A 115,343-nucleotide genomic window follows, 5' to 3' on the forward strand; every position below is an offset into this window, starting at 1 on the left:
ATCAGCCCTTTGGTTGGGTGTTTCCAGCGAATAAGAGCTTCGAATCCATTTACTTGGCAATTTTGTGCAGTAATTTTGGGTTGGTAATAAACAACAAGTTCATTATTTTGAATCGCTTTTCTTAAATCGAGTTCTAAATCGGTATGTTTGGCAACAAAATTAGTTCGTTCATTAGAATAATAACGCGTTGTATTCCCACCTAGGCGTTTTGCTTCAGTTAATGCTTGTTCAGCATGTGTATTTAGATTATCAACTTGGCGACCATGTTCTGGGTAAATGGCAACACCAATTGAAATGCTCACGACATATTCTTGATTGGCAATATAAAAGGGTTTGCTAAATGCTTCGACGATATTGCTACATAACTGGTTAATAGGGGGATGCAGCGGGGACATTTCATAAATGATGGCGAAATCATCCGCACTTAAATGTGCAACAAGAAGGGCATCAATATTACTGATACGTAAGCGTTGTGCCACCTGTTTTAATAGTTCATTACCTGCTTGATTGCTAAGTAATTCATTCAAAGCACGAAAGCGATCAATATTTAGACGAATAACAGCTAGATTTTGTATTGAAGCTTCATTAACTAAATATTGATGTAATTGCTGATGATAATAAAAGCGGTTTGGTAAATCCGTTAAAGTGTCGTAATTGGTTAAATAGGATAAACGTTGTTCTTGATGTTTACGTTCAGTTTGATCAGAGACGATCCCAATATAATTAATTACTCGATCTGCTTCATCTTTTACAGCATTAATATGTATCCATAAAAAGCATGATTTTTCAGAAAGGTAAGTTTCTTGGAATTCACCCTCATATTCATGCTCTTCATGCAGGGTGTCAAGAATAGAGAGGTGAAAGTTATGATGGTGCTGTTTATTTTGTTTGGTGATTTCAAAAAGCTGTTTTTCTAAAATAAATTGTTTATCTAAGCCTGTCAGTTGCTCATATTTGGGATTGATTTCGAGATAGTGAAAGCTATCATCCAGAATAAAGATACCTTCAGAAGCCTGTTCAAACACACTAGCAGCTAATTTTAAGCGTTCTTGATCTTTCTTTTCTTGATTAATATCTCGATGGATACCGACCATACGTAATGGTGTTTCATCTTTGGGATCTCTTAAACTTACTTGCCCAACATCATGAATCCAAACCCATTCACCATTTGCACGCTTAATGCGAAATGTTTCTTCATAACGTTTGGTCTGACCGCAAAGATGGCTATATAAAGTATTTTTAACACGTTCAACATCATCGGGATGTACGATTTTATGCAGCAGCGAATAGTGGTTCTCTGAGTCACGAGTGACTTCTTTGCGATGAGAATTGGTAATTTCGACGGTATTGTTTTCTAAATTCCATTCCCAAGGGCGAATACCTGCTGTTTCATGGGCAAAAGCAAGGTTTTGACGATGCTCTTGCAAGCTATCATTCATTTCGGTTAAGTCAAAAGTACGTTCACGAACTTTTTGTTCTAAAAGGTGATTGTTAAACTGGAGTTGAGCTTCTATATCTTTCGATTTATTGACTTCACGTCGTAATTGTTGACACAGTTCTTCTGTCCATTGATTGTGTTGTTCTGCAACATCAATGAGCTGCTTATTTTTTTCTAATACTTGGTATAAGCGTTGATGAATTTTGAAGGTTGCTTGTGCGCATAATAATGTTGCAAAAAAAGATGAATAATATGCCAAGTAAAAAAGAGTATGTTCTTGATCACGATGAAAAAGTTGCGAAAAAACTAAGGGTGTAATACTTGGAATAAAGAATAAAAAGAAGTAGCGAATATGCTGAGTGAGAAAGGTAAGAGCAATAATATGTGATGAGGTCAGCAGTAATGCAGTTAATGTTAGGATGTGAGAACCAGATAATTCAGGTACATCTTTCACTAGAAAATAGTTGATAATGATTGTGCTAATTCCTAGTAATAATCCTGTGAAAAAGCAAATAATTTGAAAGGTGATATTTGTTTTTTGTGCAAATCGAATAGAAGAATAGTGTTTTAATGAAAGATGACAAATACAGTAAAAGCAGAACAGAATACTTAGACTGATACTAATCCAAGTAGAAAAAACATTTGCATTAAAAGAGTAAAAAAAACCAAATAAAACATAATCTAATAGTGAAATACAAAACACACTTAAAATAAATAGACGTACGTGATTCGTATAGTTAATTTGATCCGTATAAACAAATTGTGGCAAATTTTTTTCATGAACCCCGAGCATACAAAGAATAATCCTTTTCATTATTTATCTATGTCTACAACTTTCATTTTTGTAAACATGATACGGTTTTATTTTAAATTACCGCTAAATCAAGAGGAAAGCAATGCAAATACTTTATTTGATTGAAAAGTGATAATTTAAAACGGATAAAGCTACGACTGGAGCGGTTTCTGTCCTTAAAACACGATCTCCAATGCACCAATTTTGAAAATGGTTTTGGTTGGCAGCCTTAATTTCTGCTTCACTCAGACCACCTTCTGGACCAATTAGGAGTGCTAAATCGGGTGTACTGTTTAGCAATACATTTTCTTGGTCTTTGTTTGGTGCTAATACAAAACGTGACGGTGGTAGCTGTTCTGATTTTAGCCATTCGTTTAATGGAATAGGGGCTAAAATCTCAGGAACGCTATTCATTCCACATTGTTCACATGCTGCAATAGCGATGGATTGCCAATGATCTAATTTCTTTTGATCACGATCATATCTTAACCGCATTTCGCAACGTTCACTAGTCAATAATTGAATAGTTTTTACACCAAGCTCTGTGGCTTTTTGAATCGCATAATCCATGCGATCACCTTTGCTCATCACCTGACCTAATAAAGCGTTAAAAGGTGGTGTTCGATCAGTTGGATCAAAGTGATCAACTGAAACAAAGGCATTTTTCTTGTTAATTTCAGTCAGCGTTACAATATATTCACCACCTTTTCCATTGAAAAAGGTGGCTTGTTCTTGTTCTTTTGCTCTTAGCACACGTACCCAATGATGAAATACTGTTTCCGTTAGTTCAATCGTATTGCCTGTATGTAATTCAGTCTCGATATAAAAACGGTTCATTGTTGAGTACTCTAGCAAATTAATTTAAACCTAAATCAACAACAAGTTGTCGAGTTGGTTCGGTTTGGTTCATTGAATAAAAATGGAGTGTTGGCGCACCACCTGCAATTAAACGTTCACAGAGTTTGACAATCACTTCATGACCAAAAGCTTTGATACTTTCACTGTCGTCGCCATAAGCAGCAAGTTGCTTACGAATCCAACGCGGGATTTCTGCCCCTGTACCATCTGCAAAGCGGATTAAATTGCTTGCATTGGTGATCGGCATAATTCCTGGTGCAATTGGAATATTCACACCTGCTTTTTCTATTTGCTCAATGAAATAAAAATATGCATCTGGATTAAAGAAAAATTGGGTAATACCTGCATTCGCGCCAGCATTTACTTTTTCTACAAAACGTTGAATATCTAAATCAAAACTGTCTGCTTGTGGATGCATCTCTGGGTAAGCTGCAACTTCGATATGGAAGTGGTCGCCAGAATGTTCACGAATGAAGCGAACTAAATCCTGAGCATATGGAAGTTCACCTAAACCGACTTGGCCAGAAGGTAAGTCACCACGTAAAGCGACGATACGGTCAATACCTTGAGATTTATATAAATCTAAAAGCTCACCAATACGTGCTTTATCATCACCGATACAAGAGAGGTGAGGTGCAACAGGTGTGCCTTTGCCATTAAAGTCATTAATCGCAGCTAAAGTACGTTCACGAGTAGAACCACCAGCACCATAAGTAATTGAGAAAAACTCTGGATTTAATAGTTGCAGTTCTTGGTGAACGACACGTAATTTTTCCGCACCTGCATCAGTTTTTGGTGGGAAAAACTCAAAAGAAATAGGAACACGTTTCGTCATTTCAAATCCTTTTTTATAAATACTTATTTTGACCTTACTCTAGTCTTCTCCCTCTGAGAGAAGACTAGGGTGAGGGAAATATGAAAAATTAATATTTATAAGCGTCAGATTTGAACGGACCTTCAACAGGAACGCCTAAGTAGTCTGCTTGTACTTGAGTGAGTTGGGTTAATACGCCACCAAAACCAAGTACCATTGCCGCAGCAACTTCTTCATCTAATTTCTTAGGAATCAGTTCTACACGGATTTTCGCAGCTTTTTGATCTTCAGGAAGATCGGCAAATTTCTCAGCAAATAAATGCATTTGACCGAGTACTTGGTTGGCAAAAGAACCATCCATGATACGTGATGGGTGACCTGTTGCATTACCAAGGTTCACTAAACGGCCTTCTGAAAGCAAGATCAAGTAGTTACTTTCATCTTCTGAACGATATACTTGGTGAACTTGAGGCTTAACTTCAACCCATTTGTAGCCACGTAGGTAGTTCGTGTCGATTTCAGTATCAAAGTGACCGATGTTACAAACTACTGAACCCGCTTTTAATGAATCAAGCATTGCTGAATCACAAACATGGTAGTTACCTGTTGTAGTTACAATAAGGTCAGTGTTTTGAAGAAGGTCAAGGTTGATGTCTTCTTTCTTGCCTGTTTGAACGCCATTTTTGTATGGAGATACAACTTCGTAACCGTCCATGCATGCTTGCATTGCACAGATTGGATCTACTTCAGTTACACGTACAATCATGCCTTCTTGACGAAGTGATTGTGCAGAACCTTTACCTACGTCACCGTAACCGATCACAAGTGCACGACGACCAGATAACAACATATCTGTACCACGTTTGATCGCATCATTTAGAGAATGGCGGCAACCATATTTGTTGTCGTTTTTAGATTTCGTTACGGAATCATTTACGTTGATTGCAGGAACTTTTAAAGTACCATCACGTAACATTTCATACAGACGCTGAACACCTGTTGTTGTTTCTTCAGTTACACCGTGGATTTTTGCAATCACTTCAGGGTATTTTTCGTGAACAAGTAGTGTTAAATCACCACCATCATCAAGAATCATGTTGGCATCCCAAGGTGTGCCATTTACATTGATTTGTTGTTCAAGACACCACATGTATTCTTCTTCAGTTTCGCCTTTCCAAGCAAACACAGGAATACCCGCAGCAGCGATAGCAGCAGCAGCGTGATCTTGAGTAGAGAAGATGTTACATGATGTCCAACGAACTTCTGCACCGAGTTCAACTAATGTTTCAATCAGTACAGCCGTTTGGATTGTCATATGGATACAACCCAAGATTTTTGCACCAGCAAGTGGTTTCTCAGCCGAATAACGCTTACGTAAACCAATCAAAGCTGGCATTTCTGCTTCAGCAAGTTTGATTTCTTTACGGCCATAATCAGCAAGTGAAATATCAGCAACTTTATAATCTGTAAATGAAGCAGTAACCGCGTTCATCAGGATCTCCTAGAAAAAATAGTATGGATCATTCTGTTCGCGGATGCCGTTGTCTTGCGAAGCGTTGCTTCTTACATCGAGCCTGGCAAATTGATCTTTAGTACCAATCAATTGTCGCAGCATCCCTCGATTAGGGCATTATGATACTTGGAAATTGACTTGGTTCCAATGATATTTTATGTGAGATGGTTAGAAAATGATGGATTAATGCTGAGATTAAAGTCGTCAATATTTTTAAACATAGCTTAAGGATCTCAAATCCATTTGAAACCCCAAAAATATATAAATGCTCATTAGGCTTTTAAATGATCTTCAAATTCTTCGCCAAGTTGCATAGCTAAAGCATTTCCAGATAAATCACATGTGACAAGACCATATTCTTTTTTAAAGCTGAATGTAAAGCCTCTGTTATCAGCAAGACTTTTCACTGAATATCCTAATTTTTCCAACCAAATACGAAAAGCCAATAAATTTTTTGCTTTCACAACTCTAGTTTTCATGCCAGAACTCCTTTTAACTTGTATTTATTAATAAGGGTGACTCAAAATTTTTTAAAGGGGTATTGCATATATTTATTTTTCTTCGTGTAACTAATGTAAGATTAGTTTAATCAAAACTGAATTTAATCTTAAATTTGATGTCTTGTTTTTTTGCAATTATATGATTTTATTAGTTTTAGTTTGTGTTTTGATATGTACTGTTTTTCTGATTTTTGTGTTTAATTAAATGTAAAAAATGATTTCACTTTCCACTTTATTTAAAAGCATAGAATGAAATCATTAACGTTGTGTCTTGAACTTAAAACTGATCTTTTAGGGCACGTATACGTGCGAAGTCTTCAGCACTGTCTGTACGTAAAAAGGGGTTTGTTTCTAGTTCCAATTCAATTGTGCTTGGTAACGTCATTTGATCTGCATCTCTTAATGTTTTGATATATTTGATGCGCTCTTGCAATGCCACATTATGGGGTTCAATCGTTAAAGCGAACTCTGCATTTGCAAGTGTATATTCATGTGTGCAGTACACTTTGGTTTGGATTGGTAATGCAGCGAGTCGATTTAATGAATGGTACATTTGTTCAGCCGTACCTTCAAATAAACGTCCGCAGCCCATTGCAAATAAGGTATCTCCACAGAACAGCGTATCTATTTCTTCAATAAAATAAACAATATGACCTAAGGTATGTCCAGGCGTAGCAATAATTTCGATTTCCAAATGATTAAAATGAAAATGATCATTATGTTGCAAGGGATGAGAAATAAGCGCAATTTTACTGAGTTCGTCACGAGGTCCAAATACTTGCAGATTTTGATCTGCCAATAAACCTTGTACACCATTGGTATGATCGCGATGCCAATGGGTCAGCCAAATTTGTTTAAGTTCAAGTTGATGCTGTTTGCAAAAATCAGTCACAAGCTCAGCTTCTGTTGGATCAATCACAACAACTTCATGGGTATGCGTATCTTCTAATAACCAAATATAGTTTTTTAAGGTATTTTTTACGTCAATTGCATGAATTTTATAATGCATAGCCGAATCCTAAATCTCTGTTTTATGAGGTTATTGCTGGGCGGAATATTTGAATCATCCGAATGTAATCAGTTTAAGTGTAAATCTATAAGAGTGCAAAAGTTCCTATAGAAGCCATATTGAAGACTGACTTTTTAGGGTAAATTATGACTGCTTGGCACGCTGTCATTTTTTAAGTTGACAAGTCGTGTATTTTAAATAAAGATGATGTAAAAGTTTGATAAATTAATGATTTATATTCATCTTTATTGATATGCAAGATATTTAATTAAAGCTAAATAATTTAAGAATTAGATTTAACAATATTTAACGAAGTAAAAATCTAAAGATGAAATTAAAATAAATCATAAGAATAAAGAGAGAGCATTATGACTGATTTGGTCGATCATGAAATTGTCATCATCTTCAAAAAATACTTACATCCTTTGTCTGTCAAACTCACAGAAATGTTGAATGAGCATTTTAGTCATCAAACGGAACGTCGTGGTTGTGGATATACTCAAGCGACACGTGTGATTGCCGAGTTCGTTTCGCAACCTCGAGATATGATGGGTTTTCAAGATTTTCGTATTTTTGAAGATTATGAAATTAAAGGTTTAAAAAATATTTTGAATCAAAGCTCTTCGCATGGTTTGCTATTGGAAACTTGGCGCAATTTAGATATTGACCCACATGTGCAACAATATCTAAAAGCTTCCCATTCACAAGATTCATTTACCCAAAATTTGCAGCAAGAGGTTGATTTTCAAGCTAAGCTTCGTACCATTCATCAGTATGCAGAACTTGAAGAAAGTGTATTAATCTGTCAATTACTTGCAGATATTCTTCTTCCACAGACAGTACATACAATAGAAATGATCGAGTGTGATTCTTTAGAAGAAAAACCTAAAGTTGGCTCATGTCCGATGGCAGAAAAGTTTTTCTTGCGCATTGCCCATCACCGTTTATTGAGACAGGGTGAAATTAACATTTTTGTCGATGATAAAGGTTTACCCATTATGATGGAGAAACTGAATATGGGAGATAATCATTCCTGTATCAGTCTAGTTCCATTGATGATGAATGGGGTACGCTTACCCGCAGGTAGCCTTTTTTCTGCAAGTTATGACATTGATGTGCTAGAAAAGCAGCCCAATAAACAATATAAAGGATATGTGATCCCAATTGCTCAAATGAATGGTTTTTGGTTTTTACGGCTTACGACATTGGCTGTTTCTCCAAAAAATCGCGCACGTGCGTTTGGTTATCATTTTAAACAGCAGGTTGATAATGGTTTATTTCGACCCGATACGACTGAGTTGGGCCAACTGATCGAGATCGCACGAGATCAATTATATGTAGGACATCCATGCTAAAAGCTTGTTACGCTCCACGCTATTTTGCACGAACGCATACCAATAGTATGGAAAAACTGACCGCCGTTGCGGATGCGCTACGCATGGATCAAATGGTTGAATTGATTGATCCTGGTTTAATTGATATTGAAATTTTAAAAAAACTACATAACCCGCAATATGTGGAAGCTTTCTTATCCGGAGAAACTGCATATGCAACTATTCAGGGTTTTAAGCCTTGGAATGAACAATTACGTGATGCAATCTTATCAGTGCAAGCCGGGCAATTATTGGGGGCTGAAATTGCATTCAAAGAGGGGATTGCCGCAAATATTGCACAAGGTTTTCATCATGCCAGTTATGAATCTGGCGCAGCGTATTGTACTTTTAATGGTTTAGCTTTGGTCGCTAAACAATATCCTGAAAAGCGTATTTTTATTTTAGATTGTGATCAACATGGTGGCGATGGCACAGCGATCTTTAGCAATCGTATGACCAACCTAATTAATTTTAGTATTTTTGGGATTCGTTTTGGTTGCAAGGCTGGTGAACGGAGTTTGACTCGTTATATTCATCCTAAACAGGGAGATTTTGAACAATATCGCGAAGCGATTTTAGAAAGTTTTCAATATGCTTCCCGTTGGGATACTGATTTAATCATTTATCAGGCAGGGATGGATTGTCATCAACATGATAAATACGGTTCGAAATGGTTTACCACAGAATTGTTGTTTGAGCGTGATCGTTTAGTTTTTGAGATGGCAAAAAAAATGAAAATTCCATTACTGTTTGTATTGGCGGGTGGATATCAAGAACTCGATGATTTAGTGCCTTTGCACGTCAATACATTCAAAGCTGCAAATGAAATTTACTTTCCTTAAAAATAGAAAGAAACAAAAAAGCCCTCAAAAATGAGAGCTTCGTCTTATGCTGTGATTAGCGTAATTTTGCTAACCAATCACCAAATGATTGAACCAGTTGAACTAAAATTAGTAGTACAATCACGGTTAAAATAACGACACTGGTATCAAAACGTTGATAACCATAGGAAATAGCTAAATCACCGATACCTCCTGCACCAACTGCGCCAGCCATTGCAGTTGCACCAATTAAGGAAATCGTCCCTGTGGTCAGATTCAAAATTAATGAGCTACGTGCTTCGGGGATAATAAATTTAAAAATGATCTGCCAAGGTGAGGCACCCATAGCTTGAGCTGATTCGATAATACCTTCATTCACTTCAAGTAATGAAGTTTCAATCAAACGCCCTAGATATGGACCTACATAAATTGTGAGAGGGACAATCGCAGCCCACGTCCCAATAGATGTGCCAACGAGCATTTTAGTCAGGGGAATAACGGCAATCAATAAAATGATAAAGGGTAAAGAGCGCAGAGCATTGACAATCGGGTTGAGGAAGTAATAAATCACTCTGTTCTGTAAAATACCACCTGTACGAGTGACAACTAAAGTTACCCCTTGAATCAATCCCCAAATACAGCCAAAAAGTAATGAGAAGAAAACCATTTGGAAGGTTCCTTGTAGGGCTGTGACGAATTGATCAATTGAAAGGGAACTTTGCCAGAATGGTGCAGAAGCTTCCGTCAACCATTGTACAATTAAATCTCTCATTGGCTGACTCCAGACTGTTCAACTTTAACGCCCTGAAGCTCTAAGAATTGGATTGCTTCTTGGATAATGAGGGGATCACCTAAGAGTTGAATAAACATCTGTCCAATCACTGTACCATTGATTTCAGTCATGTTGGCAAATAGGATATTTAAGCTCAAATCAAACTGTTTAATTACAGCTTGAATCACGGTTTCTTGTGCGGATGTACCCAAGAACTGCAAATTATAAATACTATTATGATGTTTATGCTCAAGATTATTGAGGATATTGATCGGTAATTGTTGTTGTAAAACAGTCTGAATGAAGGTCTTGGTCGTTGAATGTTGCGGTTGGCTGAAAATACTGAGGGTAGGTCCTGTCTCAATGACATGACCTGCCTCCATCACTGCAACATAATCACAAACAGATTCAATCACGTCCATTTCATGCGTGACCATCACAATGGTGATATTTTGTTCTTTATTAATCTTTTTTAACAGTGCTAAAACTGATTGAGTTGTTTGTGGGTCAAGTGCAGAGGTCGCTTCATCACAAAGTAAAATTTTAGGATGATTGGCAAGCGCACGTGCGATACCCACGCGTTGCTTTTGTCCGCCTGAAAGTTCATCGGGGTAGGCATCTTTTTTATGTTTGAGATCGATGAACTCTAATAGCTCCGCTAGACGCTTTTCGCGCTCAGCTTTGCTATGTCCCAATAATTTGAGTGGCATTTCAATATTTTCAGATACTGTTTTAGTTTGCAGTAAATTGAAGTGCTGAAAGATCATGCCTATATTTGCACGTTCTTGACGAAGCGTACGTGCATCCATTGCAGTAAAGTCTTTCTGATTGATAATCACTTGTCCCTGAGTCGGGCGTTCAAGCAAATTAATCAAACGGATCAACGTACTTTTACCTGCACCACTATAACCAATAATGCCAAAGATGCTACCTTCTGGAATCTCTAAATTAATTTGATCCAGTGCGTTGATCGTTTGACCTTTTAGTTGGTAGTGTTTCGAAATGTTTTTAAATTGGATCATGTTCGTCAATACTAAGCAAAAAAGAAAAAAACAGGCAAAGTCACTTTGCCTGTTTCATTGAAAATATTATATTACGATTTTGCTTCTGTGAGATAGCTTGTCGGTTTGTTTACATCAACTTTGGTACCAGCAAAGTGTTCTTGCACATATTTTTTTACTGCTTCTGTATGGTAAAGCGCACCAACTTTTTGTAGCACAGCATCATTTTTACGAGATTCAGCAGTTGCTAAAACGTTGACATTTAATTTAGTGCTTTGATCAATTGGTTCGTAATAGATTGCATCTTTAAGAACGTTCAAACCACCTTCCAATGCCAATGTATTACCTAATAAGATCGCATCAACTTCGTCTTTTACACGAACTGCTGTTGCCATCTGAATTGGTTTAATGACAATTGCTTTTGCATTTTCAGTAATGTCAGCAGGTGTGCCTTTTACTGGGTCAAAGCCTGCTTTTAATTTGATTAAACCAGCGCTTTGTAAAAGTAACAAGGCACGTGATTCATTTGCGCCGTCATTTGGGATTGCAATTGTTGCACCTTGAGCAAATTCTTCAACCTTTTTGACTTTGCTTGAGTAAATGCCCATTGGTTCCAAATAAGTCGTTGAAACAGGTGCAATCTTGTCTTTATTTGCGGCATTAAAGGCAACAAGATAAGCGTAAGATTGGAACGCATTAATATCAACTTCTTTATTGGCAACTGCGGTATTCATTGCAACATAGTCAGTAAAGTTTTTTACTTCAAGTTTAATACCTGCAGCTTTGGTTTCAGGCAATGTCGCAATATAACGCCAAATATCAGCATCTGAGCCAGTAGATGCCATAACAACAGTTTGTAATCCACTAGCATTCGCTTTTTGCTCAGTAGATGCGGTATCAGGCTGTTTACTGCACGCTGCAAGTAATAACACAGATACACTTAAAAAAAGGCTAATCAGCTTTTTCATGTATAAATCCTAGTCGGAACAATGCCGAGAAAATCTTCACTTTTCTAGCATTAGGAATCGCAATGGTTTTGTATGTTGTAAATTGGCATCATCATTCAAAATAAATAGAGAACTATTCCGAAATTTGAATCTAAGAAGTTGTTACAACATATGGAAAATAGATGAATGTTCATGTTCTAGTCTGATGCGTACAGGCTTAGAAAAAGAATAGTTCAAATTATCTTCATACTAAATGTGGAATTAGATGAATTTTTTAAGTTCTCTATTAATATTCTAAATATTTGAAAATGATCAAAAAGAATATTAATTAAACATAAGAAGTCATCTATTAATTTACCAATCATAACAATAATTTAGACTTTTTTATAGAGGGTGTACTAGATGCTCTAAGGCATAACAGCATGATTATTTAAGAAAAATTATGTGCTAAGTAAATATAAATGAATGATAGTTTTATGGATTTTTCTGAATATGAATTTGAATGGTTTATTTCATAATCAATATATATTTTTCTGAATTTGTTATTTAAATAATGAATATAGATACCTATCTTATGCACTTTAGTGAATAAAGAAGCCTTCCGAAGAAGGCTTCCTTTTATCGTGATAAGGCTTATTCAGCTTGTTCACGTGCAATCGCACGGTAACCAATATCGCTACGATATTGCATACCTGTAAATGTCACTTGACCACATACTTCTAAAGCATTGATCTGTGCTTCAAGTACAGTATCACCGAGTGCTGTTACACAAAGAACACGACCGCCAGCTGTGATGATATGACCATCTTCAGTGGTTGCTGTACCCGCATGGAAGATCTTAGTATCTTCAGGCGATTGTCCGATGCCAGAAATTACATCGCCTTTGCGTACTGTATCTGGATAGCCTTCAGCAGCGAGAACGATACCAATTGATTTACGCTCATCCCATTCAGCTTCGCTTGGTAAATTACCAGCAATACCCGCTTCAACCAAATCAACTAAAGATGATTTTAAGCGCATCATAATCGGTTGTGTTTCTGGATCACCGAAACGACAGTTGAATTCAATAACACGTGGTTGACCTTGTTCATCAATCATTAAACCAGCATATAAGAAACCTGTGTAGACATGACCATCTGCTGCCATACCATCCACAGTCGGGCGCATGACTTCATTCATGACACGTTCAAATACTTCTGCTGTAACAACTGGAGCAGGAGAGTAAGCACCCATACCACCTGTGTTTGGACCTTGGTCACCTTCAAAAATACGCTTATGGTCTTGTGAGGTCGCCATTGGTAAGATGTTATTGCCGTCGATCATGCAAATGAAGCTTGCTTCCTCACCAGCAAGGAACTGTTCAATCACAACACGTGAACCTGCATCACCGAACTTGTTACCTGCAAGCATATCGTCAATCGCAGCAAAAGCTTCTTCGTTGGTCATTGCAACGATCACACCTTTACCTGCAGCTAAACCATCCGCTTTAATCACGATTGGTGCGCCATGCTGTTGAATATAAGCTTTCGCAGCATCAACTTCAGTAAATACATCATAAAATGCTGTTGGAATGTTATGACGTTTTAAGAAGTGTTTAGCAAATGCTTTTGAACCTTCAAGCTGTGCAGCGTACTGAGTCGGTCCCCAGATTTTTAAACCTGCTTCACGTGCAGCATTAACTACACCATTGACTAATGGTGCTTCAGGGCCAACGATTACCAATGCCACATCATTTGCTTTTGCAAATTCAATGATGGCTGGATTGTCTAAAATATCGAGGTCAATGTTTTGACATTTGTCTTCAGTTGCTGTGCCTGCATTACCTGGTGCAACAAAAACTTGTGTTACTTTTGTATCTTGTGCGATTTTCCATGCAAGTGCATGTTCACGGCCACCGCTACCCAAAACTAAAATATTCATTATTAAGTTATTTCCTTTTTCCGTATTTAAGAATATACCTGTTCAGAATAAAAAAGTCCCCTCTGAATCTCCCTCAAACCCCTCTTTGAGAAGGAGGGGAACATACTTTTTTAGTTTAGATAAAAAGTAAGTCCCCCTTTTATAAAGGGGGATTTAGGGGATTTGTGCTAGAGACTCTAATTATTTAGTGACGGAAGTGACGCATACCTGTGAATACCATTGCAATACCGGCTTCATCAGCAGCTGCAATTGTTTCTTCATCACGCATAGAACCACCCGGTTGGATAATACATTTAATGCCAGCTTTTGCAGCATTATCAATACCATCACGGAATGGGAAGAATGCATCAGATGCCATTACTGCACCTTCAACCACTAAACCAGCATGCTCAGCTTTGATCGCAGCAATACGAGCAGAGTTCACACGGCTCATTTGACCTGCGCCAACACCAATGGTTTGACGATTTTTAGCATAAACAATCGCATTTGATTTCACATATTTTGCGACTTTCCAAGCAAAGATAAGATCATCAATTTCTTGTTCAGTTGGTGCACGTTTAGTTACAACTTTAAGGTCATCTTTAGTGATCATACCCAAGTCTTGGTCTTGAACCAATAAACCGCCATTCACACGTTTATAGTCAAGTTGTGCAGCACGAGCATCAATTGCAGGAAGTTCACCACATACTAACACGCGTACATTCTTCTTCGCGCCTGTGACTTCAAGTACGCCATCAGCAATACTTGGTGCGATAATGACTTCAACAAATTGGCGATCTACAATTGCTTGTGCAGTTGCAACATCTAACTCACGGTTAAATGCAATGATGCCACCAAATGCAGATTCAGGATCAGTTGCATAAGCAAGATCATAAGCTGCTTGAATACCCTCTAATGAAACCGCAACGCCACATGGATTTGCATGTTTAACGATGACGCAAGCAGGTTTTGCAAATGATTTAACACATTCAAGTGCTGCATCTGTGTCGGCAATATTGTTATAAGATAATTCTTTACCTTGTAACTGTTTTGCAGTTGAAACTGAAGCTTCTTTGGCATTTGCTTCAACATAGAATGCTGCATTTTGGTGAGGGTTTTCACCATAACGTAAATCTTGAGCTTTATTGAGTTGGGTGTTGAAAGTACGAGCGAATAAGTCTGCTTCACCTTCAGCTTTTCCAACACGTGCACCTAAGTAAGATGCAATCATGCCATCGTATTGTGCTGTGTGTTCAAATGCTTTCACTGCTAAGTCGAAACGAGTTTCGTAAGAAAGCGCACCATTCTCTTTTAATTCAGCAACGACTAAATCATAGTCAGAAGCATTCACAATAATACCAACTGAAGCATGGTTTTTTGCTGCCGCACGAACCATTGTTGGTCCGCCGATGTCAATGTTCTCGATTGCATCAGCAAGTGAGCAGTTTGGTTTAGCGACTGTTGCAGCAAATGGATAAAGATTGACCACAACTAAATCAATTGCATCGATGTTGTGTTCTTGCATTACAGCTTCGTCTAGACCACGACGTGCCAAGATACCGCCATGAATTTTTGGATGTAGTGTCTTAACACGACCATCCATCATTTCAGGAAAACCTGTATGTTCAGAAACTTCTACTACAGCGATATTGTTGTCTTTAAGCAACTTATATGTACCGCCTGTAGATAAGATTTCTACACCTAGCGCTGCAAGGTTTTGAGCAAATTCAACGATTCCAGTTTTGTCGGAAACAGAGATTAAAGCACGTTTGATAGTCATGATTTTAGTCAACAGTTTGAAGTTTACAGATTAAAACTAAGGCAAAAAAAATGCCCACGAGAACGTGAGCATTTTATCAATTATTCACTCATTAAACCGTGAGCTTTTAACTTTTTACGTAAAGTTCCACGGTTAAGGCCTAAAATCTCAGCAGCGCGTGTTTGATTGCCACGAGTATACTCTAAGACCACAGATAAAAGAGGTTTCTCCATTTCTGCTAAAACCATGTCATAAACTTGAGATGGTTGCTCACCTTGCAATTGTGCAAAATAATGACGAACTGCGCGATCTACATGGATGCGAAGAGCGACATCAGATTGAGCCGTAAAAATAGGAGATTTGCTATTCATGCGTGTTAATCCGAAAAATCAAAATATCACTTGGATAAAGTGATATGTAAATGTGGTCTGAATTACTGAGTCCTGTTTTAGATCCTAAAACAGTGATCTCTAAAACAAAGGAACTATTAGCTTGCCACAAATCCTCGAATTGTGTAAAAAATAAGCGTAACAATCGTTAAATATTTGTTACAGCCTAGTTTCAAAAACAAAAAAACCAACAATGCGCTTATGTGTTAAAAGCACAGTTCGTTTAACGATTTTATTGTCTATAAATAACGAGGAGTATGTGGGTTAAGCATTCGTGGCGCGTATCATACCACTGTCTGCGAAAAAGTGAGCAAATTAACTGCACTTTTTTTAATTTTTTTGTCATTTTTTTATGCTTTTAAGGTTGTACAATTTCTAAACTATAATCATCGAAGCTATTTTTGCTTTTTGGTACTGTAAATTCAAATCGAAAAGGGCTGTTGCTTGGAATACGCTGGATGGTTTTTAAACTATCTACGAGGTAATCTTGCGGTTTTAGGGTGATGTCGGTAATCGTTTCCCCATTTTCTTTTAAAACAACTTTGATAGAGGGGATAACAAGACTAGCTTGATCGTGATTAATTAATACACCAGAGAAGCTTGTTTCGTCTTTGCTAATACGCTTCACTTTAACTTGTTCAAAGCTTAGATACTTATATTTTTCATTTTTTATTTTGCAAGTCACTATACTGCAAGTATAGTTGAAAATACGGTTTAAAGCAGGGCTGTCATGCATGAGTTTGGGATTGAACCATAAGATCTGAAACGCAAATACGAGGATTAATGCAATATTGCCTACCCCCCAAAGCGTGTAGTAAAGCCAACCATGTTGTTTGTGGTTTTGTTCATCGTCAATTAATAGGTTGTCTTCTGATAGATTCAAATTAGGCAATGCCGTAACGGGTTCAGTACTGAAATAATTTAAATTATTTAAATATGTCAGTAAATCAATATTTGAGTTTTCAATTTTTTGGTCAAAAATACTTAAAATTTGCATTTGCTTTTCAGCAAAGGAACTATCGGGTTGAATAGATGAAAATAATGAACGATTGGTTGGCGCTAGAGTCGTATCATCCGTTTCTGACTCTAATAGATTGGTTAATGCATTAAAGTTAATAATACATTTAGGGCAACAAACCATGCCCTGTGCAACGCTAAGTTGTGAAAGGGTTACTTTATACACGGTTGAGCATTTAGGGCAGCGGGTTTGTTTTTCACTCATAAGGAACAATATTCTCAAATTGTTGTTTTGCGTTTTCCTGAGATGCGACACCAGTTTTCTTCACGTTTTTCGATTTCTAATATATCAAAAAACTCAGAATAAACACCAGAAACATCAGCAACTTGCTCTTCAATTACACCAGCAAGTGCAAACTCACCCTCATTTTTCAATAAAGTTGAGAATTCAGGCGCAAGCGCCATTAGTGGAGCTGCTAAAATATTTGCAACAAGTACGTCTGCTTGTTGATTGAATGCTTGATTGAACTCTTCTGGTAATCCTACATAAAGACGATCAAGTACACCATTTAATTCTGCATTTTGTTTGGTCGCCAATACAGCTTGTGGGTCAATATCAGTTGCATAGACTTTTTTAGCACCAAGCAGTAAAGCTGCAACGCCTAAAATGCCTGAGCCACAACCGTAGTCAATGACGATTTTATCTTTAACGTCCGTTTTGCCTAACCATTGTAAGCATAGGAACGTACTTGCATGATTCCCCGTACCAAAAGCAAGACCTGGATCAAGTTTAATATTAGTTGCATCTGCTTCAGGTGGTTCTAACCATTCAGGTACAATCCAGTATTTCTCACCAATTTGGATGGGTTCATAATAATCCATCCAAGCGCGTTCCCATACTTGATTCTCTAAATACTCATGACGCATAGGAACATCAGGAAGTTGTACTTTTAGAAAAGCTTCTAAAGTGTCAACATCAATTGGATCATCTTCTTCTTGTTGGTAGATTCCTGTAACAATAACTTTATTCCAAAGTGGCGTTTCACCCGGTAATGGTTCAAGTAAAGCCTGATCTTCTGCATCATCCAAAGTAACACTCACCGCGCCTAGAGAGAGAAGGAGTGTTTCAGTAAGCTCAACTTGATCTTGATCGACGGTAATATGAATTTGTAGCCAGTTCACAGGAAAACCTAAGTAAATGTATTTGGGGTTATTGTAATAGATTCAGCTTGTCTAAAGGGATTATAAAATAGGCAGATTACAATTTTAAGATATTTTTTTAAATTTAGTGTGTTTGCTGTATCAAATAGGATAAAAGAATGTGCTTATGTCACATTCTCTTATCATTTAAATATTGATGAGTGTATTGTTTGCTTTAAATTTAGGGTGTGCTTGGCGAGCTTACTGGTCGTGGAGCAGACTGGGTTTCTGAAATTTTACTCTGAGTTTCAGGCATTACATTATTTGTTGGCATTGGTGGTTGGAATGTTAATTTTCCGGTTTGATTGGGTTCGCATGTGCCATTAAAAACCACACCTTTATCGGCAAAGGAAACTATATCACCTAGTTTTTTACTTTTACAAATTTGTTGAAATTTTTGAGTCTGTGCATCAAGGTTGGATTTGGCATGGGTTTGTGCTGCTAGAGTGAAACATAGACTACAAAGAAATGATGAAATTAAAAGCTTTTTATTCATGTCATTTTCCTAAAGTATGTTGTGCACTATTTAGAATAAAAAATTGCTTAAATAAAGCAGTGGAGATCAAGTTAATAATTGTGTGGCACTGTGTCGATCGTAGAAGATAAATGCAACAGAAGGTTTCTTTTTGTGTGTTTTTTAGGCAAATCAGCATCTTGGAATTTGCAAGAATATAGCCCATTTTTGTCAACTTAATGCAAAATTCCTGTATAATACTCTGTCATTTTTTGAATATACATTACCACTATGCACTATCCTAAAGTTTACGACGTTATCGTAATTGGTGGCGGTCACGCTGGTACGGAAGCAGCACTTGCTGCGGCACGTATGGGAAGACAAACATTATTGTTGACGCATAATATTGAAACTTTGGGACAGATGAGCTGTAACCCTGCGATTGGTGGTATTGGTAAATCACATCTTGTTCGTGAGATTGATGCCTTAGGCGGTGCAATGGCACTTGCTGCGGATAAAGGTGGTATTCAATTCCGTATTTTAAACTCTCGTAAAGGTGCTGCGGTTCGTGCAACGCGTGCGCAAGCTGACCGTGTACGTTTTAAAGCGGCAATTCGTCATACCTTAGAAAACCAAGCTAACTTGGATATTTTCCAACAAGCGGCAGATGATCTTATTGTAGAAGGCGATACTGTTAAAGGCGTTGTGACCCAAATGGGTATTCGTTTTGACACGAAAACAGTTGTGCTGACCACAGGTACATTCTTGGGCGGTGTGATTCATATTGGTTTACAGAATTCTAGTGGTGGTCGTGCAGGTGATCCGCCATCAATCGCCTTGGCACATCGTTTACGTGAGTTAAATCTTCCTGTTGGACGTTTGAAAACAGGTACGCCGCCACGTATTGATGCACGCACTGTTGATTTCTCTGTGATGACACCACAACCGGGAGATTTTCCGTCTCCAGTGATGTCATTTATGGGGGATGCATCAATGCATCCTGAACAAGTGAATTGCTATATCACGCATACTAGTGAAAAAACTCACGAGATTATTCGTGGTGGTTTAGACCGTTCACCAATGTATACAGGGGTGATCGAAGGTGTGGGGCCACGCTATTGCCCATCAATCGAAGATAAGATTCACCGTTTTGCTGATAAAGATTCACATCAGGTTTTCTTAGAGCCTGAAGGCTTGGATACGCACGAACTTTATCCAAATGGGATTTCAACATCATTACCATTTGACGTACAGTTCAATTTAGTTCGTTCGATCCGTGGTATGGAAAATGCGCATATCTTGCGTCCAGGCTATGCGATTGAATATGACTATTTCAATCCACAAGCATTGAAATTTACACTTGAAACCAAAGCGATTCAGAACTTGTACTTTGCTGGTCAAATTAACGGTACGACAGGTTATGAGGAAGCGGGCGCGCAAGGTTTACTTGCAGGCTTAAATGCTGCACGCCGTGCGTGGGAACAAGAAGAGTGGACACCAAAACGTGATCAAGCGTATATGGGTGTATTGGTTGATGACCTGATCACTTTAGGTACCAAAGAACCGTATCGTATGTTTACTTCACGTGCAGAATATCGTTTGATGTTGCGTGAAGACAATGCCGATCAACGTTTAACATCTATTGGTCGTGAACTCGGTTTGGTTGATGATGAGCGTTGGGCTGCATATAGTGAGAAAATGGAAGCTGTTGAACGTGAAACATCTCGTTTACAGCATTTATGGGCAGCACCGAATAACCCAATGGGTAAAAAATTCGTTGAAATGACGGGTGCAGATCTCAGTAAAGAATGTAGTGCCATTGATTTGTTGAAACGTCCAAATATTAATTTCAGTCAAATTGCTGAATTAACAGGTTCGGAAGTATCTGAGCAAGTGGGTGAGCAAATCGAAATTGCGGTGAAATACGAAGGCTATATTCATCGTCAGCATGAAGATGTTGCACAGTTAAAGCGTCTTGAAGAGACCAAAATTCCCGCTGATTTTGAATATGATGGTATCTCAGGTTTGTCACGTGAAATCACCTTGAAGTTAAAAACAGTTCGTCCTGAAACTTTGGCGCAAGCAAACCGTATTCCGGGTGTAACTCCTGCGGCGGTACAATTACTGATGATTACCATCCGTAAAAATAATATGGCGAAGAAATCAGCGTAATTTTTTGTGATTAATATTCTGCATTAAAAAATACCCTCTTATGATAAGAGGGTATTTTTTTGCCCAGTCTAATTTTAGTGATTAGAGTATCTTTTTATAGGTGGTAACATGAAGAATTGGCTCTTTTTATTTATCGCAATCATTGCGGAAGTGATTGCTACTTCAGCCTTAAAAAGTAGTGAGGGATTTACTAAGCCGATAGCATCTATTGTTGTTGTACTCGGTTATATGATTGCATTTTATTGTTTATCTCTCACATTGAAAACAATTCCAGTTGGTATTGCTTATGCGGTTTGGTCTGGTGTCGGGATTGTCCTCATTACGACTGTAGCTTGGATTGTATTTGATCAAAAGTTGGATGTTTGGGGGATTGTTGGTATTGCCTTGATTATGAGTGGTGTATTGATCTTAAACTTATTGTCGAAAACGAGTTCTCATTAATCAAATAAAAAACCGAGCTGATATTAAAGCTCGGCAGATTAAAATCATGTTCACTTTATCATTTATAAAGCGATTTCAATTCCTTGACGCAAATTGTGCTGATCCAATTGCGTATTCGCATCAATCTTTGCATAAGCTTTAGGTAATAGGCGACGAGTAGCACGATTAACCTTTCTTTCTAGCCACGGTGGCATTTTCATAGCTAAAGGATTTGTTTCGGTGTGTGATACATCAGTTAGAACACGTGTTCCCATAATGTAGTCAAACCAAGGCTTGGTTACACACCAGTTGGCATTTTGGTTGCTGGTCATGTGATGGTCGTAATGCCACGGAATTCGTTTTTTGGCGTATTCAGGGTCTAAGTGTGATTTGGCATGGACTTTCCAATAATTCCAAATACCATAATACAAACCAGCAGTAAAAAAAGGCGCAACGGGCAGAAAAATTGTTGATGCTGCCGCTAGACCAATGAGGGCTGATTTCTCATTATACATTTCAGAATTTTTAAACATTGACTCTGCATAGCCTTCATCATGAAAGCTATTTAGGCGTGCGCGTTTGTGGTGAGCAATATGCGTGAAAAATGGACTGTTTCTATTTTTGCTTGGAAATTCATGCAACCAGACTTTATGAAAATACCATTCCATACCATTTGCAACAAAGATACCTACTGGAAAACCAATCATGTGAGATGACCTCGTAAAACATGCATCAGATTTTAAGAAAATCACGATGAGAAGTTTTGACCGAGCTGACAGTTTTAATCTGCCTATCAAATCAAATTATTTTTGTTTTCTTTGTCGATAAGCCGTCGGTGTTTCTCCAGTCCAACGTTTAAATGCCCTAGAAAATGCAGATGGTTCGGAGAAGCCTGTAAGATAAACAATTTGATCAATGTTTTCTTGGGTGTGGGACAATAAACGACGTGCTAAACGTTCACGATATTGTGCGATGACTTTTTCATAAGTAGTGTTTAATAGCTGTAAATCGGCTCTTAAACTGCGGGTACTACGATTCAAATGTTGTGCGACTATGCTTTGGTCAAATTCGCCTGATTCTAGTAAACCGTTGGCTAGAATTTTTTCGATCTGCTCAATGAGTTGATGCTTGTTAAGGAGTTCAAGTTGAGATTCTGCGTGATGCTCGTGGATTTTTAATAATTCAGGTTCATATGCAGGTGAGGGAATATTTAATAGTTGTTGATCAAAGCAAATATAACCATCTGTTTGTCCGAGTTTGACAGGACAACCCCATGTTTTAAAATATTCTTCTTGTGTTGCACCTTCTGAATAAGGCAAGCCAATTTCAATCGGGGTGAATGTATTTTCACTCATATATTTGAAAAAGTTGAGTAAAATTCCAATCGCACATTCTAAATAATGTCGAATCGGATGACTTAAGCCCGAAATGATCGCTGTTGTTTGGTCGATTACGATTAGTTTAAATGACATTGCATCAGTCAATAGTGCTTGATAGCGAATCGTTCTTTTTAGACCTTCGCCAAAGGTTGGGCTGCTTAGAAAAAGATATTCAATTACTTGCCCACGAAAGGCGGGGACGTTGATGCCAACATGCAAACCAACATTTTGATCTCGACTGATTTCTGCTGCTGCATGCCAAAAACGTGATTGAGTTGAATTATCACGGCGGACAAATTTATCAGGAGCTTGGTCAGGTAAATGTACACTGGCAAAAATGGCTGCTGCATCTAGATTCATCTTTTGCATGGTTTGATAAACCATCCATAAAAAGATGCCTGCATCACTGGTTTTTTTTGAAGTCATAAAACAAGCTAAGAACGAGTTTTAAAACAATATACTATTTTTATGATCAAAATGAATTGTATTTTATAACAAGGTGAAAGAAAGGCACTTACAGCAAGTAAGTGCCTGATCGACTTACTCCGCTACTTCTACAGTAACACTATAAGTATAGGTTTGAGCAACAGGTTGTTTGGTATTGTCAGTGCTTGCTTCAGGATAAGCTGCTGTAATTAAATAAATGCCTGCTTCGCTAAATTTAATCTCGACTTCACCTTTTGCATTGGTTTTCACATGTGGTTGATCGCGTTTTGCATTTGGCTGATAGCTACTTGCACCTTTAAAGACATCAACTTCTAAGTTAGGAACAGCTTTGCCATCCATTAAAACTTGTGCTTTAAGTGATTCACCAGCAAATAATTCATTTGGGTGTGTTAAAAACTTAAATTCAAAACCTTTATTTTCAACTTGTGGAATTGGGCTTGGTTTGCCTTTCGTCACAAAACTTTCAGCAATATAGGTATTTGTTGTTTGTATGGTTTTTGCATTTGCAGGAACTTGGTCTTCAGCAACAAAACGAGGAGGTTGGTTTGCAGGTGCTTGTTGAGGTGCTTTTTGTTCAGCATTTGCTTGGGGTTGTTGCATTGGCGCTGCATTTGCAGGGCGTGGTGGACGCACACGTAACCAACGGCCGTCTACTAATGCGTATTTAGTTGGATTACCTGCGGCATCTTTGGTACGGATACGGTAGGTTCCTTCATTGGCTAAAGTGAATTCAGCAATATTAAACTTTTTCAGTTCTGCTGCTGCATTGAGTGATGTCGTCTTTCCATCAGGGCTTGTAACTTGGTAACTCGTTTTAAAGTTTCTGCTTGGAACAAAGAATTTTTCTACTGTGATACTACTTTGGAAACTGACATTGTCTGACTTACTATCAAATACTTCTGGCAATAAAAAAGGGCTAGCAGTATGGGCAAAACTTAATGTTGGTAATGCAGAAAGTAATGCAATCGTAACCAAATGACGCATGAAGAATTCCTTAAAAGATAAATAAGCAAAAACGCAAAAGATTTGCGATAATCTACTTGATAACGAGTATCAATTGCAATATTATTTCGATAAATTTTTAATCGTCAAGCTGAAACACTTGGATTGGCAATTAAAAAAATATTTCCTCGCTTATGTGAAGCCTAATTTTGATTAATGTCATTGATTTTATTTAATAATATAGTCATTCATTCTGCCAAAGTTTTGCTGAAAACAAGATGAGCATTAAGATAAAGTTAAGAGCATTACCTTGAATTTATTGATCAATAGATTTTAGGTAAATCTTGGAGAATGGAACCCTAGTATGTCATCAACTCAACAACTTTCTCGTCCAGTACAGATACTCTTTCGTTTATCACCGTTGATGGCAGCGTTGGCTGTATTCATGTCACCAATCACGGCGACTCAAGCAAATGAGCCGAGTCTCAGTGAAAATGCAATACAACAGTTATCTGAGTCAGCTCAAGCACCAAGTTATCGTTTTCATCAAGATCATGTGTTAGGTACATCTTTAGATGTTGTGGTCACTACATCTCAGAAACAAGATGCAGAAAAGGCATTACAAGCGATTCAGACAGAAATTGCTCGACTTGATCAGATTCTTTCAGTTTGGCGTGCTGATAGTGAAATCAGCCAATTAAATCGTGAACATCAAATTTCTGCTTCATCTGAGCTTTATGAGGTTGTTGCGGCTTGTGAGCAATGGCGCAGTGCAACATGTGGTGGTTTTGATGCACGTTTGGGGCAGTTGATTCAGTTGTGGGAACAAAGCAATCAAGTCCAACGCTTGGATGACAATACTCAAGAATCATTACTGCGTCAGTTACAAACGCAAAGTATTGAACTGAATCCTGAAATCAAACAAATTAAAACACCTTCAGCAGTTAAAATTGCACCTGATGCTTATGCCAAAGGTTATGTGATTGACCGTGCTTTGTTGGCAGCAAAACAAGCTGTACCACATTTAAAAGGGATTCTGATTGATATTGGCGGTGATATGCGTGTTTGGGGGCAATCACCTCAACAAGCGGGTTGGAAAGTCGGTATACAAGACCCGAATGAGCGTTTTGATAATGTTGCGCCAACTCAAGTACTCAACCTTAAAGATCAAGCTGTGGCTTTTAGTGGTCAAGGCTATCGTGGATTCGCAGATCAATCACATTTATTAAATCCACATACAGGACAACCGATTCAGAACGTTGAACAATGTGTTGTGGTTGGACAGTGTGCTGCTGATTCAGATGCATTAGCAACCGCATTAACTGCAATGCCTGCGCATGAGGGGATGCAACTGATTGAACAACTCGTCGGTTATGAGGCTCAACTTGTTGCAACTGATGGCACACGTTATCAAAGTTCAGGATGGTCGTCTTTAATGGATGCCAATCAACCTACAATGATGCGTCATGTTGCTGCGAATGGCGCAGCAACAGCTTGGCCAAAAGGCTATCAAGCTCAGTTAGAAGTGAATATTCCAAAGATCGCAGTAGACAACTACCGTGCGCCTTATGTTTCAATCTGGGTGACGGATGGTGATAAAAAGATTGTGCGTACCTTAGCTGTTTGGGGTAAAGATGAAAAGTGGATTAACTCTAACTATGTTTGGTGGCGTCGATATGGTCGTCAAATGCCAAACCTAGATGCTGTAGCAAAACCTTCACGTCAACCAGGACAATATAAGTTGGCTTGGGATGGTAAAGACGAAGCAGGTAAAATGGTGAATGCAGGTAAATATATTATCCATATTGAGACCTCGCGTGAGCATGGTGAGCATTCTTATCAAACCATCGAGTTGAATATCACACCAAAATCAGCGACACAAACGCTGCCTGCTCAAGCAGAAATTGGTACAGTTAAATTGAATTTCCAACGTGGTGCTTAAGCTTTAGCATCACTCCATCTATGAGGCTAGTCCCTTGTATCAACGCCGTGATTTTTACCGCCATGCACGTTATGTGCATGGTTGGCTTTCTGCCTTTGCCTTTATCGTTTTGATCTTCTTTGCTGCTACAGGTTTATTCCTTAATAACCCTGATTGGTTTAAATCAAAAAATGAAGAGCAAACCACTACATTCACTTTACCGCCAACATTAGTTGCATCTCTGCAAAAACAAGAGAATCCAAGCCAAAGTATTGTGGAATACGTTCGTTCGAAACAACCTTTGATTGGTCGTTATAAAAGTAGTGAAGTGCTAGACGGTGAGGTCATGATTCGTCTCGAAAGCCCCGCAGGTTCAACCGACTTGTGGGTGTTGCTCGACAATGGTGATGTTGAAATTACACAAAAACCAGCTACTCCTGTTTCACTGTTGAATGATCTACATCGTGGGAAAAATGTTGGAACAGCTTGGCATTGGTTAATTGATATCAGTGCAATCATCATTATTTTATTGTCGTTGGCAGGTTATATTCTGTTCCTGACCATTAAAACCCGTTTAGTGACACATCTGCTTTTAACAGCATGTAGTTTATCGGCAATTATTCTGCTCATTTGGTCTGCTATTTAAGGTGAAAGGATGACTCAAGCTGTACTGACGATTATTGTGATATTGGCAATATTATTGAGTCTACATCTTTTTATAATCGTTTGGTTGTTATGGCAACAACGTCATGCGAAGCAAAAAGCCAATCAAGATCATCCGGCTTATTTAGTGGTGTATGCGAGTCAATCGGGTCATGCTGAATCTTGGGCAAAGCATACGGCTGAACAATTGCGTTTAATTGATCATCACACTGCAATTCGAAATATTCAAGAACTGAGTATTGCTGATTTAACCCAACATCAACGTATTCTATGGGTGGTGAGTACCTATGGGGAAGGGGATGCACCTGATGTTGCCCAGTCATTTGTCCATAAAATTCTATCCCAATCCTTAGATTTATCGCACTTATCATTTGCAGTGCTTGCATTGGGTGATCAGCGCTATGCGAATTTTTGTCAGTTTGGAAAAACAGTAGAACAATGGTTATTGAAGCAGCAAGCTCAGGCTCTATTTCCGACTGTTTGTGTGGATCAGCTTAATAGTTGTGATTTAGAACAATGGTTGCTTGGCTTGGAGCAGTTAACCGCCACTCAATTTTCAGCGCTATCTATTGAAAAAGAGCACGTGGAATTAAGATTTGCACATCGCCAATGCCTGAATAAAGGCAGTATTGGAGACGCAATTTATAAAATCCAATTGATTCCTGAACAAGATTTGGTTTGGTCATCAGGTGATATTTTAGAGATTCAATGTGAAAATAATACGGCTGATATTCACGATTTTTTAACAGCACAACAGCAAAAAGATGCAGTGGATTTCATCCCTCAACTACGCTGCTTAAATTTAAGAAAATTACCGCCTAGAGCTTCGCTTTCATTCGCAGAATGGATTGCACAGTTTGAATCATTAGCTCAGCGTGAGTATTCGATTGCGAGCTTACCTGAAAATGGTTTAATCGAATTGGTGGTGAGGCAGCAACAGACTGAGTCAGGTTTAGGACTAGGTTCAGGTTGGTTGACGGTGGGGTTGGAGCAAGATCAATCGCTGCAAGCCAATATACGCCATAATCCAAGTTTCCATTTAGCTCATGATGAGCGACCACTGATTTTAATTGGCAATGGTACGGGAATCGCAGGTCTGGTCGCACATTTACGCCAACGTGAGCATTGGGGATATAAAAAAAATTGGCTCATTTTTGGTGAAAGACAGCAGCAGTTTGATCATTTATACCAAACAGAAATTCGCTATTGGCAGCAGCATGGTTTTCTGGATCAGGTGGATTATGCTTTTTCACGTGATCAGGCTGAAAAAGTCTATGTGCAAGATTGTCTAAGAACACAATCGGTTCAATTACAGACATGGATTGCACAAGGCGCAGCGATATATGTCTGTGGTAGTTTACAAGGCATGGCGAGCGGAGTGGATCAAGCATTAAAAGAGATTCTAGGGTATGAACACGTAGAACAGCTTAAGCAGGAACAGCGTTATCAACGCGATGTGTATTAAGTCTTTTGATTAATCGAATTGGGCTAAGACTAGTGCTTTAATCTTGTCAGCTTTTTCAAAATGATCAAGCCGATGCTCTATGATCCACCAATGGGCAGCTTCCATTAAGCATTCAGGATCATCATTTTTATTAGCAAAGAAAGCATAAAAAGAAAGTCCGACGTTACTGCCTTTTTTTGCAATTTTTTCATCGCAAACCTGCACGATTTTGGCTTTGAGTTCAGCTCTCATATTATCCTCTAAGTACTGATGAAAGTAGAATGCAGATCATAGCATTCCCAATATTGGGAGTTTTCATAATTCGATTTTTAATTCTATCTTGAAATCTAAAAAGCCAGCTATTTTTATAACTGGCTTTTGTTTATCAAGAATCAATGCAGTCTTGGTGGGAAAGTTAGAACTTTTTCTCAATAGAGAATTGGAAACTAGGCATGCCTTGGTTTGTTCTTGCTTGATATAAACTACCATCAGACTGATTAGTCAATCGTTCTTTATAATCTGTACTTAAAACATTATTCAGATTCAGACTTGCTGCCCAGCCATCAGTAAAGCGTTTAGTTGCACTGAGATCCACACCAAAGCGTTCATTGGTGGTTCGATCATAAGGTTGACCATCTAAACCGCGAGTGAACTCCGGTGTATAGCTCACATTGATACTGGTGGAAAGTTGCCAAGGTTTAAAATTATAAGATAAACCTGCACTTGCGTTGTAAGGTGCAACATCACTCACTAAACGTTCATTGTGTTGCTCATCTTCAATTTTGGCACGGATGGTTGACACTTGCCCATTCAGCATAAATGAATGACCCGCATCTGTTTGTTTCAACGCATAACGTCCAGAAAATTCAACTCCATACGTTGTTGCTTCATTTTGGTTTTGTGGGCGCTCGACATAACGAGAACCTTCAAGTGCAATCACTTTTTCGATGTAGTCTTTAATTTCACGGTGATATGCAGTTAGGTTAACACCACCACTTGCAGAGTCATATGCCAGTGTTGATTCAGCAGCACGGGTTTTTTCTGGTTTTAAGTTTGGATTTCCACCACGATCTGGATTGTTTAATGAACCAGCATCACTATCTGTAGAAACAGTCACATTTGGAATGAGGCGGTCTGTCTTTGGACTGTTAAACGCTTGGCTGAGATTCGTTTGAATTGACCATTGTTCGGTCAGATCAAAACGATAAGCCAGTACTGGGCTCAAATGCTGATCTTGATAATCGACTAAACCTGAGCGATTTAACCATTCTTGGCGTGCCCCTAAAGTAATGGTTTGTCGATCAGTGAAACGCCAGCTTCCCTCGGCATATAGGGCATACCGTTGTTCATCTAAGCTATCACTTACATTACTATCTAGATTATTACTACGTGCATCAGCACCAAATTTAATTTGACGATCTGGATCTAATTTACGCATACCATCATAAGCTAAACCATATTCATTAATGGTTTCATCTGTATAAATAGTATTTTGAAGAGAACGTGTAAGCTGCGTTTCGGTCTGACGTTCTACTGATAAACGAATTTTATCACTCAGATCTTTGTCTTTACGTTCATAGCGCGTGTTCAAACGAATGCTATCATTCTTATCATCTTGAGTTTGATTTGCTGAATAACCATCCATTTTGATGTTGCGATAGAATAATTCAGCAATCAATTTTTGTTGATCATCAAGATCATATTGCAAGCGAGGTGCAAACATTTGCATGGTGCGATTGATAGTACGTGCTTGTTCACGAGTTCCTGTTGCCGTTTCAGTTTTAGTGAGTGATGTATTATCAACCCACATTTGATTTGCAGAAACACTATATGACCATGCGTTGTCACGACCATCTGCTTGAATATTAATTTGTTTATTTTCGGATTCTTGTTGTTGACTACTGCGTAGTCCATAACCTACTTTTACTGAACCACTTATACGATTATCTAGCGGTTCTTTTAAAATAATATTGATCACGGCTGATGATGCAACTGAAGCTTGAGCAACACTTGGTTGTTTAACAATCTCAATACGTTCAATCATTTCAGGGGTAATGGTGTCAATGATAGACATCCCACCACGAGGGCCGCCTTGCACTGGTTCGCCGTTGATTAAGAATGTCGGACCAGCACCGCCACGGAAACGCATTCCAGAAGCACCGCCACCACCACGAGGACCTTGTCCAGGCGTTGGAAGTTGAAAACCTGCCGCACGGCGTAAAGCATCCATGATGGATTGATCGCCATATTGCAGCATTTCATCTCGGGTAATCACTGTCTTAGGAACTGCACTGATGTCATCATCTTTTTGTTTTTGTGGTTCTGCAGATGCTTTAAAAGAAAGTGTAGGTAAAGTTTGAACTACTGGTTCGGCAGATGGAGGTGTTGTGTTGGTATCGGCAGCAAAAATTGAAGAACTTATACTGAGTAATGCAGAACTGAGTGCACTCAGTTTTCCATAGTAGAGAGGATGTTTCATTTTAAATGCCCCAAAAAAGAATCAAATTATTTTGCATGTAGCCTAATGTAAAATTGTGTAGAAAAATGGAATTTCTGCTGAATAACGCTAAGATTTAAAAAAATATTTAGAGCAACTGTAGGAATGCTAATCCGAGCCAAAAAATGGATGTGATCCTAGACATTTACAGGCAGAAAAAACCGTTATTTGAGTCACAGCTAGATCTTGAATTACCGTATACTTTTCTTGGCATGATCTGTCAGAAAGTACACATGCACTTTTTTAAGACGTCATTGGCTTCCCTGAGCTGTTTAACTTCTTTCTCTAATTCCAATACCCGTATCCTTAGAGGGAAGTACTGTCCATTATTTTGGCTAGGATCATTATCAGTAATACTGAAAATGCTGTGTGCTGATAAATTTGTCTATTTTTTTAGATCGCAAGAAGAGTGTACATAGACGATAGATCTTTGTGATTTATACTTATATCTTTTATTACTCAATAGTAGCCAAACTCAGCAGTATACATTTTGATCTTCAAGCCGATTTGGAATCAAGCGATTGCATAAAAGGAAGTCATTTAGGGGGGGATAGTTTATGTTAGACTATTAGGCATTACAGTACTGCAAATAACTGTAGCTAGAGAATGAGTAGGTAAGATGATTGGGCAGCAGAGAAACATATTGGCAACTTTGGGAATTGATGTTTGGATTCCGAGAGATGTTGTATGTCAAAAAAATACTGCACCCAGCCTATGGCGAGATCAGGTTGTTGAGGATACCCAGCAATCATCTACACTCACATTTGATACACCGCCAATTACTCAACAGATCCTGACACAAATCCCAGTATCGATAACAACGTTTGAGGCACCTCAAGAAATTGAAGTAATCGCACAGCCTGCTGTGAAAGAAGCCATCGCTGAAAAAGAACATATCGTCATAACAACTCAAATACAGACGTTTGAATTACAAATGTATGTGGTAGAAAACTGCGCTATTTTAATTGAAGGCAGCCAACTCAGTGCTCCACAACGACAGCTATGGCAAAATATTCAAAAAGCAAAACTTGGTCAGTATGCTGAATTAAAATGGCCATTTCCATTGGCTGCTTTTCAAGAAAGCCGTGGACTTCCGTCATATATTCAAGGTTTTTTAGATGCGACTGCAACCAACAAAAAAATATTATGCTTAGGTCAACTGGAATTTATTCAGCATTCTAATATATTACATTTAGCGAGTTTAGAAGAAATGTTGGCTCAACCTTTATTAAAAAGACGGTTGTGGCAGTTTATGCAGTAAATCGGAAATTCAATAATGAAGAAAGTTGTTGTATTTAGCCAAATCGATCAGGATGTTTTAACGCAGTTACAGCAAAATTATCAAGTGGTGGTACTTAATCCAAAACTAGGTGATATCAACGAACAGATTCGAACAGAAGTTGTTGATGCTGATGCCATGATTGGTGCAGGGCGCTTACTTAATCAAAGCAATTTAGCACCCGCACAAAAACTTAAAATGATTTCCACTGTTTCGGTAGGCTATGATAATTATGATGTTGATTATCTCAATCAGCAAAAAATTTGGCTTGCCAATACGCCGCATGTTTTGACTGAAACTACAGCTGATTTAGCATTCAGTTTATTACTGAGTGCAGCACGTAAAATTCCACAATTAGATGCTTGGACTAAACAAGGGCAATGGAAACGTACCGTTGCAGTAGAACAGTTTGGTGTTGATGTTTTTGGTAAAACGCTGGGAATTATTGGTCTAGGTCATATTGGTGCAGCAATTGCACGTCGTGGATTTCACGGTTTCAATATGGATATTCTTTATCACAACCGTCGCGAGAAAATTGAAGTCGCTCAAGCATTCAATGCGCAGTATCGTGATTTAGATCAGCTTCTTCAGCAATCAGATTTCATCGTGGTTGCAGTAGATCTAAATAGTGAATCAAAAGCATTGATTGGTGCAGAGCAGTTTGACTTGATGCAGAAACATGCTGTATTCATCAATATTGCACGTGGGTCTGTAGTCGATGAAAATGCATTAATTGATGCTCTACAACAAAATAAAATTTTTGCTGCTGGATTGGATGTATATGCAAAAGAACCGCTACAGAGTTCCCCACTATTTGAACTGCCAAATGTAGTCACTGCGCCGCATATCGGTTCAGCAACCGCAGAAACGCGTCAGAAAATGGTCAAGCTTGCTTATCAAAATCTGATCGACGGATTGGAAGGTCGCATACCTCGATATTTAGTAAATCCAAAATTCGAATAATTGCTTACAACTCGATTGTTGGATTTTTAATCTATATGATCTTTTTAAATTGATTAATATTGCTACACTTGCGCCTTTTGTAATTTTGCATTTGGGGTCGCTTGTGTTTGAAAAATTGGCTGAGAAAAGTTTAAATTTAATGGGTTGGGAACTAGATAATCATTGGGATTTGAATGTTGATCAATGCGTCATGATTGCAGCCCCACATACCAGTAATTGGGATGCTCTATATGCTCGTTTGGCATTGAAAGCTCTGGGTGTAAATGTTCGTCTTACTATTAAAGACAGTTATATGAAGTTTCCATTTGGTCCTTTTGTTCGTGCAATGGGTGGTATTGGGATTGACCGTAGCGTGAAGCAAGAAGGGCAAGAGCGACCGAGTATGGTTCAGCTAATGAGTGACTTATTTAAAACACATCCTAAATTGGTGATGTTGGTGACTCCTGAGGGAACACGTGCGAAACAAGAGCAATGGAAAACAGGCTTTTATCATGTTGCGACTACAGCAGGCGTACCGATTGCATTAGCGTATATGGACTATGCTAAGAAAAAAACAGGTGTGGGAAAAATTGTTTATCCTACAGGTGATTATGAAAAAGATATGGCTGAAATTATGTCTTTTTATGCAGAAATTAATGCAAAATTCCCTGAAAATTTTAGTGTAGATCAACGTTATACAAATTTAAAATAATTGTGTTGATTTCAAAAATATAAACTAAGGCAGGATTTTTCCTGCCTTTTATAACACTTCGTTGCAAATATCTCCATTTTCTAATGCTATATTAAATTTCTTTATTAGAATCATAGAGAAACGACTTGAGATCGCTGCTGCTTGCATGTGGCTTAGTTGCCACAACTCAATTGAGTCACACACAGGTATTTTTGCCGGCACCGACTACTGGGCAGATTGAAGTCCCTGAAATTGGAAGTGGTATAGGTTTACTTGATCAACAAAAAGAAAAACTGATCGGTGAAAAAGTTTATCGTGAAGTTCATCGGCAGATGCCAGCAGTGCAAGATACATGGTTAGAAGATCAATTTTTACAGGTTTTTTCAGGTATTCTCAGCCAAACTCAGTTAGGTCAGCCAATTGGTTTGGTGATTGTAAAAGATCCACAAATCAATGCTTTTGCTGTTCCTGGTGGTCTATTTGCACTGAATACAGGATTAATTACTTCTGCAAAAAATCTAGATGAAATTGCAGGGGTTATGGCACATGAAATTGCACATGTTGCCCAAAGACATTACAGCCGTTCGCAAGAAGCATTTAAAGGGCAGGGTTTACTTGCTTTGGCTGGGATTCTTGTTGGTGCAGCAATTGCATCTACAGCAGATGGGGATGTGGGGTCGGCAGTTATGCTGGGTACACAAGCTGCCTTGATGGATAAGCAACTCAGTTATAGCCGTAACCAAGAGCGTGAAGCAGATCGTATCGGCATGCAGTTTATGTACTCTGCGGGATACAATCCACAAAGTATGGCGGACTATTTTGAAACCATGCATCGAGCAACCAGTCGGATCAGTTTTCTACCTGATTTTTGGCTCACTCATCCATTAACGACAGAGCGTATGAGTGAAGCACGATTACGTGCTAACCAACTCCCAAAAGTAAAATCAAAAATTTATGATCTCGATTTCGAAATATTAAAATTGTACACACAAGTGATTTCAAACCAAGCGACAGAAATTCAATTACAGGCTTTGGCGAATCAGAAAAATACAGCGGCGCAACTTGCACTAAGTAAGTTTTATTTAGAGCGTGGTGATTATACTCAGGCACAGGCAAATCTAGATTTGGTAAAAGCAAAACTTAAATATCATGTCTTAGTTTCGCTTATTCAAACGGATATTTACTTAGGGCAAAATAAATTAGATCAAGCTTATAATAGTATTAATTCAGTTCAGAGAACGATGCCTGAAAATAGGGCTTTATCTTATAAATTTGCAGAGGTTTTGATTCGACAAGGGCAAGTTGCTCAAGCACAAACATTAGTACAACGTTTTATTCATAAGAACCAAAGAGATATAGAAGGTTGGCAATTGTTGCAGCAAGCAACCAATTTGGATAAAAGTTCACCATTACAAGCAGTCAATGTACTTTGCTATCGTGCTGAAGTGGAGTATTGGTCAGGCTATGAGGAAAACGCGATCAAATCGATGTTGCATGCACAGCGTTTAGCCAAAGGAAATTTAGCTATGTCCGCAAAAATTGACTCTCGCTTAAAACAAATGCAAGATGATCGACGTATGAAAATTTAATCTTTATCAAGAATTAAGAGAAATAAAAATGATCAAAGGGCAATGTTTGTGTGGTGCTGTGCAGTATCAATATCATGCTGAAATTGAAAACAGCATTTTATGCTATTGTAGCCATTGCCAACAGGCGCAAGGTTCAATAGCTGGTTGGAACAGCCCACTTGACCAAACACAATTTAAAATTCTATCAGGACGCGATCAGCTCAAAGAATACTTCCACACACCGAATAAAGCACGCGTATTTTGTCAAAATTGTGCCAGCCCACTTTATTCATATCGTACAGATTTACCTAATATTATTCGTCTGCGCTTGGGTACAGTCACAGAAGGAAATATTCCTGCGCCAAAAGAAGAATTTTTTATTGAGCATAAACCAAACTTTATTGAATTAAGATAAGATGACCTGCGTAAGGGATTGCTGAGAAGTTAGAATATTTATGAAGAAAATTTTAGTTTTTATTTTTGCAATAAGTAGTGTGGGGATAAGCTCAGCAGCATCAGTTGAGCAATATGTCAATTCGGTTGAGAAAATTCGTAGTGTGTACGCACAGGATATTCGTGGTTTTTTGCGTAGCCTTAATCCACAGATTTCACAGTTTACACCTGAGCAGCAAGCTCAGTATTGTGGTATTAATCAGCGTTATATTCAGGATATGTCAGATGCGATTGAACAAAATCGTTCATCATTACCACAGCAATATGCCAGTATGACCAAGCAAGATTTAATCAAGCAAGTGACAGAATCGAAAGAGATGCAAATGCTGGCAAAATATAATGTTCAGTGTGATTTTAAATAATAGAAATACTTTAAGTATGAAAGTAAATAAGAAATGACGGGCTTTGTTGCAGGGACATTGGTGCATACGGAAAGAGGTTTAGTCCCAATTCAGGAGATTAAAGTTGGGGATAGAGTCTTATCCCAATCAGATGAGCAATATACTTATCAGCCTGTAATTAGCACATTTAAATCAATAGAAAAACAACAACTTTATCTATTACGATATATAGATAATTATATTGCACCACATGAAGATGATCCCTTTGCTCAGACTATGAATCTTGAGGGGATGTTCCCTTCAGAAATACATACGAAAGTCTTTACGAACCAAAAGATATGGATAAATAAAGATGTAAATTATGAAATTCATGAGGGGTGGCAATCTATCTATGAGCTAAATGGTGGTGAGTGTATACAATTCAAAGATAAAAGTATTGGAGCTATTATTTCAGTTGATCCTTTAATGCAAACACATATTGATCAAGTATTTTATTTGCATACAGATGGTGATTATGTACCAATGATAGTTGATATGCGAAATAATGAATTAAAAACGTATTACATTGCTCATCTAGTATTATCGGCTTATAAAAATATTTTTAGCAGAAATGAACATCCACCACTTGCTGATTACATCATTATAGGCGATTTAGAGAAGCACGTTTTTTTAAAAGATATTATTCAGTTTTTACATAATCCACAGTTCAATTTTGCTTTTGAAAGTGTCTTTAATATTCAATTAGATGATTCGAATACGTATTTTATAGGCAAGAATGGACTATGGCTTCATGATTAAAAATGAATCCAGTTTTTTAGTTGAATAGATTGTATAAAGGGGGAGTTAAGCAGATTAGCTTAATTTTGCTTTAATTTTAGCAGATACTTGTGCAGGATCGGCACGCCCGGCTATGATCGGACGTAGAGAATTCATCACCTTACCCATATCTTTCATGCTAGTAGCTTCTTGAGCAGCAATCGTTTGCTCAATGATGGAATCAAGTTCTTCCTCAGTCATAGCGGCTGGTAGAAATTGAGAAATAACCTCAACTTCGGCTTGTTCCTTACTAGCTAAATCATCTCGACCAGCACCCGAAAAGGCCTTGATCGATTCTTTACGTTGTTTAATTTGCTTTTCAATGACCGCAAGAACCTGAGCATCGTCAAGCTCTATGCGCTCATCGACTTCGATTTGCTTAATTGCTGCCTGTACACCACGAATAACCGTTACTGTTGCCATATCTTTGGCACGCATTGAGTTTTTTAATACGTCAGTAATCTGGTTTTTTAAAGTATTCATAGTCTTTTCAGCAGTCAATCACAAATTAATTAGTAAAGGCGAGTAGTACGTACAGATTCGCGAGTCAATTTCTTTTGATAACGCTTAACTGCAGCAGCTTTTTTACGCTTACGTTCTTGAGTTGGTTTCTCATAGAATTCACGCTTACGAACGTCAGCTAAAACACCCGCTTTTTCGCATGAACGCTTGAAACGACGGATAGCTACGTCTACTGGTTCGCCTTCTTTCAACTTAACTTGTGGCATGTAAAATCCTCTAAGATTATGGATAAGATCTAACGCACGATTGCACTAGATCGCAAGTGAAGGTCAGTATTTTACCCATTTACAACTCAGATCACAAGTCTATAATAGCTTCGATATTATTTTTGATCGTTGTAAAGGCAGTTTAATGATTGTTTTGGGCTTAGAAACTTCGTGTGATGAAACTGGGTTAGCACTCTATGATAGCGAGCTCGGCTTACGAGGACAGGTTTTGTATAGCCAAATTAAGCTGCATGCAGAATATGGTGGGGTCGTTCCTGAATTGGCTTCACGTGATCATGTTCGTAAAATGATTCCGTTGATTAATCAATTGCTTGAACAAAGTGGCGTCAAAAAACAAGACATTGATGCCGTTGCCTATACCCGAGGTCCTGGACTCATGGGCGCACTCATGACAGGTGCGTTATTCGGTCGTAGTTTAGCCTTTGCATTTAACAAGCCTGCAATTGGTGTACATCATATGGAAGGTCATATGCTTGCTCCATTGCTTTCAGAAACTCCACCAGAATTTCCGTTTGTGGCTTTATTGGTTTCAGGTGGGCATACTCAATTAATGGCGGCCTACGGCATTGGTCAGTATGAATTGCTTGGTGAATCGATTGACGATGCAGCGGGTGAAGCCTTTGATAAAGTCGCGAAAATGATGAAATTGCCTTATCCAGGCGGCCCCAATATTGCAAAACTGGCTTTACAAGGTGATGCACAAGCATTTGAATTCCCTCGCCCAATATTACATCAAGGTTTAGATTTTTCGTTTAGCGGTCTTAAAACTGCAGTTTCAGTGCAACTGAAAAAGTTAGGTGAGGAAAATCGTGATGCTGATGTGGCAGCCTCTTTCCAAGAAGCAGTTGTCGATACTTTGGTGAAAAAATCAGTGAAAGCATTAAAGCAAACTGGTTTAAAGCGATTAGTGATTGCAGGTGGTGTGAGTGCAAATCTGCGATTACGTGAGCAATTAGAAACATCATTGAAAAAGATAAAAGCACAGGTCTATTATGCTGAACCTGCTTTGTGTACCGATAATGGTGCTATGATTGCTTTTGCAGGTTATCAGCGTTTAAAAGCAGGGCAACATGATGGTTTGGCGGTGACGACGACACCAAGATGGCCGATGACAGAGTTAGAACCCACTTAAAATGGAATTAATCATTTTTATTGGATGTCAGGCTTCAGGTAAATCAACTTTTTTTAAGCGATATTTTTCCGATACTCATATTCGTTTAAATTTGGATATGTTGAAAACACGCCATCGTGAAAGAATACTGTTTCAGGCTTGTTTGGCGGCAAAACAGAAATGTGTTGTTGATAATACTAATCCAAGCCAACTCGATCGAAAGATGTATATTCAAGATGCAAAAGATGCGCACTTTAAAGTGAGTGCATACTACTTTGATAGTTGTTTGGATGATGCGCTGCTACGAAATGAACAGCGAGAAGGAAAAGCCAAAATTCCTCGAATTGGTGTGATTTCAACTTTTAAAAAGTTGGAAATACCTGAGCTTGATGAGGGCTTTGATGAAATCTATCGAGTTTCTCTTTACCAAGAAAATGATTTTAATGTGAGTTTGCTCTACCAAAGAGAACAACAATGAGATTTGATGATTTAGATACAAAATTAAGAAAGTATGAAACGGCTTATGATTTTTGTATCCCGCCTGAAAATTATATTGTTGTTCGACTTGATGGTCGTGGTTTTACTCGCTTAACCAAAGAAATTTGGCAATTTGAAGCACCATTTGATGTACGTTTTCGGGATTTAATGGTGGAAACCACGGCACATTTATTACAATGTGGTTTTAATATTGTTTATGGTTATACACAAAGTGATGAAATCTCTTTGTTGTTTCATTTAAATGATGACAGTTTTAATCGGAAAGAACGTAAAATTCTTTCAATCTTAGCAGGCGAAGCCAGTGCAAAATTTTCTGTGATGCACGGTCAAATTGCTACTTTTGATGCCCGAGTTTGTATTTTGCCAAATCAGCAGTTAGTCGATGATTATTTTCGTTGGAGACAAGAAGTAAATGCACACTGTTATTGGATGCTTAGAAAATCAGGTCATGCAGTAGGTGAAGCAACTGCACAAGTGAAAGGGTTAAATCGTCAAGAGAAACATGATTTACTTTTTTCACAACAGATCAATTTTAATGAACTTCCAGCATGGCAAAAACGTGGTACTGGTATTTATTGGAAAGACGTCGAAAAAACGGGTTTAAATCCTAAAACTGGCGAACCCACCCAAACGACAAGAAGGCAATTATTTACTGATTTTGATTTGCCTTTAAATGAATTCTATAGTGAATTTATCCATCAAAATTTTTTTTGAAAATATATTTTATGAGCAACAGTTCATAATGGAGTTGTAAGTTGAAAATTTCTTATATTTTTACATGTGGCCGATTAGAGTCTTTATTTAAGATTCTCTGCCTCACTCAACAAGGTGAGAAAAAGGTCGAGTCAAAAGAAAAAGTCGTTGAACAATATAGAAAAGATATCGCTTTAGGGCGTCCTTTTGAAGAAACTGAACTTTATCAAATAATTGAGCAAAGTGAAGAAAAAATTGTCATTAACCGCCTAAGTAATATTCTTCGAGAAAAACCTACTCAACAGAAGAGTAGCTATGATGCAGACGAATATAAGACAGGTGCATGGTCTGAGTTTAATGATTATAAGCTGGCAGTTCGATTTTCAAATGCGAAAACCGAGTTAAGTGAAAAGCACTTTGCGAAAACTGGTGAATACATGACGAGTCGTGGTATCGCAAAATTGACTGGTTTTAATCCAAGTAACATTAAGAATATGTTGCATCATAAAAGAAGCGTAGTGAGAAAAATGCTCACAACCTTAGAGAAATTAGCAAAAGAGTATTGATATTTAAGTTCTATTTTCGATGCAGAGAAAATCTATTTCTCTGCATCGCTAGTCAAATTTATACAGAATCGTTTTATTAGAAAAGATCTGTTTTTTTTGTATTAAATAGAATGATTGATACACATTTTAATCGTCTTGAGTGCTAAGTTGGTGCACCCATGACGACTACATTTTTCCGCTGAAAATCCTTCATGGCTAAGAACTGCTAGGAATTGTTTTATTGCTTTAACCTCGCGTTCTGATAAAAGATGATTTTCAGCATTTAATTTTATGCCTAGGATTGGGTAAATATCTTCTGTAGGCGAGCACCACCATTGTTGATATTCTGAACATTGATAGGAAGTTCTAGAGTAGTCAAAAGAAGGAGTGGTCTCATATGTAGGACTTTCTTCTCTGAAGTAGTGTGGAAAATTGTTACTTGCTTTGAAATCAAAACTAAAAAGATTTTACATTTTGACATTCGCACATTTTAGCCCCCTTAGTTTCACAAAATTAATTTGGTTTATCGGTTTTAGACAATACTGCCAGACAAACAAAAATCAGAATCATGCCAACCCAACCAATGAGTGCGAGTTGCTCACCAACCAGCAAAACAGCAAACAAAGCTGCAACTAAAGGTTCAAATAGCGTTAGCGTAGTTGCGGTACTGGCTGAAATAGTTTTTAAAGCATAACCAAATAATAAATAGCCAAGAAACATTGGAATCAGCATCATATAAGCGACAACATACAAATTTACAGACTCATCAAACAGGTTTGAAGCTGTAAAAAATAATGTCGGTAATAAAAGTAAAGCACCGAAGCCAAAAATTAATCCCATCGAAGCTTTTGAGTCGACCCCACGATCAATCATCTTTTTTGCAGCCCAAGAGTACAAAGAATAAGTGAGTGCTGCGACCAGTCCGAGAATAATCCCTATGCTTTTTTGGTCAGTTGCAATGTCTTGGCTAGAGCCTTGAGAGAGTGATTCGCCAATTGATAATAGTAAGACCCCAGCTACGCCGAAGACAAAACTAATAAACCATTTTCCAGAGAGTGTTTTTTGATCAAAAAATTTTTCCAGTAACGCAGTAAATAACGGGGCTGAACTAATTGAGACGACTGTGCCAATGGTGATCCCCGCCATACGCATTGACGAATAGAAAGCCAGTGGATAAATCGCAACTGAAACCATGCCAACCAAAAGCAACGGAAAGTAAGAACGAATTTGAGGTAAATGACAGCGGATATTTTTATAAGCCAATAAGGCTTGCAATAAACCACCGCCACCCATTGCGATTGCGCCAATCGCTAAAGGGCTTAGATTTGGGGCATAAGAGGCGGCTGTGCCTGTGGTACCCCATAAAATAGAGGCAATGAGGACAGCAATAAAACCAGAATGAGAACTGAGGCTAAAAGAAGAGGTGCTCACTTTGAAACCTCTTGTTCCAATAGGTTTTGAACTATTTGTTTTGCTGCAAATACTTTCTCACTGGAGCTTTCTAAACCTGCACGGGCAATAGAGCCTTCTAAAACGAAAGAAATGAGTAGAGCAAGTTGTTGGACTTTTTGTGGCTCTTTGAATAATTGTGATAAATGTCCAGCCACAATATTTTCGATTTCATCTTTATGATTTTTAACCGCTAAACGTTCAGGACTATATGCAGGAAATTCGGCTGCTGCATTCAGTAAACCACAACCACGAAAACCTTTTTCATAGGCAAATTCAGCATGGTCTTGATAGGCATCAAAAATAGCTAAAATGCCATCCATCGGTGTTTTGATCTGAACTTTTCTTTTCTCATATAAGTCTAACCACTCTTGGTGTCGAGCTTCGATATAACAGGTAATTAAGTCAGATTTGGTTGGGAAATTATTATACAAAGACATTTTTGCAACTTTGGCTTTGCCTGTAATGCTATTAATGCCTGTATTGGTAATTCCATCGTTGTAGAACAGAAAGGATGCAGCATCTAGGATTTTTTGTTTTGCGGATTTGGTGCTCATAATAAAACTTTATTAGGTATACCGATCTACCTATTATTGTAGAAAAGTAGAGTAATTGACAAGAGGAATTTATTGAATTGATTGATAGAAAGTTTTGTATAGGTTTAAAGGGATGGAGCGCACTTTGATCTGCTCCATCACTGTCTTATTTATTCGATCTTCTTTTTACTATGAATCAATGCCAAGCCATAAATTGGCCATTTCTTTTCTGATTTGAGGTTATTGACTAGCCAAGCAACGAGTACAAGGGCAATTGCACCGAGAAGTACAGGAAAAAACAAGAAGCTCCAATGGTATTCAATTGTATTCGCAGTAAGTAGAATGACTAAAGGATTTGCTCCAGCAGGTGGGTGAATACAACGTAAAAATTGCATGGCAGCAATCGCACAGCCAACAGAAAGTGCAATACTGAATGCAGAGTTACCAAAAAGTTTAAGAAATAATAAACCAATCAATGCCGAGATAAAGTGCCCAAGAATAACATTACGAGGTTGGGCTAATGGTGATTGAGATACTGCATATAACAGTACGCAAGTTGCACCAAACGGTGCCATGATGAATAAATTATTTGTCAATTTACTGAGGAAAATCAGGATTAAAATACTCAGTGTCCCACCGATTAAGCTTCTAATCAGATCACTGGATTGGGGTGCTGGGGCTAGATGCTCTTTACCTTGGAATATTGATAACATTTCATTCTCATTGAATGGTTGCTTTCTGATGATGATATAACTAAAATTACAAATAGTACAGATCTGTACTACTTGAGTGAGTGAATTTTTATGTCTAAATCGGCCCACAAAATATTGGATACAGCAGAGAAATTATTTTATGAAAATAGTTTTGTCGGTGTGGGTGTCGATTTAATTCGGGATGAGTCAGGTTGTTCAAAAACAACGATGTACACCTATTTTAAAAATAAAAATCAATTGGTGAAGTCTGTCTTAGAAGCGCGAGACCAAAAGTTTAGGAATAGTCTGGTTGCTTATGTTGTAGGTGAAACTGGGCGAGCAGCATTAGATAAATTGATTGATTGGCATCTGTTGTGGTTTCAAGAAGATAATTTTAAAGGATGTCTATTTGTTCGAGCAGTAGCTGAATCGCATTTGGGTGATCAAGATATCATCATGGTTTCGAAAGACCATAAGATTTGGATTCGAAACTTAATCGCGCAATATTTAGCATCTTTTTCCAATGCGGATGTATTAGTTGAAATTATTTATACTCTAATTGAAGGATTAATTAGCCGCTTTTTAGTTGAAGGTTATGACACCAAAGTTGCAGCAGAGATCAAAAATTCAATCAGGCAAATTGTTGATACTTTTACTCTAATTGATCTTAATCAAAAAGAAATTTAATCCGAAATCAATAAGCCTTTGAACACTAATCAAAGGCTTATTTTGCTTAATTCAAGACTTTTAATCTTTAAAGGCATTTTGATTTTCGACATCAATATATTCAAGGTAACCACGACCTTGAACTTTTTGGTTTTGATATTCACCCGTGAAAGTGTATGCGCTCGCATAACCGATCCCATGACCATAGCGGTATGGGCTATCAACTTCTGCAATAATGTCGAGCAGTTTGTTATTGGCATCATCTTTTACAGACCAAGAAAACAATTGCGGTAAACGCATCTTTTTGCCATTCGGTGAAACATAGTCATCTACATGGTGTGAAATGACTTTAAATTCAACATTGTTATAGACTTCAGCAGGTTGATTTGTATGGCGAACATGCAAGCTATATGCGGCTGGTTGACCTAAAATATCGGCTTTAGTTAAAAGTAGTTGAGTGGTTTCTGTCAAATTAATAATTTGATAAGTAAAGAAATCGAGAGGGAGTTTGTAAGCTTCTGGCAGCAACTTTTTAACGATACCATGTGCGCCTGCGGCTCTGGCATATTCATAGGTACATAAGCCTTCTGCGAGGGTTATTTGTCCTTGATATTCGAGTTGACCTTTAAATTTTGACAATAAACTAAAATGATCATAAATCGGGGTTTTAATAAACCAAGAGGCTTGATCTGTAACATCTAAATCAAACTCAAACTTTAAGCCATGATAAGCACCTTTGAGGTGAATATTTGGTAAAGTGCCTTCAATTGAAACTTCTTGCCCCAACTCAATTTGCCAACCATTTTCTTGAATATGAGTCTCTTCAGGCATGATATAGGCTTTTAATAGATGTTCATCTAAAGCGGCGGTGCTTGAAAAGAAAGTTGCTGTTTTGCGTGGATCGCCCAAAGTAATATCATCATGATCAAAAGCTAATGCCCCAGGCGTACCGAGCAAGATCATGATATTCAAATAACGATGTGGCTCAGGTAGCAATGGAAAGAAGATGCCATAGTGTGTCCATGTATAGAATTTTTCTTCAGTTCTAGGACGAATGATTTCTGGTTCAGAAAAAGGAATCGTTGAATATTTAATCGCTTGATCTAAGGTGCTTTGTGCGAGTAATAAACTTTTACCCAAAATTTTGCTTGTAAGGGATGAGGGTGGCAATTGTTTTTTCATCTTGTTTCCTACGTTCTTTCCAGACTGAAAAGCTAGGTTATGAAAAACAATTGCCTTTGCTAAGCGGAAATAAGGACAAAGCCAAAGCTTTTTAGGACAATCTCCCTAAACCTTGTTAGACAATTTTTCAAGGTTTTGCGAACCGATCCAATGCTTAGAGAACTGATAAGCTGCACGCCCTGAACGTTGTCCACGTGCTTGGCACCATTTTAAACTTTCAGCACGAACAATGTCGTTATATTCTAAATTTGCTTGAACAATATAATGCTCAACAATTTCTAAATACAGTTGTTGATCCATTGGATAGAAGGAAAGCCACATGCCAAAACGATCGGACAGTGAAATTTTTTCCTCAATCGCTTCTTGAGGGTGTAACTCGGTATATTGCGGAACATCGACTTTACGCACGGGCGTATTTTCATGCATAAACTCAGGCAGTAAATGGCGGCGATTACTGGTCGCATAAATAATAAAATTGCTTGAACCTGATTGAAGTGAACCATCCAAGACACTTTTTAAACTACGATAATTTTCATCTTCTGCGTTAAAAGCGAGATCATCACAATAAACAATAAATTTTTCAGGACGGTTTTCGATTAATTTTTGAATTTTAGGTAAATCAGAAAGATCATCACGTTCGATTTCAATTAAACGCAAACCTTGTACTGAATATGCTGTAAGTAAGGCACGAACAATGGATGATTTCCCTGTACCACGAGAACCTGTGAGTAAAACGTCATTGGCAGGTAAACCATTGAGAAACTGCAAGGTATTTTGGATGATCTTGGCTTTTTGACGTTCAATCCCTTTCAAGTCTTCTAAATACATTTTTTTAGGTTGCTGAATTGCAAGCAATTGTTGATTTTCCCATCGAAATGCAATTGCCGAAAAATCTGTGGGTTGTTTGAGCGCAGGGAGAACTTGTTGTAACTGTGTCAAAACACTGGATAACGATTGAAGAATAGATTCGGGTAAATCAAGAATAGCCATAAACACAAACCAAACTCAGTGATTAATGAATAGGGATACTATCATCGCTATAGTTGAAATACAGAAAATATCACGAAAAATATTGGAATTGGTTGATTTGACCCTTGATTGTTGATGCTGCTTTTTGCATTGTATAAGTGCAAGAGAATAAGCATATAATGAAAAATAAGGAATGATAATGTTCAATAAATTTAAAGATAAAAAGAATATATATCAGTCACATAGAATTGCTACATTAAAAGAAAGTCTGCAACATGCAAGTTCTTATACGGAATGGAAGGAAATTGCACTAAAACTGGACGAAGAATCCGGTCGTGAAGCGTGGAAATATGACAATCAATCGCCTTATTTTGATGCGGAAATTTTATCTAAACGATATAACTTATTAAAAAAATATCGAATGCAGCATCGTACTCTAGATTTAATTTATGTTCTTCGTGAAGGCTTATCTTATGACTTCGCCAATATTGGACATCCAATGTTATTTGCACAAACCTATATTGGTACCAAAAGAATTATCGAAAATTATGTAGAAGAGATGAGTGAATGTCTTCGCTATTTAGCTGCTAGTGAATGTATTACCTTTCAACTTAAAGAAAAGATTCAATTTTTTGAAGAATGCCAAAAGGCTTATGGCCAACCTGCGCTTATGTTTTCTGGTGGCGCAACACTTGGGTTATTTCATACAGGTGTGTGTAAGGTTTTACTTGAACAAGATCTGATGCCGCGAGTCCTTTCTGGTTCAAGTGCAGGGGCGATCATGACAGGCATGTTGGGCGTATCAGCGGCTGATAAAGTTCCTGAATTACTGAAAGGTGAACACTTTTTTAGTGATGCCTTTAAATTTAGAAAAATGACTGAATTGATTCGAGGGAATGGTGGAATTGCTGATGTGATGTATTTGAAAAAATTCCTAATGAAAAATTTGGGGGATGTAACATTTGCAGAAGCCTATCAACAGTCAAAACGCCATATTAATATTGTGATTGCGCCCTATAACACGGCACAAAATCCACGGATTATGAATGCACTGACAGCACCGAATGTTCTGGTTTGGAGTGCTGTTTTAGCTTCCTGTGCTGTACCTGTATTATTTCCGCCTGTGCATGTAACTAGTAAGCGTTATGATGGTCAACATACGCCGTATCTAGCCAATACAAGGTGGGTGGATGGCAGCATGCGCAGTGATTTTCCACAAGAAAAAATGGCACGTCTATATAACATTAATTACACCATTGCCAGCCAAGTAAACCCTCATATTGTGCCTTTTATGCAAAGTGATACGGAACGATTTCGTCGAGATGTGCTGAGTTGGCCTGAGCGAATTATTCGGCATCAGGGCAAAGCGATTGCGATGGAATTTCTTGATCTAACGCGCCATTATATGGGAGATTTTTTCCCGATTCGCCGTATTTTAGATCATGGCTATGGAATCTTAGGACAACGTTACTATGGGGATGTGAATATTATCGCCAAGTATGGACTTCGGCATTATCATTACATGCTCAAAAACCCACGTCCAAAACTTTTTAAAATCTTACAGCAAGAGGGTGAAAGGGCAACATGGCCTAAAATTTCCTCCATCGAAATACATGCACGGATTGGTAAAACCATTGAGCATTGTTTAACATCATTGCGAAAGCAGCAAGAAAAGCAGCAGAATGATTTTTACTACGTGGATCTCTGATTCAAACATTCAATGGGATGGTTTAACTTTAACAACCAAATCTGAGAGCTATGCATTTGGGCGGCGTTTATATACTTTTCAGGTTGCACAGCAACAGTACTGGCTCAAATTCCATCTAGCAAATACCCATGATGTGTTGGAGCAAGCTTTTCAGCGTGAATTAGATTTCTATCAACAACATGCTCAAATTGAGCAAACTTTTTTATTAGCGCATCAAATTATTCAGCTTCGGGATATCACAACTGGTATGGGTTTTCCTGAGTGTGGGGTAGGGTTACTCAGTCCTGATACAAATCAATTTTTCGATACGATTGTCAATGTAGCGAATACTGAAGCGATTCAGCACAAGATTCTTATTGCATTAGATGCGCTAGACAAGATGCATCAACTGGGTTGGGTTCATGGAGACTTAAAAGTTGAGCATTTCCGATTATATGAAAATTCATGCAAATTGATTGATTTTGAGCAAAGCTGCAAATTAGAGCATTCAATACAGAATTTAACGGCGACTCCACGTTATATGGCACCTGAACTTTTTCATGGGAAGCCGAAAACCGTGCAAACTGATTTATATGCATTTGGCATTATTCTTTATGAATGGTTGTCTCAAACGAGATTATGTGCAAAAAATTATCATGATTGGGCAGTTTTACATTGCCAAAAACTAGAGATTCAATTGCCTAATGAGTTGCAGTGTTTTTTACCTTTGCTGAAAGGTCTATTGCAGAAACATAAAGAACAGCGTTTGAACTCCGTTGTTGAAGCAAAACATTGTTTAAATGTGATTGATTTGCTGTAAAAATAAACATAAATACTTGATTTGAATATTATATGTCCATTTGGTAGGGTTTTTTATCAGAAAGACTTGTCATAAAGCATGTTTCTCACTAATATGCATATCCATCGGGGGCGTGGCGAAATTGGTAGACGCACTGGATTTAGGTTCCAGCGCCGCAAGGTGTAAGAGTTCGAGTCTCTTCGCCCCCACCAAATTTAAGAAGCAAGAGTATCTTGCTTTTTTTATGATTAAGTCAGAGATGGGTTAATCATACAGTTATAGAGGATTGGTGTAATGGTAGCATGACGGTCTCCAAAACCGTTCGTCAAGGTTCGAGTCCTTGATCCTCTGCCAAATATAGAAAGGAACTTTGTTTAAAGTTCCTTTTTTTATTTCTACATTTTTTATTTGTATACGAAAAAAGCATTAGCTTTCAGATGCATGTTTTTTTTATAAAAAGGACTTGTCAGCAAGAAAGTTTATCACTAATATACACATCCATCGGGGGCGTGGCGAAATTGGTAGACGCACTGGATTTAGGTTCCAGCGCCGCAAGGTGTAAGAGTTCGAGTCTCTTCGCCCCCACCAAATTTAAAAAGTAAGTATTCTTACTTTTTATGATTAAGTCAGAGATGAATTAATCATGCAGTTATAGAGGATTGGTGTAATGGTAGCATGACGGTCTCCAAAACCGTTCGTCAAGGTTCGAGTCCTTGATCCTCTGCCAAATTAATAAAAAAGCCTTTGTATTTACAAGGGCTTTTTATGCTTTTTGATTTAACAATTCAATTGAGAAAACCAGAAAAAGAATAGGGAGCATATTCGCTCCCTATTCTTATTTTTGATCGTGCTTGATTATGGTGTTGCTAATGCTTTTGCCAATAGTGGTAAATTTTGACCTGTTGCAGCCGCTAAAATAAAGTTTTGACTTGGTGTGGTGATTGTCCATTTTTGATTATTTCCACCGCCACAGCCATAAGTAATTAATGTACCGCGACCATCTGCACTTGGCGCACCACCACCACTTAGATCTAAGCAACTGCTACCTTGACGGAACTGTTGAGTTGAACCAGTAACAGGTGTTTCCCAAATTTGGTTACTAACACTGTTATTGCAGGCAGCGAGAGTTGTACCTGATAAACAGAGTTCAGGATATTGTACGCTGTGAATTTTGCCCACAGCATCATAGATCCATAGGCTAGAATTATCGCCAGTACAGTTATTTCTACCACTCATAAATACACTTGGTTTGCCCGTGCTACTCGAAATTTCAGCTTTGAGACAAGCTGAATTCATATTTGGCATGACAAACATTGTTGCACCTGCCAGTGGATTGCTATTAGAAAGACCAAGTTGGGTGACAAAGCTTTTTAACGCGTCATTTGCAGCGGTGATATTTGCAGTTAAGTCATTGCGATAGACATTGACCCAGCGGTTTAAACGGTATAATTGTGCTTGTTGGTTGCTGAAGCGATCAAACTCTTGGCGTGCGGTTGCTGAAAGCTCATTTTTAAAATTCTTATAAGAGTCATAGAGAATTTTATTGTTTGGAGATAAATTTGCGACGAGCTTACCTTGGTTACTGAGTAAAGCTTGTTCTAGTTGTGGGAGTTCAACTTTGCGTAAAGCTGTAAAGCCTTGTTCCTTACCAATAGTGACCGCAGCAGGGAGGGGTTGTGCATAGCTTGGAATGACAATCGACGAGAGTTTGTTGGCTTGTTCATTGGCACGTTTACAGTATAAATCAACGCTTAGAGGTGCATCACTTTGAGCCAAATTAATATGTAGTTTGTTTGCATTGCTGCCCATGCGATTTGGGGCGAGCGCGATGTTTTCTTCTGCTTTAGATGCATATTTGACATTGATCCAGCAGCTTGCATTTGCAAGGCTCGTCTGTGCTTGAGGGAGTGTGAAAATGTTCCCCCAGTTGCCGCGTGCAGCAGGGTAAAGCAGACCGACTTGGTTGACAGGGTCGTAGCCACCTAAAATGGTAAAGACAGGTACACCAAATTGAGTTGGTTTTAGATAATTGCCATCAGGGCGGTTGTACCAAACTTGACTTGAGTTTGGAACTTTAGGTTGCGTGACATCCATTTGGCGTGTTGTCGCATTCCAACGTTTGTATCCTGTAGTAGAGTTGGCATCCCAAACCGCACGATCAAATGCGGGTTGTATTCTGATCTTTGTACTATAGCCTGTATAATGAGTGAAACGAGACAGAGAACTAGAGTAATTACCACCTGCCATGGCATCAGTACCGTAGGTATAGGCATTTTGAAAGATTGGTGTACCACCTAAGCGGTTATCTAAGTTTGTATTGTTCCAATTTAAATTGCCTCGCATACGATTACGATAGGCAATATAGCCCCAGCCACTATCTGGATGATGGGCTGCCCAAAAGTAGTTTTCTCCGTTTTGTCCAGGATAGTGTCCTAAGCCATAGTGATGCCCAATTTCATGGCTAAATTCATTACCTGCTGAATCAATCAGCGTTAAAATGCCATTACCACCACTTAAACCATGACTGACATCACCATTTTCGTATTTACCCCAAGCATGGTGAATCACAGCACTTTGAGTCAGTTGAGGTTGTTCTTGGCTAGACATTGAAGCACTGGTTACACCCCAGTTGGCAAGGTTGATTCCTGTGCTAAAGGTGGATTTGGCTGTGTTTTCTCGCATATCACCGCTGTAAACATCACCTGTTGTGGCGCTTTTATCATTATAAATGACACCACTTGCAACCATGACTTGATTCAGTTGCATGTCATCATACTTTGTGACGATCATTTTTGCCGCAGGAATGGTTTCAAAATAATCAGTACCCGCTTTTTCAGGTTCATTTAGCATATAGTGACCGCTAGATTGTCGAGGTGCAGTGAGCATGCCCAAACGAATGCTTTGAACAACCAATTCACCTGGTGCTCCAAAATCAATGGATTGCGCATCGAGTCGTCCATTTTTACGGCTGATTGGATCAACAATACGAATATTTAAACCTGGTTTGACTTCATCCCAGTTTAGAGGGACTGTCCACGTCTGTTTGGAGTATTGAACACGTGCACGAGCATCACCATTAGATTGATCTGATGCTGGAATTTGGGTTGGTTCTTGTAAAGCAACCCGACGTATTAGTCGACTATTCAAATAAATTTCTGCATTCAGTTGTTGAATGTCACCCATATCTGCACTTGGTGTGACTAAAAGAAGTGCATCTTTTTCACTGGTAAGGCGAGGCATGCTTTTCGCTTCATTACCGTTTGGGTCTACAGTATGGTTTTGTGCAAATTGAATCATTGCAGCAAAGTTACCAACAAGGTCGTTACGTATATGGCGCACATTGCCTTCTAGATCGTAGTCGTAGAAACCAAGGGTATTCGAATCAAAAACATCTTTATTTGGCTCAGGATATGCACCAGACGTAGCGAGTGCTTTTGCTTGAGCACTTGTCGCTGATTCAGTTTTGTTATTATCGGCTGTTTCTTGTGTGTTTCCACCACAGCCAGATAATAGAGCTAATGAAATACATAAGCTCAATGTGCTTATTGAGGATTTTGTCACAATTTTCATATTTAGATTAACCGAATGAATAGGATGTTAAATAAAATATTGGATTTAAAATAATATAACTTAAATTGAATTACTGAGTATATAAGTAATAAATAAAATAGTTATTTTGTTGTGTGATGCTGTTCTTGTTTTTTTATTTAAGTGTTATTGGATTTTTATAAAAATAAAATATGTATAAGGCGTTCTCATCTGCTAAGATATTGTTATTATGTGACATTTATTGACATATTTTAACAAGTATTATGGGTTTTAGATGTATTTTTAAACTTTTTCTTAATTTATCATTTATTTTAATTTTATATATTTAGTATTAATTTAAAAATAATATGGTTTTAAAATAAATATAAATATTGTATCTTTGTGCTGATTTTATGTGTTTTGGTATTTTTATTTTTAAATGAACTTATTATTTTAAAATAATGTGCTTTTATTATCTTTGTTTTATCTAAAATGATATCAAAGACACATAAATTATTTTTTTTGCGTCCGTTTTATTGAAAATTAAAATGAAATGGAAATTTAAAATTTAGCGCTGATATTTAGTTTTGGGGTAGCGTAGAGATGAATAAAGTCTATAAGACAGTATGGAATAAGAGTCTGGGTTGTTGGCAGGTGACTTCGGAATTGACACGAAGTCATTCGCGAGGCGGTCAGAGTTCAACGGTGACAGGGCATGTTAAAGAGACAAAAACTTGGTTTCAGACCCTACGTTTATCTTTATTAAGTTTAGCGCTGCTTCCGATCTCGCTTTGGGCGGGAGCAGCTGATGTACAATTGCCAACTGGTGGCAGTGTTACTGTGGGTTCAGCACAAGTCAGTCAAAATAATAATACGTTAAATGTCCATCAAAATAGTCAAAATGTAGGCATCCAATGGGATACGTTTAATATTGGACAAAATGCGACGGTCAATTTCTATCAGCCAAATACATCTTCGATTGCGGTGAATCGTGTTCTAGATAGTAATGCCAGTCAAATCATGGGAAAACTGAATGCTAACGGGCAAGTTTTTTTATTGAATCCGAATGGTGTGATTTTTTCTAAAACAGCGCAAGTCAATGTCGGTGGGATTGTTGCATCAACACTGAATGTCACTGATAGTGATATTATTAGTGGGAATTTTACCCTTAAAAACCAATCTAATGCTGCTAGTGTTGAGAACTATGGTTCGGTTATTGCCAATGGTGGCGTTGTTGCTTTTATTGCACCAACAGTCATCAACGAAGGGCAGATTCAGGCACATAATGGTGTTATTCATTTAACTGCAGCAGATCAAGTCACTTTAAAATTACAAGATGGTCAACTGACTGAATACAAAGTTGAAATTGGGACGTTGCAAGGTTTGATTGATAACCGTGGCGCGATTCTTGCCAATAATGGTGCAATTTATTTAACTGCAAAAGCCAAAGATAGCTTAAGCAAAGCCGTGGTGAATCATAGCGGTATTATTGAAGCCAATCGTTTGGGTCAAAATGCCAAAGGTGAAATTGTTTTGCTTGCGGATATGCAACAAGGCACAACCAATGTCAGTGGTATTTTAAAATCAGAAGGTCGCAATGGTCAGGCAGGTGGTTTTATTGAAACTAGTGCGGCACAGGTGAAAATTGCAGATAGCACACAAGTTTCGACTTTATCTGATGGGGGTAAAACAGGAACGTGGCTGATCGACCCAACTGATTTTAGCATCAATGCTGGCTCGGCTGCTCAAACTGGTAGTGGTATTGGCGCTACGACATTACAAAATAATTTGAACAGCACCTCGGTCATTTTGGAAACACAAAATGCTGGGTCAGAAAAGGGTGATATCAATGTTAATACGGCAGTTACATGGAATAAAGACACCACACTGACACTAAAAGCACATAACGATATTAATGTGAATGCTAGTATTACGGCACAAAACCAAGATGGTAAAGTGGTGTTGTTATATGGGCAAAATGGTAGTGAGAGTGCCAATTATTATATTAAAAATGGCGCGAAGATAAATCTAAATGCAGGGCAAAACTTTAGCACGCAAAAAGGTACGGATGTCAGCAAACGTATTGATTATAAGGTTGTGACTGATTTACAGGCTTTACAAAATATCAATAATGCATTGGCAGGTAACTACGTACTTGGAACAGATATTGATGCGACGGTGACCAAAGATTGGGGTGTTGGAGACGAAAAAGGTTTTAATCCACTTGGTAATGAATTTGATTATTTTACAGGACGTTTTGATGGCTTAGGGCATACAGTGAGTCATCTCACGATCAATCGCCCCTATAGTTATGACGTTGGATTGTTTGGGCATATTGATGGTGCTGTAGTTCGTAACGTCGGTTTGGTTGGCGGTTCAGTGGTTGGTGACAGTTTTGTTGGCGGTTTGGTCGGGCAAAGTACACATCAGAGTTTGGTTGAGAATGTATTTAATACGGGAACGGTTCAAGGTTATGGGACTGTTGGTGGTCTAGTCGGAGGAAACTTTGATGGCAGTACTATTAAAAATGCTTATGCGACGGGGAATGTCACTGGCGCACAAAACTCAACCTATATTGGTGGTTTAGTTGGGGGTAATGATGGCGCAGTTATTGAAAATGTCTATGCCTCTGGAAATGTGAATGGTAGTGATATTGTTGGTGGTCTGGTTGGAGATAACAATCATGGCGGTACAATCAATAATGCCTATGCAACAGGAGCTGTCACTGGCGAACAAAATGTTGGTGGTTTAGTTGGAAATAACTATTATGACGCCGAGGTCAAAAATGCTTATGCGACTGGGGCAGTCACAGGTACTGATCGTGTCGGTGGCTTGGTTGGAGAAAACCTTGCTGCAAATATAGAAAATACCTATGCACTTGGAAAAGTGACAGGAGTGACAGCCATAGGTGGTTTACTCGGCAAAAATGTTCAGGGTGTTGTAACCAATAGTTATTGGGATAAGAATAAAACAGGACTAGATAGCAGTTCAGGCAGTGCCAATACTAGTGGCTTGACCAGCGATGAAATGTTCAATGCCAATAAATTTATTGGCTTTGATTTTGATAAAATTTGGGCAAATGCTGATAATCAAACCACGCCGTATTTTAAAGATCACATTGGTCCAAACCAAGTGGTTAATAAACAAGATCAATTGGGTGGTTACTACAGCGTTATCCAAAACCTAAATCAACTACAAAATATAAATCAAAATCTTGCGGGTAATTACTTACTGGGTAATGATATTGATGCCAAAAACTCACAATTTTGGGGTGATGCAAATGGTATTGGTTTTAATCCACTTGGTGATAGTAGTCACGCTTTTACAGGTAAATTAGATGGTTTAGGTCATCAAATTTCAGATTTATATATTTATCGTGAAACCACGGATAACGTTGGCTTATTTGGCTATATTCAGAACGCCAATCTTAAAAACTTTGGTGTCGTGAATAGCAATATCAAAGGTCAAAACCATGTGGGTGCTGTCGTTGGAAGCAGTACGCAGAATTCACAGCTTTATAGCATTTATAGTACTGGATCGGTTGTAGGTACGGGTGATGCTGTGGGTGGATTGGTTGGGCAGCAACAAGATGGTTCAAAAATAGAAAGTGCATATTCAACCAGTCAAGTGATAGGTCAGAACCATGTTGGTGGTTTAGTTGGTACTAATCAAAATGCAATCATTAAAGATACCTATGCAACTGGTGCTGTCAGTGGATTGAGTAATGTTGCGGGCTTAGTGGGAAGTAACCAAAACCAAGCAACTGTTCAAAATGCCTATGCCACTGGACGTGTTACGGGTAATAGTTTGATTGGTGGTTTAGTTGGAAACAATAGCAATGCGACCGTGAGTAATGGCCACTGGAATAAAGAGACTACGCTGCAAAATGACAGCGCAGGGAGTAGTGCAAGTTCTGGTTTGACCAATGCTGAAATGAAAGATGCATCTAAATTTACTTTCCTTGATGCTGATAGCAAATTAGGAGGGAAACAGACAGCATGGCGTATTTATGACGGTCTAAGCGTACCTTTACTACGAAGTTTTTTGACGACTAAAGATTTATCTGTCACGGATAAAACCACAACCTATACAGGCAAAGAGCAACATTTTGCGGATGTTTGGGGATTAGACAGCAGCAAATATACTGCCAATGGTCAAACCAGTGGAACGGATGCGGGTCTTTATAAAGCGATTTATTATAGTGATAACCAACATGGCTATGATTTCATTGGCAATGAAGGCACTTTAACGATTAATAAAGCTAAGGTGACCGTTACTGGAAATAGTGATTCAACAATCTATAACGGTAAAACTCAATCAATTAATAATCCACATTATACGGTTGATGGATTGGTGAATGGGGAAGCTGAGTCCTTACTTGGAAATATCGCGATAACAGGTGCTTCAGGTAAAGATGCAGGAACTTATACCAATAAGGTGACTGGCGAAAATAGCAGTACCAAAAACTATGACATAGCGTATGTTGACGGCAAGTTTGTTATTAATAAAAAGAAAGCAACGGTTTATGCACTGGATGAAACACGTGAATATAATGGTTTTAACCAACAAATTAATAGTTTTCGTGCTGATGGCTTAGTTGATGGGGAAACTGAATCTGTTCTCGCAGTAAATGCTGTTGCAACACGTAAAGATGCTGGAAACTATGTACATGCTGTTGCTTATAGTAATGCCGCAAAAGGCGATAAAAACTACGATCTCACCTTTGTAAATGGCACATATACCATTACTAAAGCCACTGCCACAATTAAAGGAAATAGCCTAGCAACGACCTATAATGGTCAGGTACAGAATGTCGCTGGATTTACGATTTCTGGCTTGAAAGGCAATGATGCAAACAATCAAGCAAATATCTTTAGTAGCGTTACTGCTTCTGGTGCGAGCGATCGAAATGCGGGTAGTTATACCAACACTGTAGCTGGAGCCGCATCAACTACGAACTATAATATCGTATATGAAAATGGTTCACTTGATATTGCAAAGAAACAGATCACAGGTAGCATCATCGCTCAAGATAAAGTTTATGACGGTACAACCAGTGCGATTGTAAATGGCAGCTTAAACGGTTTGATTACAGGTGACCAAGTCAACCTAAATGCGCAAGGACAATTTGCTGATAAAAATGCAGCTTCGAATAAGACGGTTAATGTATCAGGCAATTTAAGTGGTACAGATGCAGGCAACTATGAACTTACGACCAATGGACAAGTCACTGCCAACATCAGCAAGAAGCAAGTCACAGGTGTGTTGACTGCTCAAGATAAAGTTTACGATGGTACAACCAGTGCGATCATCAATGGTAGCTTGAATGGCTTAATTACAGGTGATCAAGTTAACCTTAATGCCCAAGGACAATTTGCTGATAAAAACGCAGCTTCGAATAAGACAGTTAATGTATCAGGCAATTTAAGTGGTACAGATGCAGCCAACTACGATCTTGCAGCGAATACATCCGCACAAGCTAACATCAGTAAGAAGCAAATCACAGGTGTGTTGACTGCTCAAGACAAAGTTTATGATGGTACAACCAGTGCGATTGTAAATGGCAGCTTGAATGGCTTAATTGCAGGTGACCAAGTCAACCTGAATGCGCAAGGACAGTTTGCAGATAAGAACGCAGGTCAGAATAAAGTTGTCACGGCTTCAAGTAGCTTGGTTGGATTAGATGCAGGCAACTATGAACTCACCACCAATGGACAAGTGACTGCGAACATCAGTAAGAAGCAAATTACAGGTGTATTGACAGCTCAAGACAAAGTCTATGACGGTACAACCAGTGCGATTGTAAATGGCAGCTTGAATGGCTTAATTGCAGGCGACCAAGTTAATCTGAATGCACAAGGACAGTTTGCCGATAAAAATGCAGGCGCGAATAAGAATGTAAATGTATCAGGCACTCTAAGTGGTACAGATGCGGGTAACTATAGCTTACAAGCGAATAGTCAAACCCTAGCTAACATCAGTAAGAAGCAGATCACAGGTGTATTGACTGCTCAAGATAAAGTTTATGACGGTACAACCAGTGCGATTGTAAATGGCAGCTTGAACGCAGGCGGTGTCATCACTGGCGATCAAGTCAGTGTAGGTACAACAGGGCAATTTGTAGATAAAAATGCAGGTCAGAATAAAGTTGTCACCGCTTCAAGTAGCTTGGTTGGATTAGATGCAGGCAACTATGAACTCACCACCAATGGACAAGTGACTGCGAACATCAGTAAGAAGCAAATTACAGGTGTATTGACAGCTCAAGACAAAGTTTACGATGGTACGACTAATGCGGTCGTCAACGGTAGCTTGAATGGCTTAATTACAGGTGACCAAGTTAACCTAAATACGCAAGGACAGTTTGCAGATAAAAATGCAGGTTCGAATAAGACGGTTAATGTATCAGGCAATCTAAGTGGTACAGATGCAGGCAACTACGATCTTGCAGCGAATACATCAACACAAGCGAGTATTAGCAAGAAACAAATCACAGGCGTATTGACTGCTCAAGATAAAGTCTACGATGGTACAACCAGTGCGATTGTGAATGGTAGCTTGAATGGTTTGATCACAGGCGACCAAGTCAACCTGAATGCGCAAGGACAATTTGCTGATAAAAATGCAGCTTCGAACAAGAATGTAAATGTATCAGGAAATTTAACGGGTACAGATGCGGCGAACTATAGCCTACAAGCGAATAGTCAAACTCAAGCGAGTATCAGTAAAAAGCAAATCACAGGTAGCATTACTGCTCAAGATAAAGTTTACGATGGTACGACTAATGCGATCGTGAATGGCAGCTTGAATGGTTTAATTACAGGTGACCAAGTCAACCTAAATGCGCAAGGACAGTTTACGGATAAAAATGCAGGTTCAAACAAGAATGTCAATGTATCAGGCAATTTAAGTGGTACAGATGCAGGTAACTATAGCTTACAAGCGAATAGTCAAACCCAAGCTAACATCAGTAAGAAGCAGATCACAGGTGTATTGACAGCTCAAGATAAAGTTTATGACGGTACAACTAATGCGATTGTAAATGGCAGCGTGAATGGTTTAATCACAGGCGACCAAGTCAACCTAAATGCCCAAGGACAATTTGCGGATAAAAATGCAGGCTCAAACAAGAATGTAAATGTATCAGGTAATCTCAGTGGTACAGATGCAGGTAACTACGATCTTGCAGCGAATACATCAGCACAAGCCAACATCAGCAAGAAACAAATTACAGGTAGCATCACCGCTCAAGATAAAGTTTATGACGGTACAACTAATGCGATTGTAAATGGCAGCGTGAATGGTTTAATTACGGGTGACCAAGTCAACCTCAATGCGCAAGGACAATTTGCTGATAAAAATGCAGCTTCGAATAAAAATGTAAATGTATCAGGTAATTTAACGGGTACAGATGCAACTAACTATAGCCTACAAGCGAATAGCCAAACCCAAGCCAATATCAGTAAGAAACAAATCACAGGCAGCATCACCGCTCAAGATAAAGTTTATGACGGTACAACTAATGCGATTGTAAATGGCAGCGTGAATGGTTTAATCACAGGCGACCAAGTCAGCCTAAATGCCCAAGGACAATTTGCGGATAAAAATGCAGGCTCAAACAAGAATGTAAATGTATCAGGTAATCTCAGTGGTACAGATGCAGGTAACTACGATCTTGCAGCGAATACATCAGCACAAGCCAACATCAGCAAGAAACAAATTACAGGCAGCATCACAGCACAAGACAAAGTTTACGATGGGACGACCAGTGCGATTGTAAATGGTAGCCTGAACGCAAATGATGTGATTACAGGCGATCAAGTCAGTGTTGGAACAACAGGACAGTTTGTAGATAAGAACGCAGGTCAGAACAAAGTTGTCACAGCTTCAAGTAGCTTGGTTGGATTAGATGCAGGCAACTATGAACTCACCACCAATGGACAAGTGACGGCTAACATCAGCAAGAAACAAGTCACAGGCGTATTGACAGCTCAAGACAAAGTTTACGATGGTACGATCAATGCGACTGTAAACGGTAGCTTGAATGGTTTGATCACGGGTGACCAAGTCAACCTAAATGCCCAAGGACAGTTTACTGATAAAAATGCAGGCTCGAATAAAACTGTAAATGTATCAGGTAATCTCAGTGGTACAGATGCAGCCAACTATAGCTTACAAGCGAATAGTCAGACTCAAGCGAATATCAGCAAGAAACAAGTCACAGGTGTATTGACAGCTCAAGACAAAGTTTATGATGGTACAACCAATGCCAATGTAAGCGGTACATTAAATGCAGGCGGTGTCATCACTGGCGATCAAGTCAGTGTGGGTACAACAGGGCAATTTGTAGATAAGAACGCAGGTCAAAACAAAGTTGTCACAGCTTCAAGTAGCTTGGTTGGATTAGATGCTGGCAACTATGAACTCACCACCAATGGACAAGTGACTGCCAACATTAGTAAAAAGCAAATCACAGGTAGTATCACTGCTCAAGATAAAGTTTATGACGGTACAACTAGTGCGATTGTGAATGGCAGCTTGAATGGTTTGATCACAGGTGACCAAGTCAACCTGAATGCCCAAGGACAGTTTGCCGATAAAAATGCAGGCGCGAATAAGAATGTAAATGTATCAGGTAATCTCAGTGGTACAGATGCGGGTAACTATAGCTTACAAGCGAATAGTCAAACCCAAGCGAATATCAGCAAGAAACAAATCACAGGTAGTATCACTGCTCAAGATAAAGTTTATGACGGTACAACTAGTGCGATTGTGAATGGCAGCTTGAATGGTTTGATCACAGGTGACCAAGTCAACCTGAATGCCCAAGGACAGTTTGCCGATAAAAATGCAGGCGCGAATAAGAATGTAAATGTATCAGGCACTCTAAGTGGTACAGATGCAGGCAACTATGAGTTAAGTACTAGCGGACAAGTGACAGCCAATATTAGCAAGAAGCAAATTACGGGCAGCATCACCGCTCAAGACAAAGTTTATGACGGTACAACTAGTGCGATTGTAAATGGCAGCTTGAATGGTTTGATCACAGGCGACCAAGTTAACCTGAATGCCCAAGGGCAATTTGCGGATAAGAATGCGGGTTCAAACAAGAATGTAAATGTATCAGGCAATTTAACAGGTACAGATGCAGGTAACTATAGCCTACAAGCGAATAGTCAGACTCAAGCGAATATCAGTAAGAAACAAATCACAGGTGTATTAACCGCTCAGGACAAAGTTTATGACGGTACAACCAGTGCGATTGTAAATGGTAGCTTAAATGCAAGTGATGTGATCACAGGCGACCAAGTTAATCTGAATGCGCAAGGACAATTTGCGGATAAAAATGCAGGCTCAAACAAGAATGTAAATGTATCAGGAAATTTAACTGGTACAGATGCAGGTAACTATAGTTTACAAGCGAATAGTCAGACTCAAGCGAATATTAGTAAAAAGCAAATCACGGGCAGCATCACCGCTCAAGACAAAGTTTACGACGGTACAACCAGTGCGATCGTAAATGGCAGCTTAAACGCAAATGATGTGATTACAGGCGATCAAGTCAGTGTTGGAACAACAGGACAGTTTGTAGATAAGAACGCAGGTCAGAACAAAGTTGTCACAGCTTCAAGTAGCTTGGTTGGATTAGATGCAGGCAACTATGAACTCACCACTAATGGACAAGTGACGGCTAACATCAGCAAGAAGCAAATCACAGGCGTATTAACAGCTCAAGACAAAGTTTACGATGGTACGACTAATGCGATCGTGAATGGCAGCTTGAATGGCTTAATTGCAGGTGACCAAGTCAACCTGAATGCGCAAGGACAGTTTGCAGATAAGAATGCAGCTTCGAACAAGAATGTAAATGTATCAGGTAATCTCAGTGGTACAGATGCAACTAACTATAGCCTACAAGCCAATAGTCAGACTCAAGCGAGTATCAGTAAAAAGCAAATCACAGGTGTATTGACAGCTCAAGACAAAGTTTATGACGGCACAACCAGTGCGATTGTAAATGGCAGTTTGAATGCAAGTGATGTGATTACAGGCGATCAAGTCAGTGTAGGTACAACAGGACAATTTGTAGATAAGAACGCAGGTCAGAACAAAGTTGTCACAGCTTCAAGTAGCCTGGTTGGATTGGATGCAGGCAACTACGAACTCACCACCAATGGACAAGTAACCGCTAACATCAGCAAGAAACAAATCACGGGCAGCATCACCGCTCAGGATAAAGTTTACGATGGCACAACTCATGTCAATGTTAGCGGTACATTAAATGCAGGTGGTGTAATCACAGGTGATCAGGTCAGTGTTGGAACAACAGGACAATTTGTAGATAAGAACGCAGGTCAAAACAAAGTTGTTACGGCTTCAAGTAGCTTGGTTGGATTAGATGCAGGCAACTATGAACTCACCACCAATGGACAAGTGACGGCTAACATCAGCAAGAAGCAGATTACGGGCAGCATTACCGCTCAAGACAAAGTCTATGACGGTACAACCAGTGCAATTGTAAATGGCAGCTTGAATGGTTTGATCACAGGTGACCAAGTCAACCTAAATGCACAAGGGCAGTTTGCGGATAAAAATGCGGGTTCGAATAAGAATGTAAATGTATCAGGTAATCTCAGTGGTACAGATGCGGGTAACTATAGCTTACAAGCGAATAGTCAAACCCAAGCGAATATCAGCAAGAAACAAATCACAGGCAGCATCACTGCTCAAGACAAAGTCTATGACGGTACAACGAATGCAATTGTAAACGGTAGTTTGAATGCAAGTGATGTGATCGCAGGCGATCAAGTCAGTGTTGGTGCAACAGGACAATTTGTAGATAAGAACGCAGGCCAGAACAAAGTTGTCACGGCTTCAAGTAGCTTGGTTGGATTAGATGCAGGTAATTATGAACTCACCACCAATGGACAAGTGACTGCCAACATCAGCAAGAAACAAATTACAGGCAGCATCACCGCTCAAGACAAAGTCTATGACGGTACAACCAGTGTGATCGTTAATGGTAGCTTGAATGGTTTGATCACAGGTGACCAAGTCAACCTAAATGCCCAAGGACAGTTTGCGGATAAAAATGCAGGCTCAAACAAGAATGTAAATGTATCAGGTAATTTAAGTGGTATAGATGCAGTCAACTATAGCCTACAAGCGAATAGTCAGACTCAAGCCAACATCAGCAAGAAGCAAATTACAGGCAGCATCACTGCTCAGGATAAAGTTTACGATGGCACAACCAGTGCGATTGTAAATGGCAGCTTGAATGGTTTAATCACAGGCGACCAAGTCAACCTAAATGCCCAAGGACAATTTGCTGATAAAAATGCGGGTTCAAACAAAAATGTAAATGTATTAGGCAGTTTAAGTGGTGCAGATGCGGCCAACTATAGCTTACAAGCCAATAGTCAAACGCAAGCAAATATTGAAAAAGCCAAAGCACAAGTCATTGGTAATAGTTTAACGACGACTTATAACGGTCAGCAACAACATGTCACTGGTTTCACTGCTCAAGGCTTAGTGAACGGGGAAAGTACAGAGGTCTTAACAAATGTGACAGCGACAGGTGCAAGTGCCACGTCAACAGGGAACTATCAAAATCAGGTCAGTGGCCATGATCAGAACTATGATCTGACATTTACTGCTGGAATGTTAAAAATTGAAGCGCCATTGGTCGATCCAAAACCACCTATCGTACCTGAAAAACCGAGCCAACCTAATCTCTCAATTTGGCAAGATTTATTAGGTAATCCATATCAGCGAGCGATTCATTTTGCTCCACAAGCAAATAAACCAAAACAGTCGGATAGCATCGAAATAGAAATTATTGGTGATGGCATCAACATGGACGGTATTCACACATTAACGGGGAATTTTTAATTATGTTATATCCGAAGACAACATTATTAATGAGTATGCTTTCACTGAGTAGTTTTTCAGTTTTTGCAGATAATGTGCCAAATGCTGGACTACTTCTACAACAGCAAACCATACAGCAATATCAGCCTCAAGCTGAGGTGAATATTGAGCAGCCTGCACAAATGCAAATCGCGCAAGCAGATGCTCAGCAGCAAGTTAAAGTTGAGGAGATTGTAATTACAGGAAACCAGAGTATTAGCACAGCAAATTTACATGCTTTGGTTGCCGATGCTGAAACTAAAATGCTGACACTTGCTGATTTACAGCAATTGACGAAACGGATTACGCTTTATTACCAACAGCAGGGTTATCCTTATAGTCGAGCCTATTTACCTGTACAAAGTTTGAAAAATGGTGTGGTTAAGATTGCAATTTTGGAGGCAAAATATGATCGTATCATTATCAATAATCAAACCAAAACATCTCCACACTTAATACAAGCTATTTTGCAGCCGTTACAGTCAGGCAATATTATTGATTCGGCGACCTTGCAGCAGCAGCTTAAATTGTTAAATCGTTTAGATGGGATTCAAACACGTAATATCATTAGCGCAGGGCGTTATGCTGGAACCAGTGATTTAACAATTGATATTCAGCCAACATCATCACTGACAGGCTATGTCGGTTTGGATAATTATGGCAATGAATATACCCATGAAGTGCGTTTAAATGCTGGCGTTGCAGTCAATAATGCTTTGGGTTTGGGTGATCGCTTGACTGTGGATGGTATGACATCGGGCAATTTAAACTTTGGTCGATTGGGCTATGAAGCAACAATGAATGGTATCGGGACACGTTTAGGTGCGAGTTATTCAGATTTAGCTTATGAATTAGGTAAAGAATATAAAGCTTTAGATGCAACAGGCACAGCACAACAAATCAGTGTATGGTTGAATCAACCAGTATTATTGAATAATCGTAGTGAAGTCATTTTGGGTGTGCAATACGATCACAAACAACTGAAAGATGATATCAATGTTGCAGAAATTTATCGGGATCGGAATATTGATGTAGGGCGTATTCGTTTAGATGCTTCGCAATATGATGATTTTGCAGGTGGTGGTTTAACTCAACTTGGCGTTGCAACAGATATTGGACGAGTTAATTTTAAAAATGCGATGGCAGAACTTGGTGATCAAGCAACAGCAAAAACACAAGGTGAATTTGTTAGTGCCTTTATGAATGTCTCTCGATTGCAAAATTTAAATGGTTCAAAAACCCAAATCTATGCAGCTCTACAAGCACAATATAGCCCTGACAATTTAGATAGCGCTCAGCAATTTAGTGTTGGTGGTGCGTCGAATATTGCAGGATATAAGAATAGCGCATTAAGTGGTTCAACGGGATATTACGTTTTGTCTGAACTTAGACAGAGTTTATATGCTTCTGCACAAAATCAACTTGCAGCGAAGATCTATGTCGATACAGCAACGGTTAAACACCAAGCACGAGAGTGGAGTGGTTTAACAGGCAAAAATATAGAACAGATTAGTAGTGCAGGTTTTGGACTAAACTGGTCAAATGCGATGCAATGGCAAGCAGCATTAACTGTTGGGTTCCCGATAGGAGCACAACCTGATAGCGTTGATAAGCGTAATGACGTTGAAGCTTGGTTTAATTTAAGTAAACGTTTTTAAGTAAGAACCGAGTTGTGATTAGTTAAAATCGTTGGGATTCTGATGATTTTAACGAGCAAAATGAAGAAATAAAAAAAAGCAAAGCCTCGGCTTTGCTTTTTTAATCAACAAAACTTAGATTTTGCCAATTAGATCATTAATTTGTTTCGCTTGTTCAGTTGCATTACCTGTGTAAGTTGCAGGTGTTAATTCAGCTAAACGCGCACGTTCGTCAGCAGGAACTTGTAATAATTCATCACCATTTACGAAGTTAACCATCATTTCACGTGTCATTGCTTGACCACGAGTAAGCGCTTTTAGTTTTTCGTATGGCTTTTCAACGTTATAACGACGCATAACGGTTTGGATTGGCTCTGCAAGAACTTCTTGTGCTTGGTCTAAATCTTCATTTAAACGGTTCGCATTCAACTCAAGTTTACCAATACCTTTTAAGCAAGCATCAAAAGCAATCAAGCTTTGTGCAAAACCAACACCCATGTTACGAAGAACAGTTGAGTCAGTTAAATCACGCTGCCAGCGAGAGACTGGAAGTTTTTCACCAAGATGACCCAATACCGCATTTGCGATACCTAAGTTACCTTCAGAATTTTCGAAGTCAATTGGGTTTACTTTATGAGGCATGGTTGACGAACCAACTTCACCGTCTTTTAATTTTTGCTTGAAGTAACCCAGTGAGATATAGCCCCAAACATCACGGTTAAAATCAATCAAGATCGTGTTGTAACGACGTAATGCATCGAACAATTCAGCCATATAATCGTGTGGCTCAATTTGTGTGGTGTATGGGTTAAATGCTAAACCTAAAGATTCTACAAATGCTTGAGCATGTGCAGCCCAGTCAATTTCTGGGTAAGCAGATAGGTGAGCATTGTAGTTACCTACAGCACCATTGATTTTGCCAAGTAATTCGACATTTTCAAATTGCTTGATCTGGCGCGCTAAACGATAAGCAACGTTTGCCATCTCTTTACCCAATGTAGTAGGGCTTGCAGTTTGACCATGTGTACGAGACAACATTGGTTGTTCAGCGTGTGTGATTGCCAAAGCAGAAATCGCATTGAGGATTTGTTTCATACTTGAAACTAAAACTTCACGACCATTTTTAAGCATTAATGCATGAGATAAGTTGTTGATGTCTTCAGAGGTACATGCAAAGTGAATAAATTCGCCCGCATTTTGTAGCTCATCAATATTCGCAATTTTTTCTTTAAGGAAATATTCAACTGCTTTTACATCATGGTTCGTCGTACGTTCAATTTCTTTAATGCGATTCGCATCTTCTTCAGAGAAGTTTGTTACGATCGCATCTAAAGCTGCATTTGTTTCAGCAGAAAACGCAGGAACTTCAATAATTTCTGCACGATTTGCAAGTGCTTGTAACCAACGCACTTCAACCGTAACACGAGCGTGGATTAAACCAAACTCAGACAAAAAAGGGCGTAACGCATCGCATTTGCTTGCATAACGTCCATCAAGTGGTGAGAGTGCGGTTAAAGCATTCATACAGATTCCTTAATTTTGGAATAAACATAAAAATAAATTCGTCTTAGCATCGGTTTATACCACCTGATACTGTAAACGAGCGAGAGCTTGAATATCTTGTAATAACTTACGTTTAGTAAAAATCATACTCCAAGAGCTTCCACCGAGCTGCTTCCATAAATGCGCAAGTTGTAAGCCTGTAAAGAGGCATGCACGAATACGGTTGGTATGATTGATGTCTTTAAATGCTTCGGCATTACCACGGACTAAAATACGCGGATTAATCTGTCCTGCGGTTTCTACATAGGTTTGTGCAAGGTTGGCAATGATACTTGGGTGCAAATAATTGTTATCGAAAAATGAAAGCTGTTTTAATATTTTTTGCTGAGCTGCTTCGATAGTTTTGACGTATTCAGGATTGCTATACACTTTCTTTTCTAATTGCAATAACGCCATTGCATAAGACATTGGGAGTTTAGCAGTCGACATTTTCGGAATACGAGATTTAGGAGCAGTATTAAAAGGTTGGGTTATACAACCTTCTAATGTTTTTAAACCAAGAGAGATATCTGCAAGTTGATTAAAAAAATCTAAAGTTTGAGTGGCATTATTGGTGGCTGGGCGAATATTAAGACTGGCTTTAATCAGTAGTTCAAAATAAAAATTACCGCTATCACCAATACTTTGCTGACCCGCCATTGCAGTCATATGCGTGAGCTGAGTTGCTTGAAACACAGCAGCCAATGCCAAAGCACGATTTTGTCGAACATTCAACGCTTGGGCGTGCTGAAAGGGTAACTCCACCATGCTTCGCTTCCAATTTCCTTAAATAAAATCTGGTTCAGGTGCATTGGTATGGTGAATCACACCACCACCTAAGCAAACCTCTCCTGAGTAGAACACTACACTTTGCCCAGGAGTCACAGCACGTTGTGCTTCGTCAAACTCAACGCGAATACTACTTTCTGTATGTTCATCACGATAAATTGTACACGCTTGATCAGGCTGACGATAACGGGTTTTTGCCGTGCATCGGAATCCTGTGCTTGGAATGTCTTGTTCACCTGCGACCCAATCAATCGACTCGCTCCAAAGCTGTGTACTTTGCATGAGTGGATGTTCATGTCCTTGACCAATCACCAGTCGGTTATTGGCGATATCTTTATGTAATACGAACCATGCACCTTCTTGTACACCTTTCATACCACCGATACCAATACCACCGCGTTGACCGAGCGTATAGTACATCAAGCCATGATGTTCACCAACTTCTTTACCTGACTCTAAAACAATTTTTCCAGCTTGTGCAGGTAAATACTGTTTTAAGAAATCGGTGAAACGACGTTCACCAATAAAGCAGATACCCGTCGAGTCTTTTTTCTTGGCAGTTGCCAGATCTAACTCTTCTGCAATGCGACGAACTTCGGGTTTCTCAATTTCGCCCACAGGGAATAGGGTCTTGTTAATTTCACGACCATGTACCGCATGTAAGAAATAAGTCTGGTCTTTATTATTATCGACACCACGTAGTAATGGAGCATAGGTTTCGCCACGCGAATTCTGCATGCTTGTACCACGACGGGCATAGTGACCTGTTGCAATAAAGTCTGCACCTAAAGTCATCGCATGATCGAGGAAGGCACGGAATTTAATTTCTTTATTACACAAGATATCTGGGTTTGGTGTGCGACCTGCAGCATATTCAGCCAAGAAGTGTTCAAACACACGATCCCAATATTCCATGGCAAAGTTCGCAGTGTGCAGCTTGATACCAATTTTATCTGCAACGGCTTGCGCATCGGCTAAGTCTTCAAGTGCTGTGCAGTATTCCGTACCATCATCTTCTTCCCAGTTTTTCATGAAAAGACCTTCAACTTGATATCCTTGTTGAAGTAATAATGCGGCAGAAACAGAGGAGTCTACACCACCAGACATACCGACGATGACACGTTGTTGCATCTAATTAAGCGTCCAAATGAGAAGTTAATGAGGGAGAGAAAGGGTGCTCATAAATGAGCGATAAGGGATATTTTTTGCCATCAAGGGCATCTTCAATTACTTTTAAAACCAATGGGCTTCGAGCACGTGCTGATTCTTGTAGCTCATCCAAGTTCATCCATACTACACCAACAATACCTGTATCCAGTTGAGCATTTTCTTCAACTGACGTGACATGTGCTAAAAAGCAAAAACGGTAATAGGTACGATCTGGAAACATCGGTGGAGTATAGGTATAGATACCAAGCAGATGATCAATTTCAACATGATGACCTGTTTCTTCTAAGGTCTCACGAATCGCTGCTTGAATAATGGTCTCATCGCATTCTACATGTCCCGCAGGTTGATTAAACACGGTATGTACAAAGCCTTCGCTGTGTTCTTCAACAAACAGAAAACGTCCGTCTTTTTCGACTACAGTAGCGACTGTGACATGGGGTGTCCAAGCGGTCATAGAAAGCACCATGATTTTAAAAAACGTATTCTACAAAATTTGTGAGTTTTTGGCTATGGTGATTGCCACATGACTTTCATAACCATAGTTAGTTCATTGATCTTTAATTTTTTGATGAATAAATATTTCTAATTCTTTTGCGGCTTGGCATGCAGGATCATTTATTTCATATGTACCACTATAATTCAATACATCTAAAGCCTTTCTTTTGAGAAATAGTTAAGTTGGTTGTTGAATTTAGTATTCTTTTCTATGTATAAAAATGAACCATGAGGGATGTTATTCTGCAAGTTTCCACCGCACAGCGGTGGAACGAGACAATAATTTTTAAGGTTATTATGAAAGATACATTAGTGATTCTAAATTTAAAATTTGATACTTCTATCTTATATGTTGAAAATATTCGAGATTTAATAGTTGCAGGTTCAACTCATATTGAATTGGATTTTACTAGTATGACAACAATTGAACCATTTGGGATTGTTTATTTTTCAAATTTTATTAAGAGTATTTCAAGAATTCGAGGTCTAGAAATATCATGTGTTTATATAGACAAGGATGTTAGTTATGCTAAGCATATGGGTTTTTTCAAAAACTGTGGGTTTGATATAGGTGCAGAGCCTAGAGATTCTTTCCCAACAAAGGCTACCTCTTATGTACCAATCACAATTTTAGACGTGGGAAGTTTGAGGCAAGAAGCTATTGATTCTTATAAAGAGGTAGGAGATATTATAGAGAATTACAGTATAAATTTGGCTAAACTTCTAACATCACAAAAAGATGATACACCTTTGGTTGATACATTAACTTATTGTTTTAGAGAAATCATTAGAAATGTTGTAGAGCACTCTGGCTCAAAAAAAATAACTTTTTGTGCCCAATATTGGCCCTATTTAGGAAAAGCCGAGATTGTGGTTTTAGATCGTGGTAAAGGAATTTTAAATTCCTTAAATGAAAATACTACATTGCCAAAAATTAATGATGATAAAGAAGCATTAAATTTTGCATTATTACCCAGTATATCGAGTAAAGTGCCTTACGCAAAAAAAAGAAAAAGTAGAAATGAAAGTTTTTGGAAAAATTCTGGGTTTGGTTTATATATGACCCATCGTATAGCTGGTTTGGGAGGAGATTTTTTTGTTGCTAGTGGTAAACATGGTTTGAGGTGGGTACGTGATCAAAAAACAGATCATCATGTCAGATTAAAGGGTACTATTCTGCGATTGCTTATCGAGACTAATAATATTACGGAATTGCAGGATACTTTAAGAGTATTTAGGGAGGATGGTTTTGCATTAGCAAGGCAGTTAACAGAAATGGAAATAGAACCATCTAGTGCATCTTTAATGCTTACTAAACACAGAACTAAATAGTTTAATTAGTAAATCTCTTTGAGCTTTGTTAATAGGATTAGTTTTTCTGATTTAAATAATTATCCTTCACTTTCACATAATGACGTGCTGAATAAGGTAAAAATTCCATTTCTTTTTCAGTCAGTGCACGAACTTGCTGTACTGGACTACCGACATAGAGATAACCGCTTTTTAACACTTTACGTGGTGGAACAAGACTACCAGCACCAATCATCACATCATCTTCAATAATTACGTCATCCAAAACCACGGTATTGATTCCGATTATACGCGATTGCCAATTTAACTTCCTAAGCTTCTAAACTCCAAGATAGACTTAGTCCCTTGATTTTTTACTGATTCAAATTGAAGAATCCAGCCATAATGATTACAAATTTTTAAAGTGAGTTCGATACCAATACCTCTCATCAAGGTTTCATTGTTTCGAGCTCTTTGAGTATATAAAGCACTGATTTGTTCTGCTGTCATACCATGACCTGGATCATGAATGATTAATTGATTGTCTTCGAGACAGATATTAATCACACCCTTATCACTATTTTCAATTGCATTACGTAATAAGTTACCAATCGTTATTCTGAGCAATTGAAGTGGTGCTGTTAGTTTGAAACTTGTTCTAATATTATTGAGCATTTTTAATTCTTTTTTATAACATAAATGCTGATGATACTGAATAAGTTGTGGAATTTCATTCATTAAGTCTATGGATTCAGAATATTGAGTGAGTCGTTCTTTACTGCGCGAAAGCATTAATAGTATCGCTAATAAGTCTTCCATTTCAGCTGTTATACGTGATACACGTTCTAAGTGTGGTTGTAAACGATCTGTTGTATCTGGATGCTGTAAAATAACTTCAATTGCCCCTGAAATGACAGAAATAGGAGTGCGAAGTTCATGACTAGCAGTCTCAAAAAAAACTTTTTCTTGATTCAAATAATGTTCAGACTTCTGCAAATAGTCATTTAATGCTGTTGTTAGAATAGAGGACTCATAATATTCATGGTTTAATACTTCGATTTTTATTCTATCTTTTTCGGGTGAAATCATCTTTAATTGATCAGCTATTTTCAATAGAGGGTCAAATAATTTCCCCATCTGTTTAAAGGTAATAAAGGCAATAATAAGTATTGCAAAAATAGTCAGTAATATAGTGAAGAGCAACATCTTATTTTCATGTCTTTCAATATCAGTGATATCTAAAGCAAGTACCTGTTTATTTTTATTACTTTCAATGACTCTAATCACATATGTTTTATCTAGATAATTGACATTATTATGGATTCCATTATCCAATTGATTAAATTCATCAGGGATGAGGTCTCCTTTATTTTGGTCGTACCAATATAATTTTGTGGATTCAATACTAGAGGGGGGCGCTGAATTTTTATCTTTGTAGAAGTAATCTATTTCTAAGTTTAGTACTGTTTCCCAAACGAGATTTTCAATTTTTTTATTGACAATAAAACCATTCAATCCTACAGCAACAGTAAGTAAGCAGGTATATAGAATTAATCCTGTGAGAATGCGTTTGCGTAGATTGGGGCGTTTTATCATACAGTTTACTCATCAAATATGATTTGGTAGCCAACTTTATGGCAGGTTTTAATCAATTTAATATCTGTATTTGCATCAATTTTTTTTCTAAGCTCATAAATGTGTGTTCGCAATAAATCACGATCGGGTGGATTATCCCTCCAAATTGCAAACTCTAATCGTTCTTTACTGACAATATTAGGGCTTTCACGCATTAACAAAACTAATATTTTTTTTTCACTTGGATTGAGCCGAATAAGCTTCTGATTGCGAATTACCTGATTGGTCAATAAATTTAATTCTAAATCTGCAATCTGTAAGACGGATTGTTTGCCGATATTACGCATATGTAATGCCAATATTCTAGCTTCAAGTTCATGTATTGAAAAAGGTTTAGTTAAGTAATCATCAGCGCCAACTGAAAAGCCATGTAATTTATCCTCTAATTCACATTTGGCAGAAAGCATAATGACAGGAGTGTATATACCTTCAGTTCTTAGTTGGCGTAAAAAATCAATTCCATTCATTTTGGGTAACATCCAGTCTAGGATGATAATGTCATAATGATTCGTCTGGCAGAGTTGTAATGCTATTGATGCATCTTGAGCTGCATCTAAGACATAATCACGGTTTTCAAAGAAAGCAAAAATATTGGCAATCAAGTCGATATGGTCATCAATAATTAAGATACGCATTGATCTCTTTCCAACCAAAAATAATACGAATGATAATACTTATTACTTATAAATTGGCAAAGTGGTCATTCAAAAACACTGAGAGTTGATTGCTCTTATTAAAATTATTACATCTTTAATAACATGAAAAATAAAATATTATTTGTCTTAATGATACTGAACTTTGCTTGATGCTCAGTCACATCGTTTGTTTAAATTTTATTCGATTTGAGGTGTGTAAAGTAGTAATCTAGATGATTTTATGTTGCAAGAAAATGATGATCTGAGTCGGTTATATGTTTATATCGACCTGCAATCATACTACGCAGACCAAGCATTTTTAAGTATTATTCCTATCGTACGTTTCGTGTTCTGTCATCTAAATCATATATGTTATGGACTAAATAGGGCGTTCTTAAACAATGTTTTTTCTGTTAGTGTTTAAATTAAAATAATATATTTCAGTTACTTATTTTTATTATGTCATAACGTTCCTCTTTATAATCCAATTTTCAAACATAGTCGACTTTTCTTGGCTTAATCTAAGGTGAGAAAGTATACATACATTTTTTATAATCTGATTAGCTTCACAAATTCACTTATCCAATGTTGAATCACTCATACTAAATAGAAAGAAGAAGTGAAAATGTGCCTGACAATTATCTGACATTTGCTATGTAATAATTCGTAATGAAGAATGATTTTCATTATCTTTTATTGTTTGTTGGATACGAGTATGAAGTATATATCAAGTAAAAAGAAGCCAATATCTTCTCAGGCATTGGTCTCAGCCTTATCATTAGTTACTGGAGCGGTACTAGCGCCATGTGCTTTAGCAAGTGAAGAAAAAATACAACAACTCGATACAATTCATGTAACAGCAGATCATGATTCTTATTATGTAAAAGAATCAAATAACACTAAAATAGCGGTGCCTTTATTAGATACGGCTCGAACTATTAATGTGATTTCTAAAAAAGAAATTGATGAGCGTGGTGCCACTTCATTACAAGAACTTTTAAGAACAACGCCAGGGATTACACTCGGTGTTGGGGAAGGTGGAACCCCAATGGGAGATCGTCCCTTTATACGTGGTTATGAAGCCAGTACAGATATTCTAATTGACGGTATGCGAGATTATGCGCGTGGCTCACATGAAACTTTTAATCTCGAAGCTGTTGAGATCAGTAAGGGCCCTGGATCTGTATATTCTGGGCGAGGTTCAACAGGCGGAACCATTAACCTTGTGACCAAAAAGCCAAAAGATCAAACTGAATCTGAAGTCACATCGGAATATCAAAACTCAGGAAAAGGCCAGACTAAATATCGTTTCACGACAGATAATAATATTGCTATTAATAACAATGTTGCTGTTCGTTTGAATGCAATGCTTGATCAAGGTGATGTCGCGCGCCGTAACGATGTGGAAGTTGATCGCTGGGGGATAGCACCAAGTATCACTTTTGGACTAAATACACCTTCTCGTTTAACTGCAAGTTATAGTTATTTGGAGTTTAAGGATACTCCTGATATGGGGTTGCCATTTAGTAATGTGAGAAATCCAGATCGTAAAAGACCGATTGAAACTATGCCTTTCGAAACCAATTTTGGTCGACCAGATATTGATTTCCGTAATTATACTGCTGAAATGTTCAGCTTAAATGCCGAACATGATTTCAGTGAAACCCTGAAACTTAAATTAAAGCTGCAAGATTTAAAAACTACTCAAGACTATTTCTTTACTCGTTTAAGTTTTGGCTGTGCTGCGAGCAGCGGTAGTGCTTGTGAAACTGAACAATTGGGTTTAACTTATGAGCGTAATAATCGTGCTTCTTATCGTACAAGTCATGTGAATAGTGGTCAGTTAGATTTACAGGCTCAATTTAATACGGGCTCAATTAAACATAATGTCGTCACAGGTATAGATTACAGTAAAGAGCGTATAGGCACTAAAAGTATGACTGTGACTGGGGCAGGTCGAGAAGTTGTTGATTTTTATAATCCAATAAACTTGGCGCACCCAAATTTTAATATTCAATATGGTCCTGAACAAAAAGCAGGCGAAATTACCAATACTGGATTATATGTCTTTGATACTGTGAGTCTGAACGATAAGTTAGATATTAACTTAGGTCTACGTTTTGATGATTATGAATCAACAAACTTAAGAGACACTGTCACAGAAAATATGTTTAACTATCAAACAGGTGCAGTATATAAAATTACGCCACATGGTCGTTTATATGCCAATTTTGCAACATCGAGTAATCCGAGTGGAGAGAACTTGGGTCAAGCAGGTGGTGCGGATGGTGTGGCGAGCGGTAACCGTTTAAATGACAATATTGATCCTGAAAAAACACGTAGTTTTGAATTAGGCACAAAATGGGAATTGTTTAACGAACTTTTGGCATTGAATGCAGCACTATTTGAAACACGTAAAACGAATGCGCGTACACGAGATGCTGAAGGAATTGTGACGATTGATGGTGAAAATCGTGTACGTGGTACAGAACTTAGCGTGACAGGAAAAATTACGCCTCTGTTAGATCTTTCCGCAGGTTATACATATTTAGATAGTGAATTGTTAGATGGAGGTTTTGTTAGCCAAGGAACAGTAAATGTTGCAAACCCAGATAACGGTAATCAGCTAAAATTTATTGCTAAACATAATGCTAATTTATGGGCGACTTACACTTTAACAGATAAATTCCGTTTAGGTGGTGGTGCTACATATGTGGGTAAACGTTTTGTCGATGATAGTAATGATTATTACCTACCTTATCACATTCGGTACGATGCTTTTGCACAATATCAGGTAATGCCTGAGTTCGGGTTACAATTGAACATTAGTAACCTCACGAATGAACGTATTTATGATGCATCGCATGTAGGTGTTTTCTCTACAGTTGCTCCAGGTCGTGCATTTGCACTGAAAGGTACTTATCGCTTTTAATTCTATGACACAGTGTTGCACTTTAAATTTAAATCTAAAAAGTGCAACCTTCCAAAACTTTATGAAATATAAATCATGTTGAGATTTTAAGTATGGTCGCAGTCGAGATCATATTCACTCTAAATCACTTGACGTAAATCACGAGCCGTCTCTTGCAATAGGGGAAGGATATGAGAAATCAAATAATCTTTTGTTGTACGCATGGTTGGAGAAACAATATTTAACGCTGCAACAACATCTGCATTTGAGTCATAAATGGGTACAGCTACAGCATGTACACCTAACTCATGTTCTTCACACGAATAGCACCAATCTTGCTCTTTAATTTCATGTAGTAGCGCAAGGAAAACTTCACTATCGGTATGCGTGTATTTGGTCAAACGCTTTAAAGGATATTTTTCTAACCACTGTTTCTGTTCTTCTAAATTTAAATGAGCGAGGAGAATTTTACCTGCTGAGGTGGCATGAGCAGGTAAGCGATTACCTAAATGTAATCCGTAGGGATTTACCCGATCGGTTTGTTGATGTGCGGCACTTCGAGCAATAGTAATCGCTTCATAACCATCTAAAACCATAACAGAATAAATCAGAGAGGTTTGATTAGTGAGTAAATTTAATAGGGGTTGGCAGATTTTAGGCAATGGCGAACCATCTAGATAAGCGCCTGAAAATTTGAGGATTTTAGGTGTTAAATAGTAATAATGACCATCAAAATCTAAATAGCCTAAGTATTCCAGAGTCATTAAATGGCGACGAGCAGCAGCGCGAGTCATGCCTGTTTTTTCAGCCGCAGTACTCATATTTAAACGATGGCGTTCTGGCCCAAAGCACTCCAAAATACTTAAACCTTTGGCTATTCCTGCAATATAGTCCTCATGCCGAATCGTTTTTTTATTTTCAGTATGATGAATTAAGCGCAGACTTTTCTCTTGGCAATTTTCCATAATTCCGAGTTTCATCCAAAATCTATTTTCTAAAAATTATTCTAATCGAAAGGAGACTATTTTACTTGGATAATGTTCGATCATCGAACATAAAAAATAATGATCGAACAAAATACACCTGAGAGCATAGCGCTCAGTGAATAATTTATCAAAAATAAAGATAAGAAATCCGAACAAAACACTCAGCTTAGTTTCATCGGTTTTCAGGATGAAAATTGAGTGGTTCATAGTACAGGAAGTAGTCAGATGATTGATAAAAGTTCAAGCTCATTAACTGAAGCGCTCTCCCAAATCAGGGATGGCTCGACCATCATGATTGGTGGTTTCGGAACCGCAGGACAACCCGCAGAACTCATCGATGGTCTGATTGAACTCGGCATCAAAGACCTTGTTATTGTGAATAATAATGCAGGTAATGGCGACTATGGTCTTGCCAAACTCCTAAAAACAGGTGCAGTCCGTAAAATTATTTGTTCTTTCCCACGCCAGTCTGATTCATGGGTGTTCGATGAACTTTACCATGCAGGCAAGATTGAATTAGAACTCGTACCACAAGGCAATCTCGCTTGCCGTATTCAAGCCGCAGGTATGGGCTTAGGTGCTGTATTCACGCCTACAGGTTTCGGAACATTATTGGCAGAAGGCAAAGAAACTCGTCATATCGAGGGGAAAGACTATGTGCTTGAATACCCAATTAAGGCTGACTTTGCCTTGATCAAAGCCTACAAAGGCGATCGTTGGGGCAATTTGGTTTTCAATAAATCTGCACGTAACTTTGGACCTATTATGGCGATGGCTGCTGATGTCACGATTGCTCAAGTCTCAGAAGTGGTTGAACTTGGTCAGCTTGATCCTGAACACATCATTACCCCAGGGATTTTTGTTCAGCATGTGGTTGCTGTTGATGCAACATCACCTGTCGCTGCGCAATAAGGAGAATAACAATGAGCTATCAAAAACTCAGCCGTGACCAAATTGCGGAACGTGTTGCACAAGATATTCCTGATGGTGCTTATGTCAATTTAGGGATTGGCTTACCGACCAAGATTTCAAATTATTTACCTGCGGATAAAGATGTCTTTCTGCATTCTGAAAATGGTTTGTTGGCATTTGGTCCACCACCAGTAAAGGGTTTAGGAGACCCTGAACTGATTAATGCAGGCAAAGAATATGTGACCATGCTCATAGGTGGAAGCTTTTTCCATCATGGTGATTCCTTTGCCATGATGCGTGGTGGTCATTTAGATATTGCGGTACTCGGTGCATTCCAAGTCGCAGCCAACGGTGATCTTGCCAATTGGCATACAGGTGCAGCTGATGCGATTCCTGCTGTGGGTGGTGCAATGGACTTAGCCGTAGGTGCAAAGAAAGTCTTTATCACTACAGATCATATCACCAAGCAAGGTGAACCTAAGATCGTTGAAACACTGTCTTATCCTGCAACGGGTTTGAAATGTGTCGATCGTATCTATACCGATCTGTGTGTAATTGATGTGACCATAGATGGTTTAAAAGTGATTGAAAAAGTTGAAGGTCTCAGCTTTGAAGCTTTACAGGCTTTGACAGGTGCGCAATTGATTAATGCGACACAAGGATAATGAATCTCCCCTAACCCCTCTTTAAAAAGAGGGGAACTCCTCCCTTTTATAAAGGGAGGTTGGGAGGGATTTTAGATAAAGGGAAAAACATGAAAAACGCTTATATCATTGATGCCATTCGTACACCCTTTGGACGTTATGCAGATGGTTTAGCCCCTGTACGTGCGGATGACCTTGGTGCTGTTCCGATTCAAGCCTTAATACAACGAAATCCAACGGTCGATTGGCAACAAGTGGATGATGTGATCTATGGCTGTGCCAATCAAGCAGGTGAAGACAACCGTAATGTCGGTCGTATGTCAGCTCTACTTGCAGGTTTACCGTATCAAGTTCCTGCAACCACAGTGAACCGTTTATGTGGTTCATCTCTAGATGCGATTGCCATGGCAGCGCGTGCGATTAAAGCAGGTGAAGCAAGTCTCATTATTGCAGGTGGGGTAGAAAGCATGAGCCGTGCCCCGTATGTGATGGGTAAGTCTGACAGTGCTTTTGGGCGTAGCCAAAAGATTGAAGATACGACGATGGGTTGGCGTTTTATCAATCCTAAGCTGAAAGAAATGTATGGTGTAGAGACCATGCCGCAGACTGCGGAAAACGTGGCAGAACAATTTAATATCAATCGTGCTGATCAAGACCAGTTTGCCTTGGTGAGCCAACAACGTACAGCAGCAGCGCAAGCCAAAGGCTTTTTTAAACATGAAATTGTTGCTGTCAGCATTCCACAGCGTAAAGGTGATGCAGTCGTTATAGATACCGATGAACATCCACGTGCATCGACCACGATTGAAGCACTGACGAAACTCAAAGGTGTTGTAAAAGCAGAAGGTACAGTTACTGCGGGTAATGCCTCAGGCATTAATGATGGTGCAGCAGCGCTATTGATCGCTTCAGATGAAGCCGTTGCTCAATACCAACTGAAACCACGTGCAAAAATTATTGCTGCAACTACGGTGGGTGTTGAACCACGCATCATGGGTTTTGCCCCTGCGCCTGCGATTAAGAAGTTACTGAAACAAGCCAATCTGACATTAGAACAAATGGATGTGATTGAGCTGAATGAAGCCTTTGCAGCACAGGCATTGGCGGTAACACGTGATTTAGGTTTAGCAGATGATGATGCACGTATCAATCCAAATGGTGGTGCAATTGCTTTAGGTCATCCTTTAGGTGCATCGGGTGCAAGACTGGTCACTACTGCTTTGAGTCAACTTGAGCAAACAGGTGGACATTATGCCTTATGTTCAATGTGTATTGGCGTGGGTCAAGGTATCGCTCTCATTATTCAACGGGTTGGGTGAGGTCTATCATGAGCCAGTTATACGCCAGCTTATTTTATCAGCCTGATGTTACTGCCATTTTTAGTGATCGTGCTTTATTGGGTTATATGATCCAAGCCGAAGTTGCTTTGGCTAAAGCTCAGGCGCAAATCAATATCATTCCTAGAGCTGCTGCTACGATCATCGAACAGATTGGGCAGAATGCCTTAGCAGAAATTGATTTTGATGGTTTGGCTGTTGCAACTGGTTTCGCGGGAAACATCGCAATTCCATTTGTAAAACAGTTTACGGCTATTGTTCAACAGCAAGATGAGGAGGCATCTCGATATGTACATTGGGGTGCAACCAGTCAAGATATTATTGATACCGCAATGATTTTGCAGTGTCGTGATGCTTTGGGAGTGATTGAACAGCAACTTCAATCTGCATATCAAATTTCACTCAAACAAGCTGAGCATTACCGTGATCAAGTGATGATTGGACGGACATGGTTGCAGCAAGCGTTGCCGATTACCTTAGGGCATAAATTTGCACGTTATGCAGCTGCATTTAAGCGCGATTTCGATCGTTTGCAAGCAATAAAAGAGCGTGTGTTGACTGCCCAACTCGGTGGTGCAGTGGGTTCATTGGCATCTTTGCAAAATCAAGGTTCTGCTGTCGTTCAAGCCTTTGCGATTGAATTGAAACTCACAACGCCTGAATGTACATGGCATGGAGAACGGGATCGTATTGTTGAGATTGCGAGTGTACTTGCAATCATTGTTGGCAACTTAGGCAAGATCGCACGTGATTGGTCATTGTTAATGCAAACAGAGATTGCTGAAGTTTTTGAGCCAACGGCAAAAGGTCGAGGTGGTTCATCTACCATGCCACATAAACGAAATCCAGTGGCAGCTGCTTCAATTCTTGCAGCGGCAAATCGTGTACCTGCACTGATGGCAAGTGTCTATCACAGCATGGTGCAAGAGCATGAACGTGCTTTAGGTGCTTGGCATGCGGAATGGCTGGTGATTCCTGAGATTTTCCAGTTATGTGCAGGTGCATTAGAACGTGCAAATGATGTGCTGGAAAATATGCAAGTCAATCCTGAAGCAATGCAGCGCAATCTTGAATGTACAGATGGTTTGATTATGGCTGAAGCGGTGATGATGGCGCTTGCAAGCAAAATTGGGCGTTTAAATGCACATCATGTGGTTGAGCAAGCATGTCAGCAGGCAGTCACACAACAAACCCATTTAAAAAATATTTTATCTCAATTAGATGAAGTGAAAAATCACTTCACCCCATCTGATTTAGACGCACTTTTTAAACCTGAGTCATATCTTGGCAATATCCAAGCGCAAATTGATGCAGTTTTGCAAGCAGCTCAAGGAGAGTCGAAATGATGATCAATATTCATAATCGTCAAGGACATCAACTTGCTGTGCAAGTGCAAGGTCTGAAAGATGCACCGGTCATTGTGTTTTCTAACTCACTCGGTACTGATCAAGGGATGTGGCAAGCGCAAATTGCAGCATTTACAGCACAGTATCAAGTCGTGACTTACGATACACGGGGTCATGGTGCAAGTGCTGTGATTGCAGCCACAACATTGGCTAACCTTGCCGAAGATGTGGTGGATATCTTAGATGCCCTTAATGTTGAAAAAGCCCATTTTTGCGGGATTTCAATGGGGGGGATCACAGGTCTATATCTTGCGATTCATCATGCAGAGCGTTTTTTGAGTGTCACAATTGCAAACTCGGCTGCAAAAATTGGTACGGCAGAAGCATGGAATAATCGTGCAAATACTGTTGAACAACAGGGTTTAGCAGAGCTTGTTAAAACGACTCATACACGTTGGTTTAGTGAGTATTTTGATTATGCCCATGATGTATTGGCACAGAAAACGATTCAAAGTTTAGCTTTAACACCATCACAAGGTTATGCGAATGCTTGTCGAGCTTTGGCAGATGCCGATTTACGCGATCAACTGAATCAAATTCAAATTCCCACTTTAATTATCGCAGGTCAATTTGACCCTGTAACCACGGTTCAAGATGCAGAGTTTATGCATCAGTTTATTTTACAAAGTCAGCTTGAAATCTTGGCAGCTTCGCATTTATCGAATATTGAGCAACCTCAGCTATTCAATCAAGCATTGTCTACGTTTATTCAAAAAATATAACCGTACAGGGTTAGAAAGGAATTCGCCTACAAGGAGGCAACTATGGCACAGGAATTTGCTGCCCCAAAAAGCAGTATGGATGCGCAGGCTCTTATTAATGATGCACAGATTAGTAAATATCAGTGGATGATCGCAATTATTTGTTTCCTGATCGTGTTTGTCGATGGGATTGATACGGCAGCAATGGGCTTTATTGCACCTGCGTTGGCACAAGATTGGGGCTTGGATCGTTCTCAACTTGGACCTGTGATGAGTGCTGCACTTGGCGGCATGATTATTGGTGCATTGGTATCAGGACCTACAGCAGATCGTTTCGGACGCAAAATTGTTTTAACCATTTCGATGCTGGTTTTTGGTGGTTTCACTTTGGCATCAGCCTATGCAACCAACTTAGACAGTTTGGTTGTATTGCGATTTCTGACAGGGATTGGGCTTGGTGCGGCAATGCCAAATGCCACCACGTTATTCTCTGAATATTGTCCAAATCGGATTCGTTCGCTACTGATCACTTGTATGTTTTGTGGCTATAACTTGGGTATGGCAACAGGTGGTTTTATCAGTAGTTGGTTAATCCCAACTTTTGGATGGCACAGCTTGTTTTTATTAGGCGGTTGGTCGCCACTCATTTTAATGCTTTTGGTGATTTTCTGCTTACCTGAGTCATATCGATTTTTGATTGTAAAAGGTAAAAACCCAGAAAAGGTTCGCAAAATTCTAAGTCATATTGCACCTGAAAAAGTACACGGCATAACCGAGTTTCATATTCCTGAAGAACAATCGGCTGTGGCTGAAAAGAAAAATGTGTTTGGTATGTTGTTCTCAAAACAGTATGCAAAAGGCACGATTTTATTGTGGTCGACCTATTTCATGGGTTTGGTGGTGATTTATCTGCTGACCAGTTGGTTACCAACGTTGATGCGTGAAACAGGCGCAACCATGGAGCGTGCAGCATTTATCGGTGGTTTATTTCAATTTGGTGGTGTACTCAGCGCGTTATTTATTGGCTGGGCAATGGATCGTTTCAATCCAAATCGCATCATTTCAGCTTTCTACTTTATTGCAGGTTTATTTGCAGTTGCCGTTGGTCAAAGTCTCAATAATCCAACCTTATTGGCATTGCTCGTGCTATGCGCAGGTATTGCGATCAACGGTGCTCAGTCTTCGATGCCAGCCTTAAGTGCTCGCTTTTATCCAACGCAATGTCGTGCAACGGGTATTTCTTGGATGACAGGAATTGGTCGATTCGGTGCAGTGTTTGGTGCTTGGATTGGTGCAGTTTTGTTGGGCAATGATTGGTCGTTCACGGCAATTCTCAGCTTACTGATGATTCCAGCTACGGCTGCTGCGATCGCAATTTTTGTTAAATCTTTAGTTGCGCACACCGATGCAACTTAACTTTCGTAATCAGGGACAACGTCAATGAATGATGAACAACGTTATCAACAAGGGCTAAAAGTTCGGACTGAAGTGCTTGGTGAAAAACATGTCGGACGTTCTTTAGAGAACCTGAATGACTTTAACCAAGATTTTCAGAACTTTATCAGCCGATTTGCTTGGGGTGAAGTGTGGTCACGTGAAGGTCTACCACGTCATACCCGTAGTTTAGTCACCATTGCCATTTTGTTGGCGTTGGGACGAGAAGATGAACTCAGAATGCATTTACGTGCTTGTTTTAACAACGGCGTGACTAAAGAAGAATTGAAAGAGCTGATTTTACATAGCTCGTTGTATGCAGGTTTACCTGCTGCAAATGCCGCAATGCACATGGCAGAAGAGGTATTCAAAGAACTTGGAATAGATGTGCAACCCGTTTCGGCACAGGTACAGGATTAAGGAGACAGGCATGTTAATTCATACATTAGGTGCATATGCACAACGTAATACGGATGATCATCCGCCAGCATATACACCAGGCTATAAAACCAGTGTGCTACGTTCGCCCAAAAATGCATTGATTTCGATCAACGAGACCTTAACAGAAGTCACTTCACCTCATTTTTCGCCCAATCTTTTTGGTGCAAAAGACAATGATTTGATTCTGAACTATGCCAAAGATGGTTTACCTGTTGGTGAGCGAATCATTGTGCATGGATATGTGCGTGATCAATTTGGTCGTCCTGTTAAAAATGCCTTATTGGAAGTTTGGCAAGCCAATGCATCAGGTCGTTATCGTCATCCGAATGACAAGTTTATCGGTGCGATGGATCCTAACTTTGGTGGTTGTGGTCGTACGCTCACCGATGAAAATGGTTTTTTTATTTTCCGTACCATTAAACCGGGTCCATATCCTTGGCGTAACCGTATTAATGAATGGCGTCCTGCACATGTCCATTTTTCTTTGATCGCCGATGGTTGGGCACAACGTTTGATTTCGCAGTTCTATTTTGAAGGCGATACCTTAATTGATACTTGCCCAATTTTAAAAACTATTCCATCTGAAGAGCAACGTCGTGCTTTGATTGCGTTGGAAGATAGAAATAACTTCATTGAATCAGATAGCCGTTGTTACCGCTTTGATATTCATCTTCGTGGTCGTCGTGCGACTTATTTTGAAAATGATTTGACTTAAGGGAGTAACACAATGAACGCATGGAATTTTCAGGAATTGAAAGAAACCCCATCACAAACGGGTGGTCCTTATGTACATATCGGTTTGTTACCTCAACAAGCCAATATTGAAGTATTTGAACATAACTTTAATAACCAATTGACCAATGAAAAAACCCAAGGTGAGCGTATTCGATTAGAAGGGCAAGTCTTTGATGGTCTTGGTTTGCCATTAAGAGATGTGCTGTTAGAGATTTGGCAAGCCGATGCCAATGGTGTTTATCCAAGCCATGCGGATAGTCAAGGCAAAAGCGTAGATCCAAGCTTCTTCGGTTGGGGGCGTACGGGCGCTAACTTTGAAACTGGTTTTTGGAGTTTCGATACGATTAAACCGGGTGCTGTTGCTGGACGTAAAGGATCTACTCAAGCACCGCATATTGCTGTGGTGTTATTTGCACGTGGCATCAATCTTGGTTTGCACACCCGTATTTATTTCGATGATGAAGTTGAAGCCAATGCCAATGATCCTGTCTTAAACAGTATTGAATGGGCGACACGTCGTCAAACCTTAATTGCAAAACGCACAGAAGTGGATGGTGAAGTGGTGTATCGCTTTGATATTCGCATTCAAGGTGAAGATGAAACAGTGTTCTTTGATATTTAGAAATCACCCTTGCCCAACGGTAGATTTGTCATGGAATTATCGAAGTCTTGAGATGTGAAGTATTCCTCCCTGTTAAGAGGGAGGTTGGGAGGGATTTCAGGTTAAGAAACCCTCAATTGGAAACTGTACAGCACCTTTATAGTCACAGAAAATCTGTTAAGGAAAATGGAAAATGAAATTACAAAAATTGGCAGCATTGATGTTGCTTGTTAGCCCTTTATTTACGGTTCAAATGGTACACGCTCAGGACAATGTACACCAACAGGTTGAACTTTCGGCACTGGCGAAACTACCTGTTAAAACGATTGTACCGATTACAGCAAAGACTAAGGAACAAGCGATCGCTCAAGCAAAAGTGATTGCAGCCAATCAAGATGCTGATTTAGCAGAGTTTCGGATTGATTTACTCGATTTTGCTGCTGATAGCAAACAAGTGATTGCTTTAGGACATGAATTAAAAAAGATTCTAGGCGATAAATCCATGATTGCAACCATTCGCACTCACAACGAAGGTGGCAAACTTACCATCAGTGATGCGGATTATGGCAAGACCTATCAAGCGTATTTGAAACAACCTTTTATGGATATGCTCGATGTGGAAATGTTCCGCGATCAGCAGGTGGTAAAAAATACAGTCAAATTGGCGCATGACAAAAAAGTGCTGATTGTCATGTCGAACCATGACTTTAAGCAAACGCCAAGTGAAGATGAAATTGTTAAGCGTCTTCTTAAACAGGATGAGCTTGGGGCGGATATTTTAAAAATCGCAGTGATGCCGCAAAGCAAACAAGATGTTTTCACCTTGATGAATGCAACGATGAAAGTCAGTCAACAATCTAAAAAGCCACTGTTGACGATGTCGATGGGCAAACTGGGCACAATTTCACGTATTGCAACAGCCAATATGGGCGGTAGTTTTAGCTTCGGCATGATTGGTGAAGCATCAGCACCGGGTCAAATTGATGTGACCCAACTCAAACAGTTCCTAAAAACAGTTCAACCAACACAATAATTGAAAAGGATTTTAAAAATGAAAGTTGTTTCTTTACGTTTAAGTGCGCTTGCAATCGGTTTAGCAGTATCAGGTTTGGCAGCAGCCGAGACTTATGTGGTTGACCGTTATCAGGATGATGCTGAAAAAGGTTCTCTTCGTTGGGCGATTGAACAAGCCAATACCAAGCCAAGCGAAGCCAGTGAAATTTTGATTCAAGCGGTTGGTCAAGCACCGTATGCGATTAAGGTGAATAGCCCACTTCCTGAAATTAAAGCACCTGTCAAAATCATCGGTACACAATGGGCGAAAACAGGTGAATTTATTGCAGTAGATGGTTCAAATTATATTAAAGGTACAGGAGTTGAAGCTTGTCCGGGAGCAGTAGAGGGACAGTTTGGAACCAACGTGCGTACCACAACTTTACCGAGTATCGTGTTACGTGACATTAATGGTGTCACGATTCAAGGTTTAGAAATTCGTCATTTCTGTATCGGTATCTTGATGAACCGTGCCAGCAATAACTTAATTCAACATAACCGTATTATGCACAACTATGGTGGTGCAGGTGTAATGTTGACGGGGGATGATGGCAAAGGTAATCCAACCGCAACGACCACCAATAATAACAAAGTATTGGATAATTATTTCCAAGACAATGGGGATGGTTTAGAGCTAACACGTGGTGCTGCATTTAATCTCGTTGCGAACAACCATTTTATTTCAACTTCCGCAAATCCAGAACCATCACAAGGCATTGAAATCCTATGGGGGAATGACAATGCTGTGGTCGGTAACAAATTTGAAAATTATTCAGATGGTTTACAGATCAACTGGGGCAAACGTAACTATATCGCTTATAACGAACTGACCAATAACTCGAATGGTTTTAATTTAACGGGTGATGGCAATATCTTTGATAGCAATAAAGTGCATGGTAATCGAGTCGGGATTGCCATTCGTTCAGAAAAAGATGCCAATGCACACATCACATTGACCAAAAACCAAATTTGGAATAACGGCAAAGACATTAAACGTTGTGAAGCAGGTGGCAGTTGTGTTCCAAGTCAACGTGTAGGTGCGATTATTTTTGATATTCCAGGTTTGGAACACGCACATTTTGTGGGTTCTCGTGGACACGGTGTCAAGATTGATCCAGTCAAACTACAAAAAACTTGCCAACAACCGAATGAGCAAGGCTGTAATGCACAACCGAATCAGGGCATACAAGCACCAAAATTAACTTTATCTAAAGGACACGTTGTCGCGCAAATTAAAGGGCAACCGAATCAACGCTATCAATTTGAATTCTTTGGAAACTCATCAGCAAATTCAAATGAAGCTGAATTGTATTTAGGTTCGGTTGTTGCTGTGACCAATGCAGAAGGCATTGCGATTGCATCATGGAAGCCAACAACAAAAGTGGCGGCGGTGACTGCGAATGTTACTGATCATTTAGGTGCGACCTCTGAACTCAGTTCAGCCGTAAAATTTAAATAAAAGCATGGAGGCTTTGACATGAATTCAAGTTCTTTATTGGTCAAAATGAGTTGTTTGGCAATTGCCATTTGTACAGCACAAAGCAGTTTTGCCGATCAGCCTTGGTCGCAAGATCGTCAATGGCTACTCGGAGATTGGAACGGGCAGCGTCAGCAATTGGAAAAAGAAGGTTATAAATTTACCGCAGCGATTATGAGTCAATCAGCAACCAATTTGGATGGTGGTTATAACGACAATAATAGTTTTGAAAATGCAGCTCAACTTGCCCTAGGCGCAAATTTTGATTTAGGCAAAATTGCAGGTTGGGAAAATACTACAGCCAATATTTTAATTACCAAGCGCGATGGTAATTCTTTAACACTAGAGCGAATTAAAGATCCACGCTCTAGTGCTTTAGGCAACACACAAGAGATTTATGGGCGAGGCAAAATTTGGCGTTTAACACAGGCATGGGTCAAAAAGGGTTCTGCTGACAATACGGTGCAATTCAAAATTGGTCGTATGGGCATGTCGGATGACTTTAATAGTTCACAATGTGAGTTTCAAAACTTGTTGTTATGCGGTGGGCAGCTTGGAAAATCGATTGGTTCAATTTGGTACAACCTGCCTGTCGGGCTGTGGGGCACCAATCTTAAATACCAATTTGCGCCTGAATGGACATTGGGTGTCGGTGTCTACGAGGTGAATCCAGATAACGTTAAAACTGGAAAAAGTGATGGTTTTAACTTGGATATGGACAATGTCAAAGGGGCAACTATTCCCGTGGAACTGGCTTGGCGACCTAAGTTGGCAGCGTTCAATGGATTAGCTGGTGAATATAAGCTAGGTGCGTTGTATTCGACTGCTGAAGCCAATGATATAGCCACTGTCGGTAAAGTTCATGATAGCAAACATAGTTTTTGGTTGAATGCACAGCAACAACTCACCCAACAAGGTGAAAATCCTAAACGTGGTTTATATATCAGCTTTAATGCCGTGGTGAATGATAAAGCCACCACAGCCGTACAAAGCACACAACAACTCGCACTTTGGTACAAAGGACCATTTGATAGTCGTCCAAACGATTCAATTGGTTTTGGTGTGGCAAATTATTTAGTGAATGATCGTTATACCGATCGTCAGATTGCAATCAACAACAGCCGTGGTTATGACGAATATGATGCGCTTGCGGCAAATTATGTTCCTGTACAACGTGATGAGCTGAATGTCGAGTTGAACTATACCTATCAATGGTCACCTGCGGTCATGCTCAGACCAAACCTACAATATATTCATCAGCCTGCGGGTGTAAAAGAAGTCGATGATGCGTGGGTTGCGGGTTTAAGTATGCGCGTGAATTTCTAATATAGGAGTATGACGTATGTCTGAATCTACAAACTCACATATCATACTGAAAATATGGTGTTTTATTTTAGGCTTGGCTTTGTTGCTAACAGGTTTATTTTTTACTGTCGGTGGAGCAAAGCTGGTCACGCTAGGGGGATCATGGTATTTCGTGATCTCTGGCCTATTAACATTGGTGTCTGCACTTTATATTTTTAAGAAAAAGGTATTGGGTGTCTGGTTATTCAGTCTGGTTTTTGCAGGAACGGTGATTTGGGCATTGGTTGATGCTGGCTGGGAATTTTGGCCACTATTCTCAAGACTCATGTTTCCAGCAGGCTTGTTTGCAGCCTTGATGTTTAGCTTGCCATCAATTCGCCGTTATCAATATCAACCGACGGCTGCTTTACCGGCTTATGCTGTGGGTGGGTTAACTGTATTGGGTATGATCATTGGTTTCTATCAAATGTTTATTCCACACCCAACGGTTGCAGCTTCAGGTGAGCGTTTGCCATTGGTTCCAGTTAAAACAGACATGAAACAAACCAATTGGCAACATTATGGTCAAGATTCGGGAGGCAGTCGTTTTGCTGCATTAGACCAAATTACCCGTGATAATGTACATCAGTTGAAAGAGGTTTGGCGCTTCCGTACAGGTGATTTCACCACAGGTACGGGCAATGGTGCAGAAGATCAAATGACCCCATTGCAAATCGGTAATAAGCTGTTCTTATGTACACCCCATAATAATATTTTAGCTTTAGAGGCAGACTCAGGTAAGCAACTTTGGAAAGCCGAAGTCAATTCTAAAGCTGATGCGTGGGAGCGTTGCCGTGGCGTTGCATACTTTGACTCAACTCAAGTATTGCAACAACCCACCTTAGTCGGCGCAACTCCAGTCAAAGCTGTTGCAAATAACACCTCTTGTTTACGCCGTGTTTATACCAATACCCCTGATGGTCGTCTAATTGCAGTGAATGCGGATACGGGTGAGCGTTGTAAAGATTTTGGAGTAGATGGCACAGTTGATTTGCTGAAAGGTTTAGGTGAGGGAACTAAAGCTCCACGTTTTGAAGTAACTTCTGCACCAACGGTAGCAGGTTCAGTGCTTGTGGTGGGTAGCCGTATTGCCGATAACTTCGCCGCAGATATGCCCGGTGGTGTGATTCGTGCATACGATGTCATTACAGGTGAATTACGTTGGGCATTTGATCCACGTAATCCTGATCCAAACTATGTACTTAAAGACGGTGAAACCTATAAGCGTAGTTCTGCGAATTCATGGGCAGCCATGTCTTATGATCCGCAAATGAACACAGTCTTTTTACCGATGGGAAGTTCATCTGTCGATGTGTGGGGTGGTAATCGTCAACCACTTGATCACAAGTACAATTCATCTGTTTTGGCTTTAGATGCGACCACAGGTAAAGAAAAGTGGGTGTATCAAACTGTTCATAATGATTTATGGGATTTCGATTTACCAATGCAACCGAGCTTGGTTAATTTCCCAATGCAGGATGGAACAAATAAGCCCGCGGTGGTGATTGGAACGAAATCAGGTCAATTCTTTGTATTGGATCGTTTGACGGGACAACCACTGACAAAAGTGATGGAACAACCCGTAAAACCTGCCGATATCAAAGGTGAACAATACAGTCCGACACAACCTCGTTCGGTTGAAATGCCGCAAATTGGCAACCAAACATTGACTGAATCGGATATGTGGGGTGCAACGCCATTTGATCAATTGATGTGTCGTATCAACTTCAAATCAATGCGTTACGAAGGTTTATTTACTGCACCAGGTAAAGATGTTTCACTCAGCTTCCCTGGCTCTTTAGGTGGGATGAACTGGGGCAGCATTGCGTTTGATCCGAGTCATCAATACATGTTTGTCAATGATATGCGTTTGGGCTTATGGATTAAATTGGTTGAGCAAACACCAGAAGATCTTGCGCGAGAAGCAAATGGCGGTGAAAAGGTGAATACGGGTATGGGGGCTGTGCCAATGAAAGGTACGCCATATAAAGTGGACAAGAATCGTTTCTGGTCGAAATTGAATATCCCATGTCAAAAACCGCCTTATGGTACGATGACCGCAATTGATATGAAAACACGTCAAATTGCATGGCAAGTGCCAATGGGAACAGTAGAAGATACTGGCCCACTGGGAATCAAAATGGGATTGAAAGCACCGATTGGTATGCCTACGATTGGTGGACCAATGGCGACGCAAGGCGGTTTAGTCTTCTTTGCAGCAACACAAGACTATTATTTACGTGCATTAGATTCTTCAACGGGTAAAGAGTTATGGAAATCACGTTTACCTGTTGGTAGTCAAGCAACACCGATCAGTTATGTTTCTCCAAAAACGGGCAAACAGTATGTGATGATTACGGCGGGTGGTGCTCGTCAATCACCTGATCATGGTGACTACGTGATTGCATATAGTTTGAATTGAGTCATTTGACTGTTTTTATAAACAAACCTGCGATTATTTATTGATCGCAGGTTTGCTTTAAGCATTTATAGCAGTTGAATGTTTAAAAATGCGAGTGTTAATCCAAAAAGAAATCTTTCTGTAGATTGGTATTTCCAGCGACACAGGCATATTGAGAAAAGTCAGTGATACCAATACGAGACAACGCTTGTTCATCGGTCAGGCTTTGTCCTGTAAGTTCACCTCTAGCCGTGCTGTAAATCGCAAAAGCGGCATCAGCCATGATCTCTGGTTTACGACTTACATGTAAGGTATTTTCTTCGCCTAGATTCTTAGACACGGCTGCGGTTGCGATATAAGTTTCAGGCCAAAGGGTATTACATGAAATACCATATTGGCGAAATTCTTCCGCCATGCCCAAAGTCAAAATCGTCATACCGTATTTAGATAAAGCATAAGGTGAAAGCATCCCGAGCCATTTCGGTGACATATTTACAGGTGGCGATAAACTCAAAATATGCGGATTTTCAGATTGCTTTAAAAAGGGCAATGCAGCTTGGGCACAAATGAAAGTGGCACGATGGTTAATGGTTTGGATCAGGTCATATTGTTTTAACGAGGTGGATTCCACACCCATCAGTGCAATTGCACCTGCGTTATTAATCAACACATCAATTCCACCAAAGGCTTTGGCGGCTTGCTGAATAGCTGTATGGATTTGCTGCTCATCTCTAACATCAAGTAATAGTGGCAATGCTTTGCCGCCAGCAGCTTCAATTTCTTCAGCCACACTATAAATTGTACCTGTTAATTTAGTTGTCTCGACTTCGGTTTTTGCTGCAATCACGACATTAGCACCTGCCTGAGCTGCTTTTAACGCAATCGCTCTGCCAATACCTCGACTGCCGCCAGTGATAAAAACAGTTCTTCCTTGCATATTATTCATTGAGATGTCCTAGATTTGAGTTGTTGTAAAAGGTGAACTAGATCATGAAAGGGTGTGCAAATTTTTCAGGATCATATAGTTGGCGTTGCTTGGCAATCTCTACAATTCGATGGCGGAGCTGACGTTTGATCACGGCATAGGTGAGGCGGTGCTTTTGTGCCATATCTTCTGCAAATTTGAACACTTCATGACTTAATGATTCAATTGGTTCAATTTGGTGAACGACTTGGGATTGTAGACATTGAGTGCCTGTCATGGTTTTGCCTGTCAAAGACATTTCCCAAATTGCATGTTGATTGGGAAGTAGTTGTACAATTTCAGCAATGGTATCTGTAAAAGGAATGCCTAGATGGACTTCTGGAAAGCAAAAACGTCCTCGATCTGATCGCATAAATCTGAAGTCACAAGCAGACGCAAGAATTGCACCACCTGCATAAGCATTACCACCTATTTCAGCAACTACAGGTAAGTTGAGTAGTGCTAAACGGAGCAACATATTTTCAAGTTGCAGGGTAAAGGCTTTTTTATCTTCCAACGATTGTTGCATTAACCAAGCAAGGTCTAAGCCATTACAGAAGGTTTTAGGATGCTCACTTCGAATAATTAAACAGGCATTATTTTTATCACTTTCAATTTCATCAAAAATAGCAAAATATTCTTCTAATACCGCTTTATTTAAAGCATTTTCCTGATTGCCATTCGTCAAACTCAGCACATAGGTCGATTGCTGTTTATCGAGTGTCATGGTTGCCATTTCAGCAATTCCTCATTGTTTTAGTCATCAATCTTGAGGTTATTATTTCGAAGAAAATGCTCGCTCAACAGGGGAGACTATGCCATATTAATGATCATTTTAGGACATAGGATGTGTCATGCGAGATCCTTTTGGATTGTTTCAAGAAACCATTTCTGTTTCTTATGCCCATGTATTATTAGAAATCGTCTATGAATATGGTATTGATGCACACGTCGTTTTGCATGGAACAGGTCTGATCTTGACTGACATGAAACAAGCCGATGCCAAGATGAGTGCGCATCAATGGTCAAAATTGGTGGTAAATGCGTTACGATTGACGAGGAATCCGCGTCTCGGGATTGAATATGGGTTTAGGTTACGTCCCACTTCGCATGGGGCTTTAGGGTTTGCATTTCTGAGTTGTGCGGATGTTGAAACCGCGTTAAGTCTTTGTCAGCAGTATTTTTGTACCCGAATCCAAAATTTTACCCCTGAATGGCATATTGATGAAACGTTTATCTATGTTTATCTAGATGATGTTCACCCAGTGAAATTAGGTGATGCAGAACAATCTGATCAGTTAAGGCATTTTCTGATCGAGAGTTTATTATTTGGAGCAATTCATTTTCTCACTTTATTTTCTGAGAAAATTGCAGAAAGTTGTGAGGTGTTTGTGGATTGGGCAGATGCTCAGAATTATGAAAAAATTGATTTATCCCAGATAAAGATTCATTTTAATCAACCACGTAATGGTTTTCGATTTTCTAAAAAATATTTACATTGTAAGAATTCGAATGCAGATCAAGTCGCGTTCCAGCAGGCTATTTTGTATTGTGAAAATGACAAGCTTAAACTCGTAAAAGAAAGTACACGGGACTTACAAAAAAGTATTCGTTCCGAGTTGTTATATCATTCTAGTCACGGTTATCCCTCACTTCCATTGATTGCGCAACGTTTAAATATGTCAGAACGAACTATTAAGCGGCATTTGCAAGCACAGGGTACTACGTTTTTGCAAATCTTGGCTGAGGTTCGTTTTAATCAAGCCAAGAAATTACTGCAACAACAGCAATATAGTATTCAGGATATTGCTAGCTTGGTGGGGTATGAAGAAGCCACCAATTTTATTCGTGCCTTTAAAAAGACGTTTGGGGAAACACCGAGTCAGTATCGCAAGAATAATCTATCCAAGCTGAATTAATTTGGTATTTGATGTTGAATCGTCGTGATGAATAACTCTAGCGAATGCTGAATCTGTTCTGTCCATTCAAAAGAGCAATTCATACGAATAAAATGTTGATGTGAGGGCAACACATTAAACAAGGGACTTGGCGCAACGCCCACCTGTTGTTGAATCAGCTGTTCATAGACTTGCATACTGCTGACTTTGTCTGGAAGTTGAATCCATAGAAAATAACCGCTTGGATAATTATACACCTTACAGTCTTGCGGTAGGTGTTGTTTGAGATATTGAAAGAATTGCTTTTTATTCTTTTCTAAGGCGCGCCGTAGAGTTCTTAAATGCTTTTCATAATGATGATGGGAAAGAAACTCCACCAATGCATTTTGGATCAAGGCATTGGCAGAGATAGTACTCATCAATTGTAAATGTTGAATATGTTCAGAGAATTTACCAGCATAGACCCAGCCCATACGGAAACTCGAGCCTAAGGTTTTAGAAAAAGAAGAGCAGTGCAAGACCAAATTTTGTTGGTCAAAATACTTCATTGGCAATGGTTTTTGGCTGCCATAAAACATTTCTTCATAAACATCATCTTCGATTAAATGAATTTGGTGTTCATGCAACAATTTAGCGATTTTATATTTGATGTCATCGCTGACAGTAAAGCCAATTGGGTTATGTGCATTCAGCATAAACCAACAGACTTTAATTGGATAATTTTTGATGACTTGTTCAAAAGCCTCGATATCAAAGCCATGCTGTGGATGTTCTGGGATGGTGATAACTTTTAAACCTAAACGTTCAGCAGCCTGCCAAGCGCCATAAAAAATCGTTTGCTGCAATAAAATATAATCGCCGGGTTGGGTAATGGCTTGTAGTGAAAGATTTAATGCTTCTAGCCCACCTGATGTAATGACAATGTCATCCGCATCGGTTGGAATGCCTTGCATACAATAGCGTTGCGCAATCAGTTTTCTTAACGCTAAATTGCCAGGAGGTAAATTTGAAGTTTGGTCATAACTATGTCGATTGCGAGAAAGTTGTCCCATGATTTGAATCAGTTTTGGGGGATACAGTAACTGACTGTCTGGAAAGGCAGAACCTAATGGGCTGACTTTGGAAGATTGAATCGACTTGAGATATTTAAAAACGAGTGAGTTAATTTCAATTTTCGGATTTAAAGACACCACTGAATAGGCTTGCGGAATCTGAATATGATTTTGCTCAGCCACAAAATAGCCTGACTTTTCTTTTGAATAAATCAGCCCTTGTGCTTCCAGTTCTTGGTAAGCATTCATCACGGTAATCAGACTGAAACCTGATCGTTGTACTTGCTCACGTAAAGAGGGTAACTTGGTGTGTGGCTGCCAAGAACCATTTTCAATAAGAAGTTTCAAGTTATGTGCTAATTGTTCTGATTTATACATAAAATAAAGTAAATCCGTATTGATGGAATAGCCCTCATCTAAAAGCTATTCCACCCATTTTTTAATAGGCAAACATCAAGAGTAATCTAAATAGACCTACAATGATGGCGAGTGCAAAAAAACCAACCAACCATAAGATTATAAACCATTGGGTTTGATTTAAATGCAGCGATTTTATTTTCATGTCAAGCTCCTAGTGATAACCTGCATCACCAATACGCACCTTATCTCTAAACACCCAATATGAGAGGATGGTGTAGGCAATAATCACAGGAATTAAAATCACAGCACCAATAAGGGCAAACTTTTGACTTGAGTAGGGTGCTGCCGCTTCCCAAATCGTAACTGATGGTGGAATAATATTTGGCCAAAGGCTGATCACAAAACCTGTAAAGGCTAAAAACACCAAAGCTAAAGTATAGATAAAGGGTTTAAAGTCCTGACGTTGTTTACAAGCTTTTAAAATCAGGAATGTAAATAGCAGTATTAAGATGGGCACAGGGCTAAAGTACAGCAGATTTGGCAAAGCAAACCAACGTGCTGCAATTTCAGGATGAGTGAGCGGCGTGTATAAACTGACACCCGCAAAGACCACAAATAAAACAATGATCAATTTAGGCATCAGCCCATACATTTGATCTTGTAGTTCATGGTCTGTTTTCATAATCAACCAACCACATCCCAGTGCTGCGTACATGGCAACGACACCTAAACCTGTAAAAAGTGCGAAAGGCGTGAGCCAGTCCAAGCCTGAACCGGAGAAAATACCATGAGTGGTTTGGATACCCTGAATATAAGCACCTAAAATCACGCCTTGCAGGAAGCTAGACAGAATTGAGCCCCAGATAAAGGCTTGATCCCATAGGTATTTGGTACGATTCGCCTTAAAACGAAATTCAAAGGCAACCCCACGGAAAATCAATGCAGTCACCATCAGGATAATCGGCATATATAGCGCAGACAGTACGGTTGAATAGACCAATGGAAAGGCTGCAAATAACCCTGCGCCGCCGAGTACCATCCATGTTTCATTGCCATCCCACACGGGTGCCACGGTATTCATCATCACATCACGTTCTTCTCGGCTTTTGATGAAGGGGAACAAAATCCCGATCCCGAGATCAAAGCCATCCAGAATGACATAGATCAATACACCAAGACCGATAATGCCGACCCAAATCAGAGATAAATCAATCATTGTGGTTCTCCTTGTTTGAGGCCAATTGATCAATGCTTTCATCGACTGCACTTAAAGGACGCATCGGGGTTTTGAAATGCCCATGACCTGCGGGTTCTAGATCAATCGCTTCGATAAATTCAGGACCTTTTTTCAATAGCTTCAACATATAGTAAATGCCGCTACCAAACACGATGGTATAGACCAGTACGAAGATAATTAAGCTGATTCCGACCTGATCGGCGCTCACTGTATGCGACAAACCATCTTTGGTGCGCATCACCCCATAAATTACCCAAGGTTGACGGCCAACTTCAGTTGTCACCCATCCCGCCAGTAAGGCGATATAACCTGTAGGTCCCATGACAAAAGCGAATTTATGAAACCAAGATGAACCATAAAGCTTGCCTTTTTTACGCAGCCATAAAGCAAAGAAAGAGAGCAACACCATTAACATGCCAAGCCCAACCATGACACGGAAACTCCAAAACACAATAGTGGCATTTGGGCGGTCTTCAGGCGCAAAGTCTTTTAAACCTGTGACTTTGCCATTCAGTGAATGAGTCAGAATCAAACTGCCAAGATGAGGAATTCCGACTTCATAGAGATTTTCTTCTTTATCCATGTTCGGAATGGCGAACAGCAGGAGTGGCATTGCTTCATTTTGATTGGTTTCCCAGTGACCTTCGATCGCTGCTAATTTTGCAGGTTGATGTTTTAAGGTATTCAAACCGTGATGATCGCCAATTACCACTTGCAAACACGAGGTGACTAGTACCATCCAAAGTCCCATTGAAAATGATTTTTTGATCAGTTCATCACGGCGACCTTGAATCAGATGCCATGCCGCAGTACCAACCACCAATAAAGATGAGACTAAAAATGCGGCAACTGCCATATGTGCAAAGCGATAAGGGAAGGAGGGATTAAACACGATCGCCCACCAATCGGTTGGGATGATAATGCCATTTTCTATGCTAAAGCCTTGCGGTGTTTGCATCCAACTGTTGGAGGATAGAATCCAGAACATGGAAATACAGGTGCCGATTGCAACCATGAGGGTAGCAGAAAAATGCGCTTTGGGGCTGACCCGTCCCCAACCAAAGAGCATGATGCCGAGGAAACCTGCTTCTAAAAAGAATGCACTTAAAACTTCATAGGTGAGTAATGGGCCTGTAACACTTCCTGCAACGCGGGAAAATTCGCTCCAGTTCGTACCAAACTGGTAACTCATCACCACGCCAGACACGACACCCATTCCAAAGGCAACCGCAAAGATTTTGATCCAGAATTTGAACAGATCTTTATAAATGGGATTTTGAGAACGCAGCCATTTCCATTCTAGCAGAGCGAGGAAACAGGCTAAGCCGATTGAGGTAGCGGGAAAGATAATGTGAAATGAAACAGTAAATGCAAACTGTATTCGAGCTAATTCTAAAGCAGTGAGACCAAGATCCATATATCCTCTCCTATAACAGACGAGCAAAAGCAGTCGCTAGGAAAATGTGAAAAAATAGACTTAAATAATTGAAAATAAATAGAATGGTGAGCTTTATCCACATCTGATCTAAAAACTATCTAAGCAGGATCCATGATCGAATTTTATTTTGTATATAAGTAGATACAATTTCTTCTTGTTTTTTTATAACAGATGAATGGGAATGAAATGATCTGTTATATGTTTTTAGCCAAACTCTGTAGCTATTCAGCTGTCTATACCTCATCCAAAATAACAGCATCAAGCAAGTGTTCTGAATCAAAACACTTGTAAATAGTTTTGAACAGCATGATTTTGACTGGATGGCATATGACAATGTTTGTAACCAAAGAACTTAATGCGATGACGCATCTGTTTCAAGACAGAGAGCCATCGCAATCGGTACAGGAACAACTACGTCTTGAATATGTCAATCTGGAAGCGACTTTATTAAGAGGCAAGGTTTTAAGAGATTTTTCCAAAGATCGTGTTGCTTATATTGCACAGTCTCCGATTGGCGAAAATGATAATAATCTAGGGTATTTATTTGCGCCATTTATTATTGCCAATTTAAATCAGTCGGTGATTTATACAACGCCTGTCGTGCCGTCGGTATTGTCGATTTTGAATCCCTATTTTCAGGCAGAAAAAAGTGTCAATTTCAAAATTGAACAGGTACTGCATAGTCTAAAGCTTTATGTTGATCTCGTAGATTATCCGAAAAGTGAGGAAGATTTTCTTTTTCGGAGTCTTGTTAAAGCACTCTGTCGTACAGATGTTACCCATCTCTTTTTAATTACGCATTTGTTGATAAATGCAGAACAATTGCAAATTCTGCAAGATTATTTTGAAATTAAAATTGATGTGATTCATGCCGATACAGCACCGCAAATGGTTCATGATGAATTGCTGAATACTAGAAAATTGTTATTTAAAAACAAAGATGAATTACATAAAACGATCTGTACTTTGTTTTCGAATCTCAATGCCAAACTTATTGCACAAATTGGTCAATTTAGCCAAGTGCAAGCGGCGCATCTAATTGAAGATATGTTTTATTCAGAACATATTTTTGAGAAGTTATCGGTCTATGCCGAATACATGCAAACTCGCCTTCAAAATGGCGCGAGCTATAAGGTTTTGTCCACCATATAGAGATGAATGTATTGAGTTTTCATATTTAAAATAGGAGGAGACAGCATGTCTCAACAGCACTCAAAATTTCCGTATCTTGCCGTTGGAATTAGTATTTTATTAGGCTGCTTATTTTTAGGTTTCTTCTTCCTTGCCGTATCTCATCAGCCTGATTATATGCCATCACAACAGAAGCAAAATACCTCACAAGTTCAGCCAGCCACAACGACTCATAAATAATAAGTGGTTTTTAAAACAACATGGCACAGCTATCTCTTACTGGTGATCAGAGCATCCTACCAGTATGTTTTTTAACGCTTAGATTAGAATTAGACAAATCAAAAATAGAAAAGAAAAAGAATTCATGTTAATCCTATCTGAGCTTGAAACCAAAATAGCGCAATGATGTAGGCAATTAAATGGACAATTCAGAACAAAGTAAGTTTAAACAAGAAAATACAGGTTATGCCAGAATCGAAGCTTATACCCAACCCGCAGGAGGATGGGGAGCATTACTGAGTGTTGCACGGAATCTCAAGCGCCAAGACATCTTAAAAAAAGGCTCAATTACTTTACTCAATATTAATCAACCGACAGGTTTTGACTGTCCAGGCTGTGCATGGCCTGAGAAAAAAGATACACATGCCTTTAACTTTTGTGAAAACGGTGCCAAAGCGGTGGCATTTGAAGCAACCAGTAAAACTGTAACACCTGAATTTTTTGCACAACATACGGTGAGCTGGTTGTCGGAACAGAGCGATTTTTATCTAGAAGATTTAGGGCGTTTAACTGACCCGATGCGTTATGACCCTGTGTCAGATAAATATGTACCGATTTCTTGGGATGAAGCTTTTCAGTTGATTGCTAAACATTTACAAGCACTCGATCATCCAGATCAAGCGGCATTTTATACCTCAGGTCGTGCCAGTAATGAGGCTGCATTTCTCTACCAACTTTTTGTACGAAGTTTTGGAACCAACAATTTCCCAGATTGTTCCAATATGTGCCATGAAACCACGAGTGTTGGCTTGAAAGAAGCAATTGGTTTGGGCAAAGGAACCGTTATTTTAGAGGATTTTGATCAAGCGGATGCCATCTTCAGCTTTGGGCATAATCCAGGTACCAATCATCCACGTATGTTGGCGACGCTCAGAGAAGTCTCTAGACGAGGGGGAAATATTGTTGCGATAAATCCAATTAAAGAACGTGGCTTAGAGCGTTTCCAAGATCCACAAGCCGCATTGGAAATGATGACCAATAGTAGTACGCCAATTAGTCGTTATTATTTCCAGCCTAAAATTGGTGGGGATTATGCGTTACTTTTTGGGGTACTAAAGCATTTATCAGAATGGGATAAAAAGGCACTTGCGAAAGGGAAACCAAGCGTTTTTGATCGTAGCTTCATTGAAATGAATACGATTGGTTTCGAGGAAATGCTATCTGAAATTGATCGAACAGATTGGGCGGAAATTCATCAATATACGGGGCTGTCAGCAGAACATTTAGAATCAATTGCACAAATGTTCCTTGATGCCAAAAAGGCAATTTTCTGTTGGGGCATGGGCATTACCCAACATCGTCATGGGACTGCCAATATTCATATGTTGGCTAACTTGATGTTATCACGTGGGCATATTGGTCGTCCGGGTGCAGGTCTATGTCCAGTACGTGGTCATAGTAATGTACAAGGCGACCGAACTATGGGTATTAACGAACACCCAAGTGATAAACTACTGGATAGTATTGATCGGGTATTTGGGATTAAATCGCCACGTAAACATGGATTTGGTGTGGTCGATACCATTAAAGCCATGTATGAACGAGAGGTAAAAGTTTTTATTGGTCTAGGAGGAAATTTTGCAGTCGCAACGCCTGATACCCCATATACCCAAGAAGGGTTACGCCGTTGTGATTTGACGGTACATATTACCACGAAATTGAATCGTAGCCATTTGGTCTGTGGTCAAGATGCTTTGATGCTACCTTGTTTGGGGCGTACTGAAGTTGATATGCAGATGCATGGTGCGCAAGCGATTTCAGTTGAAGATTCGATGAGTAATGTTCATCTTTCAGCAGGGCGTAATCCACCAATTTCAGACAATATTTTGTCCGAACCCGATATTGTGGCGCGTATGGCAGAAGCTGCTTTGCCAGAGAGCCAAGTGAAATGGCGTTGGTATATCGAAAACTATGATCGTATCCGTGACTCAATTGCTGATGTTTTTGATGAATTTCATGACTTTAATCAACGTGTTTATCAATCAGGTGGTTTCCATTTAGAGCATCCAGCCAATCAACATGTGTGGAATACGCCAAGTGGCAAAGCTCAGTTTTTGATTACACCGTTGGCAGAGGTCTACCAAGATAAAGAAAATCAATACGCAGCAGCATATACTGAGCAGCAGGTATATACCTTGATGACTACACGCTCGCATGACCAATACAACACCACTTTATATGGTTTGGATGATCGCTACCGTGGTGTATTCGGGCAACGCCGTGTCCTGTTTATGAACCAAGCAGATATTGATGACGCAGGGTTTGAAGCGGATCAATGGGTTGATATTGAAAGTGTGTTCTCGGATGGTGTTAAACGGATTGTACACAGTTTCCGTATCGTCCCTTATAACATTCCGAAAGGCAGTTTGGCAGCTTATTATCCTGAAACTAATCCATTGGTTGCCTTAGGTAGTCATGACAAATATGCCAAAATCCCAGCATCAAAAAGTGTTCCTGTGATTCTGCATGCAGGGCAAGCACCTGAACACTTTAATCTTGCGGTTGCAGTCGATCCTGAACATGCCAATCAACGGGTGAGTAGTACATAGCCTTTCGAAATTCAATGTTCGATTAGGCAATGCGAACGAGGTAAAGTGTGGATACAAAAATTCGAGGCTATGAAACGGTGCAAGTGCATCGTTTTCATCGGGATATTTCAGAAAATGAGATGGACTATATTGTTCAGGAATATCCTGTTGCATTGATCTATAACGGGATTTCACATGCAGTTATGATGGTAACGCCTTCAGACCTCGAAGTATTTGCCAAAGGCTTTAGTCTGTCTGAAGGGATTCTACATAGTTTAAATGAATTATATTCGCTAGAAATTAGTCAGACTGAACTCGGTATTCAAGTGGATATGACGGTCTCATCTCGTGCATTTATGGCATTAAAAGAGCATCGGCGAATAATGGTTGGGCGAACAGGCTGTGGTTTATGTGGTGTGGAAAGCCTAAAACAACTCTATGTGAATTTACCTATCGTCAATACAAGCGTCTCTTCGATCTGGCTAAATCAAATTCCGAGTGCGATTGCTCAACTCAAAGTCAGACAAAAAATCAGTGAGTTAACAGGTGGTGCGCATGCTGCGGCGTGGGTGGTGAAAGGGCAAATCGTGGCTTTGTTTGAAGATGTTGGACGTCATAATGCCTTGGATAAATTATTGGGCTATTTGGCTGAACAAAAATTGAATGTTGCTGATGGTTTTGTGGTGATGACCAGTCGAGCAAGTTATGAACTGATTCGTAAATGTGCGCAATACAATATTGGTCTACTAGCAACGATCTCTGCGCCGACCAGTATGGCGATTGAAATGGCAAAGCAATTAAATTTAACCTTAGCCAGTTTTTGTCGTGGTGATAGCTTTGTTTTATATACAGAATAATCGTAAAAATTTATGATTTGGTTATTTGCACGTTATTACCAAAACATGTTCGAAAATATATTCCTCAGCAAAGAAAATGAAAAGATAGATCAATAACTTGATTTTAGTATCGTGGTTTTAGGTCATTTATGCTTTGTACATTTGTACTAATCTCTAGTTCTCTCGAAAATTTGACTGAGTAAATCTAAGCAACCGTAGATAAAGACTTCATTTGCAGTTGCTAGAATATTGAGCTTATTGTGCAACCAAGTACTGCTGTAACTGTACGCGGAATTGATCTGGTATCGAGCTTGATTTTTGTGTGCTGAAATCAAAATATACTTGAATAGCTTTGCCACGAGCAACACAGTGGTCATTTTGCCAAGCTTCATGTGCAACAACAAATGATGAATTTCCAATGCGTTCAATCCATGTCTTGATTTCAATCGTTGCGCCGTAATAGATTTGGGCAACAAAGTCGACTTCAACGCGAGCGAGAATTAAAGGAAGATTTTTAATTTCCATATTTGGATTAAAGATACGAAAAATAGGCTCACGTGCAGTCTCAAACCAGCCTGTGATTACAGTATTGTTGATATGCCCAAAGGCATCAGTTTCATAAAATCTTGGAGTAATCGAGAGTGTGAACATAGATAGATCAACTGTTATTTTCTCATTGAAAGTTTAATACTATAAATGTTGGTGCTTAAATAAGTTAGCCCTAATCTGAGACTTAGGCGACTAATCTATAGACTTTACTTTTTAAGTTTCAATACTTAAAAATTGGATACCGATTTCTAGTTAAAGTTATCTTAGATAGTATTGTGGATAATAGGGAGCCTTTAGATTTTTAAAATATTTCTGCTCAACGTCTTGAACTTGCCATCACTCCAAGTATATTGCGATCGTCGTCGTATAGAGCAGGTCTTGATTGATAATGTAATCCGCTACGCAAATGTAGGGACGTTATATTCCATTAAACTTGATTGAACAGTCTTGGGTTTAGCTGTTGTGCAGGTAATTGTTATTGAACATAAAGGATTGATTAAATATGACAATTTAGAAAATAGTAGTGTATTTAGTCTTGTATTCCCGATGAAAATTGAAATTATGATAAGTATTTTTCCATAATGCATTGATATTAATATAAATTATGTTCTAAAAAATGCTTTAAAATTTATAAGAAAAAGATGTAATTTTTTCAATTACGATGTGTTTATTTGTGTGAGGCAATAATTGTCAATGAGTTTTTTTACCAATTGGTAAAGCTGAGAAAAAAAATCACATTTATGTGGATTTGTGTGTTCAAGTCGATATTTTTGTAGTATTCTTTTTGAAAATTGTCAATAAATTCGTAGAATTTGTCAATAAAAATTATCTTTCCATTTTTTTGGGGGTTGTAAAACATGATAAGCCGATTCAAGAAAAGTGCTGTCTCAAAAACTTCATTTATCGCTTTATTTGGCTTATTTATTGGGTTTCATAGTTCTATTGTATTTGCTCAACCTAAAGCTGGTAGTAGTATTACGAATATTGCAAGTGGTGATTTTTATGATGAGCAAGGCAATCTTCAAGTCATTAACTCTAACGCAGTTATTTTAACAGTTCAGCCGATTTACTCTTTAAATTTTCAAAGCAACCAGCAAAATATTGGCACTATTGGTAGTAAAGTGAATTTCCCGCATGTTTTAACAAACACGGGGAATATCGTTGACGATTATAAATTAAGTCTTAGTCAGTTGACCAATGACCAGTTTAATTTAGAAAACATCGCTGTTTATATTGATCGGGATCAAAACGGCGAGCCGGATGATAATAATAATTTACTTAATGCAAGTGCGAGCTTTCGATTAGAAGCTGGTGAATTTGCTTCATTGGTTGTTGTTGGAAGTATCCCAACAAATGTTACAGCCAATGATATTGCAAATTTTACTTTAACTGCGACAAGTCAGCATGATAACGCTATTGTTATGACATTAAGTGATACTGCAAAAGTTGTTGATGATGCTGTTATTCAAGTTACAAAAGCACAAAGTATAAGTACAGGGAAAACAGGTACAGAAATTACCTATACCTTTAATTATACAAATACAGGTACCGCAGCAGCACGATTGGTTTTACGAGATATTTTAGCGACAGATGTAAGCTATAAGTCTGGTAGTGGTAGTTGGGGGAATGGTTCTGGATCTTTAACAGATGCAGATGATGTAGAAGCAGGTGCAAATGCTGCGATCAAATATAAAGTAAACAGTGGTCAAGTCGATGTCGAATTGGCAAGTGTAGCGGCTCTAAGTAAAGGCACTGTAAGTTTCAAAGTTATTGTAAACCCAAATGCAGCTGAAAAAATTCCAAACACTGCGGACTATCAACAATATAATGCTTCAAATGCAGTTATTAAGAATACATTAACAAATACTGTAATTTTTAATGTAGAACAAACTTTAGGTGTTGTACTTAACTATAGTTCTAGTAGTGCAAATGATGATGGTGAACCAAATGGCGGGTTGAATAATTTACAGACCCAAAATAATACATTTGGTGGAATTGCTAAAGAAATTCAATTTGATAATTATGTTTGGAACACAGGACAAGCAACAGATACTTATAATTTAAGTTTCTTAAAAAGCAACGTTCCAAGTTGTGCAGTTGTTCGTTTATATCATGCAGATGGTCGTACTTTACTCACAGATACAAATGGTGATGGTATTGTGGATACGGGTGGGTTGGCTTCTGGAAATTCAAAAAGAATTAAGCTAGGTATTTATTTTCCATCTAATTGTACATCAACAAGTACTATGGATTTCGATATTACAGCTACCTCCGTTACAGACATAACAATAAAAAATAGCACTCGAGATAGATTGGTGAATACGGTTGCTGTGGGTGAAAGTGATTTGTATAACAGTAACAATTCAGGTGTGGGTGTTGGAAATGTTGCTGGGTCTGGTGGGCAAGCATTGCTGATTAAAAATGGTGTAAAAGGAACTAATGTTGTTTTTCCTTTAGTAATTAGAAATAACAGTACCGTATCTAATAATTATAATTTGTATGCCTCTAGTGCCAATATTGATGTGAATAGTATCAGTACAACATTACCAACCGATTGGGTGGTTAAGTTTTATAATGGTGATGCGACTTGCCAATCTTTACAAAGTGAAATTACCAGTACGGGAAATCTAGCTGCAGGTGCAACTAAAGCGTATTGCGCTGTAGTGACAGTCCCAGCGAATACAAGTGTGACAAGTTTACCAATTTGGTTTGCGATGAAATCACCGATGAATGCGCAAGGTGATAGTATTAAAGATCAAGTAGATATCGCTATTCGCCAATTAACTTTAGCCAATGATCAACAAGGGCGAATCAATGTTGGTGGTACGGTTGTTTATCTACATACTTTAAAAAATATGGGAACATTCATCGAGGGGGACACAACTGGAAAAGTGAGTCTAAGTGTTGTACCACAAAATATAAATGATGGATTTATTTATACCTTATATTACGATGCGAATAATAATGGTGTATTAGATACGACTGATCCTATTGCGAATGATTTATTTGTGACAGGTGGTTTAAATCCACAAAGTTCAGTGCAACTACTTCTAAAAGTTCAATCACCATTAACGGCTACAAATGGTGTTTCGAGTGCTGCAAATATTGTGGTGTCAGCAACAAATACTATTCAGGGTTTAGCTTTAGCTGCAATTCAAAATACAGATTTAACAACCGTTGATCCTACACAGCTGCGTTTAACCAAAGAGCAAGCTAAAGATGAAATGTGTGTGCTAATCAGTGTTACTACGGCAACTTATGCGAGTAACCCATTGACAATTAAGCCAAATCAATGTGTAACTTATCGATTAACAATTAAAAATGATGGTTCAACGCCAGCAGCGAATGTTGTGATTAATGATGTTGTACCAGCTTACAGTATTCTGAGAAATGCAGTGCCACCATCAGTAAGTAAAGGTTCTGTAACGGTTAGTGGCGATCAAATATCAGGAAATATTGGGGCACTTGCACCACAGGAGCAGGCTGCTTTGTATTTTTCTATTCAGGTAACACCTTAAGTTGGGCGGATAGCAGAGATGAATATAATGAATACATTAAAAAATATCCGCATCAAAATCATTACTTTGGTGGTTTTCGCTATTACCTTACTTGTAGCGTATCAATCAAGTTTTGCTGCTGTTCCGACACGCCAAATTATTAGTAATATGGCGATTGGTGAATATACGGAAGAAGGATCGACTGTTGTACAAGTGAGTCGTTCGAATTTGGTTCAAACGACGATTTTGCCAGTTTACTCAGTAAATTTAACCGCAAATAGCACAAAAAATGTTGTTGCAGGGCAAACGGTCTATTTTAATCATACTTTAAATAATACAGGTAATGAGGTAGATCAATACACCTTTGCGGTGACAAATAATACGGGGGATAGTTATGATTTTACTAATCTATCCGTATTTTTAGATAAGGATAATGATGGAGTGCCGGATGGTGCTGCAATTACGTCTTATTCTTTAAGTGCAGGTGAGTCGGTTGGTCTCATTGTAGCCGCGAATGTACCGAGTGGTGCAACAGTTAGTCAAAGTGGACTGTTAACACTCAATGTTACTTCTTTAAATAATGCCTCTGGTACAAAAACCAATGTAGATACGGCAACTGTAAGTAATCAATCGGTTGTTATTGTTCGTAAAAAGTTCTCTCAAACAACTGTTGCGAATGGAGATGTTGTAACAGTTCGTTTGGATTATCAAAATCTTGGAAGTATTGCTACGGGTTCAGTAACCTTAACCGATATTCTTGATCCAAGTTTGGTATATCAACTGAATAGTGGAGAAAACTGGAATGGCACAACTGTTAATCCAAGTACAGGTAGTAATGATCCAGTTGGAATTAACTATAGTGTTACATCAAATACGCTAACAGCTGTATTAAGTTCTATTGCAGCAAATAGTGTTGGTTATATCGAGTTTAAAGTTGGAGTTAACAGAACACTGGCTGGGAAAATTAATAATACTGTTAATTTTCAATATGACCATGACAATAATACAGCAACTGCAACAATTGCTGATGTGAGTAATATTGCTGTACTTAACCTAGCTCCAATTTATGCTGTTAAAATTAATGGTAGTGTGAGTGATGTAAATAATAGCAGCAATATTATTGCGACCCCTGTTTTACAAGGTGGGGAGTTGGTTTTTAATAACTATGTTTGGAATACAGGTAATAGTACAGATCTTTTTAATCTGACATTGACGGGTAGTACTTTTCCTGCGGGTAGTCAAATTGAGTTCTATCGTGCAGATGGTGTAACACCATTATTAGATAGTAATGCTGATGGGATTCCAGATACTGGCTTAATCACATCTGGTACAAATTTACCAATTATTGTTAAAGTCCGCTTACCGAGTAGTTATGCGGTTACAACAGATACTACATTTGAAGTTTCTCCTCAAGCGCAGTCATTAGGCGATATTACCAAAACAAGTTTGATCAAAGATCAAGGTAATTTACTTGCAACAACAGCAGCTCGATTGGTTGATTTAACCAATAGCCCTGAAAATAATGGTTTGGGTAATGGAAATATAGACAATGCAGGGAATGCATGGAAAACGGTAACGACATCAACCAGTAATAATCCAACAGCAGGTGGGCAGGCAATTTTCCCATTGAAAGTAAGTCATACGGGCATTGGGGCTGAATATGTATTGAATGCAAATGCAAGTAGTGACTTTACAAGTTTAACTTTACCTGCTGGTGTGAATCGCGTTCGTTTCTATGTGTCTGCAAATGGTTCAAACTGTAGTGTTTTGGGTGCTGAGATTGGTAAAACACTTTATCTAAATAATGGTGAAAATCAGTTGGTTTGTGCTGTTGTCGAGGTTGATAAACTTACTACGAGTGTAACGACACCCATTTATTTCCGTGCTATTTCGACAAGTTTTGTGAGTGGTAATAATAGTAGTAACCCAGGCCAAGACACGATTAAAAATGCGATTACGATTCAAAGTGTGAATGCTGTGCCAGATGTAGAATTTATGCCTAATTCACGTGGACAAGTATCACCATTAGGCACTGTAATTTATAGCCATATTTTAACTAACAACACCAATACAGATCTTGCTGGAAATTATAGTTTCCTTGTGAGCGATGATCAGGATGCATTTAATAGTACGCTTTTCTATGACGTAAATGGAAATGGTGTATTTGACGCGGGTGATTTGGTGATGAGAAGTTTAGCTGACTTACCAAGTGGAAAACTTGCCGCACATGAACAGGTAAAATTGCTACTAGAAGTTAAAAACATGGTGGCAAATAATATTGCCCAAGCAAATAATACCGTTGTAAACCTCACGGATTCAGGTAATGGTCAAGTTCTAGTATCAATTACAGATGTAACCGTTGTAAATCAAACACAATTAAAACTGAGTAAATTGCAAGCACGTGATTTTGATTGCAATGGTACAGCGGATGAGTCATACACTACAAATAATTTAAATATTGGTAAGCAAGCAAATGGGCAGGGACAATGCGTGCTATACAAAGTGATTTTGACAAATACAAGTGCGACAAGCCTGAATACGACATTTACCTTTAGAGATATGACACCTGTTTACACTGTTTTGTCTCAATCACCTGTTTGTACTGCTTGTAGTGCTATGACAGCTCCGACTGTGGGTAATTCAGGTTTAGTTTCAGGAACATTAAATAGTGTGGCGGCGAATCAAAGTTACGAATTTAATTTTGGGGTGCGCTATGTTGGACAATAAACCAAGAGTACAAAAACAAGCCGTGTTGAACATTCATCGAGCAACGATAATCATGAATAAAATTTTTTCTTGGATATTGATGTTATTTAGCTATTTGATATTCACGAATAGTAGTTTTGCAGCACCTCCAACGATTGAGATTTTTTCTGGTTCTGGTACAGGGCAACAAGGTCCAAGAGCAAATACGACAGCACATACCTTTTTACTTAATAGGAATAACCCCTCAGATAACGTAAGTGAAGCTTATGCACCAACGACGACGGTCAGCTATACGATTACGAATTCTGTGTACAACCGTACGCCTTATGCACCAGCTAATAACTCATTCACTAGACCAGATATATTTATGGGGGGGGATACTGATGGAAATGCGGTAGTACAGCCTGTTAATATTTTACAACCTATGAATGGTTATGGTAGTCCTGCTGATAATATGTTTGCAGCCTCACTACAAAATGCACCGACAGGATGTACTAATGGTACAGCTTGTTTGAGTACGAATGGTGGTATTACTGTTGCCACAAACCATGGTGTAGCTATGGAGATGACTACTCGAGGGCTAAATGCGACAAATGCGGCAACGAATACTAGAATAAGAATGGGGACGATAGTAATTAACTTTAACCGTGCAGTTACTAACCCTATATTACAAGCGAGTGCTTTAGGTGCGGAAACAACGACTGGTTTAGGTTTTAGTGCTGAATTTACGCTAACGAGTAGTAATACTCCAGTTACAATGAGTCGTCTCGCAGGGAGTCGAGAGTTAACTGTAAGTGGGAATAATATTGTTAATAACGCATCTACAATTAGAGCAACGAGTGGGAGTGGTGGTGCTAGTGGAAGTGTTTATGTTAAGGGTAAGGGGATTACGCAGTTAACATTTGACATCTATGTGCGTGGGGATGGTCGGGCTTCATCTTGGGGGGCAACAGGAGCTGATGCTTTCTTCTTTGGTGTATCAAGCATGGACGCTGATAGTGATATTTCAATTGTTAAAAGTCAGCGTGTTGGGACATCAGGAACCTTTGTACAAACCCAATTAAATAATGTTCCTGTTAACTCAATTATGCAGTATCAATTATTGATTACTAATTCTCAGTCTGCTGGTGCAACCATTGGCGGTTCTGCTTATTTAGCGCCATTTTCTGATGTCATTCCCTTGAGTTTAAAGGGCGTCGCTATTGTTGGAACACCAAGTACAACGGTTGCAGGTACGACATGTTCACCAGTCTTATCAGGGAATGATACTAGTGGTTATACATTAAGCGGAACATTTAGTGGTGCTAGTACAGCGACATGTACAATTACACTTCAAGGATCAGCTAGAACTGCTGGAACGATTACCAATACAGCAACCATTGAGTCAACATCAACTGATGCAGCAACTACAAATAATAGTAGTTCCGTAAATGCAATTATTGTTGATCCAACGCCTATAACCGCTAATACCACCATTCTAGAGGCGCGTTTTAGTGTTACGCCTAATTTACCTACAATTGTTCGAGAACGTACTGGAACTCAGACGATTGATATTAGAAATGAAGGTCCTAATAATGCAACAAATGCAATAGCTACTTATATTGCGGCACCACAAACAGGTGTTAGTGTAAGTTCTGTAAGTGTTGTTGGTGGAGGAGTGTGTTCATTGAGTGGTAATAATTGGACATGTCCTTTAGGAAGTGTTGCAAATGGGACCACAAAGCAATTATCTGTTAATTATAGTACAACTACAGCATCGTCTTTAGGAACAGCACAGCAAGCAACTGTCAAGGTTTCAAGTGATGAGTTTAACCCCGGTAGTGGTGTCGGTGAAACACTCTATAAGGTTTGGGGAACGAATGCGCAAAATGAATATCGAGCGAATGGTGCATTCTGGGTGGGTTATGAGGGTACAGGTGGTACTGTAAAAGTTGGGACGTATGCTGATGAAAATACGTCAATTTTAGCTCCATGGCCAACTAATCAAGCAAGCCCTACTGGTGGATATTTAGTTTCAGGTAATAATGCTACGAATGATTCTACTTATGCGGCATCAAGTACGAATGCTTCAGCAATGATTCAGCGAATTATTTCTACGATGGCCTCAGATGCAAATGCTACTGTACAGCTTAGTTTAATTAGTCCGCCAAATATTGGTGATAACCGCAGAGCGTGGGAATTTACGACTGGAGTATATATTCCAACATCTCAAGCAGTTACCTTTTGTGTAGGCAATACAGGTCTTGGTGTGGATGATGGTGCCTATATCATGGTTGATGGTACAGCTGTGACAAGTGTAAATGGCTATGTAAGCGGTGGTGTGACAGCAACAACTTCTGCTGCGCTAAGTGCAGGTTATCATCGTATTACGTATCGTATTGTTAACCGTAATACTTATGGTGCTACGAGTGAGCGATCACCAGGTGGTTATGGGGCAATCGGCTTATCGCTTAGTGGTGGGTGTTCAACTGCGAATTATGATAATGCGACAAATAGTGGTGTTCCAGTAAGTATTAATATTATTGATGGCGCAAAAATCAAGATTGCTAAAAACTCTGTTAATGGGACGGGAACATTTAACTATATTAACCTTTTAAATTTAGTAAATAATACAACTGCTGTAACTACGGACTCTGTAACAACAGTAACAGCCGGAACAACTGCGATCTCAACGCAACAGTTGTGGGCTCAAACACTAAATACAGATGTTTCAATTACTGAGAGTGCTTTAGCTGGATATGTTTTGTCGGGTGTGAGTTGTACAGATGCGAATAGTGCCTCAACAGGTAATACGGGTACTTTTTGGACTATCGTAAATAATGTCCTGACAATACCAGCTGCACGCATTAAAGAAGGTGCAAATATTACGTGTACCTTTACCAATACCAAGCTTATTTATGTGGATATTACAGGGCGAGTATTTGTTGATAATAGTGGAACAACACTTGATGTAAGTAAGGCATATAACGCTATTCAAGATACTGGTGAAGTTGGAATTGCGAATAGTACAATTCGTTTAAATAATTGTAGTACAACACAATTGGCTTCAACTGTAACAAGTGCAAATGGTGATTATGCTTTCTCAATTGAACAAAGTTTATTGCCATCATCATTCTGTATTGTTCAACAGAATTTACCTGAGTATATTTCAGTAAGTGGTACCAATGGATATACTCGATCAACAGATACGATTGCTTTAACAAAAACAAGTGCAACGAGTTATACAGCAAATAATTTTGGTGATGTCATTGTTAATATTGTGTTAAGGGAAGATGGGCAACACACAGTAACTGCTGGTGATGTTACGGATTATCCTCATCGTTTAACAACACAAATACCAGTTCAATTAACTCAGTTGTTACAAACGCAAGTCCAACAGCCGAATTCTAGTGCTGATCAACCATGGCAAGCTGTAATTTATAGGGATACGAATTGTAACGATCAAGTAGATATGGGTGAAACAGTATTTAATCCAACTGCATCTAGTCCTACTTTATTACAGCCAAATATAGATATTTGCTTGGTTCAGCGTGTACATGTACCAACGAATGTGGTCGCAGGTTCACAACATGTAGGAACATTGCAAGCAACATATGAGTTTGCGTTGACTAACCCTGCACAGACACTTACAGGTCAAACCGTTAAACGTCAGGATATGACACTTATTGGCAGTGCTGGACTAATATTGACAAAGAAAGTCCGTGCTGTTGCAAGTTGTCCATCAACAGGGTCTGATACAAATACGTTTGTTACGACAAATCAAGCAAATAAACAGGATAATTTGGAGTATGAGATCACATATAAAAATAATAGTGTCAAAAAACTACAAAACGTAAAGGTTAAAGATAGTTTACCAATTGGTACTAACTTTGGCAGTATGAGTTGTAATTCTACACCAAGTGGAAATACTTGTAATACAAGCCATTCTGGTGATTATTTAGAATGGACATTAACAGGGTTGTTAAATTCTGCTGCAACAGGGTCTTTGCGATTCTGTGTGGTTCAGTAATTAAGACATTTAAAGGAATGTAAAAATAATTGTAATTAGAAATACCTGAAATAAGAAAATGGTATAGATGTTGCATTATTTTAACTGGTAGATGTTTTTTTACAATAAAGTGATTTTTTTCAACAAAAATACATAAAAATACTGTATTTTTGTGACAGTAGGAATTCCTTGAATAAAGTTTATGGATAACGATTCAAAGAATTTAAAATATTGAATTTGGGAACATAAAGATGCATTTAAAAGACAAGTGGAAAATAGGTTTACTTGGTGCAGCTACTTTAATTTTAGCAGTCAATGTTTCTGCTGAAACTAAAGCTGCAAAAGATCCTGTTTCTGTAGAATTAAAAACGTATCTCATCAGTGTAAATCCTGATGGGAAACCTTCTGCTAAGTTAGTCACTAAAGTAAAGCCAAATGATATAATTGAGTATCGTGCAACGTACACAAATAATACATCAGGCAAGATCAAGAATTTAGCTGCGACTTTACCAATACCAGCAGAAACCCAGTTTTTGGCTAAGTCTCAGCCAGAAAACGCGCAAGCAAGTACAGACGGTACAAATTTCGCCCCGATGCCTTTAAAACGCAAAGAGGGTAATCAAATGGTTAATGTTCCACTTAAAGACTATCGTGCATTGCGTTGGACAATTGCAGAACTTCCAGCAGGAAAATCTGTAATCGTTTCAGCACAAACACGAGTCAGTAGTGACAAAACCAAAAATTAAGCAACGGACATTGAATATTCAACAGGGGTAAGTTCCGAATGTCAAATCAAACTCAACGTTTAAGACTCACGCAATTAGCAGCATCTATTGCATTTGTCGCAGGTGGTGCCGCTTTCGTTCCTTCAGCGCACGCAGCAGCTCCTAGTGCAGGCACTAACATTAGTAACATTGCATCTGCAAGCTATACAGACAGCAATGGTTCTAGTAAAACCGTTACATCAAATGTAGTAACAACTACAGTTTTACAAGTGGCTAGTTTTACTTTGATTGCAGATCAAACTAAAACTGCTAACGCAAATGGTCAGGTTTCGTTGTCTCACACATTAACAAATACGGGTAATGGTAGTGATACCTTTAACGTAGGTGTTGTGAATAACGATACACGTGACAGCACGTCAGATCAGTATGATTTTAGTGGTCTGAATGTTTATCTTGATGCAAATAAAGATGGTGTTCCAGATAGCCAAACACCTATTACAAGCATAACGCTAGCGGCAGGTGAATCTGTTAACTTAATCGTACAAGCGACAACAGCAAGTAGTGGTGTTACTGCTGGCGATCTTGGTAAGTTAACTGTTTCAGCGATTAGTGGTTTTGATACAAATGTAACTGCTAAAAACGTTGATACTGTTACAATTACCAATGGTGCTGTGATTAGTTTGGTTAAGTCTGCAAGTGTAAATAATGTAGATGCAACCTTAGCGAGTCCAACTGCACGTGAAGTTGAATATAGCTTAGTTTATCAAAATACAGGTAATACGACGGCAACTAACGTAACGATTACAGATATACTTCCAGCTGGACTAACTTACGTTCCTGGTTCTGCAACAGTAAATGGCTCTGCATTAAATGATGGCACAGCTGATTCTGATGGATACGATTTTACAACAGGCACTGTTAAATTAGTTGTTCCTACTGTAGTTGCAAACAGCAGTGGTGTATTGAAGTTCAAGGTTCAAGTAGATCAAAATACGCCTGCAGGCACAATTACGAATATTGCAGAAGTAGATCCAGATGGTCCAGGTACTGAAGGTAAAACGCCATCTAACCAAAATGATATTACAGTTGTAGG

At 39.0% G+C, this 115,343-nt stretch carries 87 protein-coding genes, 4 tRNA genes and 4 pseudogenes (2 of these 95 running past the window's edge); 52 read left to right on the forward strand and 43 right to left on the reverse strand.

The window, feature by feature from the left end; translation table 11 throughout:
• From MMP60_RS05685 to gloB, 6 genes are all read right to left on the reverse strand, one after another.
• Nucleotides 1-2,231, reverse strand: the 5' portion of a protein-coding gene (locus MMP60_RS05685) for an EAL domain-containing protein (protein ID WP_241335366.1). Its footprint begins 646 nt before the window's first position; the window shows 2,231 of its 2,877 coding nt (coding positions 1-2,231); it begins with the start codon at nt 2,229-2,231; its stop codon lies off the left edge, out of view.
• A 114-nt stretch (nt 2,232-2,345) separates the two neighbouring features.
• Nucleotides 2,346-3,068: a 16S rRNA (uracil(1498)-N(3))-methyltransferase gene (locus tag MMP60_RS05690; protein WP_241335367.1), complete on the reverse strand. Its 723-nt coding sequence runs from the start codon at nt 3,066-3,068 to the stop codon at nt 2,346-2,348.
• Nucleotides 3,069-3,087: 19 nt separating this feature from the next.
• Nucleotides 3,088-3,924 (reverse strand): methylenetetrahydrofolate reductase [NAD(P)H], encoded by an 837-nt coding sequence (gene metF / locus MMP60_RS05695; RefSeq protein ID WP_241335368.1) that lies wholly within the window; start codon nt 3,922-3,924, stop codon nt 3,088-3,090.
• Between the two features lie 88 nt (nt 3,925-4,012).
• Nucleotides 4,013-5,395, reverse strand: coding sequence for an adenosylhomocysteinase (ahcY, locus tag MMP60_RS05700; RefSeq protein WP_241335369.1), 1,383 nt, complete (start codon nt 5,393-5,395; stop codon nt 4,013-4,015).
• Between the two features lie 293 nt (nt 5,396-5,688).
• Nucleotides 5,689-5,895 (reverse strand): hypothetical protein, encoded by a 207-nt coding sequence (locus tag MMP60_RS05705; protein ID WP_018678617.1) that lies wholly within the window; start codon nt 5,893-5,895, stop codon nt 5,689-5,691.
• 298 nt (nt 5,896-6,193) lie between these two features.
• On the reverse strand, nt 6,194-6,925 hold the full coding sequence (gloB, locus tag MMP60_RS05710; RefSeq protein WP_241335370.1) for a hydroxyacylglutathione hydrolase: 732 nt from the start codon (nt 6,923-6,925) through the stop codon (nt 6,194-6,196).
• A 368-nt stretch (nt 6,926-7,293) separates the two neighbouring features.
• Between gloB and MMP60_RS05715 the strand changes: the two genes are divergently transcribed.
• Nucleotides 7,294-8,280: a hypothetical protein gene (locus tag MMP60_RS05715; protein WP_241335371.1), complete on the forward strand. Its 987-nt coding sequence runs from the start codon at nt 7,294-7,296 to the stop codon at nt 8,278-8,280.
• A complete protein-coding gene (locus MMP60_RS05720) occupies nt 8,274-9,140 on the forward strand; it encodes a histone deacetylase (RefSeq protein WP_241335372.1) in 867 nt (288 codons plus the stop codon). Before MMP60_RS05715 ends, MMP60_RS05720 begins: the two co-directional genes overlap by 7 nt.
• A gap of 55 nt (nt 9,141-9,195) precedes the next feature.
• Here the strand turns inward: MMP60_RS05720 and MMP60_RS05725 are convergent, their stop codons facing one another.
• The 9 genes and pseudogenes from MMP60_RS05725 to MMP60_RS05765 form a co-directional block, all read right to left on the reverse strand.
• Entirely contained in the window at nt 9,196-9,891 is a 696-nt protein-coding gene (locus tag MMP60_RS05725; protein ID WP_241335373.1) for a methionine ABC transporter permease, read from the reverse strand.
• Nucleotides 9,888-10,913: an ATP-binding cassette domain-containing protein gene (locus MMP60_RS05730; RefSeq protein ID WP_241335374.1), complete on the reverse strand. Its 1,026-nt coding sequence runs from the start codon at nt 10,911-10,913 to the stop codon at nt 9,888-9,890. The genes MMP60_RS05725 and MMP60_RS05730 overlap by 4 nt, the downstream gene beginning before the upstream one ends.
• A 71-nt stretch (nt 10,914-10,984) precedes the next feature.
• On the reverse strand, nt 10,985-11,860 hold the full coding sequence (locus tag MMP60_RS05735; RefSeq protein WP_241335375.1) for a MetQ/NlpA family ABC transporter substrate-binding protein: 876 nt from the start codon (nt 11,858-11,860) through the stop codon (nt 10,985-10,987).
• A gap of 612 nt (nt 11,861-12,472) precedes the next feature.
• Nucleotides 12,473-13,759, reverse strand: a complete 1,287-nt coding sequence (gene purD / locus MMP60_RS05740) for a phosphoribosylamine--glycine ligase (RefSeq protein ID WP_241335376.1) — start codon at nt 13,757-13,759, stop codon at nt 12,473-12,475.
• A gap of 184 nt (nt 13,760-13,943) precedes the next feature.
• Nucleotides 13,944-15,518 carry a bifunctional phosphoribosylaminoimidazolecarboxamide formyltransferase/IMP cyclohydrolase gene (gene purH, locus MMP60_RS05745; protein WP_241335377.1) on the reverse strand — a complete coding sequence of 525 codons (1,575 nt, stop codon included), beginning with the start codon at nt 15,516-15,518 and terminating at the stop codon, nt 13,944-13,946.
• 80 nt (nt 15,519-15,598) lie between these two features.
• Nucleotides 15,599-15,868: a DNA-binding transcriptional regulator Fis gene (gene fis, locus MMP60_RS05750; protein WP_001086304.1), complete on the reverse strand. Its 270-nt coding sequence runs from the start codon at nt 15,866-15,868 to the stop codon at nt 15,599-15,601.
• A 376-nt stretch (nt 15,869-16,244) separates the two neighbouring features.
• On the reverse strand, nt 16,245-17,108 hold the full coding sequence (locus tag MMP60_RS05755) for a DUF3426 domain-containing protein (RefSeq protein WP_241335378.1): 864 nt from the start codon (nt 17,106-17,108) through the stop codon (nt 16,245-16,247).
• 14 nt (nt 17,109-17,122) lie between these two features.
• Nucleotides 17,123-18,025: pseudogene (gene prmA, locus MMP60_RS05760) on the reverse strand (50S ribosomal protein L11 methyltransferase); the annotation flags it as partial.
• Nucleotides 18,026-18,224: 199 nt separating this feature from the next.
• Nucleotides 18,225-18,539, reverse strand: coding sequence for a hypothetical protein (locus MMP60_RS05765; protein ID WP_241335380.1), 315 nt, complete (start codon nt 18,537-18,539; stop codon nt 18,225-18,227).
• A gap of 249 nt (nt 18,540-18,788) precedes the next feature.
• Here MMP60_RS05765 and mnmG point away from each other — a divergent pair, with 249 nt between their 5' ends.
• Both mnmG and MMP60_RS05775 read left to right on the forward strand, forming a co-directional pair.
• Nucleotides 18,789-20,669 (forward strand): tRNA uridine-5-carboxymethylaminomethyl(34) synthesis enzyme MnmG, encoded by a 1,881-nt coding sequence (mnmG, locus tag MMP60_RS05770; protein WP_241335381.1) that lies wholly within the window; start codon nt 18,789-18,791, stop codon nt 20,667-20,669.
• A 108-nt stretch (nt 20,670-20,777) separates the two neighbouring features.
• Nucleotides 20,778-21,110, forward strand: coding sequence for a multidrug efflux SMR transporter (locus tag MMP60_RS05775; protein ID WP_241335382.1), 333 nt, complete (start codon nt 20,778-20,780; stop codon nt 21,108-21,110).
• 62 nt (nt 21,111-21,172) lie between these two features.
• Here the strand turns inward: MMP60_RS05775 and MMP60_RS05780 are convergent, their stop codons facing one another.
• The 3 genes from MMP60_RS05780 to MMP60_RS05790 all read right to left on the reverse strand — a co-directional run bounded on the left by MMP60_RS05780 (nt 21,173) and on the right by MMP60_RS05790 (nt 23,899).
• Complete coding sequence (locus tag MMP60_RS05780) at nt 21,173-21,796, reverse strand: sterol desaturase family protein (protein WP_241335383.1); 624 nt, start codon at nt 21,794-21,796, stop codon at nt 21,173-21,175.
• A gap of 96 nt (nt 21,797-21,892) precedes the next feature.
• Nucleotides 21,893-22,894 carry an AraC family transcriptional regulator gene (locus tag MMP60_RS05785; protein WP_241335384.1) on the reverse strand — a complete coding sequence of 334 codons (1,002 nt, stop codon included), beginning with the start codon at nt 22,892-22,894 and terminating at the stop codon, nt 21,893-21,895.
• A 114-nt stretch (nt 22,895-23,008) separates the two neighbouring features.
• Complete coding sequence (locus MMP60_RS05790) at nt 23,009-23,899, reverse strand: DUF4198 domain-containing protein (RefSeq protein ID WP_241335385.1); 891 nt, start codon at nt 23,897-23,899, stop codon at nt 23,009-23,011.
• A gap of 322 nt (nt 23,900-24,221) precedes the next feature.
• On the opposite strand from MMP60_RS05790, the gene MMP60_RS05795 reads away from it, so the two are divergent.
• The 3 genes from MMP60_RS05795 to MMP60_RS05805 are packed head-to-tail and all read left to right on the forward strand — an operon-like array spanning nt 24,222 to nt 27,906.
• Nucleotides 24,222-25,799: a DUF2271 domain-containing protein gene (locus MMP60_RS05795; RefSeq protein ID WP_241335386.1), complete on the forward strand. Its 1,578-nt coding sequence runs from the start codon at nt 24,222-24,224 to the stop codon at nt 25,797-25,799.
• A gap of 34 nt (nt 25,800-25,833) precedes the next feature.
• Nucleotides 25,834-26,424, forward strand: coding sequence for a PepSY-associated TM helix domain-containing protein (locus tag MMP60_RS05800; protein ID WP_241335387.1), 591 nt, complete (start codon nt 25,834-25,836; stop codon nt 26,422-26,424).
• 9 nt (nt 26,425-26,433) lie between these two features.
• Nucleotides 26,434-27,906, forward strand: coding sequence for a sulfite reductase subunit alpha (locus tag MMP60_RS05805; RefSeq protein WP_241335388.1), 1,473 nt, complete (start codon nt 26,434-26,436; stop codon nt 27,904-27,906).
• A gap of 9 nt (nt 27,907-27,915) precedes the next feature.
• Here the strand turns inward: MMP60_RS05805 and MMP60_RS05810 are convergent, their stop codons facing one another.
• Nucleotides 27,916-28,137 (reverse strand): DUF6500 family protein, encoded by a 222-nt coding sequence (locus MMP60_RS05810; protein ID WP_241335389.1) that lies wholly within the window; start codon nt 28,135-28,137, stop codon nt 27,916-27,918.
• Nucleotides 28,138-28,300: 163 nt separating this feature from the next.
• Nucleotides 28,301-30,364: a TonB-dependent receptor gene (locus MMP60_RS05815; RefSeq protein ID WP_241335390.1), complete on the reverse strand. Its 2,064-nt coding sequence runs from the start codon at nt 30,362-30,364 to the stop codon at nt 28,301-28,303.
• 637 nt (nt 30,365-31,001) lie between these two features.
• On the opposite strand from MMP60_RS05815, the gene MMP60_RS05820 reads away from it, so the two are divergent.
• The 7 genes from MMP60_RS05820 to MMP60_RS05850 all read left to right on the forward strand — a co-directional run bounded on the left by MMP60_RS05820 (nt 31,002) and on the right by MMP60_RS05850 (nt 36,454).
• A complete protein-coding gene (locus MMP60_RS05820; protein WP_241335391.1) occupies nt 31,002-31,643 on the forward strand; it encodes a hypothetical protein in 642 nt (213 codons plus the stop codon).
• A 15-nt stretch (nt 31,644-31,658) separates the two neighbouring features.
• Nucleotides 31,659-32,624 (forward strand): D-glycerate dehydrogenase, encoded by a 966-nt coding sequence (locus MMP60_RS05825; protein ID WP_241335392.1) that lies wholly within the window; start codon nt 31,659-31,661, stop codon nt 32,622-32,624.
• A 139-nt stretch (nt 32,625-32,763) separates the two neighbouring features.
• Complete coding sequence (locus tag MMP60_RS05830; RefSeq protein WP_277603687.1) at nt 32,764-33,315, forward strand: 1-acyl-sn-glycerol-3-phosphate acyltransferase; 552 nt, start codon at nt 32,764-32,766, stop codon at nt 33,313-33,315.
• Nucleotides 33,316-33,440: 125 nt separating this feature from the next.
• Nucleotides 33,441-34,883: a M48 family metalloprotease gene (locus MMP60_RS05835; RefSeq protein WP_241335394.1), complete on the forward strand. Its 1,443-nt coding sequence runs from the start codon at nt 33,441-33,443 to the stop codon at nt 34,881-34,883.
• Nucleotides 34,884-34,911: 28 nt separating this feature from the next.
• The gene (locus MMP60_RS05840; RefSeq protein WP_241335395.1) at nt 34,912-35,277 is read left to right on the forward strand and encodes a GFA family protein; all 366 of its coding nucleotides are present in this window, start codon (nt 34,912-34,914) and stop codon (nt 35,275-35,277) included.
• Between the two features lie 40 nt (nt 35,278-35,317).
• Nucleotides 35,318-35,677 (forward strand): hypothetical protein, encoded by a 360-nt coding sequence (locus MMP60_RS05845; RefSeq protein WP_241335396.1) that lies wholly within the window; start codon nt 35,318-35,320, stop codon nt 35,675-35,677.
• Between the two features lie 33 nt (nt 35,678-35,710).
• Nucleotides 35,711-36,454, forward strand: a complete 744-nt coding sequence (locus MMP60_RS05850; RefSeq protein WP_241335397.1) for a Hint domain-containing protein — start codon at nt 35,711-35,713, stop codon at nt 36,452-36,454.
• 54 nt (nt 36,455-36,508) lie between these two features.
• On the opposite strand, the gene MMP60_RS05855 is transcribed toward MMP60_RS05850, so the two are convergent.
• Both MMP60_RS05855 and rpsU read right to left on the reverse strand, forming a co-directional pair.
• The gene (locus MMP60_RS05855; RefSeq protein ID WP_004808327.1) at nt 36,509-36,955 is read right to left on the reverse strand and encodes a GatB/YqeY domain-containing protein; all 447 of its coding nucleotides are present in this window, start codon (nt 36,953-36,955) and stop codon (nt 36,509-36,511) included.
• Between the two features lie 29 nt (nt 36,956-36,984).
• Nucleotides 36,985-37,200, reverse strand: coding sequence for a 30S ribosomal protein S21 (gene rpsU, locus MMP60_RS05860; RefSeq protein ID WP_004652785.1), 216 nt, complete (start codon nt 37,198-37,200; stop codon nt 36,985-36,987).
• A 145-nt stretch (nt 37,201-37,345) separates the two neighbouring features.
• Here rpsU and tsaD point away from each other — a divergent pair, with 145 nt between their 5' ends.
• From tsaD to MMP60_RS05880, 4 genes are read left to right on the forward strand one after another with little or no spacing between them, the layout of a single operon-like run.
• Complete coding sequence (tsaD, locus tag MMP60_RS05865; protein WP_241335398.1) at nt 37,346-38,353, forward strand: tRNA (adenosine(37)-N6)-threonylcarbamoyltransferase complex transferase subunit TsaD; 1,008 nt, start codon at nt 37,346-37,348, stop codon at nt 38,351-38,353.
• Between the two features lies 1 nt (nt 38,354).
• Nucleotides 38,355-38,810: an AAA family ATPase gene (locus MMP60_RS05870; RefSeq protein ID WP_241335399.1), complete on the forward strand. Its 456-nt coding sequence runs from the start codon at nt 38,355-38,357 to the stop codon at nt 38,808-38,810.
• Nucleotides 38,807-39,544, forward strand: coding sequence for a tRNA(His) guanylyltransferase Thg1 family protein (locus MMP60_RS05875; RefSeq protein WP_241335400.1), 738 nt, complete (start codon nt 38,807-38,809; stop codon nt 39,542-39,544). Before MMP60_RS05870 ends, MMP60_RS05875 begins: the two co-directional genes overlap by 4 nt.
• A 41-nt stretch (nt 39,545-39,585) precedes the next feature.
• Nucleotides 39,586-40,089 carry a hypothetical protein gene (locus tag MMP60_RS05880; protein WP_241335401.1) on the forward strand — a complete coding sequence of 168 codons (504 nt, stop codon included), beginning with the start codon at nt 39,586-39,588 and terminating at the stop codon, nt 40,087-40,089.
• Between the two features lie 492 nt (nt 40,090-40,581).
• Here the strand turns inward: MMP60_RS05880 and MMP60_RS05885 are convergent.
• The 3 genes and pseudogenes from MMP60_RS05885 to MMP60_RS05895 all read right to left on the reverse strand — a co-directional run.
• Nucleotides 40,582-41,499 (reverse strand): annotated as a pseudogene (locus MMP60_RS05885) (EamA family transporter); the annotation flags it as partial.
• The gene (locus MMP60_RS05890) at nt 41,496-42,074 is read right to left on the reverse strand and encodes a TetR/AcrR family transcriptional regulator (RefSeq protein WP_241335403.1); all 579 of its coding nucleotides are present in this window, start codon (nt 42,072-42,074) and stop codon (nt 41,496-41,498) included. The gene MMP60_RS05890 and the pseudogene MMP60_RS05885, both read right to left, overlap by 4 nt.
• 149 nt (nt 42,075-42,223) lie before the next feature.
• Nucleotides 42,224-42,766, reverse strand: coding sequence for an HPP family protein (locus MMP60_RS05895; RefSeq protein ID WP_241335404.1), 543 nt, complete (start codon nt 42,764-42,766; stop codon nt 42,224-42,226).
• A 90-nt stretch (nt 42,767-42,856) separates the two neighbouring features.
• Between MMP60_RS05895 and MMP60_RS05900 the strand changes: the two genes are divergently transcribed.
• Nucleotides 42,857-43,432 carry a TetR/AcrR family transcriptional regulator gene (locus MMP60_RS05900; protein WP_241335405.1) on the forward strand — a complete coding sequence of 192 codons (576 nt, stop codon included), beginning with the start codon at nt 42,857-42,859 and terminating at the stop codon, nt 43,430-43,432.
• A 60-nt stretch (nt 43,433-43,492) separates the two neighbouring features.
• On the opposite strand, the gene MMP60_RS05905 is transcribed toward MMP60_RS05900, so the two are convergent.
• Nucleotides 43,493-44,593 (reverse strand): DUF6670 family protein, encoded by a 1,101-nt coding sequence (locus MMP60_RS05905; RefSeq protein WP_241335406.1) that lies wholly within the window; start codon nt 44,591-44,593, stop codon nt 43,493-43,495.
• Nucleotides 44,594-44,698: 105 nt separating this feature from the next.
• Entirely contained in the window at nt 44,699-45,583 is an 885-nt protein-coding gene (locus MMP60_RS05910) for an ATP-binding protein (RefSeq protein WP_241335407.1), read from the reverse strand.
• A gap of 178 nt (nt 45,584-45,761) precedes the next feature.
• On the opposite strand from MMP60_RS05910, the gene MMP60_RS05915 reads away from it, so the two are divergent.
• The 6 genes from MMP60_RS05915 to MMP60_RS05940 all read left to right on the forward strand — a co-directional run bounded on the left by MMP60_RS05915 (nt 45,762) and on the right by MMP60_RS05940 (nt 48,775).
• Complete coding sequence (locus MMP60_RS05915; RefSeq protein WP_241335408.1) at nt 45,762-47,270, forward strand: DUF3336 domain-containing protein; 1,509 nt, start codon at nt 45,762-45,764, stop codon at nt 47,268-47,270.
• Nucleotides 47,245-48,069 carry a protein kinase gene (locus tag MMP60_RS05920; RefSeq protein ID WP_241335409.1) on the forward strand — a complete coding sequence of 275 codons (825 nt, stop codon included), beginning with the start codon at nt 47,245-47,247 and terminating at the stop codon, nt 48,067-48,069. Before MMP60_RS05915 ends, MMP60_RS05920 begins: the two co-directional genes overlap by 26 nt.
• Nucleotides 48,070-48,175: 106 nt before the next feature.
• Nucleotides 48,176-48,260, forward strand: a tRNA-Leu gene (locus MMP60_RS05925).
• Nucleotides 48,261-48,328: 68 nt separating this feature from the next.
• Nucleotides 48,329-48,402 (forward strand) — tRNA-Trp (locus MMP60_RS05930).
• Between the two features lie 149 nt (nt 48,403-48,551).
• Nucleotides 48,552-48,636 (forward strand) — tRNA-Leu (locus MMP60_RS05935).
• A 65-nt stretch (nt 48,637-48,701) separates the two neighbouring features.
• A tRNA-Trp gene (locus MMP60_RS05940) sits at nt 48,702-48,775 on the forward strand.
• Between the two features lie 128 nt (nt 48,776-48,903).
• Here the strand turns inward: MMP60_RS05940 and MMP60_RS05945 are convergent.
• Complete coding sequence (locus tag MMP60_RS05945) at nt 48,904-51,618, reverse strand: M66 family metalloprotease (protein WP_241335410.1); 2,715 nt, start codon at nt 51,616-51,618, stop codon at nt 48,904-48,906.
• A gap of 561 nt (nt 51,619-52,179) precedes the next feature.
• On the opposite strand from MMP60_RS05945, the gene MMP60_RS05950 reads away from it, so the two are divergent.
• Nucleotides 52,180-63,468, forward strand: coding sequence for a YDG domain-containing protein (locus MMP60_RS05950; protein ID WP_241335411.1), 11,289 nt, complete (start codon nt 52,180-52,182; stop codon nt 63,466-63,468).
• Between the two features lie 2 nt (nt 63,469-63,470).
• Entirely contained in the window at nt 63,471-65,144 is a 1,674-nt protein-coding gene (locus MMP60_RS05955) for a ShlB/FhaC/HecB family hemolysin secretion/activation protein (RefSeq protein WP_241335412.1), read from the forward strand.
• A gap of 114 nt (nt 65,145-65,258) precedes the next feature.
• Here MMP60_RS05955 and purB read toward each other — a convergent pair whose 3' ends face one another.
• The 4 genes from purB to MMP60_RS05975 are packed head-to-tail and all read right to left on the reverse strand — an operon-like array spanning nt 65,259 to nt 69,078.
• Complete coding sequence (gene purB, locus MMP60_RS05960) at nt 65,259-66,647, reverse strand: adenylosuccinate lyase (RefSeq protein WP_241335413.1); 1,389 nt, start codon at nt 66,645-66,647, stop codon at nt 65,259-65,261.
• A gap of 54 nt (nt 66,648-66,701) precedes the next feature.
• Nucleotides 66,702-67,433, reverse strand: a complete 732-nt coding sequence (hflD, locus tag MMP60_RS05965) for a high frequency lysogenization protein HflD (protein ID WP_241335414.1) — start codon at nt 67,431-67,433, stop codon at nt 66,702-66,704.
• An 18-nt stretch (nt 67,434-67,451) separates the two neighbouring features.
• Entirely contained in the window at nt 67,452-68,585 is a 1,134-nt protein-coding gene (gene mnmA / locus MMP60_RS05970; RefSeq protein ID WP_241335415.1) for a tRNA 2-thiouridine(34) synthase MnmA, read from the reverse strand.
• 4 nt (nt 68,586-68,589) lie between these two features.
• The gene (locus tag MMP60_RS05975) at nt 68,590-69,078 is read right to left on the reverse strand and encodes an NUDIX hydrolase (RefSeq protein WP_241335416.1); all 489 of its coding nucleotides are present in this window, start codon (nt 69,076-69,078) and stop codon (nt 68,590-68,592) included.
• 338 nt (nt 69,079-69,416) lie between these two features.
• Here MMP60_RS05975 and MMP60_RS05980 point away from each other — a divergent pair, with 338 nt between their 5' ends.
• The gene (locus tag MMP60_RS05980) at nt 69,417-70,451 is read left to right on the forward strand and encodes a hypothetical protein (protein WP_241335417.1); all 1,035 of its coding nucleotides are present in this window, start codon (nt 69,417-69,419) and stop codon (nt 70,449-70,451) included.
• 37 nt (nt 70,452-70,488) lie between these two features.
• Here the strand turns inward: MMP60_RS05980 and MMP60_RS05985 are convergent.
• The 3 genes and pseudogenes from MMP60_RS05985 to MMP60_RS05995 all read right to left on the reverse strand — a co-directional run.
• Nucleotides 70,489-70,733, reverse strand: a pseudogene (locus MMP60_RS05985) (gamma carbonic anhydrase family protein); the annotation flags it as partial.
• On the reverse strand, nt 70,734-72,005 hold the full coding sequence (locus tag MMP60_RS05990) for a HAMP domain-containing sensor histidine kinase (RefSeq protein WP_241335418.1): 1,272 nt from the start codon (nt 72,003-72,005) through the stop codon (nt 70,734-70,736). It lies immediately after the preceding pseudogene.
• A 5-nt stretch (nt 72,006-72,010) separates the two neighbouring features.
• Nucleotides 72,011-72,679 (reverse strand): response regulator transcription factor, encoded by a 669-nt coding sequence (locus tag MMP60_RS05995; RefSeq protein ID WP_241335419.1) that lies wholly within the window; start codon nt 72,677-72,679, stop codon nt 72,011-72,013.
• 715 nt (nt 72,680-73,394) lie between these two features.
• On the opposite strand from MMP60_RS05995, the gene MMP60_RS06000 reads away from it, so the two are divergent.
• On the forward strand, nt 73,395-75,611 hold the full coding sequence (locus MMP60_RS06000; protein WP_241335420.1) for a TonB-dependent siderophore receptor: 2,217 nt from the start codon (nt 73,395-73,397) through the stop codon (nt 75,609-75,611).
• A 119-nt stretch (nt 75,612-75,730) separates the two neighbouring features.
• Here the strand turns inward: MMP60_RS06000 and pcaU are convergent, their stop codons facing one another.
• Complete coding sequence (gene pcaU, locus MMP60_RS06005) at nt 75,731-76,555, reverse strand: IclR family transcriptional regulator PcaU (RefSeq protein WP_241335503.1); 825 nt, start codon at nt 76,553-76,555, stop codon at nt 75,731-75,733.
• A 246-nt stretch (nt 76,556-76,801) separates the two neighbouring features.
• On the opposite strand from pcaU, the gene MMP60_RS06010 reads away from it, so the two are divergent.
• From MMP60_RS06010 to MMP60_RS06070, 13 genes are all read left to right on the forward strand, one after another.
• Nucleotides 76,802-77,488 (forward strand): 3-oxoacid CoA-transferase subunit A, encoded by a 687-nt coding sequence (locus tag MMP60_RS06010; protein ID WP_241335421.1) that lies wholly within the window; start codon nt 76,802-76,804, stop codon nt 77,486-77,488.
• A gap of 11 nt (nt 77,489-77,499) precedes the next feature.
• Nucleotides 77,500-78,153, forward strand: a complete 654-nt coding sequence (locus tag MMP60_RS06015) for a 3-oxoacid CoA-transferase subunit B (RefSeq protein WP_241335422.1) — start codon at nt 77,500-77,502, stop codon at nt 78,151-78,153.
• A gap of 89 nt (nt 78,154-78,242) precedes the next feature.
• Complete coding sequence (gene pcaF, locus MMP60_RS06020) at nt 78,243-79,451, forward strand: 3-oxoadipyl-CoA thiolase (protein ID WP_241335423.1); 1,209 nt, start codon at nt 78,243-78,245, stop codon at nt 79,449-79,451.
• An 8-nt stretch (nt 79,452-79,459) separates the two neighbouring features.
• Nucleotides 79,460-80,815 (forward strand): 3-carboxy-cis,cis-muconate cycloisomerase, encoded by a 1,356-nt coding sequence (gene pcaB / locus MMP60_RS06025; RefSeq protein ID WP_241335424.1) that lies wholly within the window; start codon nt 79,460-79,462, stop codon nt 80,813-80,815.
• A complete protein-coding gene (pcaD, locus tag MMP60_RS06030) occupies nt 80,812-81,597 on the forward strand; it encodes a 3-oxoadipate enol-lactonase (RefSeq protein WP_241335425.1) in 786 nt (261 codons plus the stop codon). Before pcaB ends, pcaD begins: the two co-directional genes overlap by 4 nt.
• A 42-nt stretch (nt 81,598-81,639) precedes the next feature.
• Nucleotides 81,640-82,992 carry an MFS transporter gene (locus tag MMP60_RS06035; protein ID WP_241335426.1) on the forward strand — a complete coding sequence of 451 codons (1,353 nt, stop codon included), beginning with the start codon at nt 81,640-81,642 and terminating at the stop codon, nt 82,990-82,992.
• Nucleotides 82,993-83,016: 24 nt separating this feature from the next.
• Nucleotides 83,017-83,430, forward strand: a complete 414-nt coding sequence (gene pcaC, locus MMP60_RS06040; RefSeq protein WP_241335427.1) for a 4-carboxymuconolactone decarboxylase — start codon at nt 83,017-83,019, stop codon at nt 83,428-83,430.
• Nucleotides 83,431-83,440: 10 nt separating this feature from the next.
• Nucleotides 83,441-84,166 (forward strand): protocatechuate 3,4-dioxygenase subunit beta, encoded by a 726-nt coding sequence (gene pcaH / locus MMP60_RS06045; RefSeq protein WP_241335428.1) that lies wholly within the window; start codon nt 83,441-83,443, stop codon nt 84,164-84,166.
• Nucleotides 84,167-84,178: 12 nt separating this feature from the next.
• Nucleotides 84,179-84,808, forward strand: coding sequence for a protocatechuate 3,4-dioxygenase subunit alpha (pcaG, locus tag MMP60_RS06050; protein WP_241335429.1), 630 nt, complete (start codon nt 84,179-84,181; stop codon nt 84,806-84,808).
• A 172-nt stretch (nt 84,809-84,980) separates the two neighbouring features.
• Nucleotides 84,981-85,820: a type I 3-dehydroquinate dehydratase gene (aroD, locus tag MMP60_RS06055; RefSeq protein WP_241335430.1), complete on the forward strand. Its 840-nt coding sequence runs from the start codon at nt 84,981-84,983 to the stop codon at nt 85,818-85,820.
• 18 nt (nt 85,821-85,838) lie between these two features.
• Nucleotides 85,839-87,299 (forward strand): NosD domain-containing protein, encoded by a 1,461-nt coding sequence (locus MMP60_RS06060; RefSeq protein WP_241335431.1) that lies wholly within the window; start codon nt 85,839-85,841, stop codon nt 87,297-87,299.
• Nucleotides 87,300-87,317: 18 nt separating this feature from the next.
• Nucleotides 87,318-88,643 (forward strand): carbohydrate porin, encoded by a 1,326-nt coding sequence (locus tag MMP60_RS06065; protein ID WP_241335432.1) that lies wholly within the window; start codon nt 87,318-87,320, stop codon nt 88,641-88,643.
• A 16-nt stretch (nt 88,644-88,659) separates the two neighbouring features.
• On the forward strand, nt 88,660-91,083 hold the full coding sequence (locus tag MMP60_RS06070) for a glucose/quinate/shikimate family membrane-bound PQQ-dependent dehydrogenase (RefSeq protein ID WP_241335433.1): 2,424 nt from the start codon (nt 88,660-88,662) through the stop codon (nt 91,081-91,083).
• Nucleotides 91,084-91,180: 97 nt separating this feature from the next.
• On the opposite strand, the gene MMP60_RS06075 is transcribed toward MMP60_RS06070, so the two are convergent.
• Both MMP60_RS06075 and MMP60_RS06080 read right to left on the reverse strand, forming a co-directional pair.
• Nucleotides 91,181-92,008 carry an NAD(P)-dependent oxidoreductase gene (locus MMP60_RS06075; RefSeq protein ID WP_241335434.1) on the reverse strand — a complete coding sequence of 276 codons (828 nt, stop codon included), beginning with the start codon at nt 92,006-92,008 and terminating at the stop codon, nt 91,181-91,183.
• Nucleotides 92,009-92,045: 37 nt separating this feature from the next.
• Nucleotides 92,046-92,762 (reverse strand): enoyl-CoA hydratase/isomerase family protein, encoded by a 717-nt coding sequence (locus MMP60_RS06080; protein ID WP_241335435.1) that lies wholly within the window; start codon nt 92,760-92,762, stop codon nt 92,046-92,048.
• Nucleotides 92,763-92,880: 118 nt separating this feature from the next.
• On the opposite strand from MMP60_RS06080, the gene MMP60_RS06085 reads away from it, so the two are divergent.
• On the forward strand, nt 92,881-93,945 hold the full coding sequence (locus MMP60_RS06085; RefSeq protein ID WP_241335436.1) for an AraC family transcriptional regulator: 1,065 nt from the start codon (nt 92,881-92,883) through the stop codon (nt 93,943-93,945).
• On the opposite strand, the gene MMP60_RS06090 is transcribed toward MMP60_RS06085, so the two are convergent.
• From MMP60_RS06090 to MMP60_RS06100, 4 genes are all read right to left on the reverse strand, one after another.
• Complete coding sequence (locus MMP60_RS06090) at nt 93,942-95,354, reverse strand: PLP-dependent aminotransferase family protein (protein WP_241335437.1); 1,413 nt, start codon at nt 95,352-95,354, stop codon at nt 93,942-93,944. The two genes, MMP60_RS06085 and MMP60_RS06090, sit on opposite strands and share 4 nt — an antisense overlap.
• A gap of 61 nt (nt 95,355-95,415) precedes the next feature.
• Nucleotides 95,416-95,538: a hypothetical protein gene (locus MMP60_RS15910; protein WP_277603681.1), complete on the reverse strand. Its 123-nt coding sequence runs from the start codon at nt 95,536-95,538 to the stop codon at nt 95,416-95,418.
• Between the two features lie 9 nt (nt 95,539-95,547).
• Nucleotides 95,548-96,552 carry a cytochrome d ubiquinol oxidase subunit II gene (gene cydB / locus MMP60_RS06095; protein ID WP_241335438.1) on the reverse strand — a complete coding sequence of 335 codons (1,005 nt, stop codon included), beginning with the start codon at nt 96,550-96,552 and terminating at the stop codon, nt 95,548-95,550.
• Entirely contained in the window at nt 96,545-97,990 is a 1,446-nt protein-coding gene (locus MMP60_RS06100) for a cytochrome ubiquinol oxidase subunit I (RefSeq protein ID WP_241335439.1), read from the reverse strand. The genes cydB and MMP60_RS06100 overlap by 8 nt, the downstream gene beginning before the upstream one ends.
• Nucleotides 97,991-98,344: 354 nt before the next feature.
• Here MMP60_RS06100 and MMP60_RS06105 point away from each other — a divergent pair, with 354 nt between their 5' ends.
• The 4 genes and pseudogenes from MMP60_RS06105 to fdhD all read left to right on the forward strand — a co-directional run.
• Nucleotides 98,345-99,163, forward strand: a complete 819-nt coding sequence (locus MMP60_RS06105) for a hypothetical protein (RefSeq protein ID WP_241335504.1) — start codon at nt 98,345-98,347, stop codon at nt 99,161-99,163.
• Nucleotides 99,164-99,208: 45 nt separating this feature from the next.
• Complete coding sequence (locus MMP60_RS06110; RefSeq protein ID WP_241335440.1) at nt 99,209-99,382, forward strand: hypothetical protein; 174 nt, start codon at nt 99,209-99,211, stop codon at nt 99,380-99,382.
• A 179-nt stretch (nt 99,383-99,561) separates the two neighbouring features.
• Nucleotides 99,562-101,970, forward strand: coding sequence for an FdhF/YdeP family oxidoreductase (locus MMP60_RS06115; protein WP_241335441.1), 2,409 nt, complete (start codon nt 99,562-99,564; stop codon nt 101,968-101,970).
• 47 nt (nt 101,971-102,017) lie between these two features.
• Nucleotides 102,018-102,806, forward strand: a pseudogene (gene fdhD / locus MMP60_RS06120) (formate dehydrogenase accessory sulfurtransferase FdhD); the annotation flags it as partial.
• A gap of 234 nt (nt 102,807-103,040) precedes the next feature.
• Here the strand turns inward: fdhD and MMP60_RS06125 are convergent.
• On the reverse strand, nt 103,041-103,436 hold the full coding sequence (locus MMP60_RS06125) for a thioesterase family protein (RefSeq protein ID WP_241335443.1): 396 nt from the start codon (nt 103,434-103,436) through the stop codon (nt 103,041-103,043).
• Between the two features lie 755 nt (nt 103,437-104,191).
• Here MMP60_RS06125 and MMP60_RS06130 point away from each other — a divergent pair.
• The 5 genes from MMP60_RS06130 to MMP60_RS06150 all read left to right on the forward strand — a co-directional run.
• A complete protein-coding gene (locus MMP60_RS06130) occupies nt 104,192-106,852 on the forward strand; it encodes a hypothetical protein (RefSeq protein WP_241335444.1) in 2,661 nt (886 codons plus the stop codon).
• An 18-nt stretch (nt 106,853-106,870) separates the two neighbouring features.
• A complete protein-coding gene (locus MMP60_RS06135) occupies nt 106,871-109,558 on the forward strand; it encodes a hypothetical protein (protein ID WP_241335445.1) in 2,688 nt (895 codons plus the stop codon).
• A complete protein-coding gene (locus MMP60_RS06140; protein ID WP_241335446.1) occupies nt 109,545-113,546 on the forward strand; it encodes a hypothetical protein in 4,002 nt (1,333 codons plus the stop codon). Before MMP60_RS06135 ends, MMP60_RS06140 begins: the two co-directional genes overlap by 14 nt.
• A gap of 230 nt (nt 113,547-113,776) precedes the next feature.
• Nucleotides 113,777-114,271, forward strand: a complete 495-nt coding sequence (locus MMP60_RS06145; protein ID WP_241335447.1) for a hypothetical protein — start codon at nt 113,777-113,779, stop codon at nt 114,269-114,271.
• Between the two features lie 38 nt (nt 114,272-114,309).
• Nucleotides 114,310-115,343, forward strand: partial view of a DUF11 domain-containing protein gene (locus MMP60_RS06150; protein ID WP_241335448.1) — the 5' end (the start) only. Its footprint extends 1,648 nt past the window's final position; the window shows 1,034 of its 2,682 coding nt (coding positions 1-1,034); its start codon is at nt 114,310-114,312; its stop codon lies off the right edge, out of view.

Source organism: Acinetobacter sp. ANC 4805 (genome assembly GCF_022549495.1).
Classification (GTDB): Bacteria; Pseudomonadota; Gammaproteobacteria; order Pseudomonadales; family Moraxellaceae; genus Acinetobacter.

What these genes read in the sequence shown, in the direction of transcription:
- MMP60_RS06080 (WP_241335435.1), bottom strand. Translation starts at nt 92,762, where the DNA reads ATGGCAACCATGACACTCGATAAACAGCAATCGACCTATGTGCTGAGT.
- MMP60_RS05915 (WP_241335408.1), top strand. Translation starts at nt 45,762, where the DNA reads ATGTTCAATAAATTTAAAGATAAAAAGAATATATATCAGTCACATAGA.
- tsaD (WP_241335398.1), top strand. Translation starts at nt 37,346, where the DNA reads ATGATTGTTTTGGGCTTAGAAACTTCGTGTGATGAAACTGGGTTAGCA.
- MMP60_RS06085 (WP_241335436.1), top strand. Translation starts at nt 92,881, where the DNA reads ATGCGAGATCCTTTTGGATTGTTTCAAGAAACCATTTCTGTTTCTTAT.
- fis (WP_001086304.1), bottom strand. Translation starts at nt 15,868, where the DNA reads ATGAATAGCAAATCTCCTATTTTTACGGCTCAATCTGATGTCGCTCTT.
- MMP60_RS05980 (WP_241335417.1), top strand. Translation starts at nt 69,417, where the DNA reads ATGAAAGATACATTAGTGATTCTAAATTTAAAATTTGATACTTCTATC.
- MMP60_RS05920 (WP_241335409.1), top strand. Translation starts at nt 47,245, where the DNA reads ATGATTTTTACTACGTGGATCTCTGATTCAAACATTCAATGGGATGGT.
- MMP60_RS05805 (WP_241335388.1), top strand. Translation starts at nt 26,434, where the DNA reads ATGACTCAAGCTGTACTGACGATTATTGTGATATTGGCAATATTATTG.
- pcaC (WP_241335427.1), top strand. Translation starts at nt 83,017, where the DNA reads ATGAATGATGAACAACGTTATCAACAAGGGCTAAAAGTTCGGACTGAA.
- MMP60_RS06130 (WP_241335444.1), top strand. Translation starts at nt 104,192, where the DNA reads ATGATAAGCCGATTCAAGAAAAGTGCTGTCTCAAAAACTTCATTTATC.
- pcaD (WP_241335425.1), top strand. Translation starts at nt 80,812, where the DNA reads ATGATGATCAATATTCATAATCGTCAAGGACATCAACTTGCTGTGCAA.
- MMP60_RS05840 (WP_241335395.1), top strand. Translation starts at nt 34,912, where the DNA reads ATGATCAAAGGGCAATGTTTGTGTGGTGCTGTGCAGTATCAATATCAT.
- MMP60_RS05780 (WP_241335383.1), bottom strand. Translation starts at nt 21,796, where the DNA reads ATGATTGGTTTTCCAGTAGGTATCTTTGTTGCAAATGGTATGGAATGG.
- MMP60_RS05990 (WP_241335418.1), bottom strand. Translation starts at nt 72,005, where the DNA reads ATGATAAAACGCCCCAATCTACGCAAACGCATTCTCACAGGATTAATT.
- MMP60_RS06075 (WP_241335434.1), bottom strand. Translation starts at nt 92,008, where the DNA reads ATGAATAATATGCAAGGAAGAACTGTTTTTATCACTGGCGGCAGTCGA.
- MMP60_RS05785 (WP_241335384.1), bottom strand. Translation starts at nt 22,894, where the DNA reads ATGACTTCAAAAAAAACCAGTGATGCAGGCATCTTTTTATGGATGGTT.
- MMP60_RS05735 (WP_241335375.1), bottom strand. Translation starts at nt 11,860, where the DNA reads ATGAAAAAGCTGATTAGCCTTTTTTTAAGTGTATCTGTGTTATTACTT.
- MMP60_RS06035 (WP_241335426.1), top strand. Translation starts at nt 81,640, where the DNA reads ATGGCACAGGAATTTGCTGCCCCAAAAAGCAGTATGGATGCGCAGGCT.
- MMP60_RS05845 (WP_241335396.1), top strand. Translation starts at nt 35,318, where the DNA reads ATGAAGAAAATTTTAGTTTTTATTTTTGCAATAAGTAGTGTGGGGATA.
- pcaG (WP_241335429.1), top strand. Translation starts at nt 84,179, where the DNA reads ATGAACGCATGGAATTTTCAGGAATTGAAAGAAACCCCATCACAAACG.
- MMP60_RS05775 (WP_241335382.1), top strand. Translation starts at nt 20,778, where the DNA reads ATGAAGAATTGGCTCTTTTTATTTATCGCAATCATTGCGGAAGTGATT.
- purD (WP_241335376.1), bottom strand. Translation starts at nt 13,759, where the DNA reads ATGAATATTTTAGTTTTGGGTAGCGGTGGCCGTGAACATGCACTTGCA.
- MMP60_RS05730 (WP_241335374.1), bottom strand. Translation starts at nt 10,913, where the DNA reads ATGATCCAATTTAAAAACATTTCGAAACACTACCAACTAAAAGGTCAA.
- MMP60_RS05755 (WP_241335378.1), bottom strand. Translation starts at nt 17,108, where the DNA reads ATGAGTGAAAAACAAACCCGCTGCCCTAAATGCTCAACCGTGTATAAA.
- hflD (WP_241335414.1), bottom strand. Translation starts at nt 67,433, where the DNA reads ATGGTGGAGTTACCCTTTCAGCACGCCCAAGCGTTGAATGTTCGACAA.
- MMP60_RS05720 (WP_241335372.1), top strand. Translation starts at nt 8,274, where the DNA reads ATGCTAAAAGCTTGTTACGCTCCACGCTATTTTGCACGAACGCATACC.
- MMP60_RS06090 (WP_241335437.1), bottom strand. Translation starts at nt 95,354, where the DNA reads ATGTATAAATCAGAACAATTAGCACATAACTTGAAACTTCTTATTGAA.
- MMP60_RS05910 (WP_241335407.1), bottom strand. Translation starts at nt 45,583, where the DNA reads ATGGCTATTCTTGATTTACCCGAATCTATTCTTCAATCGTTATCCAGT.
- MMP60_RS05950 (WP_241335411.1), top strand. Translation starts at nt 52,180, where the DNA reads ATGAATAAAGTCTATAAGACAGTATGGAATAAGAGTCTGGGTTGTTGG.
- MMP60_RS05895 (WP_241335404.1), bottom strand. Translation starts at nt 42,766, where the DNA reads ATGTTATCAATATTCCAAGGTAAAGAGCATCTAGCCCCAGCACCCCAA.
- pcaB (WP_241335424.1), top strand. Translation starts at nt 79,460, where the DNA reads ATGAGCCAGTTATACGCCAGCTTATTTTATCAGCCTGATGTTACTGCC.
- MMP60_RS05715 (WP_241335371.1), top strand. Translation starts at nt 7,294, where the DNA reads ATGACTGATTTGGTCGATCATGAAATTGTCATCATCTTCAAAAAATAC.
- MMP60_RS06010 (WP_241335421.1), top strand. Translation starts at nt 76,802, where the DNA reads ATGATTGATAAAAGTTCAAGCTCATTAACTGAAGCGCTCTCCCAAATC.
- MMP60_RS05815 (WP_241335390.1), bottom strand. Translation starts at nt 30,364, where the DNA reads ATGAAACATCCTCTCTACTATGGAAAACTGAGTGCACTCAGTTCTGCA.
- MMP60_RS06060 (WP_241335431.1), top strand. Translation starts at nt 85,839, where the DNA reads ATGAAAGTTGTTTCTTTACGTTTAAGTGCGCTTGCAATCGGTTTAGCA.
- MMP60_RS06015 (WP_241335422.1), top strand. Translation starts at nt 77,500, where the DNA reads ATGAGCTATCAAAAACTCAGCCGTGACCAAATTGCGGAACGTGTTGCA.
- MMP60_RS05890 (WP_241335403.1), bottom strand. Translation starts at nt 42,074, where the DNA reads ATGAGCACCAAATCCGCAAAACAAAAAATCCTAGATGCTGCATCCTTT.
- MMP60_RS06140 (WP_241335446.1), top strand. Translation starts at nt 109,545, where the DNA reads ATGTTGGACAATAAACCAAGAGTACAAAAACAAGCCGTGTTGAACATT.
- MMP60_RS06100 (WP_241335439.1), bottom strand. Translation starts at nt 97,990, where the DNA reads ATGGATCTTGGTCTCACTGCTTTAGAATTAGCTCGAATACAGTTTGCA.
- MMP60_RS06110 (WP_241335440.1), top strand. Translation starts at nt 99,209, where the DNA reads ATGTCTCAACAGCACTCAAAATTTCCGTATCTTGCCGTTGGAATTAGT.
- MMP60_RS05850 (WP_241335397.1), top strand. Translation starts at nt 35,711, where the DNA reads ATGACGGGCTTTGTTGCAGGGACATTGGTGCATACGGAAAGAGGTTTA.
- MMP60_RS06070 (WP_241335433.1), top strand. Translation starts at nt 88,660, where the DNA reads ATGTCTGAATCTACAAACTCACATATCATACTGAAAATATGGTGTTTT.
- purH (WP_241335377.1), bottom strand. Translation starts at nt 15,518, where the DNA reads ATGACTATCAAACGTGCTTTAATCTCTGTTTCCGACAAAACTGGAATC.
- ahcY (WP_241335369.1), bottom strand. Translation starts at nt 5,395, where the DNA reads ATGAACGCGGTTACTGCTTCATTTACAGATTATAAAGTTGCTGATATT.
- gloB (WP_241335370.1), bottom strand. Translation starts at nt 6,925, where the DNA reads ATGCATTATAAAATTCATGCAATTGACGTAAAAAATACCTTAAAAAAC.
- metF (WP_241335368.1), bottom strand. Translation starts at nt 3,924, where the DNA reads ATGACGAAACGTGTTCCTATTTCTTTTGAGTTTTTCCCACCAAAAACT.
- MMP60_RS05975 (WP_241335416.1), bottom strand. Translation starts at nt 69,078, where the DNA reads ATGACCGCTTGGACACCCCATGTCACAGTCGCTACTGTAGTCGAAAAA.
- MMP60_RS06145 (WP_241335447.1), top strand. Translation starts at nt 113,777, where the DNA reads ATGCATTTAAAAGACAAGTGGAAAATAGGTTTACTTGGTGCAGCTACT.
- MMP60_RS15910 (WP_277603681.1), bottom strand. Translation starts at nt 95,538, where the DNA reads ATGAAAATAAAATCGCTGCATTTAAATCAAACCCAATGGTTTATAATC.
- cydB (WP_241335438.1), bottom strand. Translation starts at nt 96,552, where the DNA reads ATGATTGATTTATCTCTGATTTGGGTCGGCATTATCGGTCTTGGTGTA.
- MMP60_RS05905 (WP_241335406.1), bottom strand. Translation starts at nt 44,593, where the DNA reads ATGAAAAAACAATTGCCACCCTCATCCCTTACAAGCAAAATTTTGGGT.
- MMP60_RS05855 (WP_004808327.1), bottom strand. Translation starts at nt 36,955, where the DNA reads ATGAATACTTTAAAAAACCAGATTACTGACGTATTAAAAAACTCAATG.
- MMP60_RS06135 (WP_241335445.1), top strand. Translation starts at nt 106,871, where the DNA reads ATGAATATAATGAATACATTAAAAAATATCCGCATCAAAATCATTACT.
- MMP60_RS05795 (WP_241335386.1), top strand. Translation starts at nt 24,222, where the DNA reads ATGTCATCAACTCAACAACTTTCTCGTCCAGTACAGATACTCTTTCGT.
- MMP60_RS05870 (WP_241335399.1), top strand. Translation starts at nt 38,355, where the DNA reads ATGGAATTAATCATTTTTATTGGATGTCAGGCTTCAGGTAAATCAACT.
- mnmG (WP_241335381.1), top strand. Translation starts at nt 18,789, where the DNA reads ATGCACTATCCTAAAGTTTACGACGTTATCGTAATTGGTGGCGGTCAC.
- rpsU (WP_004652785.1), bottom strand. Translation starts at nt 37,200, where the DNA reads ATGCCACAAGTTAAGTTGAAAGAAGGCGAACCAGTAGACGTAGCTATC.
- pcaH (WP_241335428.1), top strand. Translation starts at nt 83,441, where the DNA reads ATGTTAATTCATACATTAGGTGCATATGCACAACGTAATACGGATGAT.
- mnmA (WP_241335415.1), bottom strand. Translation starts at nt 68,585, where the DNA reads ATGCAACAACGTGTCATCGTCGGTATGTCTGGTGGTGTAGACTCCTCT.
- purB (WP_241335413.1), bottom strand. Translation starts at nt 66,647, where the DNA reads ATGAATGCTTTAACCGCACTCTCACCACTTGATGGACGTTATGCAAGC.
- MMP60_RS05725 (WP_241335373.1), bottom strand. Translation starts at nt 9,891, where the DNA reads ATGAGAGATTTAATTGTACAATGGTTGACGGAAGCTTCTGCACCATTC.
- MMP60_RS05690 (WP_241335367.1), bottom strand. Translation starts at nt 3,068, where the DNA reads ATGAACCGTTTTTATATCGAGACTGAATTACATACAGGCAATACGATT.
- aroD (WP_241335430.1), top strand. Translation starts at nt 84,981, where the DNA reads ATGAAATTACAAAAATTGGCAGCATTGATGTTGCTTGTTAGCCCTTTA.
- MMP60_RS05945 (WP_241335410.1), bottom strand. Translation starts at nt 51,618, where the DNA reads ATGAAAATTGTGACAAAATCCTCAATAAGCACATTGAGCTTATGTATT.
- MMP60_RS06000 (WP_241335420.1), top strand. Translation starts at nt 73,395, where the DNA reads ATGAAGTATATATCAAGTAAAAAGAAGCCAATATCTTCTCAGGCATTG.
- MMP60_RS05955 (WP_241335412.1), top strand. Translation starts at nt 63,471, where the DNA reads ATGTTATATCCGAAGACAACATTATTAATGAGTATGCTTTCACTGAGT.
- MMP60_RS05810 (WP_241335389.1), bottom strand. Translation starts at nt 28,137, where the DNA reads ATGAGAGCTGAACTCAAAGCCAAAATCGTGCAGGTTTGCGATGAAAAA.
- pcaF (WP_241335423.1), top strand. Translation starts at nt 78,243, where the DNA reads ATGAAAAACGCTTATATCATTGATGCCATTCGTACACCCTTTGGACGT.
- MMP60_RS05705 (WP_018678617.1), bottom strand. Translation starts at nt 5,895, where the DNA reads ATGAAAACTAGAGTTGTGAAAGCAAAAAATTTATTGGCTTTTCGTATT.
- MMP60_RS06125 (WP_241335443.1), bottom strand. Translation starts at nt 103,436, where the DNA reads ATGTTCACACTCTCGATTACTCCAAGATTTTATGAAACTGATGCCTTT.
- MMP60_RS05790 (WP_241335385.1), bottom strand. Translation starts at nt 23,899, where the DNA reads ATGCGTCATTTGGTTACGATTGCATTACTTTCTGCATTACCAACATTA.
- MMP60_RS05820 (WP_241335391.1), top strand. Translation starts at nt 31,002, where the DNA reads ATGATTGGGCAGCAGAGAAACATATTGGCAACTTTGGGAATTGATGTT.
- MMP60_RS06105 (WP_241335504.1), top strand. Translation starts at nt 98,345, where the DNA reads ATGTTTGTAACCAAAGAACTTAATGCGATGACGCATCTGTTTCAAGAC.
- MMP60_RS06065 (WP_241335432.1), top strand. Translation starts at nt 87,318, where the DNA reads ATGAATTCAAGTTCTTTATTGGTCAAAATGAGTTGTTTGGCAATTGCC.
- MMP60_RS05830 (WP_277603687.1), top strand. Translation starts at nt 32,764, where the DNA reads ATGGGTTGGGAACTAGATAATCATTGGGATTTGAATGTTGATCAATGC.
- MMP60_RS05900 (WP_241335405.1), top strand. Translation starts at nt 42,857, where the DNA reads ATGTCTAAATCGGCCCACAAAATATTGGATACAGCAGAGAAATTATTT.
- MMP60_RS05825 (WP_241335392.1), top strand. Translation starts at nt 31,659, where the DNA reads ATGAAGAAAGTTGTTGTATTTAGCCAAATCGATCAGGATGTTTTAACG.
- MMP60_RS06115 (WP_241335441.1), top strand. Translation starts at nt 99,562, where the DNA reads ATGGACAATTCAGAACAAAGTAAGTTTAAACAAGAAAATACAGGTTAT.
- MMP60_RS05765 (WP_241335380.1), bottom strand. Translation starts at nt 18,539, where the DNA reads ATGAATAAAAAGCTTTTAATTTCATCATTTCTTTGTAGTCTATGTTTC.
- pcaU (WP_241335503.1), bottom strand. Translation starts at nt 76,555, where the DNA reads ATGGAAAATTGCCAAGAGAAAAGTCTGCGCTTAATTCATCATACTGAA.
- MMP60_RS05875 (WP_241335400.1), top strand. Translation starts at nt 38,807, where the DNA reads ATGAGATTTGATGATTTAGATACAAAATTAAGAAAGTATGAAACGGCT.
- MMP60_RS05995 (WP_241335419.1), bottom strand. Translation starts at nt 72,679, where the DNA reads ATGCGTATCTTAATTATTGATGACCATATCGACTTGATTGCCAATATT.